Genomic DNA, 115,343 nt, shown 5'->3' with positions numbered 1-115,343 from the left:
AGACCGGTGCGGGTTCGCTGTCCGGGATGGCTCGCCGGATCGCGGCGCTGTTCGTGGACTGGTTGATCGCGCTCGGCATCGCGGCGCTGATCGTGCGCGGGAGTTCGGCGTCGAGCCTGACGCTGCTGATCTGGTTTGTCATCGGGGTTGCCGCGGTGACGATGTTCGGGTTCACACCCGGTCAGTACTTTCTGCGGTTGCGGACCGTGCGGATCGACGCGCCGGTGACCGTGGGGTTTGTTCGGGCGTTGGCCAGGCAGGCGTTGCTGGTGTTCGTGGTGCCCGCGCTGTTCACCGATGCTGATGGTCGCGGTATGCACGACCGTGCGACCGGTACGGCGCTCGTCCACTCGCGCTGAGATCGCGTAGGTCGAACCTGCGACCGGACACGCTTTTCCGCCGGCACTCGGCGGAAGGTGCGAATATGCGACGCTGACACGCTTTGCCGCCGACACCTAGCGGCGAGTGGGCGTGTGGCCGGCACCGCCCTGCCGCCACCAGCACAGGGTTCGAACCTGCGACCGGTCACGCACCGTCGCCGACACCAGCGCAGCGACTTGGCACGCACCACTGCCGACACCCAGCGCAGGCATTGAAATTGCGACCGGCACCTCGCTCGCCTTCGACGCCCAGCGCATGGTTTCGAACCGGACACCTGCGTCCGCGCCGGTTACGCTCCGGCGGTGTCACTCAATCCGGCGATGCTCGCGATCCGGTTTCTGCTCGAGCTCGTCGCCATTTCTTCCTTCGGTATCTACGGTTGGCGAGCCTTCGATTCGCCATGGAAGTTTCTGCTGGTAGCGCTGTTGCCGCTGGCCGCGGCGGCTTTGTGGGGCACCTTCGCGGTGCCGGGCGATCCGAGTCGCAGCGGCGAAGCGCCCGTGTCGGTGCCCGGTGCGGTGCGCCTCGCGGTCGAACTCGTGATCTTCTTCGGCGGCGCCGCAGCCCTGTGGGCGGCCGGTCTGCCCAGGTGGGCGCTCATCTTCGGAGGCGTCCTCGTCGTCTACCAAGTCCTCGCCTACGACCGCGTCGCCTGGCTCGTCAAAGCGTGAACATCAACCGGGGCAACTGGCTGCACCCACCTGGCCTGCTGCGGTCGCAGCCGCACTAGTTCTCCGGATCCGCACCGCCTCTGAGACCCCGCAGCAGGTGCGGACCCTGAGAAAAGGTGCGGATCCGGGCTCGCATGTCCGGGGCGAAACATGCAAAAGGCCCGCATCCGGTCGGGATGCGGGCCTTTTGCGTACGAGATCAGCGCCTGCGAATGGTGCGCTGCACGCCGCGCATCTTGGCGCCGGCGGGCATCGGGCCCTTCGGCAGCGCAGGGCCGGTGCGCGAACTGAGGGCGGTCAGCCTGCCCTCGATGAGGTCCATGCGCTTGGTGTCGATGTTGCGGGGCAGCTTGGTCAGGTAGCGCTGCAGTTCCTTCAGCGGCACCTGGCCCTCGTCGTTGCCGATGACGATGTCGTAGATCGGGGTGTCGCCGATCAGCCGGGCGGTGCGCTTCTTCTCCTGCGCGAGCAGCGATTTCACCCGTTGCGGGGAGCCCTCGGCGACCAGCACCACGCCGGGCAGCCCGATCACCCGGTGCACCGCGTCGAGCTGGGTGGTCGCGGCGATGCCGTTGGACACCCGCCACTTGCCCTGCAGGTTGTCCAGCACCCAGGCCGCGGCGCCCGCTTGGCCCTCGGCCTTGCCGTAGACGCTCTTCTGCACCCGTCGGCCGAAGATGATGAACGCGGCCAGCGCGCCGAGCACCACGCCGAGCGGGACGAGGAACCAGGTCAAACCGAAAATCAGGCCGATGACCAGGAAGACAGCGGTGATGCCGAGCAGCGCGCCGATCATCAACGGCAGCAGCAGCTTGTCATCCTTGCGCTGCATCTGGAACGCCTGCCAGAGCTGCTGCCTGCGCTCTTTCGACTGCTGCTTGCGGGCCGCTTTCGCCGCGGCCTTCGCTTCTTTGGTGGGCTTACCTGCTGCCATGCCACTCAGGATAGTGCCCACGTCGTGCGGGTTCTGCCACGCCTGCCCCGGCGGCGTCCATTACCGTCGCGCCGGCGTCAATTCCAACCGCGCCTGGCCATCGATCCGAGCACGGTGAGATCCAGATCACCGGACGCCTCGGTCCACCCCATCGCCCGTAATTCGACCGGTGTCGCCACGCCGAGCGCATGCCGGAAGCCGATGGCGACCGAGCGGGCGAATTCGACCAGGCTGCGCGGGGAGATCGGCCAGAACATGGTCCTGGTCCAGTTGTCGACCTCGCGGCGCAGCATCGGTTCGTTCCAGCCCAGCTCGCGTAGTTCCTGTGCGGCGGCGTCCGGAATGGGCTGTGTCAGATAATGATCACCCGCCAGCTCGGCGGACAATTTGATGTCGTACTGCATGAATTGGACGTACCGATTTCCGGGCGCCGCAATGATCAACGTTGCCCGCGAAGGTAGCTCAGACAGACATAGCGCCAGTGCTTGCACGAACTGCTCCCAGTCCGCGGTCACCGGCTCGTTCATTCTTCCCCCGGGCGCTCGCACTGGCCCGATCATACGCCGCCCCGCCTGAGACACCACGTGAATCATGTTGTACCCCCTGATACTTCGCGCCGTTCATAGCTGAAGCGGATGGCCCATTGTTCGCTGGTACGAGCCATTTCGATGCGGTGACTACGGTTTACGCGCCGCCGACTCGGACTCGGTCTCCGCTCTCGGCCGCGGCGCTTCTCGAGCTCGACCCTCGTCCGCGATAGCGGGAATACCTGCACGCCAATCTGGCGGCTGGGCGGTTGCAGCGTTGGCTAGCACCGCCTTCGGCCGTAAGCCGGTACGCCGCGCAGGTATCGAAGAGGACTTCACGGTGGCGACGCACCGGTCAGTACGCCGTGATGTCCCGTTCGGCGCACAACAAGACGGAACTACTCACCCAGCGGGACACGGCGGCGGCCAATCGCGAGTAAGCCCGCCATGGTGCCCCACTCGACGCACAGCGAGGCCGAGCCGATCACCCAGCGGGACATAGCGGCGGCGAGCCGCAAGTGAGCTCGCGATGGTTGACCCGTTCGGCGCGCTGCAAGACCGAGCTGCTCACCGAGCGGAACGCCGCTGCGACACACAACGAGTGAGCACGCCATGACGTCCCACTCGACGCACGGCGAAGCCGAGCCGATCACCCAGCGGGACAACGTAGCGGCGAACCCCGAGTGAGCCCGCCATGATGTCCCACTCGATGCATAACCGGTCACCCGACGGGACATGGCGGCGGCCAATCGCGAATAGGCCTGCCGTGGTGTCCCGCTCGACGCGCAGCGAGGCCGAACTGCTCACCGAGGGGGACCTGGCGGCGACCACCTGCGGGTACAGCACGCCATGATGCTCGCTCGGCCGGCGGCGAGACGGAACAGATAACCCAGCGAACAAAGTGGCGACGAATCGCAAGTGAGCACGCCGTGATTTCCTACGCAACGCACAGCGAAGCCGAGCCGACCACCCAGCGGGACAAGGTGGCGGCGAACCGAGAGTGAGCCCGCCACGTTGTCCCCACTCGACGCACAACCGGTCACCTAGCGGGACATCGCGGCAGCCAATCGCCAGTGAGCCCGCATGGTGTCCCATGCAACGCACAGCGAGGCCGAGCCGATCGTCCAGCGGGAGAACGTGGCGACGAACCCCGAGTGAGCGCGCCGTGATGTCCCACTTGACGCACAGCCGCTCACCCAGCGGGACACGGCGGCGGCGAACCGCGAGTGAGCCCGTCATGATGTCCCACTCGACACACAGCCGGTCACCCAACGGGACATCGCGGCGGTCAATCGCGAGTAAGCCCGCCGCGATGCCCCACTCGACGCGCAGCGAGGCCGAACTGCTCACCGAGCGGGACATGGCGGCGACCACCTGCGGGTAAAGCATGCCGTGATGTTCACTCGGCCGGCGGCGAGACGGAACCGATAACCCAGCGGAACAAAGTGGCGACGAATTGCGGGTGAGCACGCCGTGATGCCCCATGCAACGCACAGCAAGGCCGAGCCGATCATCCAGCGGGACAACGTGGCGACGAACCCCGAGTGAGCGCGCCGTGATGTCCCACTCGACGCACAGCCGGTCACCCAACGGGACACCGCGGCGGCCAATCGCGAGTGAGCCCGTCATGATGTCCCACTCGATGCATAGCCGGTGACCCAACGGGACATGGCGTCGGCCAATCGAGAGTAGGCCCGCCATGGTGTCCCGCTCGACGCGCAGCGGGGTCGAGTTGTCCTCCGAGCGAGAGATGGTGGCGGTGAACCGCGGGTGAGCGCGCCGTGATGTCCCACTGGGCGGGGTGCTGATCCGTCGGGTTTCGGCGGTTTGCTGTTCAGCTGGTGGCTACCGGGCGGTGTTAGTTTGCGGTGCGTGTGTGCGCGGTTGGTGGTGAGCGTTCATGACGTCGCGCCTGCTAGTGCGGCGGAGACGGCGCGGTGGTGTGCCGATGCCGATGGGTTCGGGATTCCGGTGTCGCTGTTGGTTATTCCCGGGCCGTGGCGGGGTGCGGCGTTGGCTGAGCGGCCGGATTACGCGAGTTTTCTGCGGGAACGGCGGGCTGGTGGGGACGAGATCATGGTGCACGGGTGGTCGCATCGGGCCGGGCCAGAGGGTGGGTGGCCGCGGCGGATGGTGGGTCGGGCGGTGGCGCGCGGTGCGGCCGAATTCGCCGCGCTCTCCGTTGATGAGGCGGCTGCCAAACTGCGGTACGCCGACGAGGTGATGGCCGAGTCCGGTCTGTCGACAACGGGTTTCACGCCGCCCGGCTGGCTCGCTTCGCCCGCGGCGGAACATTCACTGCGCGCGGCGGGCTTCACACACACCACGGACCACTTCGGCGCGAAGGATCTGCGAACCGGTCGACGCCACCGCGGATTCGCCCTCTCGCACCGCCCCGGCGGCGGCTGGTCCGAACGCTTCGGCGCCGCCATGCTGGTCTCCATGGCCCGCCGCAATGCGGCACGCGGCGGACTGGTGCGCCTCGCCCTACACCCGGACGATCTGCACCGCCCCGGCCTACGCGACGCCACCCTGCACGCTATCGACGCCGTCCTGCACGCAGGCGCTCGAGCAACCACCTACGCCGACTTGGTCAGAGCGGCGGTCGACTAGTGCAAACCCCCAGCTGCCACACCACCTGGTTCCGAACGACGAGCTGCCCCCGACCTGTTCGCAGCGGCTCCCAATCAGGGCGAACCATCAACTGCCACAAGGATTCCCGCCACACGTTCCCAACGGCCGGCCGCCTCCGAACTGGTGGAGGCACTCAGGCAGCCCGAATTGTGGACCGACACACCACAGCCCGCGACACCAGACCTTGCGTACGCCCGCCCCGACCTGGTCCGATCGGCGGTCGACTCGTACAAACCCTCAGCTGCTACGCCACCTGGTTCCGAGCGACGAGCTGGCCCCGAACTGTTCGCAGCGGCTCCCAATCAGGGCGAACCATTGACTGCCACAAGGGTTCCCGCCACACGTTCCCAACGGCCGGCCGTGTCCGAACTGGTGGAGGCACTCAGACAGTGCGAATCGTGGACCGACACACCACAGCCCGCGACACCAGACCTTGCGTACGCCCGCCCCGACCTGGTCCGATCGGCGGTCGACTAGTACACACCACCAGTTGCCACACCACACGGATCCGGCCTACGAGCTGCCCCCGAACTGGTCGCAGCGGCTCCCAGCCAATGCGAGCCGTAGATCGACACGCCACAGCCCGCGATCCCGGAGCCCACGGGCGTACCCTCCCCGACCTGCTCCGATCGGCGGACCGCTGATGCACACCACGATTTCCCACATCACGTGGTTCCGGGCGCCGAACTGCCCTCGAACTGGCCGAAGCTGCTCCCAACGAGTGCGAATGGTGGATCGGCACACCACAGCCAGCGATTCCAGAGCCCACGGGCGTACCCTCCCCGACCTGCTCCGATCGGCGGACAGCTGATGCGCATCGTGCAGATCGCCAACTTCTACACACCCGCCTCCGGGGGGCTGCGCACATGTCTCGATGAGATCGGTCGGGGTTATCTCGCGGCGGGGCATGATCGGGTGCTGGTGGTTCCGGGGCCGGCGGATGGCGATGAGTCGACGGTGTCGGGGCGGCGGATCACCGTGCACAGTCCGAAGTTCGGGGCGGGTGGGTATCACGTGCTGACTGCTCGGCGGACGCGGGCGATTCTGGATGGGTTGCGGCCGGATGTGCTGGAGTGCAGCGACAAGTTGAGTGTGCGGTGGCTTGCGCCGTGGGCGCGCGGTGTCGGTGTGCCGCTGGTGTTGTTCTCGCACGAACGTATCGATGCCATCCTGCGCACGCGTGTGCCACCTGGTTTTCCGTTGACCACGGCCGCCGACCTGGCCAATCGCCGCCTCTGCGTGCGGGCCGAAAAGGTGGTGGTCACTTCGAGTTTCGCGACGGCGGAGTTCGCTCGGATCGGGGCGACCAACGTGCGACGCGTCCCGCTGGGTGTTGATCTGACCACCTTCCATCCCACTGAAACACCCTGGGCCGCTGGCGATCCGGTACGCCTGGTGCTGGTGAGCAGGCTCTCCAAGGAGAAGCGGGCCGAACGCGCGATCGAGGCGGTACGGGTGCTGGTCGAGTCCGGTCTGCACTGCGAACTCACGGTCATCGGTGACGGCCCGCTACGGCCTCGTCTCGAGCGCCTAGCCATCGGGCTCCCGGTGGTCTTCCACGGTCACCTCACCGACCGCGCCACCATGGCAAGCCTGGTCGCCAACGCCGACATCGCGGTATTCCCCTCCCCCGCTGAGACTTTCGGCCTCGCGGTGCTGGAATCTCTCGCCTGCGGCACCCCCGTCGTAGTCCCCGACGCGGGCGCCGCGCGCGAACTCGTCGACACCCCCGGTTCCGGCATCGTCTCCGACGGCACTCCGCATGGCTTGGCCGACGGCGTCCGTCAACTCCTGACGGTCCCCGCCCCGCAGCGCCGCCACACCGCCCGCCTGGCAGCCGAACGTTTCCCTTGGTCGGCGACGGTCACAAGCATGCTCGCCCTCTACGCCGACTATGAGTCCCCCGCCCGCTCAGCCTGACCACGCAACCCTCATGGCCACAACATTCGCCCCGCCCCTCCGCCCGACACCAGCCGCGACGGCGCCGATCTCGCACCATGATCGAGGGAGCCAGCGGCGGCAACGTCCGAGTAGACCCGCCGCCATGTCCCACCCGTGCGGTTCCGGGCTCGTCGTTCCCGAATCAGCGGCAGTCCCTCTGAAATCGGCGGCAGTCTTTCTCAAATCGGCGGCAGGGTTGTGAATCGAATCTCGGTACTGGCCTTGGACGGCCACACCGAAACTTCAACTATGTGACCCGCTCGCACACCGGCTGATCCGACGGTGACGAGTCCAGTTCGTCATGCAACGTAGGTGAGTTCGCAAGCAACGCGATCCCGGCGATAACCAACACAGCCGCCAGGATCAGTAGCACCGGACGCGGATGAACACTCACCGCGAACAGCGTCAGACCTGCCGCATAACTGAGCACCGGATCGGTGATAGTCATCGCGGTAAGCGCGGTGGGCAGCGAACCCCGGGCGTACGCCTCCTGCGTCAGCAGTCCGCCAAGGACGGTCGACACCGGAATCCCCAACAGCGCCCAACTCAGATCAGGGAGCACCGTGGTCGCAATGACCACCAACACCGCCGTGGTCGAAAAGCAGCACCCCGCCGCCACCGCGACCAACGCCGACCGCAACTGCGTCGAGTTCGTCAGCCGCGACACAGCGACCAACACCACGATCCCCACGAAAACACCCACACCAACCCCCGGCAGCAACTCCGGCCGCACCTCCGCATGCCCCGGCGCACTCTGCCCCACCAGCAGAATCAACCCCGCACACACGAAAGCAGTCCCCGCCCAATCCCGCCCGAGCAACGCCCGCCTGCGCCGCGCCGCCGCGAACGGCAACGCGAACAGCAGTTGCACCACCAGCAGCGCCTGCACCACCGCGATCGCCCCGACCCGCAGCGCCACCGCATGCACCACGAACCCCGCGACATTCGCACCCTGCCCCGCCAACCACCGCCGATCGGTTACCAACCGGCGAGCAATCCCCACGATCACCAGAAACCGCCCTTGCCCGGCTTCGGTAGCAGCCTGCCGCGCCGCCCCCTGCTGCAACGCCGCCGACACCGCGAACAACAGCGCCGCGAACAAAGCGAGAGAAATGGTCCCCACCGCGACCACATCGACCGGCCCACTGCCCTGCACATCCGCGGCCTCCGGCATACCGCCCATGCTGGCCGCCCGGAGTGAACACGGCATGGCGCCCGCCCGGCGGGTTGGCAACACCTCGGGCGCCGGCGCCAGACGAGTGCCGACCGCAGCCGGCACGCCCACATCGTGCTTGCAGGCCCGACGAGACTCCAGCAGACCACCCGAGGTTGCCCGGCGTTCCGCAACCGCAACGCGCACAGCTCGACCGGCAACGCCACCCGGCGCGACCGTGTAGCTACTGAGACTCCGCCCCAGATCGAGGCGGCAACCTGGTGGACCGCCGCGCACAGCTGCACCGACCATCCGACAAACCGCATCGGCTGCGCTCTTCGGGAACCCCCACCAACAGACCACCCCGGTTCCGGGGGCTGGACGGTCGTCCGGGCACACTCGATAGTCCTATGGTGAGCGAACGAACGGGCCTGGTGCGCGCCCTGTGCGGGCTGTTGCTGCTGTTGGCTGTGACCACGCCGGTGACGGCGGGGGCCGAGCCGCTGTCGGAGCCGTTCCAGTGGCGGCAGGCGTTTCTCGATGCGCCGGACGGCACTCGGCTGCACGCGGACATTTTGCGTCCGGCGGGTATCGCCGACGACGTACGCACCCCGGTTGTCCTCACGGTCAGTCCGTACCGTGCCCACCTGGCGTACCTGAGTGAGCCCCGGCTGCGCGGCGGACCGTCCACCGACAACTTGCAGGCGGACATGTTCCTGCGCGCCGGCTACACCTACGTGGTCGTCGATCTGCGTGGTTTCGGCGGCTCGACCGGCTGCCCGGATTTCGGCGGCCCCGGCGAGCGATCCGACGTCGCGACCGCGGTGGAGTGGGCCGCGAACCAACCGTGGTCCACGGGCAAGGTGGGCATGTTCGGCGTCTCCTACGAGGCATGGACCGGGTTGATGGGGCTGGCGACGAAGCCGAAGGGCCTGGCGGCGGTCGCGTCGTTCGAGCCGGTGGTGGACCCGTACTCCTACCTGTACATGCAGGGCATCTCGTGGAAGTTCTCGGGCAAGCCGATCACCGAGAACGGCGTGCGCCCAGCCGATCTCGCGGGGCTGGAGCACCTGCTGATCGCGTCGACCCCGGCCCGCCCGGAGGATTCACCCGAATACCAAGCCGCTGCGGCGCAACTGCCGATGCAGTGCTACCAGCAGTACCTGGCCGACATGACCAACCACGACGGCAACTCCCCCTTCTGGCGCGACCGCGATCTGGTCGGCCCATTGCGCGGCAACACGATTCCGCTCTTCCTCGGCCAGGGCTTCGTCGACTACAACACCCGCGCCTACCGCGTGTTCGACCTGTGGAACGGCCTCGGCCCGGGCGAACACAAGGCGTGGTTCGGCCAGTGGGGCCACCGCACCTGCCACGACAAGTGCGGCACACCGCATTTCGATACCGAGCTGCTCGCCTTCTTCGACAAGCATGTCGCGGGCCGTGATGTGCAGGTACCCGGCCCGCGGATCACGGTGGGCCAGTTCGACGGCAACTGGCGCGCCGAAACCGCATGGCCGCCCGCCGATGCCGCCCGAGTACCGGTGGAGCTGCGCCCCGGCGGCTACACCGACCGCGGCCTGCTGCCCGGCCCGGATCGCGAATTCTGGTCCGTCTCCGAACCTTTGGCGCAGGCCCAGCACCTGTCCGGCATGCCGTCGGCGTCGCTGCGGGTGAACGGTCCGGCCAATGCCACTGTCGCGGTGGAGCTCTACGACATCGCGCCCGACAACCAAGCCACCGTCATCACCCGCGGCATCGCACCCGTCGGCGGCGACACCGCCGAAGTCCGCCTGCTGGCCCAGGATTGGCCGATCGCGGCGGGCCACCGGATCGGCGTGCGCGTCACCGACGTCGTCGACGACGTCTGGTCGCACACGCCCGCCTTCGCCCAGGTCACCGTCACCGAGGCGCGCATCGAGCTCCCCCTGCTGACCGGGACCCGCACGCCGGACCTCGTCGGCGGCGTCACCGAGGGCATCGTGAAGTGGCGAAACGAGAAGACCATCCCCCTCTCCCCCGCCATGCTGAACAATGCGACGGTGTCCATGAATTTGCCGAACCGCACCGGTGCCCGATGACGGACCCCGTCGACCACCGCACCGCAGAGCGCCTCGCCGCCGCAATACGGTGCGTCACCGTGTCCACCGACGATCCGAACCACGTCGACGACGCGGCCTTCACGCAACTTTCCGCACACCTCGAGCAATCTTTTCCGCGGGTACACGCCGAGCTCGAGCTGGAGCGATTCGGCTACAGCAGGCTCTACCGCTGGCCCGGCGTCGAGCCCGAGCGCGTCTCCGCGATCCTGCTCGCACACCAGGATGTGGTGCCGGTGGACGACCCGCAGCGCTGGACCCATCCCCCGTTCGCGGGCGTGGTCGATGACGAATTCATCTGGGGCCGTGGCGCGATCGACGACAAGAGCAGGCTGCTGGCGATCCTGGAGGCGGTCGAGGCGGCGCTGGCGGCGGGAGTTCGCCCGCGGCACACCATATTCCTGGCTTTCGGCCACGACGAGGAGGTGTTCGGCGACACCGGCGCGATGCACATGGCCGACCGCCTTCGTCGCGACGGTGTACAGGCCGACCTGCTGCTCGACGAGGGCGGCATGATCACCGAGGGCGTCGCCGAGGGGGTCGAGCGGCCGGTCGCCAGCATCATGCTCGGCGAAAAGGGTTATGCGACCGTGCAACTGTCGGTCAGCGAGGTCGGCGGGCATTCGTCCATGCCGGGCAAGCAGACGGCGGTCGGCCGGATCGCGCGCGCGGTGAGCCGCATCCAGGATCATCCGATGCCGTTGCGGATGACGCCGGTGACCGCCGACATGCTGGCCAGGTTGCGGCACGCGATGCCCGCGTCGCGCAGCAGGCTGCTCGGCCTGGCCGGTATCGCCGCACCGCTGATCACCCGGGTGATGGCGCTGCGGCCGCAGACCGAGGCGATGGTGCGCACCACCACCGCCCCCACGGTGATCCGGGGCGGGGTGAAGGCGAACGTGCTGCCCCAGCATGCCGAGGCCTTCGTCAATTTCCGCATCCTGCCCGGCGATTCGGTCCAATCGGTGCTCGCGCATTGCCGGAAGGTGGTGCGCGACAAAGGCGTTCGGATCGAAGCGGAGGGCATGGCGTCCGAGCCGACGGTGCACGCCGCACCGGGCCCGGCGTTCGACATGATCGCCGATATCGCGCGGTCCATCGTCCCCGGCGTCGTCGTCACCACCGGCATCGTGCCCGGCGCCACCGACTCGCGGCACTACCACGACCTCGCGGGCACCCGCTGCAACTTCGCCCCGATCGTGCTCGGCGCACGCGATATCGCATCGATCCACGGAACCGACGAGCGGCTCTCCCTGGTCAACTACGCTCGACTCATCGAGTTCAACCGGCGGCTGATCGCGCAGTTCGCGCAGCCGTCGGCCACCGCGCCGCCGACCTCAGGAGCCGATGCATGACGACCGAGCCGAAGGCCAGTGGCGACGCCGAACCGCAGGCCGACACCGAGCCGCAGACGGCCGACGACACCACGCAGCCGACGGCTCTCGGCGATCCGCAGCCGCAGATCCACACCCGGGCCGGCCGATTCGACGGCACCGGCAGCGGCGTCGCCTGGCGCGCCTGGCTCCCCGACACCCCCGCACGCGGCGTGATCGTCCTCGTGCACGGCGTCGCCGAACACTCCGGCCGCTACACCCACGTCGGCCAGCGCCTCGCCGCCGCCGAATTCGCGGTCTACGCGCTCGACCACATCGGCCACGGCAAGTCCGCGGGCAGCAAGGCCAATATCGGCTCGCTGGACGGCGCCGCCGACAACGTGGCCGCCATGCTCGACATCGCGACCCGCGAACACCCCGACGTCCCCCGCTTCCTGGTCGGCCACTCGATGGGCAGCCTCATCGTGCTGCACCTGGCTACCCGCAGGCCGATCGATGTGGCGGGCATCGTGGTTTCCGCTCCGCCGCTGGACATCTCGGCGGGCAACCCCGCCCAACGCGCGCTCGCCCCGGTATTGACCCGATTGACCCCGAATCTCGGTGTGCTCAAACTGGATTCGTCGCAGATCAGCCGCGACCCCGAGGTGATCCGCGCCTACGACAACGACCCGCTGGTGTATCGGGGCAAGCTGCCCGCCCGCACCGCCGCCGAGATCCTGAACACCACGTTCCTCGTCAAGGAGCGGCTGGCGCAGCTCACCGTGCCGGTGCTGGCGCTGCACGGCACCGCGGACGCGATCGCCGCCCCGTCCAGCACCGATCTCATCGAGCGGGGCGCGGGCTCGAAGGATCTCACCGTGATCCGCTACGACGGCCTCTACCACGAGATCTTCAACGAACCCGAGAAGGACAAGGTGCTCGGCGACGTGGTGGACTGGCTGGAAGCGCACGTTACCGGTAAGTAAGATTCGGGGATGGGAACCACCGGATCCGTCGCGTTCATCCGCGCCAGCTGGCACAGCTCGATCGTCGGCAAGGCCTACGAGGGCTTCACCGCCGAGTACGCCGAGCTCGGCTACGACCCGGCCGCCGTCGAGATGTTCGAGGTGCCCGGCGCGTTCGAGATCCCGCTGCACGCCCAGCGTCTCGCGCGCTCGGGCAGGTACGCGGCAGTCGTCGCGGCGGCACTGGTCGTGGACGGCGGAATCTACCGGCACGATTTCGTGGCGTCCGCGGTGATCGACGGACTCATGCGGGTGCAGCTGGACACCGACGTGCCGGTGTTCTCGGTGGTGCTCACGCCGCACCACTTCCACGAGCACAGCGAGCACGTCACGTACTTCACCGAACACTTCGTGACCAAGGGCGCCGAGGCCGCCCGTGCGGTGGCGACCACCCTCGCCGCGCTGCGGTCGCTGCCGGTGTAGCGCCTACTTGTAGCGCGACAAGCAGGCCTCTTCACCTTCCAGCACGCCGGTGCGGAAGGCCTCCACCCGTTGATATCCGCTCGGTACCGCCTTGCCGTTGACGTCACTGGCGGTGCGCCCCTCGCTGAGCAGCTCAGAGACGGCCTCGTCGAGGTCGCCCGCCGACAGGCGCGGGTCGCTGCCCGGCTCGCTCAGCGCGGTGGTCACCACACCGGACAGGCAGGCGGTGCGCAGCCCCGCGGTCTCCGCACCGGTCAAGCCGAGCTTGCGATCATGTTGCACCGCAAGGACATACCGCGACACGAAGATGACGAAGGCGTTGTAGTCTCCGTTCACCGCCGCCGAGAGCGGATCCAGGCCGTCCTTGGTCGGCGCACCGCGGCCGGCCAGGGCAGGCACCGCGGTGCCGATCGTGTTCGTGCCGGGACAGTACGAAACCGGTTCGGTAGCAGTGGCATTCGCACAGTCCCGCACCACCCCCGAATAGTCGAACCGGGGCGGCGTGCTGAGCGGGAAGATCCTGGCCAGAACCTGGCTCACGCTCTGCAGCGAGGGCACGGTCACCGGAAGTTGCGGCAGGAACTGCTCACCCGGTTCGAATGTGACGGGCAACTTGCCGCGGCGCTGCGCGATCTGCTGCGTGGTGAGCGTCTTACAGCCTTGCGCGCCATCGGAATAGCCGATCTGCACGGCCGTCACCCGCTCGAACGCCGACCCGTGCGCATTGCTGGGATCGCTCGGATCCTGATCCCGGATGGCCACCGTGGCACCGAGGACGGCGTTGAGTCCGTCGGTGGTGTTCAAGGTGAAGTGCGCCGAATCCCCCTCGGCCACATGGCGTAAGAACACTCCGGCGAGGCAGTCGGCCTGTTGCTCCAGCACCAGCGTCGGTGTCCGCAGACCGGCGAGCCTGGCCTGCCGCTGAATGGCGTGGCCGTATTCGTGCGCGAGCACCATCACCACGGCCATCTCGCCGAACTTCTCCGCCACCGCGGGCATCAGCACGCCGCGATCCCAGCCGATGGTGTGGCCGGCGCTGCAATAAGCGGCGTTCACCACGTGATAGGTGCTCTCGCTGCAGAACTCGATCGCCTGCTGCCGGGGCGCCTTCGCGTCCCAGGAGTAGAACTCGGATACCGGGGTGAAGGTGCCGGGGAAGTTCTCCGGGTACGCCGCCGTCCAGAACTCCTGCAGGTCGGCGAGGGAGTTGAGCGCGAGCTTGTCGTACCTGCCGCCGTCACCGTTGATCGCGGTGAGCGGCGCGTCCGGCACGCCCGTGCGTGGGCCGTTCGGACCGGTGGCCGTCATCGAACCGGCTACTTCCCAGTCGGTTTCGGTGGATGGCGCCTTGGTGGTCGGGGTAGGCGGGATCTGCACGCCCTGCCCGCAGCCGGCCAGTACCGCGCCGAACAGCGCTAGCACGGCGACCACACCGAACCGCAGTCGTTGTGTACGCATCATTCACGGGCCTCCCCGAGTACCGTGCACGCCCGACGCGTGCGAGGGCCCGGAGCAGTACAGCTGTCGATACACCGAGCATTCCCACGATAATCGCCGAGTACCCCGCGCGCGTAGCAACGAACGGCCGAGAGTTACCCGACCGTCACTGCCCTTGCCCGCGAACTCAATTCAACCGAGCGCGCACGAGCAAGGCCCGATGATCGGAGCCGGGGACGCTGAACGTCCGCACTTCCTGCGCCGTGGCGTCGGCGAGCAGGACGTGATCGATGCCGATGATCGGGCCCCACCGCCGGTCGTCCGGGAACGTCAGCAGCAGCCCGGCACCCGCCTGGTCGGCTGCGGCGTCGAAGCGGCCGTGCAGCAGTTCGCGATACGCCGCGTGATCGCGGGTCGCGTTGAAATCCGCGCCGACGATCGCGGGTCCCTGTTGCGCGTCGAGGATTTCGCGGATCCGGCGCATCTCCACGAGCCAGTCCGCGAAGTTCAACGGCGGCGGAATCGGATGGAAGGCGAACACGGCGATCGGTCCGCGCTCGGGATGATCCATCGTCGCGGACACCTGGTTCAGGATGAAGCCGTCGTATTTCTTGGTGTCGCGCAACGGGTATCGGCTGTAGATGCCGGTGCCGCCACCGCCGTCGGCGGTCGGCTGCAGATACGAATACGGCAGCAGCGCACCGAGTTCCGCTGCGGCCAGCCGGTCGACGGCGGCGTTGGTCAACTCGTTCACGGTCAGCACGTCGACGTTGTTGTCGCGCACCGCCCGCACCACCGCGTCGAGGTCCGCCTTCCCGAACAGCAGGTTGGACTGCAGCACGGTGACCTCGGGCCCGCTCGCCGCCCGCCCCGCAGGCAGGAACGCGGGCGCCAACGTCCACAGCACCACCCCCACCAGCACCCCGGCTATCCCCGCACTACGCCAGCCCCTGGCGATCAGGAAGAACACCAGCGCGACGAGCGCGCCCACCATCAGATAGGACGCCCCCGACGCAACCAAGACCAGTAACTTTTGCTGCCAGGCCCCGAAATGCAGCACAACCCCGACGACTCCCGCCGTCAGCGCGCACCAACCCACCCCGAGCACCACCCGCTCCAACCATTTCGGCATGCCCCGACCCTATGCGGGAGGTGTGGAGATGCTGTGTGCCGACCGTGCGGTTCTCGTGCGGTTCATGATCGACCGCATAAACTGGGCGCGAACGACACGCTGGAGGCCCGATGTACGTCGAAGAGTTTCGCATCGCGGGCCCACTCACGGCCGAGAGCGCCGAAGAGCTCCTCGTCGGGATGATCGGCTACACCTCGCGCATCACCGTCAGCTGCAATGGGCGCAGCGTGCATGCCCCCTTACTGCCATCGTGCGGGGACGTGCTGCGATTGCGAGCGGGCAGCACGGTGACGGTGACCGCTGAGCACGGCCACCGTCCCGAGCTCGACGAAGACCGGCAGGCGATCCGCGTCTTCGTCGACCGGTTCCAGGAACTCACCGGCGCCTAATCCGCTATCTGCTCGAGCGTTCCGGCTGCTGGTCGTGCCGCCGGTACCTCGCGCATTCCCCATGCCACCAAGTCATATTGCGCGCCGTGCGGTGCCGCCACCGGGGTGCGCAGCCGGCCCTACTTGCCGCGTAGCTGGTGGTCACCGCTCGAGATCAACGGACGGCCCACGAGGGTGCGGCGGGCAGTCAGCGCGGCGTCATCAGCTCGACCAAGGCGGCGGTATCGGTGGTGAGCGAGCCGCCCGCGAATTCCAGTGTCGCGTAGGCCCTTTCGGCCGCCGCCGGATGCCCGGCCCCGCACGCGTCGGTGACCATGATCGGCAGATACCCGAGGTCCAGACTGTGCCGGACCGTCGGTTCGATGCCGACCTCCATGGCGATGCCCGCGATGGCGTAGCTGTCGATCCCGCAGTCGCGCAACGCGATATCGAGCGGTGTCGCCGCGAACGCGGACATGGTGATCTTGTCGAAGACCATCTCGTCGGCGTCGGGTGTCAGCTCCGGGATGAGCTGATATTGCGGCGAGCCCTGGGGGAAGCTGGAGCGCAGCTCATTCGGGTCGTCCACCCGCTGCCATTGCATGGCGGTCCGCAGCTGCGCGACGCCGGATGCGGCGATCGGCAGCGACATGTGCCGGGTGTAGAAGACCCGAAAACCACCGGCGCGCGCGGCATCTCGGAGTTGCACACAGGTGCGCACGATCTTGTCACCGTCGGGGATCTGTCCGACGATGCCCACCTGCATGTCGTAGATCACTACCGCCATCCGCCTGGGATCGCAGGCGTCGGCGACGGTTTGCGGAATGCTGAGGCCGAAGGCATTGCGCACGGCTGCGTCCTTACTTGGTCCGGTCGTAGGGCTCGGCGACGTCGACTTTCGGATCCATCAGCGCCTCCAGCGGCAGCGGCGCCTGCACCGGAACATAGGTCCACTCCAGGTAACCCGCCTTGGTGAGCGGGAAGTCGGCGACATACCGCTGCGCCTGCTCGACGCTGTCCACCTCGAACACGATCACGACGCCGGGTTCGTCGGCGCGCGCGTAGTTCTCCCGCACGATGCCAGCCTTCCACAGCCGCCACACATTGGCGACCTCCTCGGGCAGGTACGGGTTGATGGTCTCCAACGTCACGCCTGGCTTGAAACGGTCGAAAACGATGACCTTCATAGGAATTCGGGCTCCATGTCTGAGGTAGCGAATGCGTACGCCGTCCATGGAATCGCGATGATTACAGTGTTACAAGAACGCACTTTTTGGTGAGTACCCGGAGGCGAGCAGATGCCGGACAAGCGCTACCACTGCGCGGTGGAGGTTACCGTCGACCTCATCGGCGGCAAATGGAAGCCGGTGATCCTCGCCCACCTCAAGGAAGGTGTGCGCCGGTACGGGGAGCTGCGCCGCGCGATGCCGACCACCAGCGAGAAAATGCTCGTGCAGCAGCTGCGGGAACTGGAAGCCGACGGATTGGTGCGCCGCACCGTCTTCGACACGGTGCCCCCGCAGGTCGAATACGAGCTCACCGACGAAGGGTGGAGCCTCGTCCCCGCCCTGACCGCCCTCTACGAGTGGGGCGAAAAACGCGCCGAGCGAACAGGTCTCCGCATCGAGCCCGCGCCTTCGGTAGCGAACTAGCTCCGTGCCTTAATCCGCACTGACTCTCGGGATGCGCACTGTCTTCGGGCCCCTACAGCAGGTGCGTCTCCCGAGAAAGAGTGCGGCGTCGCGGACTACTCGCTGGCGCGCGTTCCGGCACACCGCATCCCGAGGGTCGACGCCCTCGACACACTGACCGCGAACTCCGCGCCCTCACTCCCCAAAAACGCGCTCCACCACTGCTTTCGCCCGCCGCGTCACCCGCATGTAGTGATCGAGGAACTCGCTACCATCGTCGTTCGGCCAACCCGCCACCCGCGCAACAGCGGACAGCAGCCGCCCCGGACCGGGCAACTGATCGGCGGGCTTGCCGCGCACCAGCACCAGCGCGTTGCGCGCCTTGGTCGCGGTGAGCCAGGCGTCGCGCAGCAGCGCGACATCGGCGGCGTCGAGCAGCTCGGTCTGCTCGATGACGTTGAGCGACTCCAGCGTCGAGGTGTTGTGCAGTCCGATCACCTCGTGGGCGTGGCGCAGCTGCATCAGCTGGACCGTCCACTCGATGTCGGCGAGACCGCCGCGGCCGAGCTTGGTGTGGGTGGCCGGGTTGGCGTTGCGGGGTAGTCGTTCGGCGTCGATCCGGGCCTTGATCCGGCGGATCTCGCGCACCGCCTCGGTCGACACCCCGCCCTTGGGGTAGCGCACCTTGTCGATGACGTGCAGGAAGCGCAGACCCAGCTGCTGATCGCCGGCGACCTGATGGGCCCGCAGCAGCGCCTGCACCTCCCACGGCTGCGCCCACGACTGGTAGTAGGCGGCATAGGCGGCCAGCGTGCGGACCAGGGGGCCGTTGCGTCCCTCGGGCCGCAGCCCGGCGTCCACCTGCAACGGCGGGTCGGTACTCGGTGCACCGAGCAGCTGCTGCACCTTGTCGGCGACGTTGATCGCCCACTTCACGGCCTTGGCCTCGTCCTCGCCGGGCCGGGGGTCGCAGACGAACAGGACGTCGGCGTCGGACCCGTAACCGAGTTCCATACCGCCGAGACGGCCCATGCCGATCACCGCGATATCGGCGGGCGCGGGGCCGCCGCGCTCGGCCTCGCTCGCCCGAATCACCGCTGTGAGTGAGGCTTCCAGCACCGCGACCCACACCGAGGACAGGGCCCGGCACACCTGTTTGACGTCGAGCATCCCGAGCAGATCCGCCGAGGCCACCCGGGCCAGCTCGTGCCGACGCAACGAACGTGCCGCGGCGACAGCGCGTTTCGGGTCGTCGTAGCGGGCGGCGGCGGTCATGATGCCGCGCGCGACGTCTTCGGCCTGCGGGCTGAGCAGCAGCGGACCGCCGGGCCCGTCGGCATACATGCGGATGGTGTCCGGCGCGTTGATCAGCAGATCGGGCAGGTACTCCGAGGAGCCGAGCACGATCATCAACCGCTGCGCGATGGCGCCCTCGTCGCGCAGTTCGCGCAGGAACCAGATCTGGTCGTCGAGCCCCTCGGACACCCGCCGGTAGGCGAGCAGGCCCGCGTCGGGATTCGGTGTGTCGCCGAGCCATTCGAGCAGCGTCGGCAGCAGCAACGCCTGGATCCGACCCTTGCGGGAGACCCCACCGGTGAGCGCCTTGAGGTGGCCGAGGGCGTGCTCGGGCGCCTGGTAACCCAGCGCGGCCAACTGCCGGATCGCCGCGTCGGGACTCAGCCGCAGCGCGTCGGGCTCCAGCTTGACCACGGATTCCAGCAGCGGCCGGTAGAACAGCTTGGCGTGTAATCGCCGCACCCGCACGGAGTTTCGCCGGATCTCGCTGGCCAGCACACCGACCGCGTCCTGCCTGCCGTCCGGCCGGATGTGCGCGGCACGGGCCAGCCAGCGCATGCCCTCTTCGTCGTCCGCGGCGGGCAGGGTGTGTGTGCGCCGCAGCCGTTGCAGTTGCAGGCGGTGTTCGAGCAGACGCAAGAACTCATAGGAGGCAGTGAGATTCGCGGCATCGTCGCGTCCGACGTAACCGCCCGCGGCCAGCGCGGTGAGCGCCTCGACGGTGCCCTGCACGTGCAGCGACTCGTCCACCCGGCCGTGCACCAATTGCAGGAGCTGGACGGCGAATTCGACGTCGCGCAGGCTGCCGTGGCCCAATTTCAGTTCACGCTCGCGCATGTCGGCGGGCACCAGGTCTTCCACCCGGCGGCGCATCGCCTGCACGTCGGCGACGAAGTCGGGTCGCTCGGAGGCGGCCCACACCATCGGCATCAGCGCGGCCCGATACTGCTCGCCGAGCGCCAGGTCACCGGTCATCGGCCGGTTCTTCAGCAATGCCTGGAATTCCCAGGTCCGGGCCCACCGCTTGTAATAGGCGACGTGCGACTCCAGCGTGCGCACCAGCGCGCCCGCCTTGCCCTCGGGCCGCAGCGCCGCGTCCACCTCGAAGAAGGCCGCGCTGGCGACGCTCATCATCTCGGCCGCCAGCCGGGTCGCGGTGGCGTCGGCGGGTTCCGCGACGAACACCACGTCGACATCGCTGACGTAGTTCAGCTCGCACGCGCCGCTTTTACCCATGGCGATCACCGCGAGCCGCACCGGCACCGGGCCGTCCTTGCAGACCCTCGCCACCGCCACCGACAGTGCCGCGGTGAGCGCGGCGTCGGCCAGCGCGGTGAGATGACGGCCGACCACCTGGTACGGCAGTACCGGTTCGTTCTCGACGGTCGCCGCCAGATCGAGCGCCGCGAGCAACATCAGCTGATCGCGGTACCGCTTACGCAGCAGCGCGACCACCTCCGGCCCGGACTCGCCGGCCCGGAACAGCATCGCATCGGTCGCGGAGCTGCCCTCCGGCCCCTGCTCCGGCATCGCATGCACCGCGTCGAGCAGATCGGCGATCAACTCGTCGCGCGTCGGTAGCCCCTTGCGCCGCAAAATCTGCCAGGCCGCAGGGTCCACTACCAGATGATCGGCGAACGCACTGGACGAGCCGAGCAGCGCGAACAGCCTGCCGCGCAACGCCGTGTCCGCGCGGATCGCCGAATCCAGTTCGTCCCAGTCGGTTTCGAGCCGCTCGCGCAGCTTGATCAGCGTGTTCAACGCCAGGTCGGCGTCGGGCGCCCGCGACAACGCCCAGAGCACGGGGATAGCTTCGACGTTGTCCCAGCCCAATTCATGCAGCGAGGCAGCGGCGGTGGGCTCGAGCAACCCGAGCCGACCGACGCCGGGGACAGCGGAGCGGGCAGTCGGGGGCCGGACCATAGCTCTCAAATTACATGGTCAGGACCGACGACTCGCCCGCCGCCGGGCATACATTCGGTTGCGGAAACGCGGTCCTCGCTACAGACCGAGGTATTCCTTGAGTTCGTACGGCGTCACCTGGCTGCGGTAGTCCGCCCACTCCCGGCGCTTGTTGCGCAGGAAGAAGTCGAACACGTGCTCGCCGAGCGTCTCGGCGACCAGCTCGGAGCGCTCCATCGCCTGCAACGCCTCGTCCAGCGTGCCGGGCAGCTCACGGAAGCCCATCGCGCGCCGCTCGGCGACGGTCAGCGACCACACGTCGTCCTCGGCCTCCGGGGGCAGCGTGTAGCCCTTCTCGATGCCCCGCAGACCGGCCGCGAGCAGCACGGCGAAGGTCAGATAGGGGTTGCAGGCCGAATCAGGGCTGCGGATCTCGACCCGGCGCGAGGAGGACTTGTTCGGCGTGTACATCGGCACCCGCACCAGCGCGGACCGGTTCGACCGGCCCCACGAGGCCGCGGTCGGCGCTTCGCCGCCGTGGATGAGCCGCTTGTAGGAGTTCACCCACTGGTTGGTGATCGCGCTGATCTCCGGCGCGTGCTCCAGGATGCCCGCGATGAAGGCGCGCGCGGTGCTCGACAGGTTGATCGGGTCGTCCGGATCGTGGAAGGCGTTGGCCTCGCCCTCGAACAGGCTCATGTGCGTGTGCATCGCCGAGCCCGGGTACTGGGCGAACGGCTTGGGCATGAACGTCGCGCGCACGCCCTCGTCGATGCCGACTTCCTTGATCAGGTAGCGGAAGGTCATCACGTTGTCGGCCATGGACAGCGCGTCGGCGTAGCGCAGGTCGATCTCCTGCTGACCCGGCGCGCCCTCGTGGTGGCTGAACTCCACCGAGATGCCCATCGACTCCAGCGCGTCGATCGCGTGGCGGCGGAAGTTCGGCGCCGAATCGTGCACGGCCTGGTCGAAGAAGCCCCCGGAGTCGGCCGGGATCGGCTGCGAGCCGTCCACCGGGCCGTTCTCCAGCAGGAAGAACTCGATCTCCGGGTGCACGTAGCAGCTGAACCCGACGTCGGCGGCCTTGTTCAGCTGGCGGCGCAGCACGTGGCGCGGGTCGGCCCAGGACGGCGAGCCGTCGGGCATGGTGATGTCGCAGAACATGCGCGCGGAGTGCTGGTGGCCCTTGCTGGTAGCCCACGGCAGCACCTGGAAGGTGGACGGATCGGGCCGGGCGACCATGTCGGCCTCCGACACCCTGGCGAAGCCCTCGATGGCCGAGCCGTCGAAGCCGATACCCTCCTCGAAAGCGCCCTCTAGCTCGGCGGGAGCAATCGCGACTGACTTCAGGTAACCCAAGACGTCGGTGAACCAGAGACGTACGAAGCGGATATCCCGCTCTTCGAGCGTCCGCAGCACGAATTCCTTCTGGCGATCCATGTCCGCGAGAGTAAGCACCCGGCGTTAAATCCGTGTTACATACACGCTGAGTGTGCTGTGCTTGTTGCGGGAAAAGGACTTACCCGCCGCTCGATCAGCAGGTGAGGCCCGCCGCCGGCTCGGTGAGGTCGATCAGATAGTCGATCACCGCGTCGTCCACGCAGGACGAGCCACCCGACAGCGCGATGGTGTGCCGACTGCCCTTGTAGGTCACCAGGTCGGCGCCCAGCTGGTCCGCCAGGTCCACGCCCGCCTGGTACGGCGTCGCCGGGTCGTCGGTGGTCGACACGACCACCGTCTTCGGCAGCCCGGCCACCGAGATCCGATGCGGCTCACTGGTGTTCGGCACCGGCCAGGCCGTGCACTGGTCCAGCGGGGCCGCACCGGTGCCGTGCCCGTCGTCCAGGAACGGCGCCGCCTTGCGGTACTCGGTGTCCTGCTTGCCGGTGATGGCGCGGTCGCTGATGCGCGGATCGTCCACGCAGCGGATCGCGGTGAACGCGTCGGTGGTGTTGCTGTAGCTGCCGTCGTCGCGGCGGCCGTCGTAGAGGTCGGCCAGTTGCAGCAGGGTGTCGCCGCGGCCGTCGCGCAGTTCGGACAGGCCGAGGGTGAGCACCGGCCACAGCTCGTTGGTGTAGAGCGCCTGGCGCACACCGGTGAGCGCGTCACCGTAGTTGAGTCCACGCGGGTCGGTGGTCGATACGGGCTTGCCCCACAACGGGTTCACCAGCGCGCGGAATCGATCCACCGCCTGCGCCTTGTCGGTGCCGAGCGGGCAGTCCGCCTTGCTGGTGCAGTTCGCGGCATAGGCGTCGAACACCTTCTGGAAGCCCGCCGCCTGCCGCAGCGACTCCTGCACCGGGTCCTGCGAGGAGTCGATGGCGCCGTCCAAAACCAGGGCGCGAACGTGGTCCGGGAACTTCTCGGCGTACGCCGACCCGATCTTGGTGCCGTACGAGTAACCCAGGTAGCTGAGCTTCGCGTCGCCCAGCGCCGCGCGCAGCACGTCCAGGTCCTGCACCACCTCGCGGGTGCCGACGTGCGCGAGGAACTCCTTGCCGGTGCGTTCGGTGCAGCGGTCCGCGTACTCGCGGTTCTCGGTCTCCGCCGCGGCGATGCCCTCGGGCGTGTTGTCCTTCGGCGGCTCGGCGCGCTCGGCGTCCTGCTCCTGCGCGGTCTCGCAGACGATGGCGGGCGTCGACGAGCCGACCCCGCGCGGATCGAAGCCGACCCGGTCGAAGCGCTCGGCCAACGGGGTCTTGTTGCCCAGCGCCGACATGGTCAGGCCGGACTCCCCCGGACCACCGGGGTTCATCAGCAGCGAACCGATGCGTTTACCGGTCGCCTTGATCCGCGAGACGGCGATCTGCGCGGTCGGCCCGTCCGGGGCGGCGTAATCGATCGGCACACTGACCCGCGCGCACTGCGTATTGGGCGCGAAACGGTCATCCGGCGACCCGAACCCGGCGCAGCCACCCCACTCCACGTTCTGTGTGTAGAACTTCGCCAACGCGGCAGGCGGCGTCGGCATCGGCCCCGTCGGATGGCCGTCGATCGTGCACCCCGCCGCCAACGCCAGCACCGCCACCATCAGCGCACCGCGCCCACTGCGAACCAAACCCATTCACTGATAGTGGCAGCTCGAGCGCTCGGCGCGCGCAACGCACCGGTCAGAAGTGCGGAGTACCACTGGCGGGGGCAAGCAAGGTTCTTTCAATCCGCGAGGCCGACAGCGACGAATACAGCGGAGGCGGTTTCGGCGCTACGGGAGGTGTGCTTCATGTTCGGCGGTCGGATATCGGGTAATCGCGTTCGGCACGCGGTGAGCGCCGTCCTCGTACTGGGCGTTCTCGCACCCACCGCGGCGGCGGCGCCCGGCCGGTCACCCGCGATTGCGCCGGAACGGGTCACCGCCGGGACGTTCGTCGAGGTCTACGAGGTGCCGACCGGTTTGCTGGCGCAGTGGTACATCAACGATCACACGTTCGTCTATCGCGACGGCACCTGGCACCTGTTCGGCATCACTCACCCCAGGCCTGCCGCTCCGGAGGACGAAGTCCTCTTCGCGCACGCGACCGCACCGACCCTGCACGGCCCATGGGTGAAACAACCGTCGGCCCTGCGCGCCGACCCTGTGCAGGACCAGCACCTGTGGGCACCCCACATCGTCTTCGACAACGGCACCTACTACATGTTCTTCGCGACCGGCGGCGCGGACCGCACCCAGGCGGCCATCAATCTCGCTACGTCACAGGACCTCTACCACTGGCAGCGAGCGGACGAGCCGCTGTTCACCGACGGCTACGAAGCGCGCGATCCGATGGTGACCCGAGTCGGCGATCAGTGGGTGATGTACTACACGGCAACCAGCGAACCAACGGGCGGAAATCACGTCGTCGCCTACCGCACCGGCAGCAGCCTGGAGAAGTGGAGTCAGACGCGCAGCGGCGTCGCATTCACGGATCCGACCACGGGCACCGGCGCGGGCAATACCGAGTCACCGTTCGTCGTGCGGCGCGGCGATCTCTGGTACCTGTTCATCGGCCCCCGCCCCGCGCCGCAGTACACGAGTACCGAAGTATTCTTCAGCCCCGATCCGTTCGACTTCGCACCGAGCGACAAAGCGGGTCGCATCGCCGCGCACGCGGCCGAGATCATCCAGGACGGTGCCGATTACTGGGCCAGCTCGGCGGGCAACGACCGGACCGGTGTCTCGATCGCGCCGCTGACCTGGAGCTCCGATCAGCGCGTCGCGGGCAACTGACCGGGCAGCCCATCCCCCTGTGATCGATTGCACCGGTCGAGAACCTTAATACGGCGCCGTGGCAGCTGGCACACTGGATTTCGTCAGACAACCCGGGGACCCGGATGGGCCCCGAGGCGACACAGACGAAAGGGACGAAGATGTCCGTATCCGATTCGGAAACCCCTGCCTACGGTGCGGCACCCACCGAGCCCAAGAAGGCTATGCGCAAGACCCGGGTGCACCACTTGCAGCAGATGAAGGCCAATGGCGAGCGCTGGTCCATGCTCACCGCGTACGACTACTCGACCGCCAGGCTGTTCGAAGAAGCGGGCATCCCCGTGCTCTTGGTCGGCGACTCCGCGGCCAACGTGGTCTACGGCTACGACACGACGGTCCCGATCACCGTGGACGAGCTGCTCCCGCTGGTCCGCGGCGTGGTGCGCGGTGCGCCGCACGCCCTCGTGGTGGCCGACCTGCCCTTCGGCACCTATGAGTCCTCGCCGCAGCAGGCGCTGGCCACCGCGACCCGGTTCATGAAGGAGGGCCAGGCGCAGGCGGTGAAGTTCGAGGGCGGTGAGCGGGTCGCCGAACAGATCGCGCTGATCACCTCGGCCGGCATCCCCGTGATGGCGCACATCGGGTTCACCCCGCAGAGCGTGAACACCCTCGGCGGGTTCCGCGTGCAGGGTCGTGGCGACGGCGCCGAGCAGCTCATCGCCGACGCCATCGCGGTGCAGGAGGCGGGTGCGTTCGCCGTGGTCATGGAGATGGTCCCGGCCGAGCTGGCCGCCCAGGCCAGCCGCAAGCTGACCATTCCCACCGTCGGCATCGGCGCCGGCGTGGAGACCGACGCGCAGGTGCTGGTCTGGCAGGACATGGCCGGCTACACCAGCGGCAAGACCGCCAAGTTCGTCAAGCGCTTCGGCAATATCGGCGACGAGCTGCGTGCCGCCGCGACGGCCTACGCTGAGGAGGTACGCCTGGGCACCTACCCGGGCCCCGAGCACAGTTTTTAGTTCTATGGAGTGACGATGACCGGCCGAGCAGTGCACGCGCCAGCCGCGCTGCTCGGTCAACCAGCCGACGCGCTGATCGATTGGGCCGTCGGCATCCTGAAAGCCCGCGATATCGAAATCACCGGCGCGCCAACGGAAACCCGGCGGCGCGCTTGGTCGTTGATCGTCCGTATTCCCACCGCGGCGGGCCCCATGTGGGCGAAAGCCAACGCGCGCGCCTTCGCCCACGAGGGCCCACTGCTCCAACTCCTCGCCCGCCTGCGTCCCGGCAGCGTGCTGGAACCCCTTGCGGTGCAACCTGATCACGGCTGGTTGCTGAACCCGCACGGCGGCGACACCGCCCCCGACACCGACGCGGAATGGTCCGGCCTGATCGGCTCCTACGTCGAACTCCAGCATGCCCTCGCCCCGCACGTCGACGACCTGCTCGCCACCGGCACCCCCTACCTGCCGCCCAGCCGGCTCGGCACCGTCTACCGGCACTTCGAGCCGCGCATCCCCGGCCTCGGACACCGCATCGAGGAGGCCGCCGCCGAACTGGCCGGCTACGGCAGGCTCAGCCTCGAACACAACGACGTCCACCCCGGCAACGTCTTCGCAGGCGCCACCCCCGGCTCCGGCCGATTCTTCGACTGGGGCGACGCCGTGATCACCCACCCGTTCCTTGCCCATCGCATCCTGCACAGCCCGCACCGCGCCGAGTACTTCGCGCACTGGCGCCGGTTCGAGCCGATCACCGAGGCGGAGATCACCCGGGCCGAGCAGCTCGCGCCGTTGATCGCCCTCAACCCGTGGCGCACGATCGACACCTCCACGCCCCGGTACGCCCGTTTCGTCGAAGCACTGCTCGACGAGCTGCGCACGAACTTCCGGTAACCGACTGGCCGGCCGTGCCGCTACCTCCCGCGACAACACGGCCGGGCCGTAGCGGCGAAACAATGGCAGACTCGATGCGGACATTCGCGATGAGAAGCAGAGGAACCGATGCCGCACAGCCGTTGGATTTCACGCAGCACCCTGCTGCTGGCGGGAGTTTTCGCCGCCGCAGCACTGACCGCATGTGGAAGCGAGTCGAACCCGGCTCCGACCGGGAGCTCCGGCTCGACGACGGCATCGGCGACCACCACGCCGAGCGGCACCGCGGGCACGAACAAGCCGGGCACCCCGGAGATCTCCGACGCCGCGGCCGCGCAGCTCTGCGACATGATCAGGCCCGAGCTGTCGAACTGGCGGGTGCAGGGTCCGACGCTGGGCAAGATCGGCCTCAACGCGATGGTGCACGAGTGGGCGCTGCGCAACGGCGGCATCAACGGCGCGGTGCTCGCCGACAAGCCGGTCATCGACCGGCTCACCACCAAGAGCTGCCCCGACGTGCACAAGCAGGCGATCGAGGCGCTCGGCGTCCCCGATCTGGCCACGGGCCTCGCGTTCTGATGAGCGGCGCACAGTTGCGGACGCTGTACCCCGAGATCGGCTGCCACGACTCCGGCAAGCTCGACGTGGGCGACGGGCAGTCGATGTACTGGGAGGTCAGCGGCAACCCCGACGGCAAGCCGGTGGTCCTGCTGCACGGCGGCCCCGGCGGTGGTGTCTCGCCGGTGCACCGGCAGTTCTTCGATCCGGCCGCGTACCGGATCGTGCTGCTCGATCAGCGTGGCTGCGGACGCTCCACCCCGCACGTCGCCGACGGGGCGAGCCTGGCGACCAACACAACTCAGCACCTGATCGCCGATATCGAGGCGCTGCGTACCCATCTCGGCATCGATCGCTGGCAGGTGTTCGGCGGTTCGTGGGGTTCGACGCTCGCGCTCGCCTACGCCGAGACGCACCCGGACCGGGTGACCGAGCTGGTGCTGCGCGGCATCTTCCTGTTGCGCCGCAAGGAGATCGACTGGTACTACAACGGCGCCGCGGGCTACGTGTACCCCGCCGAGTGGGAGAAGTTCCTCGCACCGGTGCCGGAGTCCGAGCGCGACCAGGATCTGGTCGAGGTCTATCACCGGCTGCTGCACTCCCCCGACGAGGAGGTCGCGCTGGCCGCGGCCGTCGCCTGGTCCACCTGGGAGGGCGCGACGAGTTCGCTGCTGCCGCAACCCGATCGGGTCGCCGAGACCGCCGAACCCCGGTTCGCGCTGGCCTTCGCGCGGATCGAGAACCACTACTTCCGCAACCACGCGTTCCTCGACGAGGGACAGCTGCTGCGCGATATCGACCGCATCACCCACATCCCCACGGTCATCGTGCAGGGCCGCCACGACATCGTCTGCCCCACGGTGAGCGCCTGGGACCTGCACAAGGCGATGCCCGGCTCGGAGCTGCACATCGTCGAGGATGCCGGACACGCGTCCTACGAGCCCGGCATCACGCATCATTTGATCGAAGCCACCGACAGATTCGCGAAGGCGGGATAACCATGACGGCCACAGCAGGCGAGGCCATCGTCGCGGCACTCAGCGACAATGTGGATCGGCTGCTGGCCGCCGAACCCGAGGTGCGCGACGACGCACCGGATTCGGTCCACCAGATGCGGGTGGCCACCCGGCGATTGCGCAGCGTGCTGCGGTCCTATCGCGGGTTGTTCGAACGGACGCCGGCCAGGGCGATGGGCGAGGAGCTCAAGTGGCTGGCCGGTGTCCTCGGGGTCGCCCGCGACGCCGAGGTGCGCGCCGAACGGTTCGAGACGCTGCTGACCAAACATGGTCAGCAGTCGGATCATTCGGCCGCCGACATCGAGTTGGTCACCGCGCGGCTGGTCACCGCCGAGAACAACAGATACGCCGCGGCCCACGCCGACGTGCTGCAGGCACTGGACAGCGAGCGCTACCACGAACTGCGCGACGAGCTCACCAAGTGGCGTACCGAACCACCGCTGCGTTCCGCGCGCGGCCAGGTGCCCGCCTCGGACTTCTTCGGCGTTGTCCTGGAACGCGATCGGGAACGCGTGCAGGGCCTGATCCAGCAAGAAACCACCGTCACACCGGCCGAGCGGGTCGAGCTGCTGCACGATATCCGCAAGAGCGCCAAGCGTTTACGGTACTCGTGCGAAGCCGCCGAACCCGTCATCGGCGCCGACGCCAGCGACCTCGGCAGCCGTGCGAAACGGCTCCAGACGGTGCTCGGCGACCACCGGGACGCCGTCGAATCGCAACATGCCATCTACGGTATTTCGGCCGATGCCGGTGCCGCAGGCGAAGATACGGCGCTCTACCGCATCCTGGCCGGCGCCGAGGACACCGCGGCCCGCCAAGCCCTCAGTCGCTACCCCGACGCCGCGGCGGCGCTGTCGGGCGAGTAGCCGTCTCGTCCGCGCCTTGGGCCGGGTAGGCGAAGGTGATTTTGCGGGCGACTGGGTCGGCTGAGACCAGGCGGACGCGGACGGTGGCGCCTTCCGGGGGTTCGCCCGCGCACGGTCCGAGCACGGGTGGGTCGGCGATGAAGATCTCCGCGGCTCGGTTGCCGTTGGCTTCGCGCACCACCACCGCGTCGAATTCGGTGCCTGCGCGTTCGGCGAGCAGGGTGGACTCGGTGAGGTCGATGCAGGCGCGTTCGACCTTGCCCGCGATCGCGTCGCTGCGCCGCATGCTGTCGGCGGTGTCCGCCAGCCCGTCCCGAACCCATTGCGGCACTTCGGTGCCCGCGCACCGGGCCAGGCAGATCTCGGTGCTGAAGCGGTCGGTCAGCCTGCGCAGCGGCGCGGTGACGTGGGCGTACGGTGCGCGGATCGCGCTGTGCTCCAAGCTTTCCGGGGTGGCGGCGACGGTGTCCTCGGTCACCACGGTGTAGGAGGCCCCGCGCAGCAGGCTGGTTGCCTCGGACATCAGCACCAGCGCCGCGGGCGTATTCGGGTCCAGCCGAGCGAGCATCTGTCCTACAGACAACCCCTCCGGCCACTCGACACCCAACGCGGCCGCGGTGCGATGCATCGACGCTATCGCCGACTCGGCGGGCGGCGGCATGGTGCGCAGCAGCGCGGGCGCGCCGGCGTCGAGCATGATGCGGGCCGCGCACATCCCGGTGAGCAAGGAAACCTGCTCGTTCCAGTCGTCGGCGGCGGTCCGCGGTTCGACGATCAACCGCCAATGCCCGTCGGACCGGTCATCCCGGACGATGCTCTGCGCGGGCAGTCGCAACCCGATCGCGCCGCGCTGCAGTCCGGCCTCGATGCGCCGCTTGCCGAACTCCGGCAGGGCCGCGATCGAGGGGTGCAGCCGGCCCGCGTCGGCATCGGCCTGAACGCCGGCGTAGTCCAGCCTGGCGCGCGACCGCACCAGCGCCCGCTCTACCGAGAATCGTTGCGGTTCAGCGTTTTCGTCGAGTTCGATGGTCCACAGCGCGGCGGGCCTGCGCTGCTCCGGCAGCAGGCTCGCGGTGCCTTCCGACAGCACCGGCGGATGCAGCGGGACGGTGCCGTCGGGTAGGTAGTAGGTCTGCCCCCGCGCGCCGGACTCCTTGGCCAGCGCGCCATGCGGATCGATCACGGCGCCGACGTCGGCGATGGCGTAATGCAGGAGAAAGCCGGTGCCGGTGCGCTCGAGATGCAGGGCCTGGTCCAGATCCATGGCCCCGGGTGGGTCGATCGTCACGAACGGGATGTCGGTGCGATCGGCCCGGTCGCCCGCGAACGCGTCGGACGCGTCGCGGGCTTCCGTGCTGGCCTCGGCGGGGTACGCCGAGGCCAGGCCGAATTCGGAACGGATGGCGCCGAAATCTACCGGCGCCGAGACGATCCGCTGATGCAATTCCACGCTGTCGGTGCCAGACCTACTGCAGCGCCAACATGGTGCCGTTCAACGAATCGAGCGGCCCGTACACGGTGAAGGTGACGTGTCCGCCCGGGACCGACGCCGACACTGCGGCCGCCGCGTCCAGCGCCTGGCCGAACGAAGGAGCCGAAGGATGGGGCAGACCAGCCAGGGTCTGTCCGAAACGGTTCTGGGCCACCCAGACCGTGTCAGCCGGGCTGAGGTCGACCTGCACCCCACCCGGCAGCGGCGTCACCGCTACGGCACCGGCGGACCCGGCACCCATCATGGCGAAAACCGAAGCAGCCCCGGCGATCAACGCGCCGGCGACCAGTGAGCGAACAATCCGCATAAAGTTGAGACCTGCTTTCCCGCATTCGAAGTGTGAAGGGCTCGTTGCGGCCACGCAACGGGCCGTGCCAACGCGCACTACTTTATGACGTCGATCACGGTCCGGCTAGTTAGCGGCGGGTACGCGCGGCGAGTTCGCCTACCGGGCAGCCCCGCGACGTGGCTGCTAACGTGGGCCGCGGTAGCGGGTCTCACACTTTGCCCGCACATTCCGAAATGTCCCGTACGTCGACAATTGGGAGTTCCACAGCTATGTCATCGATTCTGTTCGACTACCTGGTCCCGCTCATCGGGTCGGACCAGGCAGCGTATTGGGCCCAGGTCTTCGTCATCGCACCGGTCTGACCACAAGTCTTCTGCCACAACCTGTCGCCTCCCGTTCACCGGACGGGAGGCGACTTTGGTTCCGGACCGCTAGCATCCCGCTCCGTGATCAGAACTACCGCCGCTCTCGCGGCCAGCGCCACCCTCTGTGCCCTACTGCTCACCGGCTGTGGGGACGACAAAGCTAGCAGTGACACCCCCGCTGCCACTTCCGCCGCGCAGTCCAGCGGCGATGCCCAGGTCGTCGACAACGTCAAGGCAGGCGCGTTCGTCGTCAGCTTCCGCGGCGCGTTCCCGAAACTGGCCGACGGCAAGGACGACACGAAGATCGCCAACATCCTCAGCGACACCTGCAAGGAGATCAAGGCGGGCAAGCCCGAGGACGAGGTCGTCAAGAGCATCACCAAGCGCGCCTCCGGCAAGGTCGAGGCGACCACCGAGGAGGCGAAGGCCATCCACCAGATGGCCAGGATGATGTGCTGAGCTACCGCTGCTTGAGCCACGGCAGATAGCCGGGCAGGTATTTAAGCACGTAGCCGATCGTGATCATGCTGATGATGGCGATGACGGGAATGAGCACGGACATCGGTCCGGTCCTTACGTTGTACTACCGGTGCGGGTCGTACGGCGCCGCCGAAAACGGCGTCGGCTGTACCCGTATCGGTATACGCCGGTCGGGTTACTCGCGTGGACTGTTTGCCTGCGCCGTCGACGATTCGTCCGGCGGATCCAATTGCTTCGGTTGCTCGCTCGCGGCCAGCTCGGCGGACTTGTCGTCCTGTTCGGCTAGTGCGGCCTGATCGGTTGTCGACGGAGCCGGCGCGGCGGCCGGTGCCGTGCTGCGTTCCAGGAAGCGCAGCAACTCCACCGGGAACGGCAGCACCAGGGTCGAATTCTTTTCCGCCGCAACCTGAACCACGGTTTCCAGCAACCGAAGTTGCAGCGCCGCGGGCGACTCCGACATCTGCGCGCCCGCCTGCGCCAGCATCTTCGACGCCTGCAACTCGCCCTCGGCGGAGATCACCCGGGCGCGGCGTTCGCGTTCGGCCTCGGCCTGGCGCGACATCGAGCGTTTCAGCGAATCCGGCAGTGCCACATCCTTGATCTCCACCCGGTCGATGTGCACACCCCAGCCGAGCGCCGGACTGTCGATCATGATCTCCAGCCCCTTGTTCAGCTCTTCCCGATTGCACAACAGGCTGTCCAGGTCGCTCTTGCCGATGATCGAGCGCAACGACGTCTGTGCCACCTGTCCGACGGCGAACAGATAGTTCTGCACCTCCACCACCGCGAGCACCGGGTCGAACACCCGGAAATACACGACGGCGTCCACCCGCACCGTCACGTTGTCGCGCGTGATGCCCTCCTGCGCGGGCACCGGCAGGGTGACGATCTGCATCGAGACCTTGCGCATCCGGTCGACGAACGGAATCAGCCAGCGCAGCCCGGGATCTCGCGTCGCGACCACCCGCCCGAATCGAAAGACCAGCCCCCGTTCGTATTGCGCGATCACCCGCACGCTCGCGGCGGTGAGCACACCGATCCCACCCGCACCTAGCAGACTGCCGAGAACAACCAGAGTTTCCATGCCTGGCCCCGAATCACGCCCTTGTGCAACAGGAGCGGGCGCCTGGGCGCTCCGGCCCCGCGGCTACCTCCATGATGGCACCGCGGGGCCGGTCCCGGACTGCCTACTTGACGATCAGGCGCTTGATGGCAGTGCCACCTTCGAGGCTCTGCTCGTTGTCGCCGGCGACCAAGGTGCCGATCACCCGCACCTGCTGGCCCGCGGCGGGGGTGAACGGTTCGGACTCGGGGATTTTCGTGGCGGTGAGGGTGGCGGTCTGGCGTTGCTCGTCGCAGGTCGCCTTGGTCTTGGCACCCACCGTCTGTTCCGCGCCTTCCGCGGTGCCGCGCACGAATACCTGCAGTGTCACCGCCTTGCTCTGCGGCTCACAGCTGTAGGTCACCGAGATATCCACATCGCCGCCGTTCACCGTGGCGGCGGTGATGTCGATGTTGCTCGGCGGCGGCGGTGGTGGCGTGGGAGCGGTGGTCGTTGGATCCGCTCCTGCGACACCCGCGCAGGCCACCGTGGCCAGAGCTGTTGCGTAGGCGAGGATTCCCGCACGGCGCAGCATGGTGTGAACGTTGATGACGATCTCCTTGCAGTCGATCCTGCGGCGGCCCGGATTCGGACATGCCGCACAAAACCTCGACCGACAATGTACTGGTATCGCGCCCGTCCCGGGCGGGCCAATCCTTCGGCTACAGCATGGATCTCAGCCGTTCACGTGGCGTTCGCCCGGCGACTACCGGCGTCGCGGGATCCGGCAGGGCGGACGAGTTGGCCTGTAAGCCGGATCCTGTCCCCGGTTCGCACCGGGGGGCGACCATCCATCTGGACACACCGTCGCCGGGTGCCTCGAGCGGTCCACCCGCAGGCTCGGGCGAGCAGCCCTCGAACACCTGCGCAGCCGCACCGCGAACGATGCGACCTTTGACCTTGCTCCGGGCGGGGTTTACCAAGCCGCCCCGGTCACCCGGGGCGCTGGTGCGCTCTTACCGCACCGTTTCACCCTCACCACACGGCCCGGAGGCCGTGGGCGGTCTGTTTTCTGTGGCACTGTCCCGCGGGTTGCCCCGGGTTGCCGTTAGCAACCGCCCTGCTCTGTGGAGTCCGGACTTTCCTCGGCCTCGGGCGGCGGCACAACCGTGCCCGTTCCCGATGCCGCGGTCGCCCGGCCAACTCGTCCGCCGTACCAGAGTACTTAGTAATGGCGACTGAGTAAGCACGATCTGTCTATGAACGCACAGGCGTAATATTTCAGCGGTGAAATTTAGCTGACTAAGAGCTCTACCGCGTGCACCATACGGCGAAACGATCGGCTGCGCTCACAGGCAGAATGCAAATCGATGATCGCCGAGAATTTCGCTTGGTGAAGCGTTTCCTTATACGACTCGACCATCATTGCCTCCAACTGACTCTTTGCGCCCCGTTTGGCTTCTGGATCTTTCGGCGCTACCGCGTCGTCCCGTACGGCGGAGTGCACGCGTAGAGACTCCGCAGCGGCCAAGAACCACGCTTCATACTCCTGTCGAGCTATCACAATTTCGACTGGCACCGTAACAATTGCGGAGTCCGGCTTCATAGCTGCGGCGAGCTCGATAGGGCAGGTGATGTCACTGTCGTCACCATCTCTGAGGACCAGCACCCCACCACGCCCCTCCACGCGAGCTGATTGAAAGCGGATCGCGCGAGCGAGTTCTTCCGGCTTTCGCATTTTGGCGGAGTCCAGACGGAAAGGTTGCGCTATCACAGGCCACGACTCAAAATAATTTGACGCAATCCGAGAAATCAGTTCCCGGACTGCCTTTACTTCACCGTGCCCTTCAACAATTGGAGCAATTACAACAGAGGTAGTCATTTCACCTGCCCGGCAGAGTCGTCCGGGCGGCCGGGAAGAAGCTGGTCTGTTCGTAGCAGTTCTCCGGGAGTATATAGTTGCTCACGGAGAGCGAGCAACCCAGCGGAATCCAGCTTTCCTATTACTGTTTCACCCGCTACTGAGCGAACAGCACGTAGCTCCGATGCATCAATATCGTGCCGGTCCAACAGATCTGGACTATGACTGGTTACGATAACCTGGCGGCGTTCGCTCGCATCTCGCAGAGCATCCATCAGCACACCACCAGCAGCCGGATGGAGGGCACTTTCCGGCTCCTCAATTCCGATCGGACTGAGAGTTCGCCGAGTTCCCGCGAACAGCGCGACGAGTACACCTAACGCACGAAGGGTTCCATCTGATACCGACTGAGCTTGAAACCGCCACGGAAACTTAGCACCAGGGACATCCTGAAGGAATTCGACAGTTTCCCAGTTCCCCAAGTCCACACGTGATACACCACGCATCCCTGGGACGATCTGCTCGAGATAATTCTCGATCCGGCTTAAATCATTCGTTACGGACTCACGTGCTGGTTCAAGGGCGTGGAGGACGCTGGCGATATTAGACCCATCTCGTCTGAGAAATTTTCCAGAGTCCGGAACCTGCGGCTGCCGCATAACTGCGGGGTTCATGTTGAAAACACTGATTCCAGACAATCCAGCAAAAACAGCACCGAGCTCCGGGTAGCCAGACACTGCAATCAGATAGAGGCGCTGATCATCGATCGGCGGCATAGGCGAAGAATAGGATTGATCAACAAGCTCACCTTTCTCGATTCGATATCGAGAATCCGCGGTCCGCACACCTTCATTTTTCCGATTAGCCAGCCAAATATTGCAATACTCCCGACTTACACGAAATCCGCCCCCGCGCGTTGTCGCGACCTCGAAACCATAAGATCCATTAAACGATCCGACAACCTCATCTCGACCTAGAAATTCCAGGTCGATTGCGAAATGTGTCGGATGTCCGGTCGAGCGGCGACGCACCTCAGCGACCCCTCCCCGGCTGCGCAATGCTTGATCCAAGGATGTCTGCAAGGATTCGGAGACCAAACGCAGCGCATCGAGAAAGTTACTCTTTCCGGATCCGTTGGGACCTACCAGAAGGAGTAGTGGCCCGAGTTCGACGTCGGCGTCCGCAATGCTGCGGTAGTGCCGCAGACGAACGCGGGTGAGCGAGAAGGAGTCGTCTGGCATATATACAGTCTGACAGCAACCACTGCCCAGAGTCGGCAGCGCGCGGCGGATTCAGTTCCGTCTACGGATCCGGCGGGGCGGACGAGTTGGCCTGTAAGCCGGATCCTGTCCCCGGTTCGCACCGGGGGGCGACCATCCATCTGGACACACCGTCGCCGGGTGCCTCGAGCGGTCCACCCGCAGGCTCGGGCGAGCAGCCCTCGAACACCTGCGCAGCCGCACCGCGAACGATGCGACCTTTGACCTTGCTCCGGGCGGGGTTTACCAAGCCGCCCCGGTCACCCGGGGCGCTGGTGCGCTCTTACCGCACCGTTTCACCCTCACCACACGGCCCGGAGGCCGTGGGCGGTCTGTTTTCTGTGGCACTGTCCCGCGGGTTGCCCCGGGTTGCCGTTAGCAACCGCCCTGCTCTGTGGAGTCCGGACTTTCCTCGGCCTCGGGCGGCGGCACAACCGTGCCCGTTCCCGATGCCGCGGTCGCCCGGCCAACTCGTCCGCCGTACCAGAGTACTGGTCGCCGCGCACACCCCCAGGGTGCGGGCCCCGCCGACGCAGTACGGTTGGGTGCCATGGAACGTGTCGAGGTCGGCTTCCCCTCCGGAAGCGAGCAGTGCGCCGCCTGGCTTTACCGTCCGGATGGTGCGCCGAAGCCCCGCCCGCTCGTCATCATGGGACACGGCCTGGGGGCGAACAGAGAGATGGGACTCGACCGGTACGCGCGGCGTTTCGCCGCCGCGGGCATGGCGGTCCTGGTATTCGACTACCGGCATTTCGGTGCCAGTCAGGGCGAGCCACGCCAGGTGATCCGGATCGGGCGCCAGCGTGACGACTGGCGTTCCGCAATCGCCTACGCGCGCACCATCCGCGGGGTCGACGCGACCCGGATCGCGTTGTGGGGCACCTCGTTCAGCGGCGGGCACGTGCTCGCGGTCGCGCCGGACGACGACTACCTGGCCGCGGTGGTCGCGCAGGTGCCGTTCACCAGCGGGCTGGCGTGCGCGTTGGCGAAGGGGCCGATCAGCATGACCAAGGTGACCGCCATCGCCGCCACCGATCTGCTGATCGGGCCGATCCGGCGCAAGCACGTCGGCATCCGGTTGGCGGGGCGGCAGCGGACGGCGGCCTTGATGAGCGCCGCCGACGTGCCGGAGGGCAACGGCAGGCTGGCCGAGGAGAGCGAGCACTACAAGCCGAAGGTCGCTGCCCGCGTGGCGTTTTCGGCGCTCTTCGATTCGCCGGGCAAGCGGGCCAAGTCGTTGAAGATGCCGGTGCTCTACGCGCTGTGCGACAACGACTCGATCACCCCGATCAAGTCCGCGTTGCGTGCGGCGGAGCGAACGAAGCACGCGGTGGTGAAGCGTTATCCGGTGGGGCACTTCGACATCTACTTCGATGACGTGTTCGAGAAGGCCGTGTACGACCAGACAGAGTTCCTGGTCTCGATCCTGCGGCCGTAGGTGGTGGTCGGCGGCGGGCAAGTCGCCGACAATCGCTCGGTATCCGGCTGTGTGCGACGGTGCCGTATCCTAAGAAGCAGCTCGTCTCTTGTCGCCGACGATGGCCCCGGTGCGCCGCGAAGCATCGCCTCTATGAAAACTGTTGCGCCCCACGGGAAGGCCCTTCCCGTCAACCAGTGACGGCCGCGCGGGTCAAGTCCCGCCCCGACCTGCGCCGCGAACGCAGGCAACGCGCGCACGGCTGCTGGAATCATCTGATCATCGCGCCGCTGTGGCCCAAGCACGGCGTCAACCTCGGCACCATGCTGCGCACCTGTGACGCGGTCGGCGCGTGCATGGCGGTACCGCGGCTGCCGTGGATTCCCGACGCCCTCGCCCACGGGAACACCCTGCGGAAACCCCAATGCGTGCACTGGATCAACGGTCGCGTCGACCGGTGGCTGGCGCGTCAGCGCAGCGGCGGGTCCGCCATTGTCGGGGTCGAACTCACCGACGAATCCGTCCGGCTGGCCGACCTTCCCGTCGCCCGGCGCCGGACCGTCATCGTGCTCGGGCACGAATCGACCGGCATCCCGGCGGAGGGGCTGGAACTGCTCGACGTCGCCGTGGAGATTCCCATGGTCGGCACCGGGCACAGCCTCAACGTCGCCGTCGCGGGGTCGCTGGTGTTGTACAAACTGGCGGGGCTGTGCTGACGGAAGCGCTTTGCGTTCAGCGTGTTTCGCCGAGGAGTTCGCGAGTCACCACAGCGGCCCACCACTTTTCGACTCGCTCCGGTGACCAGCCGCGTTCGATGGTGAGTTCGGTGTAGACGTCGATGTTGCAGATCGCGGCGTAGACGTCGAGGGCAGTGGGGAGGTCCACGCGCAAGGTCCCCGACGGCCAAGCGGACAGGACCTGGCGGTGGGCATCGTCGGCGCGGGCGCGGGCGTCGCGGTAGGCCTGGGCCAGTTCGGGTTCCGTGCGTCCCGCCTCGCGCAGCAGCACGATCACCTCGCCCGCGCGCTCGAACAGCCTGCGGTCGTAGGCGGTCATCGCGGCGAGTTGCCGGGGTGGTTCGGGGGCGGCCTCCAGGTCGGCGAGCAAGCGGGAGATGTCGGCGGACAGGTCGGCGGCGTCGGCCAGTGCCCAGGTCAGTCCGTTCTTGTTGCCGTAGGCCGCGTAGACGGTCGGCACCGAGACGCCGGCTTCGCGCGCCACGTCACGCACGGTGGTGGCGGCCCAGCCCTTGGCGACGAACAAAGCTCTTGCGGCGCGGGCGATTTCGGCGCTGGTCTGCTGCGCCTGCGCGGTGCGGCGCAGTGAGTCGTAGCGGCGTCGAGCCGGTTCTTCGGTCACAAGGGGTTCCTCTTTCGTTTTTCGCTGCTTATATTCAATATATGACAGATAATATAAAGAGCTTAGCCACCTGGCCGTTCTCCCGAATCGGCGGCCTCGCCGGCCTCGGCTTCGCACTGATCATCGTCGGAGCGAACCTGATCCTGGAACCCGCGGGCATGCCCCCAGTCGGCGCCGACATCAGCGACGTCAACACCTTCTTCACCACGAAAGCGAGCCTCGCCCAGTTCTCTTCGGCCCTGACACCAGCCGCCTGGGTGTGTGCCACCGTGTTCGGCGCCGCCGCCGTCGCCACGATCTGGCCGCGCGAGCGCGCCGTCGGCTCGGCCTGGTCACTGGTCGGCTTCGCCGGCCTACTCCTACAGAACGCCACCTTCCTCTGCGTCGTAGCCATCCGCCTCGCACTCAGCGCCACCACCGACCACACCCCCACCGCCACCGCCGGCCTGTGGGCATTTCACAACGCCCTGTTCGTCCTCAACGGCACCTTCCTCGCCACCGCCCTGCTCGGGCTGTCCCTCGGCGGCCTACGCACCGGCGGCATCCCGCGCTGGCACGCAATCCTCGGATCGACCGCAGCCGCAGGTCTCTTCACCTCCGCCACCCTCGCTCCCCTGTCCATCGACCACCCCAGCCCCCTGTCCCTACTCAGCCTCGTCAGCTGGCTGCTCTGGGTGGTCTGGATCGTCGTCTACGGCATCACCCTCCTCCGCCTACCCCTTACCCATCACGCCACCGCCTGAACCCGAGGCCGCACACCGTTTTTGGCAGCCGCACACCCGGTGTACTGGGTGTGCGGCTGCCAAAAACGGTGTGCGCCGGGGTCGCTGGAGTAGGTCGCGGGCGGACGAACGATGGCTCGATGCTGTCGGTGTCCAGCGCTACGGTGCGCGGTTATGGACCCTGCTACTGCTGACATCGCCGAGATCGTGGCCGGGATCGAGCCGTTCGACGCGCTCGAACAGCAGCACATCGATGAAACGCTGGCATGGTTGGCATCGACCGATGACGTGTTCCGCCGCGTCAAACCGGCGACGCCGCCACGCCATCTGGTCAGCTACGTGGTGCTGGTCGACCCGGCGGCACGGGCGGTGCTGCTCGGCCGTCATCGCCTCGCCGGTTTGTGGTTGCCGACCGGCGGGCATGTCGACCCCGGTGAGCATCCACTCGAGGCAGCGCGGCGCGAAGCGTTCGAGGAGATCGGCCTCCGCGCCGATTTCACGGTCGTCGGCACCGATCCCCTGTTCCTGACGCTCACCGCCACCGTCGGCCTGGGCAGCCACGACGATGTCAGCCTGTGGTACCTCGTCCGCGGCACTCACTCCCAGCACTACCCCCTCGACCGCCGCGAGTTCAGCACCGAACGCTGGTGGGACATCGACACATTCGCCCTAGCTGACACCGACCCCCACTTCTGCCGCTTCCTCGCCAAACTGGACGCCGCCCTCGGCTGACGCCACCGGTACCGCGCCGATCCGACCGACCTACGCGCCCGCCCAGCTGCGCGCCACCCGAGCCACCGGAGTGCGCGTCCCATCCTCACCTACAGGCGTGCGCCCGGGTGACGGATCAGTGCGCTTTCGCCCGACAAGAGCGCCCGGCCGACCAGAGCGCCCACTGGCCCATTGCACCGCCCGCCCACATGCGCGCCCGACCGGCCAACGAGCGGGCGCGCTGAGGCCACGTCCACCCTCAGCGGCGGCGCAGCACCCGCCACAGGATGAATGCGGCCAGCGCGGCGAGTACGGCGGGGATGGGCTGGCGGCGGGCGGCGTCGGCTAGGCGGCGGCCCTGTCCTGCAATGGGTTCGGGGTCCGTGGGGTTGACCTTGTCGGTGGCCACGCGGGCCCGTTCTGTCGCTTCACCGGTTCGCTGGGCGGCTTGCCGGATTGCCTCGGCGGCCTTTTCCTTTGCCGCTGCGGCGTTTTCCGCGGCTTCCCGCTGCGCCGCCGCGGCTTCGGTGTCGCGGGCGGCCTGGGCGGTCTGCTCTTGGGCCCGCCGCGCTACTTCGGCGGCTTTCTGCTCGGCGATCCGGCGAACTTCCGCGGCCCGCTCGGCGGCGAGGCGTTCTGCCTCGGTGGCTTTTTCGCGGGCCGCGTCGGCTACCTCGTGGAACTTGTCGGTCTCGTGTTCCGGATGGTCGGACTGGGTCATGATTTCCTCCTGTCAGCGGCCGAGTCGTCGGCTGACGTGGCTGCTGCCCCGTGTGTGTCTTCGGCGTCGCGCTTGTCGTCGTCGGACATCGCGCGGGTGTCGCGTGGCGGCAGGAAGGGTTCCTGGTCGGGCGGCAGGCCTTGTTCGATGCGGCGGCCGCGGGCCATTTCGGCATCGAATTCCGCGCCGAGCAACACCGCGACGTTGGACAGCCACAGCCACACCAGGAAGACGGCGACGCCGCCGAGCGAGCCGTAAACCTTGTTGTAGGAACCGAAATTGGCTACGTAGACGGCGAATCCGGCGGAAGCGGCGATCCACAGCAGCACGGCCAGCACACTGCCGGGACTCAGCCACCGGAAGCCGGGTTGCTGCGCGTTGGGTGCGGCCCAGTACAGCAATGCGAACGCCAGACTGATCAGCACCGCGAGCACCGGCCATTTCGCGATGTCCCACACCAGCACACCGGCCGACCCGACACCGAGCCATCGCCCGATGCGGTCGGCGATGCCGCCGGTGGCCACCACGCCGATCAGGCACAGCGCGAGCAACACCACCATCGCGGCGGTCAGCCCGACGCGCACCGGAATCGTCTTCCAGAACGGCCTGCCCTCTTCGACGTCATAGATCGAGTTGGCGGCGCGCATGAAGGCCGCGATGTACCCCGACGCCGTCCACAGCGCGGTGCCGAGCCCAATGAGGGCCAACGGCCCCACCAATTGTCGTGACCCTTGCAGCTGCTTGATCGCGTCGACCAGCAGGGCGGTACCGCTGCTGGGTCCGAGCTCTTGAATGGTGTCGATCAGCGATTGCGTGGCGGACGGACTGAGCGCCCCCAGCAACGCGGTGAGCACGATGAGACCGGGGAAGATCGACAGCACGCTGTAATAGGTAAGTGCCGCAGCCCAATCCGTGACATTGTCGTCCAGGAATTCGGTCACGGTCCGCCGCAGGACCCCCCACCACGACCGCCAGTTCAGCACCGACGGCCCGCTCGACCAATCCACCAGACGGTGTGCGCGCCGCGCCGCGCCCTGCTTCGCCATGCCCGTCACCTCCCGATCGGGGAGCGAATACCCGGGGGTCGAGCAGGCAAACTCGACGCGCTAAAGCTTGTGCACCATCTCGTATTCCAGCGTCGGCTCACCCGGCCGGACGAGGTCGCTGACCCCGGTTCGCACGAATCCGTTACGCAGATACAGCCGTTCGGCCGCCACGTTCCCGTCGGCGAACTCCAGCCGCACCTCGGTGTGCCCACCCGCGGCGGCCCAGTCGAGGACGGCGCGCACGAGCAGATCCGCCACCCCGGTGCCGCGCGCCTCGGGCGCCACCCACATCGAAATCAGATGGATGCCACCGCGTTCGGGGTCGGGCATACCGCCGACGGTGCCGAGCTCGACCCCGTCGGCGCCGGCGACGAACTGCGCCCGATCCGTCAGCATCGCTCGCCAGTCTGCCTCGGTGCGCGCCTGCGCCTCCGCCAGCGTCGACCCGAAGAACTGGGGAGTGTCGGCCAGCGCCCGCAACCGCACCCGCCGGAACACCTCCCACTCATCGGCGCTCAACAGCCGGAGGTCGATCGTCGACAGGTTCATGCTCGAATGGATACCCGCCCCGCAACCGGTGGCGCAAACCCTTTTGCCCAGCCCGGCGACCCGCACCACTCAATCCGCGCTCGGCCCGCCCAACTGCCTGATCCGGGTGTTCTGGAATATCGTGAACAACCACTCCCCCGCGCACCGGACCGCGACTCTGGTCTGCACGGATAAATCTTCGGGTCGGCACCCTTCCATACCGGGCCGCAGCACACAGACCCCACTGGTCACCATGACCGCGACGTCCGGCGTCGGAAACCGAATCGTGGTGGTTTCCGGATCGGAGAGTCGCGTCCCCTTCATGAATCCGTCGAAGCCTTCCTGCATCACCGCAGCGAGTTCCGCTCTGCCACGGATGAATTCGCCGATCACCGAGACGAAGTCGGCGTCGGGCGTGAAGGTGGCCGCGAAGGCGGCACCGTCACCGGCGGCCCAGGCGGCGGCCTGGTCGGCCAGGAGGCGCGAGAGCTCCGCCTCGTCGGCGGTGCGCGGATCGGAGTTCGGAGTCAGCATTGGATCAATCCCTTCAGTAGCCGGCCCGGCGCACGCCGACGAACTCGATCGCGGCGAAGACCGCGACCACCGTCGCACCGACGAGCAGGAATGCGATGCCGAGGCCGGTGAGGTCGATCAAGCCGGACAGCGCGAGGACCACCATCCCGATCGCGGATGCCGCGTTCACCGCGACGACGGCGCAGGCCTGATGAAACGGGATCTCGATCGATCCCGCGATGAGCAGTAAGGCGACCGCACCGCCGAGCATGGCGACACCGAACGGAATCGACCAGGCGGTGGGCAGGCCGAGCGGATCGCGCAGGACCGCCGCACCGGCCAGCATGACGACCCCGAAGGCGCCGGTACTCCAGCCGTCCACGCGCAGCGCGGTGCGCAAGTAGTCGATGCTCGGCTGGGTGGTCAGGTAGCCCGTGCTCATGTCCTGCTCCTGTGGGTCGAGACGACGGAGCCGATCGGCTCCCGGCCCTCACCTTGCCGACGTGAGGTGAGCGTCTCAATGACCTCCGAGGTCATGGCCGCACGACGTGAGCGGTGATTAGCCTGCTCAGGTGGCACAAACTCAGTGGGAAACTCGATCGAGGGTCGGCGTGCTGCTGCGCGAGTGGCGGCAGCGGCGCAGGCTCAGCCAGCTCGACCTGGCGCTGGCGGCGGACACCTCGGCCCGGCATCTGTCGTATGTGGAGACCGGGCGCGCCAAGCCGAGCCGGGCGATGGTGCTGCGTCTGAGCGAGGCGCTGGAGGTGCCGTTGCGCGAACGCAACACCCTGCTGCTGGCCGCCGACTACGCGCCCGCCTATCGGGAGAGCAACCTCGACGACGTGAGCCTGACCTCGGTGCGGGCCGCGCTGACGACGATGCTCACCGCGCACGAACCGTATCCGGCGGTGGTCGTCGACCGGCTGTGGAATGTGGTCACCGGCAATGCGGCGATGAGCGTTCTGCTGCAAGGGATTCCGGAACAATTGCTGTTGCCGCGGCCGAATGTGTATCGCCTGGTGCTGCATCCGGAGGGGCTGTCCGCGCGGCTGGCCAACCTGAGCCAGGTCCGTGAGTTGTTCCTGGAGCGCCTGGCCAGGCAGGTCGGCGCGAGTGGCGACCCGCGGCTGGCGGCGCTGTACGACGAGGTGCGCCGTTATCCGCGACTACCCGATCCGCCGGACGAGCCGAAAGTCGATGCGGCACAGCCGAGCCCGTTCGAGGTGCCGATCCGGATCCGCACGCCGCTGGGTGAGCTGTCGATGTTCAGCACGATGGCCACCTTCGGTGCGCCGGCCGATGTGACCCTCTCCGAGCTGGCGATCGAATTGTTCTACCCGCTGGACGAATTCACCGCGGCCGCGCTGCGTGAGCTGGCGGCCGCGGCGAATTCCGAACGACCTGAACTAGATCGGCTGGAAGCCGGCCCCGACGCCACCCTGGGCGTTGATGGCAGCGAGGATCACCAGGATCGGCTGGAAGAACGCGGGTGAGTGCAGCGGGTTGGCGGCCGTGGTGCACGGCACGTCGAAGCCGACCGGACCGATGCCGGTGAGCCGTCCCTGATTCATGCCGACCAGCCGATCACCCACGACCACCGGGCCGCCGGAATCGCCCGGCTTCGAGCAGTATTGGTTGATGGTGGTGCCGTCCAGCTCGCCCCACACGACACCGCAGTCCGAACCGCTGGAGCGACCGCTCGAGCACACCGTGGCACCGGGGCCCGGCGCGTCACCGAGGCCCGCGATGGTGGTCGGGCCGATGCTGCGCACCGGGGTGACCCGCTCCGGGTTGAGTTCCAGGACAGCGTAGTCCAGTCCCTTGCCGTCATCGGAGAACGCGACCTTACCGATCACTCCGGCATCCGGCGTGTGCTCGGCGATCAGCCGGGCACCGGTGGGCGCGCAGTGGCCCGCGGTGATGCCGACGAGCCTGCCCGCGTTGTCGTGCCCGATCGCGGTCAGCGAACACACCGAGTTGTTCTCGAACGCGATGCCCGAGCTGCCGCCGAGCACGGCACTCGGCGCGGCCGACGCGGTGCCCGCGGCACCGGCGATCACCGATGCGACGGCGGCCGTCGCGGCTGCCAGCGATCTGAGTTTTGTTGTCACTTCTCTCCTTTTCGAAAAAGCGAGCACGCGACTATCGCCGTGCTCGCCCGGACCGGGGAGGGAACCGCCCCCGACACAATCTGCGGTCGCCGTATCAGCAAGCGGAAACGCCTGCGCAGCGGAACTGGATCGACGCTGGGTACCTGCTGGTCGACTCAGCATCGACACGGGTAGGCCGGTCCGCAACACACCTGTGCGCCGCGCCACAGTACGGGCGCGATGGAGACGCGAACCACATCGTTTCGTGGCGGCTCTGAAAAGTGTTCGCCCGAACTGACTTTCACCCTCACCCACACCCAGCTGCGGCCGACTTGCCCGACCGACGAGACTCAACTGTTATACGCCGCCAACCGCCGCACCGCGAATCCGAACGGAACCATCGGCCGGCGCGCCATAGCTCACATGCTGCGGCAGATGATGGCAGCACAGGATGACCGTCGCCGAGCTTCCGGCGACGGACGGATGAACAGTTGCTACAGGTATGAGGTGTCGTTCACCAGACGCACGGACGAACCGCCGTCCGGATAGAACTCCGCGATCGACAGCGACGCCAGATCCAGATGCAACCGGTACAGCAGTGACGGCCCGACCCCGAGCGCCGACTGGAGCAGCGTCTTGATCGGCGTCACGTGGCTGACCACGACCAGGTTCGCCCCGGGATACAACCCCACCAGATCGCGCCGGACGGCGTCGACCCGCTCGCGGACCTGGTCGAAACTCTCCCCACCGGGCGCGGGCAGCGACGCGTCACCGAGCCAGCGGGCGTGCAGTTCCGGGTCGCGTTCGGCCGCCTCCAGGAAGGTCAGGCCCTCCCACTCGCCGAAGTCGGTCTCGATCAGGCCGTCCAGCACGGTGAGCGGTGCGTCCAGCGCGGTGGCCGCGGCCTCGGCGGTCTCACGGGCCCGGCTCAGCGGCGAGGTCACCACGGCGGAGATACCGCCTTTGGCCGCAAGCATTTTCGCGGCACGCGCGGCCTGCTCGCGGCCGAGTTCGGTGAGCGCCGGGTTGCCGCGACCCGAATAGCGCCGTTGCACAGACAGTTCGGTCTGACCGTGGCGCAACAGCAGCAGGCGGGTCGGGCGACCGGTGGCACCGGTCCAGCCCGGCGCGGGTTGCGCCGCAGCCGCCGAAACCACCGGATCCTCGGCAACCGGTGCGGCCGTGGGCTTTTCCGCCTCGCGGGCGGTGCGCACCTCGTCCACCAGGGTGGCGTCGTCCATCGCCTCGTTGGCGAGCCGGTCGGCATGCGAATTCTCAGCCCGCGGAATCCAAGTGAAGCTCACCCGCTCGAAACCCGCGACCAGCCTGCGCGCCCGGTCGGCGAGCGGAATCATGGCCGCGTGCTTGATCTTCCAGCGGCCCGACATCTGCTCGACGACCAGCTTGGAGTCCATCCGCACCGCGACGACGCTGGCGCCGAGTTCGGCCGCCGCCTCCAAACCCGCGACCAGGCCACGGTATTCGGCGACATTGTTGGTGGCGACGCCGATGAACTCACGACGCTCGGCGAGCACCCGCACGTGATCGGCGGCGAAGACGACCGCGCCGTAGCCCGCCGGTCCCGGATTACCCCGGGAACCGCCGTCGGCCTCGACGATCACCTCGCGCTCGGTCACCGCGCTGCCCGCGCCGGTCGAGCGGTCACAGCCCCGATTCCTTGGTACGCACCAGGATCGCGCCGCACTCGGGGCACCGCACCACCAATTCGGGAGCGGTCTTCGCGATCCGGGCGATCTCGCCGCGATCCAGTTCGATCCGGCACGCGCCGCAGCGGCGGGCCTGCAATAGTGCCGCGCCGACACCGTGCTGGCCACGCTGCCGGTCGTAGATCGCCAGCAGGTCGGCCGGGAACAGTGAGATCAGCTTGGACCGGTCGCCGTCGCAACGCCCCTGTGCCACCTCGAGATCGGCGAGGGCCTCGTCACGCTGGGTTTGCGCGTCGGCCAGTTCCTGCTCGGTCTTGTCCAGCCGGGCGCCCGCGTGCTGGTAGTCGTCGGCCGAAGCCTCCCGCTTCTCCATCACCTCGAGCAGCTCGTCCTCGAGCACCGAGCGCCTGCGCTCCAGGCTGCCGAGTTCGTGCTGGATCTCCGAAAGCTGTTTGGCGTTCACCGTTCCGGCGCTCAGCATGCCCTTGTCGCGCTCCTCGCGCTTGCGGACTGCGTCGACCTCGCCCTCCAGCTTGCGGATGTCGCGGTCGAGGTCGTCGAGCATGATCTGCACGGCCACGGCGGCGTCCTTGTGCGCGTTGCGCTCGGCCTCCAGCCGGGCCACCTCCTGCTGTTCGGGCAGCACGGTGCGGCGGTGCGCGATCCGCGTCAGCTCGGCGTCGACAGCGGCGAGCTGTAGCAGCTTGGCCTGGATGGGTGGTTCGACATTCAACGCGGACAAACTCCTGGACGCTGTGGATGGGTCGGTGTTCAACCGTACCCCGCCGGACTGTTCCCGCTGACCGACGCCGCACCAATTGGGGTGTGGCCGCCCCGGCCTACCCGGCTCAGGCGGGGGCGCGGGTCTTGATGGCGTCCCTGGACACGAAGACGTCGTACTCACCGGGGACCGCGATCACCGCGTTGCCGTAGGCCGAGCGCACGAACGGCTCGGTCCACCAGCGGCCCTTGCGCATGTCATCGAAGAAGTCCCGGTCGCCGCCGTTGAGGAAGATCTGGTTCTGTGAGGTCGCCACACCGTCCAGGCGCTGGCCGTACAGCCTGCTGATCTTGTATCCGGAGTGGAAACCGAGCGCGTTCACCCACGGTTCCAGCTCGACGATGCCCGCTTGCAGCACCCAGGTATCGCCCTCGACCTGGTACTTCAGCCGCTGCTCGTCGTGCTGGTCGTCGCCGTAGAGGGTGAGTTCGATGTCGAGCAGGTGCTCCTGCCCCTCCACCTCCTTGGCCACCACGTGCGCCGCTTTGATTTCTCCGGTCAACCCGAGATAGGTCTGCATCAACGTCGCCAGCCAGAGCAGCACCACCGCGACCACCAGCAGCACCAGCCCGCTGCCGCCGCGCGTGATCAGCGCGCGGAAGCCGACCCGGCGTGCTCGCAGCAGCCCGGAGATGAGCAGTGCGATCGCGATCAGGATGATCAAGATCAATCCGATCTGCACGAAGCCGAAGTTCACCGGGAAATTCATGCGGTAGTTGTACCCCTGAATCACCGGTCGACTCGCGGAAACAACCGACCGCACAGGCCAATCCAGTAGACACGCGCCGACACGCCGAAGCGGCGGTAAGGTCGGTGGGGTCAAAGTTCACTACTTCAGGGGTTTTCCATGGTGATCTTCGGTTGGCGTCAGTATGCGCATCGGCTCGCCGTGCTCACCCTGGTGTGCGCAAGCTGCGGCAACCCCGCGGCCCACATGCTGCGGAAACTGGTCACCAAATTCACGCTGTTCTTCGTGCCACTGATCCCGTTGAGCACCAAACACTCCCTGCAATGCACCTGGTGTGGTGCCGAGTCGAAGCTCACGAAGCAGCAAGCCACGGAGTTGGCGGGGCGGGCGCAGACGGAGAACGTGCACAGTGGACAGCCCGCGGATCCGTCCTGGCACGGACAGCCGCCGCGCAACTACTGATCGGGTCGGTACGAGGGCGTTTGCTGATGGGCTCAGCTCGGCGCAACTACTGATCGGGCCGGTTGGCGCATTGCTGGTCGGCCCGGGGTGGCGCACTGCTGATCAGCGTAGCCCCGCGCGACTGCAGGCCGGCCGGGCGCGACGCAACTACGGACCGACCGCCGCGACTGTGGACCGGCTCAGCCCCACAGCACCGCAATTGACAACAGCCGCACCGATTCTCGGGATCCGCACCATCTAGGGCGCCCGCAGCCGGTGCAGATCCCTGGATACGGTGCGGATCTCGGCCTGTGTTGGCCGGAAGGCGTCGGCACGCGCGGCCGGGGCGTTGGTTAGGGGCGGGTCGACCCAGCTCGCCTGACAGAGTGTTGCTCGGGTCTACGAGCGCTCGGCCGCCACGGTGTTGAGCGACGGCGAGGGTGGCGGTAGGTCTGGCCGTGGTGCGCGACTGTGGATCGGCTCGGCCCGGCACGACTGCCGACCACCCGGCCCGGCACGACTGCGGCCCAGCCCGGCCCGGCACGACTGCGGCCCAGCCCGGCCCGGCACGACTGCCGACCAGCCCGACACGGCACGACTGCCGACCGGCCCGACACGACACGACTGCCGACCAGCCCGACACAACACGGCTACGGCCCGGTCCGACACGACCACTGAGCGGCCTCCGCTGGGCGCAAATGATCGGCCCGGCACGACCACTGAGCTGCCCGCCGGCGCGGTTGCTGGTCTGCTCAACTTGGTGCAGCTACTCGTCGAGCCGGCTCCGCGCGACTACTGATCGGCGCCGCTTGGCACGACTGCCGATCGGCCCAGCCCCGATTACTGATCACCCCGGCCCGACACGACCGCTGATCGGCCCAGCCCCGATTACTGATCGGCCCGGCCCGACACGACCGCCGATCGGCCCAGCCCCGATTACTGATCGGCCCGGCCCGACACGACCGCTGATCGGCCCAGCTCGGCGCACCTACTGACAGAGCCAGCCCGGCACGGTTACTGGTCGGCTCAGCTTGGCGCGCCTACTAATCGAGCCGGCTCGACGCGATTACTGATCAGCTCGGCTCCGCGCGCTGACCGTCCACGGGTCGGTCCGCAGCGTCGACACGCGGGTCTCCAAGTCGGGCAGGCCGGCCTGCACAACCCGTTCTGCCTGTGCGCACCAAGGGAATTCGGTCGCCCAGTGCGCGGCGTCGACGAGGGCGGGGCCGCCCTTGCGCAGGTGTTCGTCGACCGGGTGGTGGCGCAGGTCCGCGGTGACGTACGCGTCGACGCCGCGGCGGGCCACTGCGTTCAGGTAGGAATCGCCTGCGCCGCCGCAGACGGCGACCGTGTAGATGGAGCGGTCCGGGTCGCCTGCCGCGCGCACGCCCCATGCGGTCGGCGGCAGTGCCGCGGCGACTCGATCGGTGAAGGCGCGCAACGGCTCTGGTTCCGGCAAGGTGCCGACGCGGCCGATGCCGACCGTCGACGGCAGCGAGGCGCGTTCGGTGATGTGGTAGGCCGGGTCCTCGTACGGGTGGGCGGCGCGCAGGGCGGACAGGATGGCGGCGCGGGCGGCGGGTGGCGCGATCAGCTCGAGGCGTTCTTCGTCGACCCGCTGGAGTTCACCGAGCACGCCGACCGCCGGGGTCGCTTCCGCCATCGGCCGGAACTGGCCGACCGCGGGCACCCGGAGTGCGCAGTCGCGATAGTCGCCGCTGCTGCCTGCGCCCGCCATGAACAAGGCGGACAGCACTGCGTCGGCGTGCGACGGCGGCACCTGCACGACCCAGTTGTCAATCGCGGCTTCAGGTTTCGCATCGATCGGTCCGGTGACGGTGAGGCCGATCGCGGCCGCCAGCGCGTCGGAGACACCGGGGTCGGCGGAGTCCGCGTTGGTGTGTGCGGTGAACAACGCACAGCCGGAACGGATGAGCCGGTGCAGCAGAGCACCTTTCGGAGTGTCGGCCGCGACGGTGTCGACACCGCGCAGCAGCAGCGGATGGTGCACCACCAAAGCCTGTGCCCGCCAATCGATCGCCTCCTCGACCACGCCCGCGGTGGCGTCGACCGCGAACAGGACCCGGGTGACCTCTTCGGCCGGATCACCGGCGACCAGCCCGACCGAATCCCACGACTCCGCCAGCTTCGGTGGGTATGCCGCGTCGAGCACTTCGATGAGATCCGCCAGTGTGGTCATCGTTCACCCTCCTGTGATCCGTCCATGAACTGTCGCATTCCCGCCCCGGCCGACCTCCGCAAGCGGACAACCCGGCAGCCGCACGACTTTTGATTTGGCGCATACGGAATTGCATGCGATTCCGTATGCGCCACATCAGAAAGTGTGCGGCGGTGCTCAGCGTGACCACCTGGTCGCGGGTCGCCACCTGGTCGGGGGTGGGCCTCGGTCGAAGTGCTCACCAGAGGTCCGCCGTTCGAATGGCGGCGACGAGCCGGTCTACCTCGGCGGTGCCGCGCACCGCGACGCGGAGGTGGTTCGGCCCGAGTCCGGGAAAGGTGTCCGCGCGGCGGACGGCAATACCCTTGTCCGCCAGGTACTTCCGGAGCAGTTCGCCGTCGGGGACGCGGAGCAACAGGAACGGTGCCTCGGCCGGCGTGTGCACATGGACGCCCAGTTCGGTGAGCCGCTCGATCATCGCGTCACGTTCGGCGGCGATCGCCTGGGCACGCTGCTGTTCTTCCGCGACCGCCTGCGGCTCGGCGGTGGCGATGATCGCCTCCAGTTGCAGAGTGCCGAGCGGCCAGTGGGCTCGGCCGTGATTCAGGCGCGCGAGGAGTTCGGGGGCACCGAGGAAGTAACCGCAGCGGAGTCCGGCGAGCGCCCAGGTTTTGGTGAGGCTGCGCAGAACGAGCACATCGGGTGCGGGGTATCCGGCGAGCGATTCGGGCTCCCCCGCCACCGCGTCGGCGAACGCCTCGTCGACCACGATGATCCGGCCCGGCCTGCGCAGCGCGCGGATGGTTTCGGCCGGGTGCAGCACCGAGGTGGGGTTGGTCGGATTGCCGAGCACCACGAGGTCGGCTTCGGCCGGAACGGCGGCCGGGTCGAGGGTGTACGGCGGTTCGAGCAGCACTCTGGTCACCGCGACACCAGCCGCACGCAGCGCAAGCTCCGGTTCGGTGAACGACGGGTGAAGCACGGCGGCCAGCCGCGGTGCGAGCCGAGGCAGCATGGCGAAGCCCTCGGCCGCACCCGCCAGCAACAGCACCTCGTTCGGGTGGCGCCCGTGCCTGGCCGCAACGGCACACCTAGCCGTGTGATCTTCCTCCGCGCTCGGGTAGCGCCCGAGCGTGTCCAGCCGAGCCGCGAGCCGCTGCCGCAGCCAGTCCGGCGGCGCGCTGCCCTGCACGTTCACCGCGAAGTCGAGCATGCCGGGGCGTGCGTCCACGTCGCCGTGGTGGCGCAGTTTCGCGTGATCGACGCTGTCCTCGGACACGAGATCACACCCTACGTGGCGGGCCCGTAGGTCGACCGGCCAGAATGGCTGTCGTGGGTGAGCTGCACGTGTCGTTCGTCTGTACCGGCAATATCTGCCGTTCTCCGATGGCGGAGAAGATCTTCGCCATGCATCTGTCCCGCGCGGGACTGGCCGATCGGGTGCGGGTGAGCAGCGCGGGCACCGGTGCCTGGCACGTCGGCGACGACGCGGACACCCGCACCACCGCGACCTTGCGCAAGTACGGCTACCCGACCGGGCACATCGCCGCGGCCCTCGGCGCCGACCATCGCGACGCCGACCTGCTGATCGCGCTCGACACCTCGCACGAACGCGAACTGGCCCGCCTCGGAGTGCCGTCGGATCGGCGCAGGCTGCTGCGCAGTTTCGACCCGGCCGCCGATGGGCCCGACGTGCCCGACCCCTACTACGGTGACACGGCCGATTTCGAACTCGTCCGTGACCAGATCGAGGCGGCGATGCCCGGCCTGCTCGACTGGGTGCGTGACGCGCTCGGCCTGCCCGCCCAGCCGCCCGACCCGCTGCTCGATCGGCGAATCTGATGCGCAGACTGACCTTTCTGCTCCGCCCGAGCTGGGTGATCCTCGCGGCCGTGGTCGCCGTGTTCGCTTACCTGTGCTTCACGGTGCTCGCGCCGTGGCAGCTCGGCAAGAACACGAGTACCTCGCACCGCAACCAACTCATCGCCGACTCCGTGCGCGCCGACCCGATCGACATCACCACCGTCCTGGACAGCTCCAGCGCGGACGACGCGCACACCGAATGGCGCAAGGTCACCGCCTCCGGCGCCTACCAGCCGGACTCGACGGTGCTGGTCCGGCTGCGTCACCTCGACGGTGCCCCCGGCTACTCCGTGCTCTCCACCTTCCGGCTGGACGACGGTCGCCTGCTGCTCATCGACCGCGGACTCGTCGCCGCAGTGGACGGTTCCCGCCCGCCACCGATCCCCGACCCGCCCGCCGGGCAGCAACGCCTCGAAGCCAGGGTCCGGATGTCCGAAGGCATCACCCCCGGCAAGGACCCGTCCATCCAAGACGGCTACCGCCAGGTGTACTCGATCGACACCACCCAGGAAGCCGCCGTCCTGCAGCAACCCCTGACCCCGATCCCCACCGGCGAACGCGGCGGCTACCTGCAACTCGACGACAACCAGCCCGGTGCCTTCAAACCCACCCCCCTTCCCCAGCTCGACGCAGGCCCCTACCTCTCCTACGGCCTGCAATGGCTGGCCTTCGGCATCATGGCGCCCTTGGGCCTCGGCTACTTCGTCTACGCCGAGATTCGCGAACGCCGCCGGGAAAAGGCAAGCACCGCAACCGAACCGGTCGCCACGAGCCCCCCACCCGACCCCACGTCACCCGAAACCCACACCTCCGCACCCACTCCGGCGCCCACAAAACCGACAACCGAAGCGCGCCTGGCAGACCGCTACGGCCGCGGCCGCGACTGACCTACCCGCACAGCTCAGCCGGCTCCAGGCGGACAAAGCCGCAGCTGTCGGCGAGTTCTGCGTACCGGAACCGAGCCGGCGTGTGTCGGTGGGCCCGCCTAGGCTGGCACCGAACACGAGGCAGGAGAACGACATTGGGGAAGCTACACCGGCCCGGACACCCCGGCGACCTGCCGGATGCGCACCTACTGTGGAAGCGGTGGGCGGGCGTCGCGGTCGCGACCTACAACCGCAAGCGGGAGAGCGAGCCGGCGCACCACCGGTCGGGATACTGGATCGATGACGGCGGCTTGCACTGGGACGACTCCGGTTGCACGTGGTGGGTGCTGAAGTGGTTCGGTGACGGCCGCGCCGTGCTCGTCGGGGAGGACGAGTCGAGCAAGGTCAAGTGGTACGAGCCCACTATCGACCTGCTGGCCGGAGCGCCGGAATGGCTGCCGCGCCAATACCTGCGAGGCCTGATCGACGACTACATGGTCGGCTGCGTCTACTGGTTCGAGAACGGGGCCTGGCATCGGGCGCCCTACCCGGACGATCTGGCCGACGACGGACTCGACTGCGGCATCTCGGCTTTCACGACGTGCGAGGAGGCACTCGACAAGATCTCCGGCTGGCTGGAGTTCTCCGATACCGACGCAGGCATGCCCGAGCTGTGTGCGGAACTGCTCGATGCCGCCGAACGTGGTGCGATCACCGAGAGTCTCGTGCGGTCCTACGCGGAGGGGATGACGCGACTGGAGGAGCAGTATTACCCGGAGGAGGAGTACCCCAGGGACGACTGCCCACCACGCAACGACGATGACATCGCCGCCATGTTCGCGCTGGCCAGGCGTGCCGGTCTGGACACCGGCACCTGGACCGGCACCCTCGGCGTCCGAGACTGATCGGACGACCCGGACGACTAACGCCGGGCCAGCGCCCCGAAAGCGGCCATTGCTACGGCGGCCGCCTGTACCGTCGACCGGCACCCTCGGCGTCCAAGACTGATCGGACGACCCGGACGACTAACGCCGGGCCAGCGCCCCGAGAACGGCCACCGCTACTGCAGCCGCCTGTACCGTCGACCGGCACCCTCGGCGTCCAAGACTGATCGGACGACCCGGACGACTAACGCCGGGCCAGCGCCCCGAGAACGGCCACCGCTACAGCGGCCGCCTGTACCGCCTCCGAAAGGCGTACTGCGCGGTGCAGATCCGCGACGGTGGGGGCGGGGCCGTCGCCGAGCGTGGGGCGTTGTTCGACACCGTGCGGGTATTCGGTGCGGCCGCCGAGCCGGATGCCCAGGGCGCCCGCCGTCGCTGCTTCGACCACTCCGGCGTTGGGGCTGGGGTGTTGCGCGGCATCGCGGCGCCAGGCGCGCAGGGCGGTGGCGCGGCGGCCACCGACCAGCGGGGCGAGCGCGACGGTGAGCAGACCGGTGAGGCGCGCGGGGAGCAAGTTGGCCAGGTCGTCGGTGCGGGCGGCGGCCCAGCCGAAGTTGCGGTAGCGGTCGTTGCGGTAGCCGATCATGGCGTCGAGGGTGTTGATCGCGCGGTAGCCGAGCAGGCCGGGCACACCGGCGAGCGCGCCCCAGACCAGTGGGGCCACCGTCGCGTCGGAGGTGTTCTCCGCGATGGATTCCAGTGCGGCGCGGGCCAATCCGTCGGCGTCGAGCACCTCGGGGTCGCGGCCGCACAGCGAGGGCAGCAGCGCGCGAGCACCGTCCAGATCGCCCACCTCCAGCCGGTCGGCCATCTCGCTACCAGCCTTGGCGAGGCTCCGTCCGCCCAGCACCGTCCAGGTGGCCAGCGCGGTCGCAGGCAGTCCGAGACCACGAACCCCCACACCGACCCCGACCGCCGCCCCCACCAGCACCACCTCGTGCAGCACCCCCGCACGACGCCGATCGGCATACGTCACCGATTCGAGCGCGCTTGCCGCCGAACCGAATCCAGCCACCGGATGCCACCGCCGCGGATCCCCCAGCACCCGATCGAGCACAAACCCCAACACCAACCCACCAGCGGTAGCGGTCCCCTTCTGCACCCACCGAGCCTATCCGCTCCCGCCACGGCCCGTGATCAACGGGACACAGCGGCCCACCTCTCTCTCGGCGGATGCCGCCACCATGCCCCGTCGATCATGAGCTACCCCGCCGAACGGGACACCACGACGCGTCTACCCGACGTTCGCCGCCACCATGCCCCGCCGAGCGCGAGCTACCCCGCCGAACGGGACACCACGACGCGTCCACTCGACGTTCGCCGCCACCACGTCCCGTCGACCATGAACGACCTTGCCGAACGGGACACCACAGCGCGCCACTCGAGGTCTGCAGACCCCATTGCCCGCCGGCCACCAGCTACCCCGCTGAGCGGGACACCACGGCGCGCCCACTCGGCATTCGCCGCCACCATGTCCCATCGATCATGCGTAACCCCGCCCAACGGGACCTCACGGCGCGCCCCCACTCGACGTTTGCCACCACCATGTCCCGTCGCCCATGAGCCACCCCGCCAAACGAGACACCACAACACACCCACCCCAACGTTCGCCGGCACGATGTCCCGTCGATCACGAGCTACCCCGCCGAACGGGACATCAGGGCGCGTCCACTCGACGTTCGCCGCCACCATGTCCCCCCGACCATGAGCCAACCCTCCAGACGGGACACCACAACACACCCACCCCGACGTTCGCCGCCACCATGCCCCGTCGATCACGAGCTACCCCGCCGAACGGGACACCACGACGCGTCCACTCGACGTTCGCCGCCACCACGTCCCGTCGACCATGAACGACCTTGCCGAACGGGACACCACAGCGCGCCACTCGAGGTCTGCAGACCCCATTGCCCGCCGGCCACCAGCTACCCCGCTGAGCGGGACACCACGGCGCGCCCACTCGGCATTCGCCGCCACCATGTCCCATCGATCATGCGTAACCCCGCCCAACGGGACCTCACGGCGCGCCCCCACTCGACGTTTGCCACCACCATGTCCAGCTCGACAGCCGCGCTGCGCGATTCGGCGACGGTGGCGCCTGGGTGAGCCAGCACGAGGGGCCGCAGGGAGACCCGGCTCGATCATGCGGAACTCGGCGCGTCAGTGATGCGAACCTCGTCGGTGGCGGGCATACCGTGTCGGCGATCTACGGCGTGTCACACTCTGATCCGTTGCGTCGTCAACCCGGTGACGCACCCATGAACTCGCGCCCGGCGGGGCGGAACGACCGAACGGCGACAGCAGTGACTTCCGATCAGCCTTCTACTCCCGAACCTCTCGATCAGGCCGAGCTGGCCCGGCGGTTCGAGGAGCATCGGCCGTACCTGCGCAGGCTCGCCTACAGCACGCTGGGCAGTCTCACCGACGCCGACGATGTGGTGCAGGAGGCGTGGTTGCGGCTGCAACGCCAGCACGAGGCGGGTACCGCGGGACAGATCGAGAATCTGCGCGCCTGGCTCAGCACCGTGACCGGTCGCCTCGCGCTGGATCAGCTCGGGTCGGCCCGGGTTCGCCGCGAGCAGTATGTCGGCGAATGGTTGCCGGAGCCCGAGGTGACCAGCTGGGACGATCCGGCGGACCGGGTCACTCAGGACGAACGGGTCACCACCGCACTGCTGGTTGTGCTCGAGTCGCTGTCGCCCGCCGAGCGCACCGCATTCGTCCTGCAGGACGTGTTCGGTATGACCGGCCCCGAGGTCGCCGAGGTGGTCGGCCGCACCCCGGCCGCGGTGCGGCAGCTCGCCTCCCGCGCCCGCAAGCACGTCGAGAACGGCACGCCGCGCTTCCCCGCCTCGCCGGACGAACAGGAGAAGGTCGTCTCCGCCTTCGCGGTCGCCTGGCGCTCCGGTGATCTCAGCGCGTTGCTCGGCGTGCTCGACGCGAACGTCAGCCTGACCGCTGACGGCGGCGGCAAGGTTCCCGCCATCCGCCAGCCGGTGCACGGCGCCGAGCTCATCGCGAAGATGCTGCTCGGCTGGTACCACGCACCGTCCGCCGCGGGCGGATGGGGCCGCGCGGTGCTGGTCAACGGCGCGCCCGGCCTGGTCGTCTTCGACGGCACCCACACCGGCGTGTTCGCCTTCGTCATCGATGCCGGCCGCATCGTCGCCATCAATGTCATCCGCAACCCCGACAAGCTGCACGACCTGCCCACCGAGGGCGAGCCCGACTGGTACCTCGGCGCAAACCGCCCCGACGAGGAGTAACCCGAACCTTGGGTCGGTGCCGAACTCACCGAGATGATTTGTCGTTGTGCTACTACAACGCATCGGCATCGGCATCGGCATCGGCATCGGTGGCGGCATCGGCATCGGTGGCGGTGGCGGTGGCGGTGGCGGTGGCGGCATCGGTGGTGATCGCGGCGGCAGCAGCAGCAGCGGTGGCAGTGGCGGTCGCGGCAGCGGTGGCGGCGTCGGCGTCAGTACCGGGCCGGGCCGCGAGATAGCTCCGCACCAGCTACTGCCGGCCCCCTTCTCCGTTGCCGCTCGCGCGCTCGTATCCGCCGAGAGACCTACGCCACCACGAGTGGGCCACCAACTGGTGCTCGATCACCAATCGGCCAGCCAGTGCATGCCGGCCGGGCGAACGCGTGCGGTCAGCCCGCCAGCCCCACCGGCTGCGGCGTCGTATACCCATGCGCCGCAGCCACTTCCACCGACAACAGCCGACCCGCATCCGCAGTCACACCGTGCGCGAGGTCGTGGTGGACGGCGCACGCCTCTTTCCAACCGAGCTCGGCGATGGCGCGAACGTATGGATAGGTGGCGTTGGTGAGCGCGACAGTTGCCGTGGGAGGCACCGCGCCCGGCATATTCGCGACACAGTAGAACAACGAATTGTGCACGCGGAAGGTGGGATTCGCGTGGGTGGTGGGGTGTGACCCGGCGAAGCACCCACCTTGATCGATCGCGATATCGACCAGCACCGAACCGGGCCGCATCTGCGCGACGAGCTCGTCGGACACGAGCTTCGGCGCACGCGCCCCCGGCACCAGCACCGACCCGATGACGAGGTCGGCGGCGGAAACGGCCCGCTGAATCTCGGCGGCATTCGAGGAGACCGTGGCGATCCGCCCATCGAACCGCGCGTCCAACTCACGCAATCGAGGCAAGTTGGTGTCCAGCACGGTAACTCGCGCACCCATACCGGCGGCGACCGCAGCCGCGTTCGACCCCGCGACCCCACCGCCGAGCACCACCACATCGGCAGGCGGCACCCCCGGCACCCCACCGAGCAACATCCCCGCCCCACCCAGCGGCGCCATCAGGTGATACGCCCCGACCTGAGCCCCGAGCTTGCCCGCAACCTCGCTCATCGGCGCGAGCAGCGGCAGCGACCCGTCGGCCGCCCGCACGGTCTCGTAGGCGATCGCGGTGATCCCGGAACGCACGATGGCGTCGGTGCATTCACGCGACGCGGCCAGGTGCAAGTAGGTGAACAGCACCTGCCCGTGCCGCATTCGCGGATACTCCTCGGCGATCGGCTCCTTCACCTTCAACACCAGCTCCGCCGACCGCCAGACCTGGTCGGCGGACGGCACCAGCCGCGCCCCCGCGGCCGCGTAGTCGGCGTCCGCGAATCGCGACCCGACCCCCGCCCCGGCCTGGATCAGCACCTCGTGTCCCTGCGCGACCAACTCCCCGGCACCCGCCGGCGTCAGCGCCACCCGGAACTCCTGCTCCTTGACCTCGCGTGGAACTCCGATCCTCATACCGCCATCGTGGACCCCGCGGCGGGCCCACGCCACGAACGACGCGCGGGCGGCACATGATGATCACGAGACCGCCCGCCGACGAGCGGTTTCTGCGCAAGTTGATCAGACGGCGATCTCCACGCCGAGCGGCGGAATCAGCAACTGCTTGTCCCGCCCCGCGTACTCGAACAACCGCCGCAGCCGATCCAGCGTCTCGCTGAAATGCACCCATCCTTCGCCGTGTACCGGCACGATCACCGCGTCGCCGAGCACCTCGGCCGCTTGCACCGCGGTGCGCGCGTTCAGCGTGAGATCGGTATCGCCGAAGTGCCCGACATTGGCCGCGCCGACGAACAGCACCGCCACATCGATCTTCCCGATCCGCTCGACGATCTGCTCGACCCGATCGACCGATGCGTTGTCACCCGAGACGTACACGGTCGGCTGACCGTCGGCCTGCAGCACGAACCCGATGACGACCCCGGTCAACGGCTCGCAGCCTTCGGGCCCGTGCAGCGCGGGCACGCCGGTGATCCGGATGCCGGAGATCGTCGAGGTCTCCCAATTCTCCAGTCCGCGAACACCGTTGATCCGCTCAGCAGCACCGGGCGTGGAGAGCACGGTCTGCGCGGTCTGCAGGAATTCGCGTCCGGAGTTGTCCAGGTTGTCGGCGTGCTCGTCGTGCGAGAGCAACACGACGTCCACCGGACCGACCTGGTCGGCAGGCACCGCGGGACCGGTGAGCTTGTGCAATGTGACCGGGCCCGGGTAGTCGCCGGGCGCGTCGAAGGTGGGGTCGGTCAGGAAGGTGCGGCCCGCGTACCGGAGCCGGACGGTGGGTCCACCGATGTGCAGAACATCGAGCTGATTGGTCATGCCGTCGAGCCTGTCAACCCGCAGGCATACCCGACAGTGGCCCGAGAGCCGCCTATCGCTAAAATCGGGCCATGCACACCGTAGCCGTCCTCGCTTATGACGGCATGAGCCCCTTCCACCTGTCCGTGCCGAGCCTGGTGTTCGGCCGGGTCGGCGTCCACGGCCCCGCGCTGTATCAGGTGGACGTCTGCGCCGAGAAGCCCGGAAGTCTGCACACCCCAGCAGGATTCGACATCGACGTGCGACACGGACTCGACCGGCTGATCCGGGCGGACACGGTGGTGATCCCGGCCTGGGAATGCGACCTGCCCGTCTCCGACGACCTGCGCACCGCCCTCCACCAGGCGCACGCGGCGGGCGCCAGGATCGTCGGCCTCTGCCTCGGCTCCTGGGCCGTTGCGGCCAGCGGACTGGCCGACGGCCGCGAGGTGACCACCCATTGGGCGGCCGCCGCCCAGCTGGCCCGCGCCTTCCCCGCAGTCCGGGTGCGCGCCGACACCCTGTGGTCGGACCTGGGCGACGTAGTCACCTCCGCAGGAGTAGCCGCCGCCCTCGACTGCTGCCTGCATCTCGTGCGCACCGACCTCGGCAGCCGCGTGGCCACCGAACTGGCCAGGGACCTGGTCACCGCGCCGCACCGCAGCGGCTCGCAGGCGCAGTACATCCCGATCGCGGTCCCGGACGCCGCCGACGACGACCCCATCGAACGCGCGATGGTCTGGGCCCGAACACATCTCGGCGAATCGATCGACCTCGACGGCTGGGCCAGGATCGCCCTGATGTCGCGGCGCACCTTCACCCGCCGCTTCCGCGATCGCACCGGCAACAGCCCGCAGCAGTGGCTGCTGCACCAGCGCACCGACCGCGCCAGGCTGCTGCTGGAAAGCACCGACGACACCATGGACCGCATCGCCACCGACACCGGCTTCGGCACCGCCGTCAGCCTGCGTCACCACTTCCACCGCATCCTCGGCACCAGCCCGGCCGCCCACCGCGCGTTGTTCCAGGGGGCACGGCTAGGTTCGTCCGCATGAGGATTCAGATCGGTGAGTTCGCCCCGGAGATCGACGAGGCGGCGTGGGTCGCGCCCAACGCGACGGTGATCGGCCGGGTCCGGCTCGCGGCCGAGGTCAGCGTTTGGTACAGCGCCGTGCTGCGCGGGGACCTCGAAGAGATCAGCGTCGGCGAGCGGACCAACATCCAGGACGGCTGCGTGCTGCACGCCGATCCCGGCTTCCCGCTCACCGTCGGCAGCGGGGTGTCGGTCGGGCACAACGCGATCCTGCACGGCTGCACGGTCGGCGACGACGTGCTCGTCGGCATGGGCGCCACCGTGCTCAACGGCGCGGTGATCGGCGCGGGCAGTTTGATCGCGGCCAATGCACTGATTCCGGAGGGCGCGCAGATTCCGCCCGGGTCGCTGGTCGCCGGCGTGCCGGGCAAGGTCCGGCGTGAGCTCAGCGAGGCCGAGCAGGACGGCATTAGGCTGAATGGGGCTGTGTACCTACACAACACGGCGAATCACCGTGCCGCAAAAGAGGTGTGAGACAGAACACACTGATCAAGCGTCCAGTAGGAATCGCTGATAACATTCGGCCAGCGTGCCCGGTGACCCGGGGTCTCCTGCCGACACGGTTGTCGTGCGGCTTGTAGCGCAGTGGTCAACCCACCTGGGTCGGTGGGTGCAGAAGCGTGCAGGCAGGAGGTTTCACGATGATGGCGTACATGCAGTCGAGTATGCACCGGTCCACGGGGCGGATCAGCGTGGCCGACATTGCCGCCCAGCCGGGCGGCATCGAGGCATTACAGCGACGAGTCCACGAATTGCGTTCCAGCGGTGTCGATTTCGCCGCCAACGCGATCGAGCAGGAGATGGCGGCGCTGGACTTACCGCGCCAGTGATCGTCATCCCACGGTCACCGCGGGTCAAACGGCGGTGACCGTGGCCAGCCCGGCCGTGGTGTGCTGATCCAGCGCCATCAGCGCGGCTCGCACGTGCACCGATTGCCAGCCACCATCCACGCGGCGCAGCCGTACCGTGCCCTCGGTGCGATGGCGCGCCAACTCCCGCGACATGGCCTGCGCGGCCGCCAGATCGTCCGGATGAATCTGCGGCGCGGGCTGACCGGGTAGATCCGCCCAGGCGATCTCCGGCATGGGCGCCCCGATCCACCGAATCAGTTGCAGCGAACGAAGATTCATGATGGCCCGGTACTCCCCCGGCGCCGTGGACGCCTCCAGCAGTTGATACTCCAGAATCATCGGCGGCGGCGCCGAAGCCACCGCGGTCGCGGCACCGATGTCCTGGGTCACCCCGCGGAACAAAATCTCCTCGCGCCCCTCGGCATCGGGCTCGATAATGATCCGGCAGGCGAAATGCCCTGCGCGCAAGGCATCGTCGTCGCGGCGGACGGTCCACACAGCCTGGTGCTCGGTACCCGGCGCGGAGTTCACGATCTTCGCCAGCGCCTCGCTCTCGTCCCGATTGGTGACCAGCCGGGTGAACGCGCCCGCGATGGCCACCTCCGCCGCCCGGTCCTCGGGCGCGACACCGTACAGATCGAGTAGGTCCACGCTGCGCACCGACCGATTGGTGGTGAGGTTGAAGTACCACGCCCCCACCGGTTCTCGCGACGGCAGCGGCTCGCGCACCGGCCCCACCCACAGCCGGACGGCGTGCGCCCGCTCCGGCGTGATGAGCAGCGGCTCGGCCCGCACCGTGCGCCTGCCGTCCGCCGACACGCACGCGACCGGTTCGCGGGTCCGGCAGGCCTGTGCGAGAGCGGCTTCCGCATCCGCGAGCGACAGCGGGTTGCGCACGATATTGCGCAGCGGCACGAAGGACTTCGGCGTGACACCCAACGCGATCACCTTGCCCGGCACGCCCGAAAAGCACTCGACCAGGATCCATTTCGCCATCAGTCGCGTCCGATCGATCGCGCCCGATCGGACCCGCTCCTGAGAAGCGTTCGACCAGTTGTCATTTCACCATCATCCGTTCCCGAAAGCGCGGGTGCGCACGGTCAGGAACGGAATACCATGTCCAGCACCCGTTCGTGATACGAGCCGGCGAACCTTGTGACCAGGTCCACAAGAAGGGCGTCCAGTCCGACGAGCACCTTCGCCTCGCCGCGCGCAGCCCCACGCAGAATCGTCCTGGCCGCCGCGGCCGGGCTGGTGCGCGCGACATGCCCCTCGAACCGGCGCGCGACCGCCGCCGCGTCGATGCCGGGCGCGACGCTCGCCGACCGCGCGATGGAGGTGAGCACGCCGCCGGGATAGACTCCGGTCACCCGGACCTTGCCGCCCGCCGCCCGCATGTCCTGGCGCAGCGAGTCGGTGAACCCGCGCACCGCGAACTTCGCCGAGTTGTACGGCGCGTGCTGCGCCATACCCACCAACCCGAACGCCGAGGACATATTCACCACGTGCGCCCGCTCGGCGTCCAGCAGATACGGCAGAAAAGCCTTGGTGCCGTTGACGACTCCCCAGAAGTCCACGTCCATCACCTGCTCGAAATCGCTGAACGGCGAGTCCGCCACACTGCCGACATGCAGGATTCCGGCATTGTTGAACAGCGCCTCGACCCGTCCGTACCGCGCGGCGGTCACCTCGGCATGGTCGAGCACCGCCGCCCGGTCGGTGACGTCGAGCGTGCTCACCGTCGGCTCGTGCCCCACCTCGGCGCAGCGTGTGCCGGTCTCGGCGACGGCGTCGGCCGACTTGTCCGACAGCGCCAACAAAGCACCGTCAGCGGCCAAGGCCAGCGCCAGCTCGCGGCCGATACCGGAGCCCGCCCCCGTGATCGCCACCACCCGGTTCGCGAAATATGCCACGGCTCAACCCTTTCCAGCCCATCCAACATCCACATCGGATATCCAAAGAGGCTAACCAGACAAAGCTGGACGCGCGACCTGGACGCCAATCCGGCGATCCTCGGACGAGCCGCCGGACGCCGGTGAAATAATGAAGGTCCATCACCCGCACCGTCGCGACGCCATCCCGCACGCCCGGCCCTCGCACGAATCGACTGGAGACCAGATGCCAAGTGTCCCGCCCATGCTGCAGCGCATCCTGGACAAGCCCGTCGCCGACGGCGAAAAGCTCCTGGAAAGCGCACTGTCGGCGTTCCTGGACTTCGGCATCAAGCGGACCAGCATGGGTGAGATCGCCCGCCGCGCCGGCATCAGCCCCGCCACCCTGTACCGCCGCTTCGAATCGAAGAACGAGCTGGTCGAAGCGGTGAGCGTGCGCGAAGCGCAGCGTTTCGTCACGACGATCGACAAGCAGGTACGGGCCGTCAACGGCTCCGAGGACCAGCTGGTGGAGATCTTCGTCGCCTTCATCACCGCGATCGCGAACAACGAGCTGCTGCGCCGGCTGCTGCGCACCGAGCCGGACCTGATCCTGCCCCGGCTCACCACCGACGCAGGCCCGATCCTCGCCGTCGGCCGCGGCTACTTGGCCGAAAAGCTGCGCGAACTGCGCGACACCGAGAACACATACGATTTCGACGCCGACCTGGTCGCCGAGATCATGGCGCGGCTCGCCCTCTCCCTGGCGCTCACCCCCGATGGGCTCATTCCGGTCGCCGACCGTGACGCCGCACGCGAGTTCGCCCGCCGCACCCTGCTGCCCATGGTGGGCGTGCACGTCACCGCATAGCGTTCAGATCGCGGGCAGCGACACCCCGAACGCCGCTGCCACCCGCTCGTCCAGCTCGGTCCGCGCCGCCGCGTCCGGTACCCGGCCGTCGACGAACTCGCGCGCCAGCTCGATGATGGCTGCTGCGGACGTCGCACCCGGATTCGGCAGCGGTAACCGCGCCACGTACTGCGTGATCCACCGGCGCCTACCCGAGTACAGCCGGTTCCCGCACACCGCGTCGTAGAACCGCAAGCCCAGCGCCGAATTCGCCACGCCCATCAGCAAATACGCGAGCTGATCGGCGTCGGACGGCGACCCAGCCAGATCAGGCAGCGAGATCCAATAGCAGTCACCGTTCACCACCGCACCCGACCGATCGAGCGCGAACCGCGGCCGATCACTGATATCCGGAAACACCACCTTCGGCTCACACCACAACTGCGGACGCTGCGGCACCCAGATCTCGAACCATTCACGCCCGCTCGCGCCGAGGTAGTGGCGAGCCGACAGCGTGTCCTTGTGGGCGCGCAAATATTCAGCAGCACAGGGGTATTCGTTCAGATCGATCGGAGTACGCCGCGACTGACCGCAGTCGTAGGGATACAGCACCCTGGTGTCCTGCGCCCGGACGATCCGCCACGGTTCGAGATCATGATGGGTGATCAGCTCGAGCAATAGCTCCGGTTCGGGAGGCGGCTCGACCTCGGACCACCGATCCGAGATGAACACCCGATCCGCAGTTGTCTTGATACCCACCCGAATCCGGCCCACCTCCCCGAACGTTTTCCACGTTGCCGCAGCGATGGCGTCGAGCCAGGAATCGACCGCGGCATTGGACATGCGCCACGCGGTCTCGGGTTCCGTTGTGCGGCGGACGATTGCCCGGAGCGGGGCCACCGATAGTTCAGCCGATTTCGATAGCGCGGACGGCGGTGCAGCCGAATTCAGTTCGGGCTTTCGCACCGTCCGCGCGAGAGGTGTTCCAGGTTGCCGCACACGCTCGGGACGGAAGGGCTCGACCTGCTCGGCAAGGCTTGCTTCGATACGGGGGGGAGAAAGTTTCTGCGCCCCAGACTTTTCCGGCATCGCTTGGCCCGTCACCAACGTGCCGACCTCTACCGCGAACGTTCGCCCATTGTGCGCGACGAGGCAACAGCGGACGCCGGTCAGTGCATCGAAAAGGTCTATTTCCGAGGCGTTTTCGCTGGTTCCGGATTCGTACGCCGAGGCGTAACGGCATTCCCCGCCGCACTCAGTGCGCGTGGCGATGGTTATCGCAGGAAGCACAGCCGCCTCGAAGAGCTTGGTGTCCCCCAGGTCGTACAACTCGACCGGCGCCAGTTCGGCAAGCAGCAATCGGCGAATGTTGGCGCCCGCCTTGGTGGTCAGGAACCTGTTGGCGCACAACAACCCCAGCGCACCACCGGGGCACAGCAGCCGCGGCAGCGTCGCGACGAACGGATGCGTCAGATCGATCCGCCCGCGCAACCCGAACTGCTTACTGAGCAGCTGCGCGGTGGCCCCACCCAACTGCTGGGTCCGCACGTACGGCGGGTTCGTGATCACCGCATCGAACGATTCCGCGGCGAGCTCGTGGGACGCCGTGAGGAAGTCCCCGACATGCCAGTCCACGCCGGATCCCGCGTCCCGCGCCCGCGCCACCGCGAGGGCCGCCGCGTCCAGGTCGTACCCGGTCGACTCCACCCGAACCCCGGGCAGCCGAATCGCCGCCTCATCCCGCAACGCGAACAACAGCTCCCCGTCACCGCACGCCGGATCGAGCACCCGCAAGACCCCGGATTCCGGCCGCGTCACGTGTGTGAGCAGCCGCTGCGCCAGAAACCGCGCGAGCACCGGCGGCGTGTAGTGCCGACCGTGCCGCTTGCGATCCCGCGCGGCGGGGGCTCCGAAAGCCATGCGCTGGATTCTGCCTTGTCAGAGAGCTCATGACCCGGCAATGCCAGCACTCGATCCGACCGCCCAGTTCGACGGCGTTCACCGGCCGCACCCCGCACTCGCTGCGACATCCGCACGCGTGTCAGTGCGGCATGTCCGCGTGCGGGAACCTACAAGCAGTGCGGTTGTTCGCTGGACTGCCCCGGGGCAACATCTCCGCCGCCATACCCCGCAGCCGACCCTTTCGAGCCACCGCGCCCCCGGCCGCACACCCGCACCCGCTCCGGCATCCGCACGCGTGTCACAGCGGCAAGTCGCCGTGCGGGAACCTACAAATGGTGCAACTGTTCACCGCACCGCCCCCGCTCAGCCAACCTCCGCAGCCGTAGAACCCTCAGCCAACACTTCCGACTGCCGACCGTGCCCCTCAGACCACCACGTTCGGACCGCAACGCCTTCCCGGTCGGCATTCTCGGCCGCAATACCTCGCAGCTGGCACCTTTTCAGCCGCTGCGCCCTCGCGGCCACTGGCCTCAACGCCCGGAGCCAAGGCATCGACACCATTCCGCCCCAAGCCTTTCAATGCTAGCGTTCAGTCTCAAAATAGAACCAAAATCGAGGAGCGGGATGACGACAGCCGATGTGGACACCGAGCAGTACACGGCATTGGCCAGGCTGCTCGACGAACGCTGGACCTGTCGGCAGTTCCGCGCCGATCCCGTCCCGCACGAGGTCATCGAGCAGCTGCTGCGGGTGGCACAGCGCACCGCCTCGTGGTGCAACACTCAGCCGTGGCAGGTCGTGGTGACCGAGGGTTCAGGCACCGACCGCTTCCGCGAGGAACTGCTCACCCACATCCAAACCGCAACGCCGGAGCCGGATTTCGCGTTCCCCGCGCAATACACGGGTGTGTTCCGGGACCGCAGGCGCGAGTGCGGTCTGCGGCTGTACGACAGTGTCGGCATCGGCAAGGGCGACCGCGAGCAGACGATGCGTCAGGCGCTACGCAACTTCGAACTGTTCGACGCACCGCATGTGGCGATCGTGACCACCGAGGCCGATCTCGGCGTCTACGGCGCCGTCGACTGCGGCCTGTACATCGGCAACTTCCTGCTCGGCGCGCAGAGCCTCGGCCTCGGCGCGGCACCACAGGCGGCGCTGGCCTCGTACGCCCCGTTCCTCCGCACCTATTTCGGCATACCGGACAACCGCCGGGTGGTCGCCGGCATCTCGTTCGGTTACCCGGACACCGACCATCCGATCAACAGTTTCCGCACCTCACGCGAGGACCTGGATCAGGTAGCCACCTGGTTCACCGACTGACCCGACTCGAGGAGTCCCGGCCCCGGCTCCGGAACCACATCCCGCGCGGTCAGCTCCTGACCACACACATCGCATTCGAGCCCCGCGTGCGCCTCACCCGTGCACCCCTGATGGGTGTAGCGCACCGGCGCACCATCGGGCGCCATGTACGTATCACCCCAGTCCCGGATGGCTATCAGGATCGGGTAGATGTCATGCCCCTTCTGGGTGAGCCGGTACTCCTCGTACGCCCCCACCGCAGCCTTTTGCTTCACCAGAATCTCGTGCTCGATCAGCCGATCCAGCCGGTCCTGCAACCGACTACGCGAGATCCCGAGCGCACTCTGAAACCCGTTGAACCGCCGAATCCCCGAGAACGCGAACTTCAGAATCAGCAACGTCCATCGATCGCCGAAGATCACGAGCGGCCGCGTGATAGAACACGGCACGTCGGCAAGTTCTTCATAGCGCACCTCCCGATGCTACCGACGCCCCCACCTCACCAGCTGTCAACGATCCGCACTCGTTCTCGGGATACGCACCGCCACTGGCACCCGCAGGAAGTGCGGATCCCGAGAACGAGTGCGGCTGTTGCTCGCAATCTGGGGGTCGTGCCGATGCTGCTGTCGTTTGCGGTATGGGAGAAGCGTTACGGACAACGAAACTGGGCCCCGGGGTGTACCCCAGGGCCCAGTTCGTCGCTCACATCAGAGCGGAATGTTCTTCAAGTGACTGGCTCGCGACGGCGCAGCGGCCAGCGCGGCGGCGATAATACTGCGCGTCTTGGCCGGATCGATCACCTCGTCGACCACACCGATCGCAACCGCCCGCTCGACACCACCCGCAATGCGCTCATGCTCAGCAGTGAGGCGCTCGTGCAACGCTTCCCGCTCGTCATCGGGCGCGGCAGCCAGCGCCTTCTTGTGCAGGATGCCGACCGCAGCCTTGGCCCCCATCACCGCGACCTCGGACCCGGGCCACGCGTACACCGCCGTCGCACCCAGCGCACGGGCGTTCATCGCGATGTAGGCACCGCCGTAGATCTTCCGGGTGACCAGGGTGACCCGGGGCACGCGCGCCTCAGCGAACGCATGCAGCAACTTCGCCCCGCGGCGCACCACCCCTTCCCACTCCATGCTGACGCCGGGCAGATACCCCGGAACATCGGTGAGCACGACGAGCGGGATACCGAACGAGTTGCACAGCCGCACGAAACGCGCTGCCTTCTCGGCACTTTCGGAGTTGAGGCAACCACCGAGCCGGATCGGGTTGTTGGCGAGCACGCCGACGGTGCGCCCGGCCAACCGGCCGAGACCGGTGACGATACTGCGCGCGTAACCGCCCTGCAGTTCCTCGAACGAGCTTTCACCGTCGACGTTGTCGAGCAGCTCGTGGATGATCGGCTTAACGTCGTAGGCGCGCTTGGCCGATTCCGGCAGCATCGCCTTGAGGTCGACGTCGCCGTGCTCGGCCGCGACCAGATCGAACTCGCCCTGTTCGGCGAACATCGACACCAGGCGCCGCGCGCGGTGCACCGCGTCGGCCTCGTCGTCGGCGACGATGTGGGTGACGCCGGACTTCTTGCCGTGCGTCGCCGGGCCGCCGAGGGTGGCCATGTCGACCTGCTCGCCGGTCACGCTGCGCACGACGTCGGGGCCGGTCACGAAGATGCGGCCCTCGGGGGCCATGATCACGATGTCGGTGAGCGCGGGACCGTAGGCGGCGCCACCGGCGGCGAAGCCGACGACCACCGAGATCTGCGGTACCAGGCCGGACGCGCGGACCATGGCCTCGAAGACCAGGCCGACGGCGTGCAGGGCCTCGACACCCTCGGCCAGCCGGGCGCCGCCGGAGTGCCAGATGCCGACGATCGGCAGGCTGGAGTCGATGGCGGTGTCGATCGCGTCGACGATGTGCTTGCACCCGTCGACGCCCATCGCGCCACCCATCACGGTGGCGTCGGAGCAGTAGGCCACGGTGCGGACACCGTCTACCTCGCCGATAGCGGCGAGCACACCCGACTTGTCGCGCGGGTGGAGCGGAAGAAGAGTTCCGGGATCGAAGAAGCGCTGCAGTCGACCGAGCGGATCACGCGGATCAGACGCTGTGTCTTGTTGAAACGCGGGAGCAATGATGGTCATCGCGTTTTCTCCTCACCTGAATGAGTGCGCCGCAACCGCGGCTGCAGAATGTCGAACCCGGCGGGACCAGGCCTGATGGCCCGATCCCGCCGGGGTCGCTGTGCAGTCGATTCGATGCAGGCGGCTATGCCCGACCGAAGGCGAGCGCGACATTGTGCCCACCGAAACCGAAGGAGTTGTTGATCGCGTACTCGATCTCCTGGCGGCGTGCCTCGCCGTGAACCACGTCCAGATCGATGGCCGGATCCTGGTTCTCCAGGTTCAGCGTCGGCGGGACGATGCCGTCCCGGATGCTGAGCACAGTGAGCACGGACTCGAGCGCGCCGACGGCGCCGATCGAGTGTCCCAGCGCGGATTTCGGGGCGTACACCGAAGCGTGCTTGCCAATCGCCAGGCTGATCGCGTTCGCTTCGGCGGTATCGCCGATCGGGGTCGCGGTCGCATGGGCGTTGACGTGGGTGATGTCCTTCGCGGTCAGACCAGCGGTCTGCATCGCGCGGGTCATCGCCCGTGCCGCACCGACGCCATCGGGGGCGGGCGCGACGAGGTGGAAGCCATCGGAGGTGATGCCGGCACCCAGCAGGCGAGCGTGGATGGTGGCGCCACGGGCCTTGGCGTGCTCTTCGGTCTCGACGACCATCAGGGCACCCGCCTCACCGAAGACGAAACCGTCGCGATCCTTGTCGAACGGACGCGAGGCACCCTTCGGATCGTCGTTGCGGGTGCTCATGGCACGCATCATGCTGAACGCCGCGATCGGCACCGCGTCGATGTAACCCTCGACGCCACCGGTGACGACCATGTCCGCATCGCCCATGACGATCATCCGCCATGCGTTGGCGATGGCCTCGGAGCCGGATGAGCATGCCGAGACCGGAGTGACCACTCCTGCCCTGGCCTTCAATTCGAGGCCGACAACGGCCGAAGGACCGTTCGGCATGACCATCTGCACAGCCAACGGCGAAATCTTGCGATAGCCACCGCTCTTCAGCTTGTCCACCGAGTCGATGAGGGCGTCGCCGCCACCCAACCCGGTGCCGATGGCCACACCCAGCCGTTCCGGGTCGACCTCCGGGCTGCCTGCGTTACGCCAGACTTCGCGACCGAGAACGGTCGCGAGCTGCTCGACGTACGCCATGCGCCGGCACTCGACTCGGGTCAGCAGGGTCTCGGGCCGAACCTTCAGGTGGCCGCCGATGCGGACCGGAAGGTCGTATTCCTCGACGAAGGAATCCTCGAGAACGTCGATACCGCTCTCGCCGTTGAGGAGTCCCTTCCACGTCGCATCGACATCACCAGCGATCGACGTGGTCGCCGCCAGGCTAGTGACGACGACGTTGGGGAAATTCCCGTTCAAAGTGGAAGGAGTGGTCACAGTGTCGGCCCTACTCGGCGTCGAACTTGGCCTTGAGCTCCGCGGCCGCGTCAGCGTTCTCGGCCTCGAGCTTCTGGATGTAGCCGACAGCGTCGCCGACCGTCTTCAGGCTGGCCAGATCCTCGTCCGGGATCTTCACGCCGTACTTGTCCTCGGTCTGCACTGCGATCTCGACCATGGACAGCGAGTCGATGTCCAGGTCATCGACGAAGGACTTCTCGATCGTCACCTCGGAGGGTTCGATACCCGTCACCTCTTCGATGATCTTGCCGAGTTCCTCGACGATTTGTTCCTGGGTCAGAGCGGCCACTTCGTGGCTCCCTTCTTGGTTCTTTGTAGGGCTCGTACTGTTTTCGGAACGAGACGGACGATGGTTACGTCCGCTCGGTCACAGCCGTGCATATCGATGCATGGCCGCGCAGGAAAGCTAGCCGGAGATGCTGACTCCGGCCAACGCGGGGAGGTCTTCCGGGGTCTTCAGGGCCAAGGTGCGCGTGCCCTTCAGTTCCCGTTTCGCAATGCCGACCAAGGTGCCCGCCGGCGGCAACTCTGCCACCATGGAAACCTCTGCCTGCCTTACGGTTTGGGTGCACAGGTCCCAGCGAACGGGCCGGGTGACCTGAGCAGCAAGCTTGGCGACCGCGTCGCGTCCCGAGGTAACCGGCTTGCCGTCGAAGTTCGACAGCAAAGTCCTGGTCGGGTCGTTCGGCACGATCTGCGCTATGGCATCGGTCACAGCCTCCTGGGCCGGTGCCATGTACGCGGTGTGGAAAGCACCCGCGACGGGCAACGCGCGAACCCGTGCCTTCTCCGGCGGGTTCGCGGCGAGTTCCGCCAGCGCGTCCAACCGGCCTGCGGCCACGATCTGGCCCGCCGCGTTGCGGTTGGCCGGAATGAGATCGAGTTCCGCGAGCCGAGCGAGCACGGTGGCCTCATCGCCACCGAGCACCGCGGACATGCCAGTCGGTTCCAACGCGCACGCCTTGGCCATCTCCGCTCCGCGGATGGCGGCCAACTTCACCGCGTCGTCCGGGGAGATGACCCCGGCGACCGCGGCGGCGGCGAGTTCACCGACCGAGTGCCCGGCGACGATGGTAGCGGCCGGAAGTGAATCCGTGGGGATTTCCGCGTAGGCGAGCAACGCGGCGGCCACGACGAGCGGCTGGGTCACGGCGGTATCGGTAATCTCTTCCGCCGTCGCAGTGGTGCCGAGGCGAACGAGATCCAGGCCGGAGGCCATGGACCAAAGGATAAGCCGGTCAGTCGCGCCAGGGAGATCGAGCCAAGGCGCGAGCATGCCGGGAGTCTGGGACCCCTGTCCAGGGGCGAACAACGCGATCACACCCCTAAGAGAACACTGTGAGGCGCCTCGCAGGAGATGTCGACGCGAATGAAGCTTGCCCTCGCCTTTTGTGGGAGTCCCACAAAAGGCCACGTGAGTCGTCCGGATCGAACAAGCCACGGATTCCGTTACAGGCCCTCGCCGCCCGATGCGAAATGAGTGGCCTCTGGGGTTGGTGTTGACGTTTCGTTACGGGTTCGTGTCAAACGACCCACTGTTGCGGCGATCCGGAGCACATACGCGTCCCGCGGGTTCATCGGATCACGACCCGTGATTTCGGCAATCCGTTTGAGGCGGTAGCGAACGGTATTTGGATGGACGTACAACTGGCGCGCACACGTCTCGACCGCTCCACCGCAATCCAGATAGGCCTCGAGGGTGTCCGCCAGTGACGATCCCGCCGAGGCCAACGGAAGGACAAGATACTCGTTCAACGCGTCGATCGCAGCTCGATCGCCGAGCAACGCGCGTTCGGGCAGCAATTCGGTCGCATGCACCGGGCGTGGCGCGCCTCGCCAGCCCACCACGGCCTCCATACCCGCCAACGCCTCGACCGCGCTGGCGTGCGCGGCACCGAGCGTCCGAGTGGTCGGGCCGATCACCACCGGGCCATCGGAGAAGACCTCGGCCAGCAGATCCGCGAGGAACGGCGATATATAAGAGGACTCCCCGAGGTGACCGCTCACCACCATCACCAGCCGGGTCCCCTGTACTACCGCGAGCGCGGCCCGGCCGTGCCGTGCCGCGATGGCATGCACCGAACCCACCGACGACACACCCTGCTCGCCGGGCGGCGTGCCGACCAGCACAGTGGCAGGCGCGGTGGCGTCCCAGTTCAACGTGGCGGCCCGCGACAGCATGTCCGGGCCGGTGTCGCCACGCACCACGGCGTCGACGACGAGCGCCTCCAGTCGGGTGTCCCACGCGCCGCGCGATTCGGCGGCGCTCGCGTACACCGAGGCGGCGGCGAAGCCGAGCTCACGCCCGTACCGCAACACCGCCTCGGTGAGCGCGACCAGCTGCCGGTCGTTGCGCGCCAGCGCGGGCAGCCACTGTTCGAAGAACTCCATGGCCACCCGGACCATGTCCACGGTCTGGCGCAGCGTCAACCGCCGCGCCAGATCCTGCGGAATCACCTGGAACGCATCGAGACTGAACCGGATATCGCTGTCCGGGTCCTGCAGCCATTCCAGGAAGTTCACCACCGCGGTCTGCACCAGCATCTGGACACCGGCGCGTTGCGCGGCGTCCAGATCGGCGAAGAACGGCAACCGATCCTGCATCGACCCGACCGCCTCCGTCGAGAGGCGTCCGGAGAACTGCTTCACGCGTTTGAGCAGCGTGTCCGGGAGTGGGTCGCGGGTTTGCCGGTTCGGGGAGAGCGCGCCCGTCGGCAGATACACCTCGTGCTCGGAAGAGCCCTCGGAGATCCGTCGCGGCCGCGGCGGTTTACGGTCCACCATTCAATCGTCCGCTACTCGCCGTCTCCATCGGAACTCGACGCGTTCTTCGGCGCGGCGTCGACGTCGTCGATGCGGTACTTGGTCGCCGCCTCGATCACCTTGGCACCGTCGATCTTTCCGGCCTTGGCGAGGCCCGAAAGGGCTGCCACCACGATCGATTGCGCGTCGACATTGAACACGCGGCGGGCGGCGGCCCTGGTGTCGGAGAACCCGAAGCCGTCGGTGCCGAGTGTGATGAAGTCGCCCGGGACCCACTTGCGCACCTGGTCCGGCACCGCACGCATCCAGTCGGTCGCGGCGACGTACGGACCCTCGACGCCGGACAGCGCCTCGGTGACGTACGGGACGCCGTGATCCTCGTCGGGGTAACGCAGCGCGGCGATCTCCCGGCTCAGCGCCTCCTTGCGGAGCTCGCCCCACGAGGTCACCGACCAGACATCGGCCTGCACGCCCCAGTCCTCGGCGAGCAGCGCCTGCGCGCGCAGGCCGTCCGGCACGGTGACGCCGGAGACCATGATCTGGGCGCGCACGTCACCCTCTCCTCCGCGCTTGTACAGGTAGAGACCCTTGAGCAGGCCGGCGATGTCGACGTCTTCCGGCTCGGCTGGCTGCTGGTACGGCTCGTTGTAGAGGGTGATGTAGTAGAAAATGTCCTCGCCGCCGAAGCCGCCGTCCGCCTTGCGGGTGTCGGTGCCCGGCAGCGCGTACGGACTCGGTTCCGGGGTGCCGCCGCCGTACATCCGACGCAGGCCGTCCCGGATGATGTGCGCGATCTCGAAGGAGAACGCCGGATCGTAGGTCACCACAGCCGGATTGGTGGAGGCGAGCAGCAGCGAATGGCCGTCGTTGTGCTGGAGCCCCTCACCGGTGAGCGTGGTTCGCCCTGCGGTTGCGCCGAGCACGAAGCCGCGCGCCAACTGGTCCGCGGCAGCCCACAGACCGTCGCCGGTGCGCTGGAAACCGAACATCGAGTAAAAGATGTACAGCGGGATCATCGGCTCGCCGTGCGTCGAGTACGAGGTACCCACCGCGGTGAACGACGCGGTCGAGCCTGCCTCGTTGATGCCCTCGTGCAGGATCTGCCCGACGGCGCTCTCTTTGTAGGCAAGCATCAACTCGGCGTCGACCGATGTGTACAACTGACCGTTGCGGTTGTAGATCTTCAACGAAGGGAACCACGAGTCCATACCGAACGTCCGGGCCTCGTCGGGGATGATCGGGACGATCCGCTTGCCGATCTCCTTGTCCCGCAGCAGCTCCTTCATCAGCCGCACCAGCGCCATGGTGGTGGCCACGCTCTGCTTGCCCGACCCCTTGCGCACCGACTTGTACGCCTCGTCACCGGGCAGTTGCAGCGGCTTCGCCGTGGTGCGCCGTTCGGGCAGGAACCCGCCCAGCGCCTTGCGGCGATCGAGCATGTACTGGATCTCGCGTGACTCCATGCCCGGGTGGTAGTACGGGGGCAGGTACGGATCCTTCTCCAGCTCGGCGTCGCTGATCGGAATCCGCTGCAGGTCACGGAAGTCCTTGAGGTCCTGCAGGGTCAGCTTCTTCATCTGGTGCGTGGCGTTGCGGCCCTCGAAGTGCTTGCCGAGGGTGTAGCCCTTGATCGTCTTGGCCAGGATCACCGTCGGCTGACCCTTGTGCGCCATCGCGGCCGCGTAGGCGGCGTACACCTTGCGGTAGTCGTGGCCGCCGCGCTTGAGGTTCCAGATGTCCTGATCGGACAGGTCCTGCACGAGGGCCTTGGTGCGCGGGTCACGACCGAAGAAGTGGTCGCGGACGTAGGCGCCGTCGTTGGCCTTGTAGGTCTGGTAGTCGCCGTCGGCGGTGGTGTTCATCAGATTCACCAGCGCGCCATCGCGATCCGCGCCGAGCAGCGCGTCCCACTCACGGCCCCAGATCACCTTGATGACGTTCCAGCCCGCGCCGCGGAAGAACGACTCCAACTCCTGGATGATCTTGCCGTTGCCACGCACCGGGCCGTCCAGCCGCTGCAGATTGCAGTTGACCACGAAGGTCAGGTTGTCCAGGCCCTCCAGCGCCGCGACGTGCGCGAGACCGCGCGACTCCGGCTCGTCCATCTCACCGTCGCCGAGGAACGCCCACACATGCTGATCGGAGGTGTCCTTGATGCCGCGGTCGTGCAGGTAGTGGTTGAACCGCGCCTGGTAGATGGCGTTCATCGGGCCGAGACCCATGGACACCGTCGGGAACTCCCAGAAGTCCGACATCAACCGCGGGTGCGGGTACGACGGCACCCCGTGGCCGGGGCCGCCGTGGCTGTACTCCTGCCGGAAGCCGTCGAGCCGGTCGGTACCGAGCCTGCCCTCGAGGAAGGCGCGCGCGTAGATACCCGGCGAGGCGTGACCCTGGATGAAGATCGAATCGCCGCCGCCGGAGTGATCCTTGCCGCGGAAGAAGTGGTTGAAGCCGACCTCGTACAGCGCCGCCGAGGACGCGTAGGTCGAAATGTGGCCGCCCACACCGATGCCGGGGCGCTGGGCACGATGCACCATGATCGCGGCGTTCCAGCGGATCCAGGCACGGAAGCGCCGCTCCACCTCCTCGTCGCCGGGGAACCACGGCTCGTTCTCGGTGGGGATGGTGTTGACGTAGTCGGTAGACGTCAACGCGGGGATGGCGACACGGCGTTCACCGGCCCGCTCCAGCAAACGGAGCATGAGGTAACGCGCTCGGCCGGGGCCCTCACGATCGAGCATTTCATCGAACGACTCGAGCCATTCGCTGGTTTCCTCCGGGTCGATGTCCGGTAGGTAGGACGCCACCCCTTCGCGGATAACCCGAACACGCTCGGTCGGCTGGGCGAGCGATCCGTTCGGATCGCGCCCGGCCGGAGCGGCGGAGTCGGATCCAGCGGGTTGCGCTGGAGCGGAAGAGTGGATCAGGTCGGTCAAATCTGCTCCTCGTACAGGGGTGGACATGCGGATAGCGTCGGTATCCCCGAGTGGATTCGCGTGGGTTTGCGTACCACTCGTTTACGTAAGGTCGGGGCGCACCCTCCATCCTTGCCGATGGTGTGCCCCAGGTCATCATGTCAGCAGGAAATCCAGTACCGTGCGCTGGGCAACATGAGCCCGGGCCGCTGTAGTTTTCGAGCGCCGGCGAGGCGCACGTCATACGGGAGGACGATGAAGACGCTGGACCCGCGCGGGTTCGGATTGGTGTGCGCGACCGGAGCGGTCGTCGTCGGCTTGGTCGTGGCCGGCTGCGCGAACCGGGTCGAGGGCACAGCCAATCCCAACACCGCAGATCTAGCGGCCTACAAGACCGAGGCAGCGGCCTCGTCGGCCGCGGCAACCTCGTCCAAGCGCGCTGCGGCGCAGACGAAGGCGATCACCGACAACTGCAGCCAGTTCCCGACCACCACCGGTGTCGGGGTCTCCAAGTACAACGAATTCGTCGACGCGCACGACGCCAACGCGCCCGACTACGCCGCCAAGCGAGAGCTTGCCGCGTCAACCCTGGATGACGCCGCGAACAAGGTGGAGACCGGAGTCAACACCGCCAAGGACTCGCTGCCCGGCGAGTTGGCCACAAAATTTACCGATTACGTCACAGCGGCTCGGGCGCTCTCCGGGGAGACCCGCCGGATGACCTACACCGCGCCCGTCGGGCCGCTCAACGAGGCAAGTAGGCGGGTCAACGACGCGCGCAACGCCGTCCGCGACGCCTGCCCGAAGCGCTGAAACGGTCCGTGACACAACATTGTCACGCGACATTCCGGGCCATTTTCTGCGGATCGGCTTGCGCTGGCGGCCATAACCATGTTCGCTTGCAACTACCTATTGTCGGGAGTTGAGGAGGACACCACCGTGGTCGCCGCGGCGGACGCGCAGAACTACGCTCAGAAGCTTGGCATTACACACGGCTTGGTTGTCCAGGAATTGGGCTGGGACGAGGACGTCGACGACGACTTGCGAGCCGACGTCGAGGAATCCATCGGCAGCGACCTTGTCGATGAGGATTCCGATGAAGTAGTCGACGTCGTGCTGCTCTGGTGGCGTGACGGGGACGGTGATCTGGTCGACGCACTGATGGATGCGATCGGTCCGCTTGCCGACGAAGGCTTCGTCTGGGTACTCACGCCCAAGACCGGACATCCAGGCCATGTCGAACCAAGCGAAATCGCTGAATCCGCACCCACCGCCGGTCTGACTCAGACCTCGGCGATCAGCCTGGGTACCTGGGCGGGCAGCCGCCTGGTCCAACCGAAGGCGCCCTCGAAGCAGCGCTGACCCACCTTTCGCTATGGTGTCGCCGGGCGGTGATCGTGCCGCCCGGCGGAAACCCGACACGATGGAGGATTTGCGATGCCGCTCGAAGTTGGCACGGTCGCGCCGGATTTCACGCTCAAGGATCAGAACAACCAGGACGTCAGCCTGTCGAACTACCACGGCAAGAAGAACGTCCTGATCGTCTTCTACCCGCTCGCCTTCACCGGCATCTGCCAAGGTGAACTGTGCAAGGTGCGCGACGAACTCCCCAAGTTCCAGAACGACAACGCGGAGATCCTCGCCATCTCCGTCGGCCCGCCGCCCACCCACAAGATCTGGGCCGCCGAACAGGGATACACCTTCCCCCTGCTGTCCGACTTCTGGCCGCACGGTGCCGTAGCCCAGGCCTACGGTGTCTTCAACGAAAAATCCGGCTACCCCAACCGCGGCACCTTCGTCGTCGACCGCACCGGATACATCCGTTTTTCCGAGATGAACGGCCCCGGAGAGCCCCGTGACCAGGCGGCTTGGGAGAAAGCGCTCACCGCGCTAGATTCATAACCCGGTCGGTAACGACAAGGGCGTATAGCTCAGCGGTAGAGCTCTGGTTTTACACACCAGCGGTCGGGGGTTCGAACCCCTCTGCGCCCACTCCGCTCATCGGCGAATCCTGCTCGCGGAAAGCGCTCGCAGGATTCGCTCCGTCCGTTTTGTGGGGGCGCAACCCCCACGCCCCACCCGGCGGGCTTCGCCCCCGGACCCCCTTCCCGGAGCGCCGGTCCCGAAGCCGCGCCCACTCCCCGGTGCGGCAGCCCAAAGTCTCGCCCCCGGACCCCCTCCCGGCCAGGTGCCCATAGTCACCGCCTCCCAACTGTCCGTGCAGTCGCGTGAGCAGACCACCGTGGTTGGCACCGCTCTGGACGTAGCATCGCTCCCATGCCATTGAGGGATGCCGCCGCCAACCCCGGATGAGGTGAGGTCTCGATGTTCGTCATGTCGGCACGGTCGCACGGGACTGGCGCACTTATGTCGCACCCGCGTCGGACTGCTCGAAACAGTGCTCGCCGAACAGCGGAAGCTGTTGCGCAGTACGGGGTTTGCCCGCCGATCCGGCATCCTGCACGCTGGCTGACGGCGGAGAATGCCAACGAGCGGTGACGACAATCGGTTCGCGGTTGGACCGCGTTGACCGTCCCGCTCGCCACATTGCGTCCTGACCGGCACGGGGGTGGCGGTAGGCGCGTCGTCACCGCCCGCAGCGGCTGCCTCTACACCTGACTAGTTGCCACGTCCGGACCTGGGCCCAGCCTTCGGCAAGGGTATGCGCTCGTACGTGCAGGCTCCTCCCGCATTCGGGGGACAGCTCAGGCACTTGTAACCGGGAATTTCCCGGCCGGCGCAGGAGGCGGCGAAATACATCGATCCGCTGTGAACTCGATCAGCCGCTGGGGTTGCTGATGCCTCGCTCATTCCGAGACCGAGACCGGTGGCACAGACCGCGATCGCGGCGCCGACGGCAATACGTTTGAACATAGTTCTTCCCCTCCAAGGCGACTCCCCGCCGCCAACCGTGATTTTGGATCGGCAACAAATTCTGTTGTTGCCGAGCAACTTTCGGTTGATACGACGCAAGAATATGCACGCGACCTTTCAAGATCCTTAACGAGCTCGGGCGGCCGGTGCTGTCGTGCTTGTGCTGAATGATCGCCACCAGACCTCTGTCGAGGTCCAGTGGCGTGCCACAGCCCAAGGGTTGAGCCTGCTCATAACCCCGGAAAGAGCCACCTGTTTTACAAAACCGGCGGCCCGCTCCGGGCGTTGAACGTGGAGCCGCCGGATCGTGTCGGTTAGTTCAGCTCTACTCCTCGGGCGGCTTCGATCTGTTGTGGCGTTTCATGATTCGTCATATCCAGGGGTGCGGGGCCGAGTCCGAGGACCCAGGCGGTGGTGACGCTGCGGAGTCGGTCGCGCAGGTGTGGATCTTCGACATAGTCGATCAACTGGAGCGCCTGGCTGAGGACTCGGTCGGATCGGATGGCTTGATGAATCAGCGCGGCTTGGTCGGTCAGATGTCGGCGAGCCTTATTCGCGTGAACGGTGAACGCGCCACTGATGGTGGTGATCAGTAGTCCGCCGAGGCTGGCGAGGATCGGCATGTACAGGCCACCGTCCGCGGTTCTGCCGTGCACGATGGCGAGGCACGCGCCGGTCAGCAGAATCAGGGCGCCGACGGAGGTGAAGAATATCGCGCAGCGGAACGTGGCGCGTGCTTGCGAGAGAGCTTGCTGAAGAAAGTCCGACCAGAAGCCCTGATGCTGCGTTCCGGGATCCGCAGGTTGTTCAGGCGCCGGCGTGGCCCCGATGTTGACGTGGGCGTGGTCGCCGGTGATCAGGACCCGCTGGAAGCGGGTCGCGTTGGTCCGGACACGTTTGAACGCGGCGTCCCATGGTTTGACGTCCGCGATCCCTAGTGCGCGCACCATCGCCAGAAACGAACGCCGGCTGCGCGGGATCTGTTTGCCGACGAGAACGCTCATCACGGTGGCCTGGGAAATGCTTGCGCGCCGGGCGATTTCGGCCATGCTGAGGTTGACCTCGATTTGGACGTGGCACAGGGCGCGGGCGAGTTCGTCAGCGGTCTGCACGGTCGCGAGCGATGCCCGATCCGATGGTACGAATCCCATCCCGATCATGGTTTCACCGAACTGCCGGAAGGGCCCGGGTGAGACGCCGCTGTCCAGCTGATCATTCTCCACCGAATGCCGCCGATTCGAGGTTGCGCGGCGATCTACGGCCAATCTGCCGGCGGCGGTGTCGACCGCGGCCGAGTCGTCGTCGATCAGCGCTAAGGACGGGCTGGCCGCGATCAACGCCAGGGCGAGCAGGGCGGTGACGCGCCGGGAGCTCCCCGCCAAGACATGCCAGTTGCGGAAATCTGGATCTTTCGCTTCTCGAGGGTGGTGCGAGACCATAGGGAGGTCGGGCCCTTTCTGAGTCGGCCTGAACCGAGGTGGACCCGCACCGTCGCCTTCGAAGTTGCGATGCGGGCCCGCCTGGACGCCCGCCAGCTCGGCGACCGCACCGCTAATCCAAGGACGGGGAGTATTTCTCCGTCTATCCCCGGCCATTCCCAGCGTGGGTTCTGACCTGCCGGTGCGGAGAGTTCCTCGCCACCTCCCGGAGATTGTCCGAGCGGAGCTCTACTATGAGCCGCGCAGCAATCCTGATGAGGAAAATTCAATGCCTGGAGGAGCCGTGTCGAGGGACCATCAACGCGCCGGACATCCTCTTCGCATCTCGCCCGATCAATTCTCGAAGAGCCTGCCCGAGCCGACGCGGATCCTGAATGCCGAGCTGAACAAGCTGATCAGCGACGCGGGACTGACCCGCAAGCAAGCCGTCTTGACGGGCGGGCTCGACCTCACCGACAAACAGTGCTCACGCCAAATGGGTGAACGCCGCGCAGGCCCGACTCCCGAGTTGTTCGAGGCGATCCTCACCGCCGCGGCCCGCGAACTCGGGTGCCCGCGCGAGGAACTCGACCGGCGCTACCGACCGATGCTGCACGCCGCCCAGGCCGCAGCAGCCGGGTCCACTCCGCCGGTCAGCCCGGTAGTCCCCGATACTCCCGCAATTGTCCCGGACCTCGCCGTGCCTCATACTCCCGCTCAGATGTCCACCCTGGTAGAGAAAGCCGAGTGGCTGGCCGATCTGCTGGTCCGCAATGAGGAGCGGCGTGCGGCCGCGCAGCTCGGTGCCGTGTTCGGCCACGACAAGGCGCTGCTGGTCGAGGCATTGGTCAAGCTCGGCGCCCTCGACCCGGGCATGGTCGCGGCCTTGCTCGAAGCAATCCGGCGGCGCGACGGAGCACCCCGCAGCACCGGTCTACTCGACGAAATCAGAAAGCAAGACGCGCAGATCGGCGCCCGGATTGCGGCGGTCCCGCTACGCGAGGAACTCGGACGCAAATCCACCATCCTCGAGAGCGATCCGGCGCGGGTGTTCGGGCGGCGCATGGCCGCACTGATCCAGAACAGCCACATCGACCAAGCACGGCGCGAAACCGTCGCCCGCGCCGAAGAACTGGCGCACGGCGCGCACCGCGACAGCGTCCTGGCCGGGATCATCGAGGCCAACGGTGCCGGCCCGACCCTGGCCGGCACGCTGCTCACGGACATGGCCGAGGACAACTGCGAGGAAATGCTGCTCTACCTCGTGCAACTGCTACGTCATGTCCAGCCTGGCGAGCGGTTCGCTCTGCTGTGTCGCCTCGACGAAGCGCTGACCTCGGAGTTGCGTGGCACCATCGTGCGCCTACTCGGCAACAACGAACGCCTGCCCAACAACCGGGACCTCGACAGCCCGGAATTGCGCGACTTCGCTACGTTCATGAAGACCCTCCGCGAGGACTCCCACCGCCTGATCGCCGTGATCACCGACGAGCCGATCATCACCTTCCCGGATCTGGCCGCCGGGCATCTCGTGGAGTCCATTCCCAACTTCGAACCGATCCTCGGTGGGATGGTCACCTACCGGTTCGAGGGAACCGTGCAGCTGCTGGCCCGCGCCCTCGCGGACTGGAACTCCCGCGTGCAACAGTTCGATGGATTTCCGCACTCATATCCTCCCGTCACCACGCTCGCCCGCGCGGTCCTGGGTCTGGCCAACGGAACACGACTGACTACAGCGATGCTCACCTGCCACCCCGCCAGCGCGACGCTGCTGTTCGACGCGATGCAAAACGTGGACCATCCCCGGTTCCCGGTGCTCCTCGCCGATCTCGCCACCAATCACGTCACCACCGACGCTCTCGCCCGTCTCGCCCTCGACGCCGACAAAGAACCGCAGCGCCTGCGGATCTTCGAGAAGCTGGTCAAGGACAACCCCTACGACGCCGACACGATCATGCGCCGTATCGCCGCCGAATACTCCGCCGAAATCTTGAAGGTCCTAGCCAAGTCCGGCGAGGACGCGCCCCGCTTCACCGAGCGCATGATCGAACTGCTCAACGATCCACGCACCCCCGGCGCATCCCCGCGGCGGACCCCAACCCCCAGCGCCGCCCCCATCTCGAAACTCCCCAGCGCCCACCGCACCCCACCACCGAACCGGCCCGGGCAAGAAACTGGATGACGCCCGCGCGCCTGGACCATCCCCGGCACGCCGGTCCGTGCTCCGCGGCGCCAGGAAAGCCCAATACTATGTCGGTCCACTGCGGTAGATTAAATCTACGTAGATCTCATCTACATAGACTGACCTAGAAGGAGCATCCTTGACATCAGGGTTCGTCGGCAGGACTGTCGAGCTGGGACTGCTGCGCACTCGCTTGCAGCGTGTCGCAGACTCTGGCAGGGGCGTCGCTGTTGCGATCCGCGGACGCCGACAGGTCGGAAAATCGAGACTGGTTCAGGAGTTCTGCGACACGACGCAGGCGCCGTACCTGTACTTCACCGCCACCAAAGGTATGCCGGTCTCCGAATCACTCGCGATGTTTCTGGCGGAGTTGAAGAGGTCGGGGATCGCAGCTGATCCCGAGACCCTTCCCGAGAGCATCGGCGGCTGGCCCGACGCTTTACGATTGCTCGCGACCACGCTCGCTGATACACCGACCATCGTCGTAATCGACGAATTGCCTTGGCTAGCAGAACAAGACATCGTATTCGATGGCGCACTGCAAACGGCATGGGACAGATTGCTGCAGCAACGTCCGATTTTGCTACTGCTCCTAGGCAGTGACATCCACATGATGGAACGACTTACCGCCTACGACCGCCCGTTCTACGGGCGTGCCGACAACCTGGTCCTCGATCCGCTCAACCCGGCCGAAGTCGGTCACGCTCTCGGACTCGACCCAGCCGAGAGCATCGACGCACATTTGATCACCGGCGGGCTGCCCGGAATCTTGCGCAGCTGGCCGCAGGGGCTGTCACCGCTCGAGTTCGTGCGACGTGAATGCGACGACCCTGCCGCACCACTCTTCGGAGTGCCCGAGGCCACCCTCCTCGCCGAGTTCCCCGCACCCGACCAAGCGCGACGCGTGCTCGAAGCGATCGGCAACGGGGAGCGCACCCACGCCACCATCGCAGCCACGGCGGGCAGCCGCAGCGGCGCATTACCCTCCGGAACGTTATCGCCTCTACTGCACCGGCTTTCGGCAGAAAAGCAGGTGCTGTCGGTAGACCAGCCACTGTCGGTCAAACCTGGGAAACCAGCACTCTATCGTGTCGCTGACAGCAATCTTCGGCTCTACCTCGCCGCACTTCGCTCGGTTCAAGACCTGGTTCGACGGGGGCGAAGCGATGCAGCCTACGAGCTGTTCGCTCGACGCTGGACCACCTGGCGCGGCAAAGCCGTCGAACCCCTCGTGCGAGATGCGCTCGAACTGACCGCGCTCGCGGGAGCGCTGCCCTGGAAAGACGTCACCGCGGTCGGCGGCTGGTGGAACCGTGCATTCAACCCTGAGATAGACCTCATCGGCGCCGACCGCTCACCCGTTGCCGATCGGGTGATCTTTGCCGGATCGATCAAATGGCTCGGTACACCGTTCGACCGCCACGACCTAGCTGCACTCACTCGCGGAGTCGCCAGTGTTCCAGGCTTCGTCCCGAACGAAACCGCATTGGCCGTAGTGTCCTTAGCCGACCTCGAGCCCACCCTCGCCGACACCGTCGACCTGGTATGGAACGCCGTTGACGTGCTCTCGGCATGGAGTTGAGAAACTCCTGTCTCAACGCTTGCAGGACCAGCGCCTGGCCACAGACATAGGCTCCGGACCGAAAAGTATCGCTGTTGTCCTGCGCCAGCGCGAGGTCGGCCTGCGGGCGCATTAGGGTGCCGCGTTTGTCGGGTGCACGGTGGATGCTGCTGCAGGCAGGTAGCCGTTGATGCCGATGGTTCCGGTGTCGATGCGTTGCGAAAGCCCTACCGGAAACCGAGATCGAGAACCTCTTCATCGGTGCTACCTATGCCCGTTCCGTAGCAGGCATCGACTCGGCCGACAACGGGTTCCGATCGGCGAGCGAACTGCGCTCGGGTAGTCGCCAGCGACGCTCAGAAAAGATCCGGCGTCGCCGGCGGCACATCGTCGAGGAACGCACTCACCATCGGCGCGAGGACCGCCGACTCCCCGGAGATGCCGATATGCGACGTCGCGGGCAGCATCACCAAGCGTGCGGCGGGAACCTTCTGCAGCATGCCCGAGGCTGCCGCTTCCTCGTCACCGCCGCCGCGCAGCTTGAACATCGCCAGCGCATGCTCAGGCTTCACGGCATCCGCATCACCGACGATGACCATTGTCTTCGCGGAGATCGAACGCATCTCCGCGTCGCTGATGTTCTGGTCATTGACGTTCAAGACTTTCATCTTTTCGAGGTAGGTGCCGTACGCCGTGGCGTCCGGCGTGTGCTCCATGAAGGCCTGCTCGATGGGCGTACCGGCAAACGCTGTGGCGCTGATACCCTCGATGGCTTCCAGCACCGACGGGTACCAGCCGTCCTGGCGGTAGGTGGCGGACATCGACACCAGCTTGTCGACCAACGTCGGGTGACGGAGCGCGAGTTGCAGCGCGACGCCGCCGCCCTGCGAGTAACCCAGCACGCTCGCGCGCTCAACTTTCAACGCGCGCAGCAACGCCGCGGCATCGTCGGCGAACTGCTCGTAGGACATCCCGCGGGAAGTGTCAGGGGTGCGGCCGTGCCCTTGCTGGTCGAAAACGATCACAGCACGCTGGTCCGCGAACGCGGAGACCCACGACTTCATCGAGTCGGTGGCCATGAACGCGCCGGGGATAAGCAGCAACGGAGACGTTTCCGACTTCCCGAGCTCGCCGTACACCTCGTAATAGAGGCTCAGACCGTTGATCGGCAGGTGCCCGTAGTTCGAAGGCTCAGTCACGGTTTCTCCCAAGGCTCGGATGAATCGGCTCTGATCTGTAGACGAGAGCCGGCTACCGAAATCATCGCGCTCGGCCGACATCGAAGTCGGCAGCCACGCGCCGGAGCAAGACGGCACCGAGACGACGCGATCGCGCGGGTGGATTCGCGCTCAGCGGCTCAAGTTGCGAAAAGCGTTGATGGACAACGGGATAAAGATCAGCAGCAGGGCGGCGGGCCAGAGCACGGCCATCAGGGTGGAGTTCGCGGTGACCCAGGAGTCGGTGACGACGCCGGGGCTGCCGAACAGGGCACGGGTGGCGTTGACGGTGGCGGACAACGGGTTCCAGTCGGCGAGGGTGCGTAACCAGCCGGGCATGGCGGTGGTCGCGACGAAGACACCGGACAGTGCGCCGATCGGGAACTCTGCGGTTTGCACGCCGATGATGGCCGCGCTGCTGGTGAAGGCCAGGCCCAAATAGATGCCGATCCAGATGAGGGCGAAGCGCAGCAACAGGATCAGTGCGACGGCGGCGCAGAGGTCGGCGAGCGAACCGCGATGGTGCCAGCCGAGTACCAGGCCGGTCAGGATCATCACGGTCAGCGTCATCACCGACAGCAGCATGTCTCCGGCTGCTCGGCCGATCAGCACGGCGGCCGCCGAGATGGGCATGGAGCGGAAGCGGTCGGTTACGCCGCGGTCGACGTCGGTGGTCACGGCCAGGGCGGTGGCGCCGATACCGAACAGCATGGTCATGGTGAACATGCCGGGGATCAGATAGTCGCGGTAGTCGCCGCCGCCGGGCACCCGCATCGAGCCACCGAAGAGGTAGACGAACATCAGCACGACGACGATGTTGAACGCCAGGGCGAAGACCACCGGCCCGGGATTGCGCCGCCAGTGCGCCAACCCGCGCAGCGTGAGCGTCCAGCTGTCGAGCAGCACCCAGCGCACGCCCGTGGCAACCGGCGCAGTCGTGCTCACGGCTCCCCCGCGCTGATCCCTCATGCGGTCACCACCTGTTCGGCATGGCTGGTGAGGTGCAGGAAGACTTCGTCCAGGGTGGGGCGCCGCAGCATGAGGTCGTCGAACTGGATGCCCGCCTCGTCCAAGGCTCGGACCGCCGCGGACAGCGCACTCGCCTTGTCGGCGACCGGCAGACTCACCTGCCTGGTGTCGAGATCGAGCACCGGATCCGCGGTGCCGAGCCGGGCTACAGCCGCGGCGGCCGCCGCGATCTGGAAACGGCCGTGCACCACGAATTCGATGCGGTCGCCGCCGATCCGGGACTTGAGCTCGTTCGGGGTGCCTTCGGCGATGACCTTGCCCGCGTCGATGACATTGATCCGGTTCGCCAGCTGATCGGCCTCGTCCAGGTACTGGGTGGTCAGCAGCATGGTGGTGCCCATCGCGACGAGGTTGCGCACGGCCTGCCACACCTCGTTGCGGCCGCGCGGATCGAGGCCGACGGTCGGCTCGTCCAGGAACAGCACCGCCGGTGACAGGATCATGCTCGCCGCGAGGTCGAGCCGGCGCCGCATACCGCCGGAGTAGGCCTTGACCGGTTTGTCGCCGGTATCGGCCAAGTCGAACTGGTCGAGCAGCTCGGCCGCGCGCCGCGTGGCCGCCCGCGGGGACAGATGGAACAACCGGCCGAACATGATCAGGTTCTGGCTGCCGCTGAGCACCTCGTCGAGCGCCGGATGCTGGCCGACCAGCCCGATTCGGCTACGCACCAGGCCGGCCTGGCGGACGACGTCGTAGCCGGCCACCCTGGCCTGTCCGCCGTCGAAGCGCAGCAGCGTCGCGAGAATTCGCACCGAGGTCGATTTGCCCGCACCGTTGGGGCCGAGCAGGCCACAGACGGTGCCCTGCGGCACGACGAGATCAAAACCGTCCAGGGCTTTCCTGGCGCCGTAGTGTTTTCGCAGACCGTCCGCGACCACCGCAGGATCACTCGACATCATCCGCACTCCTCCTCCGCGAATACCGCTGTCCAGCAGCATTGTTCGAGCCATCGGCCACCCTCGCGAAGAATCCGCTACGCACGTAGTGATCGATGTATTTCCGTAAGACGTCTCGCCCGATCCGTTCGGATCCCAGCCTCACTGGCCCGAGCGCCGGACCCGGGGGCAACGTGCTCGAGATCAGGCGCGCCCGCGTCAAATCGTGTTCTCCTCGCGCCGATTGCTCGGCCGAAGAACGGTCCAGTGATTCGGCGAACTCGGCGGGCGGCACCACGCGCAGCGGAAAACCGTTCCGATCCAGCTCGGCGCGCAGATCCACGATCGATACCGCATGCTCGGCATGGAGATCGTGATCCGCGCCGATGCTCGTCGGCTCCAGCACCGCGCGCACCAGGGATCGCGCCACCAGATCGACCGGGGCCATGGCCACCACCCCGGATTCCATTCCCGCCGGGATCTTTTCGAGGGCAACGCAGGCTCGGATCAGATTCCAGAAGGCATCGTCGCTCCGGCCCGCACCGGATTCGGTATCGCCGCCGATCAAGCCGGGCCGATAGATCGAGACCGGAATACCGCGGGCGCGGGCGATCCGGAGTATCTGCTCGCCAACCCATTTCGTCTGCAGGTAGCCCGAGTGCGGGACCTGATCAGCCGTGGGCAGACCCGCGTCGCCGAGCACCGATGCCGTCGACACGAAGTGCAACGGCTTGAGCCGCTCGGTGACCGCGAGCCGCAGCAGGTACTCGAGCGAGGCGACATTGGACTCGTACAGATGTCCGTAGGTCGCGATGTGGTTGGTCCGGGCACCGCTATGCACGATCGCATCGACGGATGCGGCGAGGTCGGCGAACTGTCGCGGGGTCAGCCCGAGATCACGGGCGCTCAAGTCGCCCAGCACGATTCGGATTCGATCCGAGCCGATACGCGGCCCTGCGCCGTAGCGCCGCATCGCGTCTTCGACCCGGCGATGACCGATCTCGGACGTTGGTGCGCGGACGAGACAGTAGATGTCGGCGTCTGTCTGCGCGAGCAGTTGCCCGACCAGGTGTGATCCCAAAAATCCGGTCGCGCCCGTCACCAGGACGCGTTCGAGTGTTGTCGCGGCACGATTACCACCGGGCTGAATATCATCGGCCAACACGACGTCATCGGCGAATCGGCGACTGTTGCCGAGATCCGTTCCGCGAACAAGGAATTCCGCCAGCTCGACCACCCGCGAATGGTCGAACAGCTGCGACACGTCGATCTCGCAGCGGGTCGCCGCACGGAGTTGATCGACCAGCGGTATCAGCAGCAGCGAGTGCCCGCCGAGGTCGAAGAAGTCGTCGTCCAACCCGACGCGGTCGACGCCGAGTACCGCCGCGAATACACGAGCGATCACGACTTCCAATTCGGTACGCGGCGCCCGATACACCGCACCGGCGGCGAATTCGGGTTCCGGCAGCGCCCGGCGTTCCATCTTGCCACTCGGCGACACCGGGAATTGGTCGAGCACCACGATCGCGGCGGGCACCAACTGCCTGGGCAGCCGCGACGACAGGAACGAACGCAACACCGCCGCATCGGTATCAGTCTCGGTGGTGGTGACGTAGCCGACCAACCGCGCACCACCGGCCCCGTTTCGGAAGGTGACCACGGCGCGACGCACCGAAGGATGCTGCGCCAGTGCGACTTCGATCTCCCCCGGCTCGATCCGCAAGCCGCGCAGCTGGATCTGATCATCGGCCCGGCCGAGGAACTCCAACCGGCCATCCGTCCGCCAGCGCACCACATCGCCGGTGGCATACGCCCGCGCTCCGCCGCGACCGTACGGATCGGCGACGAATCGCGACGCTGTCAATCCAGGCCGCCCCGAATATCCCTGGGCCACACCGGAACCCGAGACATACAGCTCCCCAGGCACACCGACCGCCACCAACCGCAGCCGAGCGTCCAGCACCCGGAGCACGACCCCGCCCACCGGCCTGCCGATCGGCACCGAGTCCGGATCGGCCGCCGTGACCTCGTGACAGGTCACCTCTACCGTCGTCTCGGTCGGGCCGTACAGGTTGTACAGCCGAGCACCGCTGCGCTCCAGCACGCGCCCGGCGACGTGCGCGGGCAGTGCCTCGCCCGAGGCGAATATCCTGCGCAGCGAACGGCATCGGGCCGCCTCGGGCAACTCGATGAACTCCGCGAGCATCGACGGCACGAAATGCACCGTCGTCACGCCGCCGGTACGGATCGTCTCGGCCAGGCGCGCCGGGTCACGGTGCGCCAGTGCCGCCGCCACCAGCACGCTCGCGCCGATCTGCAGCGGCCAGAGGATCTCCAGCAGCGAGACGTCGAAGGTCGTCGGCGTCTTCTGCAGCACCACATCGTCAGCGGCGAGCCGGTATTCGTGTTGCAGCGCCGCCAGCCGGTGGACGAGCCCGCCGTGCGTGCCGACCACACCTTTGGGACTGCCGGTGGAACCCGACGTGTAGATCAGATAGGCGGCGTCGGCCGGGCGCAGCGGTCGAGCCCGGCTGCGGTCGGTCACCGGACCGGGGTCCTGCTCCAGTACGCTGCGCACGGTCCGCGGGTCGTCGAGCGTCAGCACCGGCACACCGCATTCGCGGACGGTCTCGAGCAAGTCGACCGTGGTCACCATGAGCACCGGACGTGCGTCGGCGACCATGAACTCGATACGTGCGGAGGGATATTCGGGGTCGATGGGCAGGTAGCAGCCACCGGCCTTCCAGATGGCGAGCAGCCAGACGATCAGATTCGGTGAGCGCGCCGACAACACCGCCACCGTCGTCTCCGGTCCGACCCCGCGCTCGAGCAAGCTGTGCGCCACCCGGTTCGACTCCCGATCCAGCTGCGCGTAGGTCAGCGCGGTGTCGCCGAAGGCCAGCGCCACCGCGTTCGGTGTCCGGCGCACTTGGCCCGCAAGGGTTTCCGGGATCGTCGCCGCGGCGTCGGCTCCTTCGTCGACCTGGCCGCCCCACCGCAGCAACAGTTCCCGCTCGCCCGGCCCGAGCAGATCGACCGCACGTACCTCGATATCGGGGTCGGCCGTCACCGTCACGATCAGCCGCTGCCAGCGCGCCACGATCGCGTCGACCGTGCTCGGCTCGAAAGCGTTGGTACGAAAGCCGATCCGCACGCCGAGTCGGGCTCCGGGGATCACCCTGATGTCCAGCGCATAGTGGGTTGCGTCGGCACCGTCCACGCCGACCAGCGCCAGTTCGGTGCCGGGAAGGTCGAACGACTCCCGATCGATCGGGTAATTCTCGAAAGTCAGGAGCGTGTCGAACAATTCGCTGTGACCGACCAAGCCTCCGATCTCGCTCAGTCCGAGGTGGTGATGGTCGAGCAGCCGCATCTGATCGGCGTGCAGTCGCGCGAGCAGCTCGCTGACCGCGATATCGGCGTCGAGGCGGACCCGGACCGGCACCGTATTGATGAACAGGCCGATGGCCGTCTCCACCCCGGGCAGGTGCGGCGGGCGACCCGACACCGGCGTTCCGAAGATCACGTCGTCGCGGCCGGTCAGCTGGGCCAGCACCATCCCCCACGTCGCCTGCAGCACCGTGTTGAGGGTGGTGCCGCACCGCTGCGCGAGCGCGCCGAGCCCTGTCGTCACCGCCTCCGGCATCGTCGTTTCGACGACCGCACGCGCCGCGGTGCGGTCCGCGGCAGTCGCGCTCCCGGCGAGCAGGGTCGGCCCGGTGACCCCGTCGAGCACCGCGCGCCATGCCGCCGTTGCCGCGGCCCGATCCTGCGCGGCCAGCCACGTGCAGAATGCCCGCGGCTGGAGGACGGGGGCGAGCCCGCTGGTGTCCGCGTTCGCGGCGTAGATCGCGAGCAGCTCACCCAGCAACACCGGAACCGACCAACCGTCCCAGAGAATATGGTGGCTGGTCAGGATCAGCCGATGCCGATGAGCGGACAGGTCGACCAGCAGCCACCGCAGCAGGGGGCCGGTCGCCAGGTCGAATCCGTCGGCCTGCTCGGCGGCCCGCAACCGTGCCAGCTCCTGCCGCTGCGCGGCCTCGTCCGCAGCGCTCAGATCGACCTGCCGCCATGGCACTTCCGCGCGCCGGACGATGACCTGCACCGGCCGTTCGAGCCCGTCGTGCTCGAAAACCGCACGCAGACCGGGGTGTCGATCGGTGAGCAGCCGCACCGACGCCCGCAGCAGCGCGGGATCCAGTCGGCCTGCCAGCTGCACGTCGAGTTGCACGACATAGAGGTCGGGACCACCGGCCGCCGCGTGGAACATCAGCCCGTCCTGCAGCGGAGTGAGCGGCAGGATGTCTTCGATCCCACCGGGGTGGCGCTGGTCGAGATGTTCGCGCTGGCGCCGGCTCAACGCCACCTCGACCCCCTCATCCGCGCGGGTCGAACTCGCGTCCGTGACGGGCGTTGCGATGGCGGCCAGCGCACCGGGGGTCCGATGGGCGAAGACGTCCTGCGGCGTGAACGACACACCGACGGCTCGGGATCGGCTGACCAGCTGGATCGAGGAGATGCTGTCGCCGCCGAGCTCGAAGAAATTGTCGTCGGCGCCGACCCTGGGCAGACCGAGCACGTCGGCGAATACGTCGGTCAGCACCCTTTCCAGCTCGGTTACCGGTGCCCGATACGCAGTGCCGGAGGACAATTCGGGCTCCGGCAAGCTCGCACGGTCCAGCTTGCCGTTCACCGTCAGCGGAAAACTGTCCAGCACAACGAAAGCCACCGGAACCATGAACTCCGGCACCCGCGCCGCGACGAAATCTCGCAACTCCGCAGCGCTTACACCGCTGGCCGGCACCACGTAACCCACCAGGCCCGTACCGGCCCGCAACACCACCACGGTGTGGCGCACCGACGGATGCGACCGGAGTACGGCCTCCACCTCGCCGAGCTCCACCCGGAACCCGCGCACCTTCACTTGACCGTCCACCCGGCCGATGAATTCGAGTATCCCCGCCGAATTCCACCGCACCACATCGCCGGTGCGGTACAACCGCTCCCCGGTACCGAACGGATGGGCCACGAACCGGGCCGCCGTCGCACCGGCGCCGCCCACATATCCCCGGCTCACACCGGCGCCCGACACGTACAGCTCCCCCACCGCGCCGACCGAAGCCAGGGCCAGGCCGCTGCCGAGCACGAAAACTGCCACACCACGCAGTGGACGACCGATCGGCACCGTGTGCTGGTCGATGGTTATACCTGGCGTGAACGTGCTGACGGTCGCGAATGTCGTTGTCTCGGTAGGCCCGTAGCCATTGGTCAACCGTGTGCGGCCTCTCGACAAGGCGCGCGAGAACGGCTCGGCGGGCACGGCCTCGCCGCCGACCAGCACCTCGTCGACGGTGTCGAAGATCTCCGGCTGCTCCGCGACGAGCAGTTCGAACAGCCGGGTGGTGAGGAAGAGCGTCGTGATGTGCTGTGCCGCAACGATATGGCCGAGCGTGGCCGCGTCGAGCCGACCGGGTGGCGCGAGCACCGCGGTACCACCGCCGAGCAGCGGCGCCCACAGTTCAAAGGTGAACGCGTCGACGACCATCGGTGAATGCACCAGCACCCGGCGGCCGGCCTTGGCGGCCAGCCGATCGGACACAAGATTCGCCACGCCCGCGTGGGTGACCACCACGCCCTTCGGCGTACCGGTGGATCCCGAGGTGTACACCACGTACAGCGCGTTGCGGGGATCCACCCGCTGTCGGAGATCCGTGTCGTCCTCATACGCGGCCGAGACACCGGGGTCATCGATGACCACCAGCGGCAGGTCGGCGCCGAGCAGATCACGACCCGCGCACGACGTGACGACCAGTCGCGCGGCGGCGTCGGCGAGCATGAATTCGATGCGTGCGTGCGGATATTCGGGATCGATCGGCAAGTACACCGCGCCGACCTTCGCCACCGCGAGCAGCAGCACCACCAGGTCCGTGGACCGCGGCAGCAGTAACGCAACGACCACTTCCGGTCCGGCTCCGGCGCTGATCAGCAGGCGCGCCCAGCGATTCGACTCCCGGTCCAGCTCCGCGTAGGTCAGCGTCGTGTCCGCATCGATCACGGCCACCGCATCCGGCGTCCGATCGGATCGGCGGCGGAACAACTCCGGCACCGTGTTCGCGGGGCAATCCGACCCGGGAGCGGCCCCACCCCACTCGAGCAGCCGGGTCCGCTCCGGTTCGGCCACCACGTCGATGACGCCGACGGCCGCGCCCGGCTCGCACAGCAGCGCGTCGAACACCCGGCGGAACCGGCGGTGATCGGCATCGGGCAGCGCGATCTCCCAGGCCCCGTCCGTCTTTCGGCACGCGATCTGCCAGGCCCGCTCGTGTCGGTGCGGCCACGGATCGTCGAACTCGGGCAGGTACCGATGCCGCCTGCACCGGCGCAACAGCACGCCGACCTGCTTTGCCACCCGGTAGAAGCTCATTTGCGCGGTGAGGGTGACCGGCACCGGCCGGGTGTCACCGTCGCACCAGCCGACGACGATCTCGGCCGCATTCGTCCGGCGGTACTCGTACACCGCGAGTGCGGCCAGTACCAGCGCGGCCGGGTCCCCGCCGCTGACCCGCACGAGATGCCGGTATTCGTCCAGTTGACCCAGCGGCAACCACTGGTAGCCGGGCGCGGCGCGAATCGGTTCAGCCGCAGGAGATCCGGGTGCGGGCACGTCGGCCAGTAGCCGCGCCCAGAATGCTCGATCCTCGGCCCACGCCCCGGTCGCTGTGTAGTTCAGCTCATCGATAGACATGGAAGCCCCGACCCGTCTTACGGCCGAGATGCCCGGCCTCGACCAACCGGCTGAGCTGCGGCGGGACCCGGTAACGGTCGTCGCCGGTTTCCGTGCGCAGCACCGCGATCGTGTCGGCCACGTTGTCGAGCCCGATCAGATCCGCCGTCCGCAACGGCCCCATGCGATGCCCGAGACATCCTTCGAACAGCGCGTCCACGGTTTCCGCGTCGGTGTCGGTGTCGAGGCCCGCCGCGGCCGCACCGATCAGCAGCATCAAAACCCGGTTCAGCACGAAGCCGGGACGATCGCCGACCACGATCGCGCTTTTGTCCAGTGCCGCAATCAGACTCAGCGATCGCTCCAGGGTGTTCGGCGCGGTCTGCGGCGCGACGATCACCTCCACCATCTCGGTCAGCGGTGCGGGGTTCATGAAGTGCAGGCCGATCACCCGCTCGGCGTGGGTGACTCGCGCGCCGAGGCGGGTTACGGGGATCGCCGAGGTGCAGGACGCGAGCACCGTGTCCGCGGCACAGTGCCGGTCCAGCTCGGCGAAGACCGCCTCCTTCAGCTCGACCCGTTCGGTGACGCATTCGATGACGAAGGTCGCGGGCCGCAGCACGCCCGGGTCCGCAGACCATTCGATCCGGGCCGTCGTCTCCGAGATCGCGCTGTTCTTGCCTGGGCCGCGCAGCAGCACGGCCAACCGCAGCGACTCCGCCACCCGGGCGCGGGCCCGGTCGAGCGCCACCGGATTCGGCTCCACCACCAGTACCGGGTAGCCGGCCTGCGCCAGGCACTGGGCGATCCCGCTGCCCATGGTGCCCGCGCCGACCACGCCGACGGGTCCTTCGGTCACCATGTCGATACCTCCTCCGGCACCGCCGTGACATCGGCGGCCACGTCGTAGACCGGGTCGTCGGGCCGATCGTCCAGCGCGGCAACAAATCTCGCGAGATCGGCGGCCATGGCCAGGGCGGTCGCGCGCGGTTGCCGCTCGGCCGCGAACTGCAGGACCAGCGTCACCGAGGTGGCGGCCGATCGCCGCCATGACAAGCCGAGTTCCACGCCCGGCCGAGGTCGACCGCCGGGCACCTGTTCGCCGAAGTAGTGCACCGCGCAGCCGGTGCGTGCGCTGTCGGCTCCCGCGATCACGTGGCGCGTACGTTCGATCAGTGCGCGGCTGGTGGGTATGTCGGCCAGGTCCAGTTGAATGACCGTCTCGCCGAGGCCTATATCTAGGTGGTCCACACCGGAATACCACGCCAGCAGTGCGGCCCAGGCGCTCAGCAGTACGGGGTCGAGGCCGCCGTCCGCCGCGAGCAGCGCGGACGCCACCTCGGCATCGATCGTCTGCTCCACGAATTCCGTACTGGACCAGTCGATTTCGTTCGCAGCACGATCAACAGACAGTGGTACAGCCGACCGCGAAACGGGAACGCCTGAGCCGCGCAGGAACTCGGCGATCGACGGCGCTTGCGGCCCGACCATCCTGGCGAGGATTTCGAGATACACCTCGCCCATTCGGGCAACGGTCGCCGCGGTGAACAGCTCGGTGCTGAACTCGATGCAGCAGCTGGCATCCGCGCCCGACTGGTCGTAGGTGACGAACGTGAGGTCGAATTTCGCTGTGCCCGCGGGCAATCCACCGAATGCGTTGCCCGGCGAGTGCTCGGCATCGAAGACCGCGAGGGCCTCGCCGGTGTAGTACGGCGGCACCTCCTGATGCACGTAGGCGACATCGAACAGCGGCGTCCGGCTGAGGTCGCGATCGGCGACGAGCGCACCGACGACCCGGTCGAAGGGGATCTCCTGGTGCTCCAGCGCGCCGAACACGACGGCCCGTACCCGTTCGAGCAGGGCGGGCAGTGTCGGTTCGCCGGTCAGGTCCGCGCGCAGCGCCACCGTGCTGTTGAAATAGCCGATGACACCCTCGAATTCGGGCCGGGTCCGCCCGGTGGTCGGCGTGCCGACGACGATGTCGCGCTGTCCGCTGTACCTGGCCAGCAGCAGATACAGGCCCGTGAGCAGCACGATGTACAGCGACGCCGACTCCCGCTTGGCGAGCGCCCGCAGTTCGCTGAGCAGCTCCAGCGGAATCGTGAACGGGTGCAGATCGCCGACGAAGGTCTTGCGTGGCGGCCGCGGAAAGTCGGTGGGCAGCCGCAGTGCGGGCGCGCCGCGCAGGGTGTCGGTCCAGTAGCGCAGTTCGTGGTCCAGCTCGGTGCCCGCGAGACGTCGGCGCTGCCACCACGCGTAGTCGCGATACCTGGCCTGTAGCGGTTCGAGCCGATGCGGACGACCCGCCAGGCGCGCGGCGTACAGCTCCGGCACCTCCTTGCTCAGGATGGCCGGCGTCGCACCGTCGGTGACGGCGTGGTGGCAGGTGACCTGCAGGACGTGTTCGCCGGGGCCGAGCTCGATCACCAGCACCCGCAGCAGCGGGTCGGCGGCCAGGTCGAAGGGCGTGCACGCGGAGGTTCGGACCAGCTCGCGGGCCGCGGCGACGGGGTCGGGCGCCGCGGACACATCGACGTGGCGGAAGAACTCGCCGAGGTCGGCGCGGATGCGCAGCACCGCGACGCCGTCGCGCTCGGCGAAGTTGTAGCGCAGCGTCTCGTGCCGGTCGATCAGGTCGACGATGGTGCCCCGGATCGCGTCGACGTCTATCGGCCCGCGCAGCAGCGCGACCACGGGATAGTTGTACAGCGTTGTCCCGGCGTCGAATTGCGCGTGGAACCACATGCGCTCCTGGCCGAACGACAGCACCGGCTCGACGTCGACCGGCGCGATGCGTCCATGGGCCGTCCCGGCGGCGGAACCGGTGGCCGTTCCCGCGCCGATCAACTCCGCGAGATCGGCGATCTCCGGCCGTTCGTAGACATCGAGCATCTTCGGCCGGAAGCCGAACGCGCGATCGATCCGGTCGATGAGTTGCCCGGCGATGATCGAGTTACCGCCCAGCTCGAAATAGTTTGCGTCCGCGGCGATCTCGGATTCGGCGTCGAGCAGTTCCCGCAGGGTGGCGCGCAACCAGTCGACGGGATCGGCGCTCGCTGCCGTAACTCGCTCCGGCACAAGCACTGTCGGATGCCCGCCGCTCGGTGGCCGCGGCCGGTCGACCCAGCAGCGCACGCCCTGCATCGGGTGTCCGGGTAGCCGTATGCGGGCACCGGCTCGAACGCCGAGCGCGGACCAGTCGAGGTCGATGCCGCGCTCGTACAACTCGGCAAGGATGTCGAGCAGACCGCTCGACTCCGGTTCGGCGACAAGCACTTGCGCGTCCGGCTCGGTGCGCAGCAACGCGCCGAGCCTGCCGTCGGGGCTCGGCTCCACGAACACCACCGGCCCGCTGGCGAGCAGCGACCGCGCCGTTTCCCGCAACCGTGCCACGTCGATCGACGTGTCGAGGACAGCCAGATCGGCCGGGTCGGCCGCGGTGTCGGCGCCGAGCAGATACCGCGCCGCATACCGGCACGACCCGGCGCTGAGGATCGCCGCGAACTCGATCCCGGCCGCGCGCAGCAGCTCGTGCGCCGCGATCTGCCGCGCCAGCAGCTCCGCGACGTGACCCGACGCGGGCAACCGGTCCGGCAGCGCCGCGGCACGCACACCGGCGGGCAGCCCGTCCGGGGACATCAGCAGCACCACCGCCGGTGCCGGCCGCGCGGGTGCGTCAGGACCGGGCCGATCGGCGCGCCTGGCCAGCGACTGCGCCAGTTCCGGGACGGTTCGCGCGGGCACCGCGAACCGATGCGCGTCATGGTCGCGGCCACGGGTGAGGGTGAAAGCGACGTCGGCGAGGTCGGGCGCATCGTCGGACAAGGCGCTCGCCAGCGTGGCGCAGAGTTCGACCAGTGCGGGTTCGCTCCGGGCCGAGACACCGACGAGCCGCACGGCGTGATCTGTTGTCGCACTGCGGGATTGCCGCACAGGCGGACCGGAAACGACGCAATGCGCGTTGCTACCACCGAGACTGAAGGAGCTCACCCCGGCCAGCCGTGGTGTCCCGGCAGGCCACGGCCTGGCCGCCGTCAGCACCTCGACGCCTACCGCCGCGAGATCGACATCGCCGGTGGGCCGGTCGAAGTGCAGCGACGGGTACAGCTCTGCGTGTGACACGCTGAGCACCGCCTTCACCAGCCCGGCGATACCGGCCGCGTGATCGAGGTGGCCGATGTTCGTCTTCACCGAGCCGATGGGCAGCGACGCGGCGGTTCCCGGTGTTTCGGCGTCGCCAAGCACCGCCGCGAGACCCTCCAGCTCGATCGCGTCGCCCAGCCGCGTCCCCGAACCGTGCGCCTCCAGATATCCGGCGTCGCGGATCGATGCCCCGGCCGCCTGCCACGCGGCGGCGATCACCCGCGCCTGTCCGGCCGCGCTCGGCGTGCTGATCGTCGCCGCGTTCCGGCCGTTGTGCCGCACGGCACTGCCCCGGATGACCGCGTGGATCGGCGCCCGCTCCGCCTGCGCGCGGCCGACCGTCGTCAGCAACAGCACGGCACCGCCCTCCCCCAGCGCGGTCCCGTCCGCGGCGGCGTCGAACGCCCGGCACCGGCCGCCGGTCGAGACGATCTCGGCGAAGCTCTGCGCGTTACCCGCCGCGCAGCCATCCACGTGCAGGCCGAATCCACCGGCGAGCGCGTATTCGGCTGCGCCGGAGGTGATCTCACGACAGGCCTGATGGACCGCGACCAGGGAACTGTTACACCCGCTGTCAATGGCGAAGCAGAGCCCGTCGAGGTCGAGCAGGTGCGCGATCCGGGCGGGCGTACCGAAGGGCAGGTTGCCGAGCAGGCCGAGCGGCCCGGGTTCGGTGGTCAGCCCCTGATACTCCGGTGCGGGCGCGCTCAACACGACCGCGGTGGTGTGCTTGCTCAGCGTCGACACCGCATATCCCGCATCCGATATCGCGGCGACGGCCAGCGTTAGTGCGATGCGCTGCTGCGGATCCATCACGGTGGCCTCGCGCCGGGACAGGCCGAAGTACGCGTGGTCGAACCGGTCGATCTCGTCGAGCGAGCCCATCGGCAGCTGCGCCGCGTCCTGGTCCAGGCCGGTCGCGGCCTGTCGCGCTGCGGGCATGGGGCGCACCGAATCTCGTCCGGCCAGCAGGTTGGCGCGGAACTCCTCGATGGTCGTGGCGTCGGGAAAGCGCAGGCCGATCCCGATGATCGCGATATCGGTGGCGCAGTCAGCGCCGGTCGGATCTGTGCTCATGACATCGCCCCTGACTCTCACAATTCGTACGCGAGCGTGCGCGTGACGGCGGGTTCGGCGTCGGCGCGATCGAGCGCCGCCGCCTGCAGCTCGATGGTGGTCAGTTCGAACAGCTGGCCGACGCGCAGCGCACCGGGCCAGCGTTGGTCCAGGTGCTGGTGCAGCGCGACCACCCGATGGGAATTGCCGCCCACCTCGAAGAATCGGTCGGTGGTGCCGAAGTCGTTGTGCTGAAGGACAACAGCCCAGAGGTCGGCGATCTCGTGCGTGTGCACGCTGCCGTGCGGACTCGAGGCGCGTGCCGTGACAGACCTGGTGCCGCCATCGCCCGCAGTCAGCTTCTCCAGCCTGCCCGTCCCCGCCGCGCTCCAGCGCACGCGCGCACCGGTCCGGTACAGCCGCGATCCGGGGCGGCCGAACGGATCGGCTACGAAACGTGCGGCCGTCGTACTCGCGTGCGCGAGCGAGCGGGCCGCCAACGGTGCGCCGAACAGATACAGCTCGCCCGCCACACCCGCAGGCACCGGACGCAGGTACCGATCGAGGATGGTGACGCCCGCGTCCGTCGGCGCGAGGTTGCCACGGCAGGCGAGCCGAAGGTGCGCTGCGGCGCGCTCGTCATCGAGCAGTTCGATCTCCCACACGCGCCGAACCGGCTCGGCGGCAAGGAAGTTCGCAGTGAACGCGGCGAATCGTTGTCGATGAGCGGCCAGTTCGTCGGCGGAGTACAGCTTCGGATTACCGCGGAACTCGATCGAGAAAGGTGCGTGCGCGCGGGGCTGCGTCATGACGATCTGCAGGTCGTCGACCAATCCGTTCCGCAGCATGTGCGGGGTACCGACGCTGTCCACCAGCCCGATGTCGGCGTCGGCGAACATCATGTTCACGGTCGGCCCGAACGACGGCAACCGGTCCGAGTCCGGTCGAGCCGAGGCCGCCATGCGGCGAATGTCCTCGTACCGGTACCGCTGATGCAGCAGCGCCCCGGTCAGGGTCCGGCGAGCCGCCTCGATCAGCGCCGCGACGGTCGTGCTGCCGCATATCCGCAAGCGCAGCGGCAGCAAGTTCACCAGCATGCCCGCCGAGTTCTTCAACCGTCGCGTCGTCCGTCCCGACACCGGAACGGTGAGTACCAGATCGTCGGCGTCGGTGGCGCGCGCGAGAAATCCGGCCGTGATCGCGACCATCAGCTGCGCGGTGGACACCCGGTGGCGCTCGGCGACCGTGTGTAGCAGCGAAACGACCTGTGCGGGTAACTCATTCGCCGAAACGATGTCGTGCGCGCCCGGGTCGGCGGCGGCCCCGGCCAGGCTGACCTGATCGGGGAGGTTCGCCACCTGGTCGGCCCAGTACTCCTGGTCCGCCGCGAAGCTCGCGGACGCGCGATACTCGGTCTCGGCGGCGTGCATCTGCTCGAACGTCACGATCCGCAAGGGCGCCGGGGTGTGCCCGGATCGGAGTGCGTTGTAGCGCTGCGCGATTCGGGCCAGTAAGGCCAGGCAGCCGTAACCGTCGACCGCCAAGTGGTGCATGCGCGAGTACCAGTAGTAGTGGCGCCGCGAGAGGCGCAGCAGGGTCGACTCCACCAGTGGGTCGTCGCGAAGATCCCGCGGCGCGCTGTGATCGGCCCGCATCCAAGCCGCCGCAGTCGCAGCCGGATCGGCGGCGTGCGTGAAATCGACGACCCGCCCGCCGCCCGCCTGATCGAGGTCGATCCGCTGGTAGGGCCGCCCGGCCACCTCGACGACCCGCAGGCAGCCGGAACCGAGTTCCCGGCCCGCCGCCGCGACGGCCGCGGCGAAAGCCGACTCGTCGACCGCCCCACGGATATCCACGTAGTGCGCGATGTTGATCGGGACGGCGTCCGAGCTCGCGGACGCGAGAACCTTTTCGGCAAGCCAGATTCCGTGCTGGGCCGCCGAGAGCGGGACGAGATCGGTGGCGGTATCGTCCGCCGCCGCAGTCGTCAGGGCACGCAGCGCCGATTCGTCCAGCTTGCCGCTCGCCGCCAGCGGGAGCCGGTCGATACGAATCCACCGCTCCGGTATTGCGGCAGCGGGCAGGCGTTGCGCGCAGAACCGGGACAGCGCACGCCTGCTCGGCGCGGCCGCCGCGGGCTCGCGGACCCAGAACGCGGTGAGCACGTCGCTGCCGTCCGGGTCACCGACCGGGAGCACGATCGCGTGGCGCACCGCCGGGTGATCTTCCAGCACAGTCTCGATCGCATGGCGTTCGATCCGGACACCGCGCACCTTCACCTGGCCGTCGGCGCGGCCGTGGAATTCGATCTCGCCGGTCGGGCCGATGCTCGCCAGATCGCCGGTGCGGTACATGCGCGCGCCCGCGGGGATTGTGCTGTTTCCCTCCGTAATTGGAGTCTCGCCCCGAGCATTCTCGTGCGGATCGGCAAACGGGTCGGCGACGAAACAACCCGCCGTCGCGGCCGGTCTGCCTGCATAACCCAGGGTGATCTGTGCACCACCGAGATACAGCTCGCCGACGACTCCCGGTGGCACCGGCGACAGTTCGGGGCCGAGCACGTAGGCCGTGGCACCCCGCATCGGCCTGCCGATCGGCACGACCGGACCGGGATCGGCGGTCACCGTGTGCCGGACGCAGGTGACGGTCGCCTCAGTGGGACCGTACTCGTTGATCAAGGTGGCGCCCGGCAGTGCGGCTCGGTGCCGGTGCGCCAGCGTCGGAGTGAGCGCCTCACCCGCCAGCGCCACGGTGTGCACCGCGTGCTCGAGCTCGGCCAGGTACGGCAGCAACAATCGGTAGTAGGACGGCGTCGCGGCCACCTGGGTCGCTCGCCATCGGGCGGCCAGCGCGCCTACCGCGGCGGCGTCCGGCAACTGCCGATAATCCGGGAAGACGTTGGTGCCGCCCACGGTGAAGGCCCATATCGCGCTCATCAAAGCGCCGTCCCAGGTCAGCCGCAGGGCCGACAGCGTGACCAGCTCGCCGTCGCGGTAGGGATAGGTCCGGCCCGCCACCAGCGCCGCCAGATTCGCCCGGGTCACCACCACTGCCTTGGGCGCACCGGTCGACCCGGAGGTCGTCATCACGTAGGCGGGCGACTGCGCCGGAACCCGAATCGACGGCACAGCAATGGATTCGGGCGTTCGCGAGGTGGCGGCGACCGTAATGATCGGCGGGACGCGCGCACCCGCGGCGGCCAGTGCCGCGGCGACCGTCGCCGGGGCGGTGGCCGGATCATCCGCATCGACGGCGATCGCGCCGAAGTCGACGTCGTCGAGCACCGTCCGGATCGCGGCGACCGGATGTCCCGGCTCGACGACGCACCACGCGGCGCCCGCACGCAGCGCCGCGACCATGCCGACAACGACGTCCAGACCCTGCCGCAGATGCAGCAGCACGACCTGCCCGGGACGCACGCCCGTTGCGACCAGGCGCGTGGCCAGATCGGCTGTGGCGGTGCCGAACTCGCGGTAGGTCAGCGACCGCGAGCCGACCACGACCGCTACCCGGTCGGGCACGCGCTCGATCTGCCGCAGCAGCGCGGCCAGCGGATCGACCTCGGCGCGCGTCATCGGCGGACCGCCGCATCGTCGGACAGCCTGCGCAGCAGTGAACTGCTCCACGCCGCCACCGGACTGCTGTTGAGCACGAGGAGATGATCGCCGCCGCCCAGCGTCGCCGCCGCGTCCTCCAGGTTGACCAGCACATCGATCGACCCGAGATGCCCGTACGCGGCCAGGTTCCGGCGACAGACCTGATCGATCGTCACGTCCATCGCCTCCTCCCAGAAGGCGAACGCGCCGACCGACAGGTTCTGCGTCACCACCGCGTCCACCTGACTCATGGTCGTGCCGTGTCCGGCCAGCAGCTCGGAATTCATTGCGGCGAAACGCTTCTTGCTCTCCACGGCCAACCGGAAGCTGTAGTCGGGCTCGCTGGCGCACTCCTCCGACCACGCCGCCTGAGCCCGATCGCGGTAGTCGATCCGGAACAGGTCGGCGTACTTACCGTCGCTGCGGACCACGTGGTCGACCAGTTCGTAGCGGCCGGGCCGCACCGTACTGAGCACCACAGCGGCGCCGCCGTCGCCGAGCAAGGTCATCGGCGCTCGATACCGTTGACTGGTCGGGGTTTTCGCCGCGGCGACCACGAGGACCGTGCGGCAGCCCGGGGTGCCGCGCAGCAGTGCGGCGGCAAGGGTGAACGCGGCGGACACCGAGACGCAGCCGAGGTCGCCGACGCAGGCGACGAAGGCGTCGCGCAGGCCGAGCCGATGCTGCAGCCTGGTCGCCTCCGACGCAAGCAGGTACTGCGGCGCGCGACCCTGAACCAGCAGCAACGCATCGATCTCGCCTGGTGCGAGCCCCGCCCCGGTCAGCACGGCGGTGGCGGCGGCCGCGGCGATATCGACCTCGGTGTCGGCGCCCGCGCAGCGGATGGTGTCGATACCGAGCGAAAGCGCATGCGTGCGGCGATGATTCGACAGCTCGGCAAGTTCGGGTAGCTCGCCGACCGGCACGGTCCGGTCGGGGAACCACGACGTCACCGGGCCGATCGTGATCGGTGCGGCGGCAGTCACAGCGGGGCTCCGCCCGGCTCGATGGGTGCGCGCAGGACGTGGTCACCGATGTCGAGTTCGGCGACCTCGCGCGCGCCCTCGATGATCTGCATGATCTTCGCGTCCCGGAAATAGCGCCCGGCCCGGCTGTCCGGTGCGCAGCCTGCCGCACCGAGTAGCTGCACGGCGCGTTCGCTGACCACCGCGGCGGCCCGGGCGGCGGCATATTTCGCCACGACGGTGCCCAGAATCGCCGCCGGTTCGCGGGCCGCCCGCTGATCCGCCGCCCGTTCGCACAGCGCTCGCGCGCTCGCGACGTCCACCCAGCTGCGGCCGAGGGTGGCCCGCACCGTTTCGTGGTCGGCCAGCACCACCGAACCCTGCGCGCGGCGCGCCGCGTGCTCCCGGCTGTCGGCCAGGCAGGCCTGCGCCATCCCGAGGCACCCCCAGGCGATGGTGTAGCGGCCGTGATCGAGTGCGGTGGCGATGAGGTGGGACAGCCCGAAGCCGGGTCGCCCCAGCACGTCTCGATCGGGCACCACGACGCGGTCGAGTGCGATGTGCGCGATCCGCGCGCCGCGCATACCCAGTTGGCCGTGCACCGGTTCGACCGTCAGGCCGGGACGATCGGTCCGCACCAGCGCCACCATCGGCCCCGCCGGGCCGCGCCCGAGCACCAGCAGCACGTCCGCGACCGCACCGAAGGTGACCCACAGCTTTCGGCCGGACAGCCGCCACTGCGCGCCGTCGCGCTCGAACGTGGTGTGGATGCCGGACAGATCGCTGCCGGCATTCGACTCCGTGGCAGCTAGTCCGGCGATCACCGAACCGTCGGTCATCGCAGGCAGCCACCGGGCGCGCTGGTCCGCGGTGCCCCACCGGTCCACCGCCGCGGCGACCATGCCCTGCACCGTGAACAGGGACCGCACCGAGGTGCACGCCGAGCCGAGCCGAGCCGCGATCGTGCCCAGCTCGTGCGCGCCGACGCCGTGGCCGCCGAACTCCTTCGGCCGGTCCGGTGCGAGCAGTCCGCCGCGGGCCATCAGCGCGATCGTTGCCGCGGGGAGCCCCGTGTGCTCCCAGGACGCGGCATCGGTCGCCGCGGCCGCCACGACCGCGTCGACGTCGACGATCGCCTCGACCCCGGTCACCCGCCGGCCTCCGCCGGAGTCGAGGCCTGCTTACTGGTCACGAAGGCCGCGATGCGAGCCGCAGATCGGAAATTGTCGAGATCCAAGTCCTCGGTACCGATCTCGAGGTCGAAGGTGCGCTCGATGTAGGTCACGATCTCCAGCGCCCGCAGCGAGTTGATCAGGCCGAGGCCGAAGAAGTCGTCGTCCGGCGCCAGCTTCGTCGAGGTCATCGTGCTGAGGTACTGCCGGAGTCGCTCAGTGAGCTCATCGATGGCGGCGGCCATGTGATCCTCCCCTTCTGCCACGCTGTCTCGAATGCGTTGCGACAGTCAGCCATTCACTTCGTCGGCGGCTGGTTGAGCGCATCGAGGAACAGCAGGCCGCCGAATATCGCCATGGGCAGGCCGATCGCGATGGTGCCGACCGCCGCGCCGATGGTGGACCCCACCAATCCCGTTGCCAGGCAACCACCGAGGAATCCGGGGATGGCCAGCACGCCGACGGTGGCGACCAGCCCCGCCGCCGCGCCGACGACACCGCCTACCAGACAACCGATCCCGGCACCGATGGCAGTTCCGACCAGCGTGCCGAGCATCACCCCGACGTTCAGCTGCGTGGAGAACCGCATGAGCGCGTTGTTGAAATCGGCCGACTGCGGGTCGAACCCGATGTCGTGTGGCTGGGCGATCGGCTGGGGCTCCGGCACCGCGGCGCTCGGGTCGACGCTCGGCCGCAGCGTGGCGGTATTGCCGTCGATGGTCGCGGCGATCGGCCAGCGCAGGCCGTCTCGATGGTATGAGAGCGGGAGCTCGATCAGTGCTCGGCCGTTGTCGTCGTTGATCCGGAAGCTCGCAGCGTCGGCGGTGAGCGATCCGCCACCGGTCCGCAGCACCACCGCCCCGTCGACAAGCTCAGCGGCGTAACCGATTTCGCCGCGCGGCTGCTCGGCGTGCACCCTGGGTGACGAGCCGAGCAGTGCGGCGGCCGTAGCCATCACGACCACCGGCAATACGATCCGCATCTTCCACATAACGCTCACTCTCCTTTGAACGAAGCCGGGTAGGGCGCGAAGAGCTCGCGATAGAACGGGCTGGACCGGAATTCCGGGCCACCCAGATACGCTCCATCCCAATCGACTTCGGCCTCGGGACGATCGGCGAAGCGCGCGGTGAGCCGATAGTCCGGGTGGATACGGTCCGCGCTCAGCCCGACCTCGAAGGTCAACTCCACCTCGTCACCGGCGGTGACCGCGCGCGGCTCCTCCACGGTCGCGGGAACGAATACCGGCAGCCACGACGTCTGCTGCTCCAGCGAATCGATGGGATCGCGGTCGTCCGGCGACACCCAGAGCCGGATGCCGAGCGCGATACCACCGAACCGGCCGGGCCGCGTTATCCGCACCCGCGATTTGTGTGCCGCGTATTCGTATTCGGCGACACCGAATTCCAGCACCTCGACCGTGGTCGGTGTCGCCAGCCTGCCCTCGTGCGGTATTTCGGTCCAGCAGAGGCGCAGATCGAAGGGATTGCCCACCGCCTGGAATACCCGGTCGACATAGGTCGCGTATTCCGCCTGGAATCCCGGGCCCACGTCGCCGAGTACGGCCGCATAATCGAACGGTACGGCCACGGTTTCGACCCGGTGCGGTATGAAAATGCCGGAGGCCCGCACCAGGCGTTTCTTCGCGTCGGCGAAGATTTCGCACACACCCTCGGAACTGGCGATGGCGCCGATGGTTTCGGAGACGCACACGTCGGCCTGCTCGGGCAGGTCGATCTCCCGCGAGTCGCCGGTGAGCACCGTGATGACATCGGCGAATCCGCGCGCCGCGACGACCGCTCGCGCCTTCTCGGCCGACTCCGGAATGGCCTCGATCGCCCACACCCTGGTCGCGCCGGACTCCGCGGCCACGATCGCCCAGTTCGCCTCGGCGCCGGTGCCGATATCGACCACTGTGCGCCCGGCCGCGCAGCGACGGAGGGCACGATCGAACGCCGAGACCCGGACCTCGTCCGCGGTCATCATCGAATACAACAGCTCGTCGTAGATCGGATATTCGCCGACCGACGGTATCAATGTGATGCGGGGGGCGTCGTCGCCGACCGCCGCGACATTCGCACGCAATCGACCGCCATAGCCAATGGATCTAGACCGCAGACCAGCCACCCGAATTCCCTTCGACAAAGCATATCGACAGAACAGCGATATGCCGCATTGCCATTCATCGGCGAACGGGTTCCGCATATCGAAACCCTCGCACTCGACTCTAGGCAACCCCCGGCGACACCGTCAACGTCGGCAAACTCCGATTATTGGACGCATGAAAAAGGGTAGCGCCGAGCCGGCCGGGTGAATTCGCGGCAACGGGAAATGCGATACGGAATCAGGCGGTGAGTCCACCGTCTACGCAGAACGTATGCCCGGTGATATAGCTCGCCTCGGACGAGGCGAGGAATGCAACCAAGTTCGCCACCTCGCGCGGCTCGCCGAAACGGCGCAGCGGGATGGACTTTCGGGCCGCGGTGGCGGCTCCGGCGTCGAGCGCTTCGGTCATGTCGGTGGCGATGAAGCCGGGCGCGACGGTATTCACCCGGATGCCGAACCGCGCGACTTCGGCGGCGAGCGCCTTGCCGAACCCGATCAGGCCCGCCTTCGTCGCGGCGTAGTTGGTCTGCCCGAGCGCCGCCGACAGGCCCGCGACCGAGGACAGCGTCACGATCGCGCCCGACCGGCGGCGCATCATGGCGGGCACGACGGCCTTGCAGACGTGGCGCGCACCCGACAGATTCGTGCGCAGCACGTCGTCCCAGTCCGGCTCCGAGGCCCCGAAAAGCAGTCCGTCCCTGGTGATTCCCGCCGCCGCCACCAGGACCTCGACCGCACCGAGCCGGTCCTGTGCGGTCTCGACGAACTCCGCGACGGCCGCGGAGTCACCGACGTCGCAGACCGCTCGATACACCTGCGCCCCGCGCGCAGCGCAGTCGGCGGCGACCGTGTCGGCGGCGGCACTCGGACGCAGATGGCAGAACGCGATGTCGTAGCCGTCGGTGGCGAGCCGGACGGCACAGGCGGCACCGATGCCGCGGGCGCCGCCGGTGATGATCGCCAGCGGCCGCGCCGCCGTCACCGCCGCGCCTCCGTCGACCCCTTCACCCATGCCGGGCCGGTCAGGAACCAGATGACGGTGATGAGCCCCAACGGCTGAATCACCTCGCGAAGCGCGGTGGCCTGCTCCGCGTCGGCCACCGTCACCGACAGGCCGAAGCACACGGCCAGCGCGATCGCGGCCGCGACCAACCATTTGACGAACGATTTCGTCTCGTGCTGCACAGCTTCCGGCCCGTGCTTGGGACGTTTCGCCGGCCGCGGCGCGCCCGCGAACTTGTACGCGAACCAACCGTCGAGCCAGGCGATGGTCGATTTGCCGAAGACCACGGTCCAGCCGAGATAGATCCCCGCGAGCCGGTGCACGCCCGTGACCTGCGCACCCTGGTACACATCGATGGCCACCGCGGTGACCAGGGCGACGTCGATCAGCGGAACCATCGCCAGCACAAGCGAACTCGCTTGTCGCCAGCGCACCACGTAGCGCAACAGCAGCCCGGTCGCGGCGAGCACCCAGAACGCGACTTCGCAGGTCAGAATTATGGTCACCATCATCGCTGTCACCGCACCTGTCGGAGTGTGCTCGAGCAAGCGAGCAGATAGACGATCAGCCCGACCGCGATCAGCCCGCCACCAGCGGCGGCCGAGGTGACCGGATCGAGCACAACATCGGTGAGCCCGGCCCAGCTCAGGTATTTGCAGACCGCGTATCCGAACGCCGAGCCGACCGCCAGACCGGCCGCGACACCGACGATGGCGACCACCGCCGCCTCGACGCCGACGCTGCGCAGCACCAGCCCTCGGCTGAAACCGATCTGCCGCAACGTCGACCATTCCTTGACCCGGCCGCCGGTCAGCACGCCGAGCACCACGCCGAGGGCCAGCAGCAGCCCCGCCCCGACCACGCTGGAGAGCTGGGTCAGGGCCGCGATGATGATCCGCGACTCGGCCTTCTGCTTGACCCGGTATTCATCGATGGAGCGCACCACGAGATTCGGCAGCCCCGCCGCAACCGTGCCGACCTCGGCGACGGCCGTCGGCTGCTCGATACGGATCAGCACGTACTGGAACCCGGCACCGGCGGCGTGCTCGGACGACACCACGAAATCACCGAGCGTGGGCGCGTCGACATAGATTCCGGCAACCCGTGCCGAAGCCGTCGCCAACTGAATCGAATCACCCACGGCGACACCGAGTTTCCCAGCCTGCGAGGCGGAGATCATGGCCTGCTCCTGGTCCACGGCCGCGCTGCCGGCGACCATCGTGAGCTGCAGCGCGCCGCTGCCGAGTGGACCGTCCACGGCGACGCCGTTGCTCGGCCGGCCCGACACGTCGACGCCGTTCAGCGGGGCGATGGCCACCGCGCCGCTCGCTCCCGGCACGCCGCGCAGGGCGGCGACGTCGTCGGCCGTGATCACGAAGCCGGTCTTGGGCTCGGCCACCATCTGGGCGCCGAGGTTCGCGTCGATCTGGCGGTTGATGGAGGTATCGGTGGAGGTCGCGAACACCGAGATGATCGCGACGAGGGTGGCGGTGAAACCGATGCAGCACACGGCTACCGCAGCCTGAGTGCGCACCCGGCCGACGCTGCCGAGCCCGAACCAGGGCAGCAGCACCCCGCGCGTCCCACCCAGCTCGGTGAACGGGGTGAACACCCGAAGCGCGGGCGCGGCAAGCAGAAACAGCCCGGCCAGCACCAGGCAGTAGCCGACGACCAGGCCGGTGAAGCCGAAGCGATCGGTGACCGACGACCAGATGCCGAACGCGATGGCCGCCACGGCGAGGCCGGGCCGTACCACCCGGCGGAGAAGCGCGAATCGCGCTGCGGTGCCGGTGGTTTCCGCGTGCTTCGGTCCCGAGATCGCGTCCCCGAGGAACCAGGCACCGCCGACGGCGATCGCGAGCGCGAGCACGGCACCGGCCCACGTCCACCCGTCGACGGCGACGCCGTCGACAGCAAAAGTGCCGAGCAGCAACCGATTCGCGGGCAGCAGCGCGTCGGCGAGCACCGCGATGACTGTGCCGACGACCGCGGCGACCAGCACCATCGCGCCGGCCTGGATGGCCTTGACGGCCCGGATCTCCAGGTTCGGCACCCCGATGCGCCGCAGGATGTCGAACTGTGGCCGCAGGCTCATCGCCAGCAGCACCAGCGCGAACACCAGGGCCGCAGCCAATCCGCAGATCAGCACCGCGGCGAAGATGAGGGCGATGACCCCGACGAAGCTGACGTCGGCGATCTGCTGGGAGGTCAGTTCGCTGAGGTAGTCGGCGCGCGAGTACACCGTCCCGCCCGCCTCGGCGAGCCGGTCGGCGGCCGCTCGCGCGCCCGATCCGCTCAGCGCCACCAGGGTGTAACCGTCTGCGGCACCGAGGATCTCGCGCGCAATCGCCTCGTCACCGAAGCGCACCGACGAGGCCTGCGCGATCGCCGGGCTGTTCGTCTCGACCGGGATCCGCGCACCGCCGATCCCCATCACCTCCGCGTTGCCCCCGCCGACGGCCGCGGGCTGGGCCACGATGTCGTCGGCCCCGAACACCGGCGCGACGCCCGGGTCGGCGCAGGCTCCGTCGGATCGCCCGAAGTATCCCGGAATCGACTGCGAGGCAACACCTCCCGCATACACCACCACTTGACCCGACAGCTGCGACAACGCGCACGCCGACGGTGCCGAGCCCACCGCGTCGGCAACCGCAGCGCTCGGCAGCGAGGTGCTCGTGGTGACGATCAACTCCCCCGGCAACACCGTCCCCGCGATGGTTTGCGAGATCTTGTCCCGGTACGACAGGTACAAGCCCGCCGGAATCAGCAGCGAGACCAGCAACGCGATCGAGATGATCAGCACCAGGAACGTCTGGCGCCGGAACCGCCGGAGTTGGCCGACGGCAAGGCCGAACATCATCTGGGCCCGTGGCATGGCTACACCGCCACCCGGTCCTGCGAGTACGCCACGACCTCTTTCACCGTGGCGCCGACCAGGTCGTGCTCGATGCGGCCGTCGCGGATGAGCAGCACCCGATCGGCGTACTCGACGAACTGCGGGTCGTGGCTCACCGTGACGATCGAGATCCCGCGCTCATCGACGATCCGGCGCAGCAGTTCCCGGATGCGGGCCGCGTTGTGCGAGTCGAGCGCGCCGGTCGGCTCGTCGGCGAAGATGACGTCCGGCTCGGCGACCAGCGCCCGCGCACACGCCACCCGCTGCTGGGTGCCGCCGGACAGTTCGTCCGGCAACATCCGCAGGTACTGCGCGATGCCGAGGTCGGCGCACAGCGTATGGAGTTTCTGCTCGTCGACCTTTTTCCCGGCGGCGCGGGCGGGCAGCAGGATGTTGCCGCGCGCCGACAGCGAGTCGAGCAGCCCGTACTCCTGGAATACGAAGCCGAAGTGCTCGAGCCGCATGCGGGAGAGGTCGCGATCGGATTGTTCGTACACATTGCGGTCGCCGTAGAAGGCCTGCCCGCTGGTCGGCGGCAGCAGCCCGCTCAGGCACGAGACCAGCGTCGTCTTCCCCGAGCCGGAGGGCCCCATGACCACCGTGAACGACCCGGCGTCGATCGCCAGATCGACATTGTCCAGCGCGACCACCGACGCGTCCTTCTTGCCGAAGCTCTTGGTGACAGCACGCAACCGCAACACCGGAGACGATGGATCTGCCGAAATTTTCACAGCACCAATTCCTTTCGCTCAGAAGCCACCCCGAGGACACATCAGCCGCGTGCCACAGTGATCATCGTCTCGCCGCCTGCCCGACCCGTCGTCATCCTTTATGACTACTTCCGGTACCAAATCAGCCGATCTCATCCGGCGGGAACGATGGCCGGTCGGCCAGCCGGACCACGACCAGCCGCGGACCGCTGCCCGCCAGCGCGTCGCCGAGCGTCTTGGCCAGCAGGTGCGGTTCCGACACCACCGCGGTGCGACAGCCTGCCGCCTCGGCCAGCGCGGTGATCGCCCCGGCGGCAGCGAAATCGACGATCGCCGTGTCGGTCCTGGACAGCGACGGCCAGCCGAATCCGCCGTTGTCCAGGCAGATGTAGCAGATATCGGCTTCTGTGCGCGCGGCCGCGAGCAGACTCGGCAGGTTGGTCAGGAACGCACCGTCGCCGCCCACTGCGACGACCCGGCGGCCGTCGGCTGCCGCGCCGAGCGCAGCGCCGAGGCCGAAGCCGAGCGGCGTCTGCTCGCTCGGCACCAGGGGCCGCACACCGGGTGGGAGCGTGAAGCACGGCGCGTAGTAGCCCCACAGGTCGGCCAGGCCGTTCTCCTGGGTGAGCACGTCGACGCGCTGGTCTTGCAGTGCCTCCCGGAGGGTGGTCCAGAACAAGACTGTCCCGAGGCCGGCACCGGCGTCGGACCGCATCGGCTGCCACGGCCGCCACCACGGTGCCGCCTCGGTCGGCGGGCCCGCGAAATCGGCTGCCAGCCGCAGGAATACCCCCGAATCGCACACCACCGGATACCGTGCGGGCACCGCGCGGTCGAGGACGGCCGGGTCGGTGTCGACGTGCGCCAGGTGCGCGCGCTCCGGTGCCGCCCAGCCCATCAGCGCAGTCTCCTCGAGCTGACTGCCCAGCACGACGACCGCATCGGCCTCGGCGAGCGCCGCGCGCGATTCCTCGGGCAGATAAAGGCCGGCCAGGCCGCCGAACCGCGGGTGATCCTCGGGGAACACACCCCGGCCGGAGGCGGTGACCAGGCACAGCGCGTTCAGCGCCGCGGCGAGGGGCAGGCCGTGCTCGGCCACCTCCTCCTGGCGGGTGCCGCCGCCGAACACCAGCACCGGACGTTCTGCCGCGCGCAGCGCCTCGAACACCGGAGCCAGCGTCTCGGCGCTCTGCCCCGGTGGCATCGGCTGCCGCGCGGAGGTCTCGACCGGCTCCTCGGACACGCGCGCCTCGGTCAGCTCGGGAGAGATCATCAGATGAACCGGCCCGCGCCTGCCGTGTTCGGCCAGATAGCGGGCGCGGGAGACGGCCCAGGCCAGGTCGGCCGCGCTGGCCACCCGGTGCGTCCAGACGAACAGGCCCTCGCTCAGCGCCGCCGCCGGAAACTCCTGAAAACCGCCGCGGCCGACCACCGTGTCCCTGGTGGTCGTGCTCAGTACCAGCAGCGGCGTGCGCGAGGTGTAGGCCTCCGAGATGCCGATCAGCGCGTTGAGCAGATTGGGCCCAGCGGCGGTGGCGAGCACGGCGGCCCGGCCGTTCAGCCGCGACCAGCCGACCGCCGCGAACGCCGCCGAACGCTGATCCTGCAGGGCGGCGTAGCGAGCGCCCGCCGCACGGGCGGCATCGATGATGTCCGGATCATCGCCTGGGACACCGGCATACAGCCGCGGCCCGGTCCGCTCCAGCATTCGGACGATGTCGCCCCAGATCCCTTGCACCGCAAGTCCTTTCACGTAATGAATCGCAATCGCAAGACACCGGCCGCGCAGACTCGCGGTCGCGCGGCATCGAGCCACACCGTCACGTCGCAGCGCACGTCCACCCGCCCGGTACCCGGCTGCGCGTCGATCACTTTGGCGTCCAAGCAGATCGCGCTGCCGACGGGTACCGGGGCGGCGAAGCTGAGCCGGTCGAAGCCGAGGTTGATCACCCGATCGCAGTCGGGCGCCTCGATCACCTCGTCCACCAACCCCGGTATCAGTGCGGCGACCAGCATGCCGTGGGCGAGCGTGCCGCCGAGCTCCACCCCGGCCCGCTCCGGATCGGTGTGGATCCACTGCATGTCCTCGGTGACCACGCCGAAGGCTGTCACGCGTTCCTGGGTCAGCTCGACCGACCTCGACCGCTGTGGCGGCTTGCCGACCTGATCGAGCAGCACCGACGCGACATCGACCGTGCTCATAATCGCGCTCCGATCTCCTCGACCACCCGCCGGCGGACGGTGCGCCAGTGCGCGTCACTGAACTCGCTCGCGCCCGGCACTTGATAGCCGACGTCGGCGAACTCCGGCTCGGTCAGCGTCCCCACCGCACGCGCGGTCAACCGCGGACCGTCCGCGACACAGTCGGCCAGCAGCGCCTCCGGCCGCACCGCCTTGTGCACGAAGATCCGGATGGTATTCGGATTGTGCACG

99 protein-coding genes, 1 tRNA gene and 2 other RNA genes (2 of these 102 running past the window's edge) are annotated in these 115,343 nt (G+C 67.9%); 38 read left to right on the top strand and 64 right to left on the bottom strand.

Annotation, left to right across the window (positions count from 1 at the left end; all coding sequences use genetic code 11):
• A protein-coding gene (locus tag IBX18_RS19975) for an RDD family protein (RefSeq protein WP_194835135.1) crosses the window boundary here: on the top strand, positions 1 to 359 show its 3' portion. The gene continues 97 nt to the left of window position 1, outside the view; only the last 359 of its 456 coding nucleotides appear in the window; its start codon lies off the left edge, out of view; it ends in the stop codon at positions 357 to 359.
• A 324-nt stretch (positions 360 to 683) separates the two neighbouring features.
• Positions 684 to 1,052 (top strand): YrdB family protein, encoded by a 369-nt coding sequence (locus tag IBX18_RS19970; RefSeq protein ID WP_306796329.1) that lies wholly within the window; start codon positions 684 to 686, stop codon positions 1,050 to 1,052.
• A gap of 199 nt (positions 1,053 to 1,251) precedes the next feature.
• On the opposite strand, the gene IBX18_RS19965 is transcribed toward IBX18_RS19970, so the two are convergent.
• Both IBX18_RS19965 and IBX18_RS19960 read right to left on the bottom strand, forming a co-directional pair.
• Positions 1,252 to 1,986 (bottom strand): DUF4191 domain-containing protein, encoded by a 735-nt coding sequence (locus tag IBX18_RS19965; protein WP_135235807.1) that lies wholly within the window; start codon positions 1,984 to 1,986, stop codon positions 1,252 to 1,254.
• 77 nt (positions 1,987 to 2,063) lie between these two features.
• Positions 2,064 to 2,513 carry a hypothetical protein gene (locus tag IBX18_RS19960; RefSeq protein ID WP_194835134.1) on the bottom strand — a complete coding sequence of 150 codons (450 nt, stop codon included), beginning with the start codon at positions 2,511 to 2,513 and terminating at the stop codon, positions 2,064 to 2,066.
• 1,890 nt (positions 2,514 to 4,403) lie between these two features.
• On the opposite strand from IBX18_RS19960, the gene IBX18_RS19955 reads away from it, so the two are divergent.
• Positions 4,404 to 5,126 carry a polysaccharide deacetylase family protein gene (locus tag IBX18_RS19955; protein ID WP_306796328.1) on the top strand — a complete coding sequence of 241 codons (723 nt, stop codon included), beginning with the start codon at positions 4,404 to 4,406 and terminating at the stop codon, positions 5,124 to 5,126.
• 831 nt (positions 5,127 to 5,957) lie between these two features.
• The gene (locus tag IBX18_RS19950) at positions 5,958 to 7,067 is read left to right on the top strand and encodes a glycosyltransferase (RefSeq protein WP_194835132.1); all 1,110 of its coding nucleotides are present in this window, start codon (positions 5,958 to 5,960) and stop codon (positions 7,065 to 7,067) included.
• 268 nt (positions 7,068 to 7,335) lie between these two features.
• Here IBX18_RS19950 and IBX18_RS19945 read toward each other — a convergent pair whose 3' ends face one another.
• Positions 7,336 to 8,262 (bottom strand): DMT family transporter, encoded by a 927-nt coding sequence (locus IBX18_RS19945; RefSeq protein WP_194835131.1) that lies wholly within the window; start codon positions 8,260 to 8,262, stop codon positions 7,336 to 7,338.
• A gap of 389 nt (positions 8,263 to 8,651) precedes the next feature.
• Here IBX18_RS19945 and IBX18_RS19940 point away from each other — a divergent pair, with 389 nt between their 5' ends.
• The 4 genes from IBX18_RS19940 to IBX18_RS19925 are packed head-to-tail and all read left to right on the top strand — an operon-like array spanning position 8,652 to position 13,101.
• Positions 8,652 to 10,322, top strand: a complete 1,671-nt coding sequence (locus IBX18_RS19940; protein ID WP_194835130.1) for a CocE/NonD family hydrolase — start codon at positions 8,652 to 8,654, stop codon at positions 10,320 to 10,322.
• Entirely contained in the window at positions 10,319 to 11,695 is a 1,377-nt protein-coding gene (locus tag IBX18_RS19935) for a M20/M25/M40 family metallo-hydrolase (protein WP_194835129.1), read from the top strand. Before IBX18_RS19940 ends, IBX18_RS19935 begins: the two co-directional genes overlap by 4 nt.
• Positions 11,692 to 12,639 carry an alpha/beta hydrolase gene (locus tag IBX18_RS19930; protein WP_194835128.1) on the top strand — a complete coding sequence of 316 codons (948 nt, stop codon included), beginning with the start codon at positions 11,692 to 11,694 and terminating at the stop codon, positions 12,637 to 12,639. The genes IBX18_RS19935 and IBX18_RS19930 overlap by 4 nt, the downstream gene beginning before the upstream one ends.
• A gap of 9 nt (positions 12,640 to 12,648) precedes the next feature.
• Positions 12,649 to 13,101 (top strand): 6,7-dimethyl-8-ribityllumazine synthase, encoded by a 453-nt coding sequence (locus IBX18_RS19925; RefSeq protein ID WP_147137965.1) that lies wholly within the window; start codon positions 12,649 to 12,651, stop codon positions 13,099 to 13,101.
• A 3-nt stretch (positions 13,102 to 13,104) separates the two neighbouring features.
• On the opposite strand, the gene IBX18_RS19920 is transcribed toward IBX18_RS19925, so the two are convergent.
• Together IBX18_RS19920 and IBX18_RS19915 are read right to left on the bottom strand one after the other, a co-directional pair.
• Positions 13,105 to 14,562, bottom strand: a complete 1,458-nt coding sequence (locus IBX18_RS19920) for a metallopeptidase (protein ID WP_373889208.1) — start codon at positions 14,560 to 14,562, stop codon at positions 13,105 to 13,107.
• Between the two features lie 163 nt (positions 14,563 to 14,725).
• Positions 14,726 to 15,670, bottom strand: a complete 945-nt coding sequence (locus IBX18_RS19915; RefSeq protein WP_194835127.1) for an endonuclease/exonuclease/phosphatase family protein — start codon at positions 15,668 to 15,670, stop codon at positions 14,726 to 14,728.
• Positions 15,671 to 15,780: 110 nt separating this feature from the next.
• Between IBX18_RS19915 and IBX18_RS19910 the strand changes: the two genes are divergently transcribed.
• On the top strand, positions 15,781 to 16,059 hold the full coding sequence (locus tag IBX18_RS19910) for a hypothetical protein (RefSeq protein ID WP_194835126.1): 279 nt from the start codon (positions 15,781 to 15,783) through the stop codon (positions 16,057 to 16,059).
• A 187-nt stretch (positions 16,060 to 16,246) separates the two neighbouring features.
• On the opposite strand, the gene IBX18_RS19905 is transcribed toward IBX18_RS19910, so the two are convergent.
• Complete coding sequence (locus IBX18_RS19905) at positions 16,247 to 16,888, bottom strand: cysteine hydrolase (RefSeq protein ID WP_194835125.1); 642 nt, start codon at positions 16,886 to 16,888, stop codon at positions 16,247 to 16,249.
• Between the two features lie 10 nt (positions 16,889 to 16,898).
• On the bottom strand, positions 16,899 to 17,225 hold the full coding sequence (locus IBX18_RS19900; protein WP_107655061.1) for a hypothetical protein: 327 nt from the start codon (positions 17,223 to 17,225) through the stop codon (positions 16,899 to 16,901).
• 111 nt (positions 17,226 to 17,336) lie between these two features.
• On the opposite strand from IBX18_RS19900, the gene IBX18_RS19895 reads away from it, so the two are divergent.
• A complete protein-coding gene (locus tag IBX18_RS19895) occupies positions 17,337 to 17,690 on the top strand; it encodes a helix-turn-helix domain-containing protein (RefSeq protein ID WP_194835124.1) in 354 nt (117 codons plus the stop codon).
• A 174-nt stretch (positions 17,691 to 17,864) separates the two neighbouring features.
• Here IBX18_RS19895 and IBX18_RS19890 read toward each other — a convergent pair whose 3' ends face one another.
• The 3 genes from IBX18_RS19890 to IBX18_RS19880 form a co-directional block, all read right to left on the bottom strand.
• The gene (locus tag IBX18_RS19890) at positions 17,865 to 20,888 is read right to left on the bottom strand and encodes a bifunctional [glutamine synthetase] adenylyltransferase/[glutamine synthetase]-adenylyl-L-tyrosine phosphorylase (protein ID WP_194835123.1); all 3,024 of its coding nucleotides are present in this window, start codon (positions 20,886 to 20,888) and stop codon (positions 17,865 to 17,867) included.
• 78 nt (positions 20,889 to 20,966) lie between these two features.
• Positions 20,967 to 22,307: a glutamine synthetase family protein gene (locus IBX18_RS19885; protein ID WP_107655058.1), complete on the bottom strand. Its 1,341-nt coding sequence runs from the start codon at positions 22,305 to 22,307 to the stop codon at positions 20,967 to 20,969.
• Between the two features lie 94 nt (positions 22,308 to 22,401).
• Positions 22,402 to 23,931: an alpha/beta hydrolase gene (locus tag IBX18_RS19880; RefSeq protein ID WP_194835122.1), complete on the bottom strand. Its 1,530-nt coding sequence runs from the start codon at positions 23,929 to 23,931 to the stop codon at positions 22,402 to 22,404.
• Between the two features lie 156 nt (positions 23,932 to 24,087).
• Between IBX18_RS19880 and IBX18_RS19875 the strand changes: the two genes are divergently transcribed.
• The 6 genes from IBX18_RS19875 (at position 24,088) to IBX18_RS19850 (ending at position 29,364) form a co-directional block, all read left to right on the top strand.
• Positions 24,088 to 25,071, top strand: a complete 984-nt coding sequence (locus IBX18_RS19875; RefSeq protein WP_194835121.1) for a family 43 glycosylhydrolase — start codon at positions 24,088 to 24,090, stop codon at positions 25,069 to 25,071.
• Positions 25,072 to 25,211: 140 nt separating this feature from the next.
• Positions 25,212 to 26,069 (top strand): 3-methyl-2-oxobutanoate hydroxymethyltransferase, encoded by an 858-nt coding sequence (panB, locus tag IBX18_RS19870; RefSeq protein WP_107655056.1) that lies wholly within the window; start codon positions 25,212 to 25,214, stop codon positions 26,067 to 26,069.
• A 15-nt stretch (positions 26,070 to 26,084) separates the two neighbouring features.
• Positions 26,085 to 26,945, top strand: a complete 861-nt coding sequence (locus IBX18_RS19865) for a phosphotransferase (protein WP_194835120.1) — start codon at positions 26,085 to 26,087, stop codon at positions 26,943 to 26,945.
• Between the two features lie 108 nt (positions 26,946 to 27,053).
• Complete coding sequence (locus tag IBX18_RS19860; protein WP_194835119.1) at positions 27,054 to 27,503, top strand: hypothetical protein; 450 nt, start codon at positions 27,054 to 27,056, stop codon at positions 27,501 to 27,503.
• Entirely contained in the window at positions 27,503 to 28,480 is a 978-nt protein-coding gene (gene pip / locus IBX18_RS19855) for a prolyl aminopeptidase (RefSeq protein ID WP_194835118.1), read from the top strand. The genes IBX18_RS19860 and pip overlap by 1 nt, the downstream gene beginning before the upstream one ends.
• A 2-nt stretch (positions 28,481 to 28,482) precedes the next feature.
• Entirely contained in the window at positions 28,483 to 29,364 is an 882-nt protein-coding gene (locus IBX18_RS19850) for a CHAD domain-containing protein (RefSeq protein WP_194835117.1), read from the top strand.
• Here IBX18_RS19850 and IBX18_RS19845 read toward each other — a convergent pair.
• Positions 29,321 to 30,814, bottom strand: coding sequence for an RNB domain-containing ribonuclease (locus IBX18_RS19845; protein WP_194835116.1), 1,494 nt, complete (start codon positions 30,812 to 30,814; stop codon positions 29,321 to 29,323). The two genes, IBX18_RS19850 and IBX18_RS19845, sit on opposite strands and share 44 nt — an antisense overlap.
• 16 nt (positions 30,815 to 30,830) lie before the next feature.
• Complete coding sequence (locus tag IBX18_RS19840) at positions 30,831 to 31,163, bottom strand: hypothetical protein (RefSeq protein ID WP_107655050.1); 333 nt, start codon at positions 31,161 to 31,163, stop codon at positions 30,831 to 30,833.
• 428 nt (positions 31,164 to 31,591) lie between these two features.
• On the opposite strand from IBX18_RS19840, the gene IBX18_RS19835 reads away from it, so the two are divergent.
• Positions 31,592 to 31,969 carry a hypothetical protein gene (locus tag IBX18_RS19835; RefSeq protein ID WP_194835115.1) on the top strand — a complete coding sequence of 126 codons (378 nt, stop codon included), beginning with the start codon at positions 31,592 to 31,594 and terminating at the stop codon, positions 31,967 to 31,969.
• Positions 31,970 to 32,165: 196 nt separating this feature from the next.
• Here IBX18_RS19835 and IBX18_RS19830 read toward each other — a convergent pair whose 3' ends face one another.
• The 6 genes from IBX18_RS19830 to rnpB (IBX18_RS19805) all read right to left on the bottom strand — a co-directional run bounded on the left by IBX18_RS19830 (position 32,166) and on the right by rnpB (IBX18_RS19805) (position 36,626).
• The gene (locus IBX18_RS19830; RefSeq protein ID WP_194835114.1) at positions 32,166 to 33,074 is read right to left on the bottom strand and encodes a slipin family protein; all 909 of its coding nucleotides are present in this window, start codon (positions 33,072 to 33,074) and stop codon (positions 32,166 to 32,168) included.
• 103 nt (positions 33,075 to 33,177) lie between these two features.
• Positions 33,178 to 33,627 (bottom strand): hypothetical protein, encoded by a 450-nt coding sequence (locus tag IBX18_RS19825; RefSeq protein WP_194835113.1) that lies wholly within the window; start codon positions 33,625 to 33,627, stop codon positions 33,178 to 33,180.
• A gap of 198 nt (positions 33,628 to 33,825) precedes the next feature.
• Positions 33,826 to 34,239: RNase P RNA component class A (rnpB, locus tag IBX18_RS19820), an RNA gene on the bottom strand.
• An 87-nt stretch (positions 34,240 to 34,326) separates the two neighbouring features.
• On the bottom strand, positions 34,327 to 34,914 hold the full coding sequence (locus IBX18_RS19815) for a DUF4276 family protein (RefSeq protein WP_194835112.1): 588 nt from the start codon (positions 34,912 to 34,914) through the stop codon (positions 34,327 to 34,329).
• On the bottom strand, positions 34,911 to 36,134 hold the full coding sequence (locus IBX18_RS19810; protein ID WP_194835111.1) for an AAA family ATPase: 1,224 nt from the start codon (positions 36,132 to 36,134) through the stop codon (positions 34,911 to 34,913). Before IBX18_RS19810 ends, IBX18_RS19815 begins: the two co-directional genes overlap by 4 nt.
• A 78-nt stretch (positions 36,135 to 36,212) precedes the next feature.
• An RNA gene (gene rnpB / locus IBX18_RS19805) (RNase P RNA component class A) lies at positions 36,213 to 36,626 on the bottom strand.
• Positions 36,627 to 36,702: 76 nt separating this feature from the next.
• Between rnpB (IBX18_RS19805) and IBX18_RS19800 the strand changes: the two genes are divergently transcribed.
• Both IBX18_RS19800 and IBX18_RS19795 read left to right on the top strand, forming a co-directional pair.
• Positions 36,703 to 37,590, top strand: a complete 888-nt coding sequence (locus IBX18_RS19800; RefSeq protein WP_194835110.1) for an alpha/beta hydrolase — start codon at positions 36,703 to 36,705, stop codon at positions 37,588 to 37,590.
• 176 nt (positions 37,591 to 37,766) lie between these two features.
• The gene (locus IBX18_RS19795) at positions 37,767 to 38,285 is read left to right on the top strand and encodes a TrmH family RNA methyltransferase (RefSeq protein WP_194835109.1); all 519 of its coding nucleotides are present in this window, start codon (positions 37,767 to 37,769) and stop codon (positions 38,283 to 38,285) included.
• A 16-nt stretch (positions 38,286 to 38,301) separates the two neighbouring features.
• On the opposite strand, the gene IBX18_RS19790 is transcribed toward IBX18_RS19795, so the two are convergent.
• Positions 38,302 to 38,928, bottom strand: coding sequence for a TetR/AcrR family transcriptional regulator (locus IBX18_RS19790; protein WP_194835108.1), 627 nt, complete (start codon positions 38,926 to 38,928; stop codon positions 38,302 to 38,304).
• Between the two features lie 41 nt (positions 38,929 to 38,969).
• Between IBX18_RS19790 and IBX18_RS19785 the strand changes: the two genes are divergently transcribed.
• Positions 38,970 to 39,671 carry a hypothetical protein gene (locus tag IBX18_RS19785; RefSeq protein WP_228541427.1) on the top strand — a complete coding sequence of 234 codons (702 nt, stop codon included), beginning with the start codon at positions 38,970 to 38,972 and terminating at the stop codon, positions 39,669 to 39,671.
• Positions 39,672 to 39,824: 153 nt separating this feature from the next.
• Positions 39,825 to 40,382, top strand: a complete 558-nt coding sequence (locus IBX18_RS19780) for an NUDIX hydrolase (protein WP_194835107.1) — start codon at positions 39,825 to 39,827, stop codon at positions 40,380 to 40,382.
• Positions 40,383 to 40,620: 238 nt separating this feature from the next.
• On the opposite strand, the gene IBX18_RS19775 is transcribed toward IBX18_RS19780, so the two are convergent.
• The 5 genes from IBX18_RS19775 to IBX18_RS19755 form a co-directional block, all read right to left on the bottom strand.
• Complete coding sequence (locus IBX18_RS19775) at positions 40,621 to 41,082, bottom strand: hypothetical protein (protein WP_194835106.1); 462 nt, start codon at positions 41,080 to 41,082, stop codon at positions 40,621 to 40,623.
• Positions 41,079 to 42,128: a YihY/virulence factor BrkB family protein gene (locus IBX18_RS19770; protein WP_194835105.1), complete on the bottom strand. Its 1,050-nt coding sequence runs from the start codon at positions 42,126 to 42,128 to the stop codon at positions 41,079 to 41,081. The genes IBX18_RS19775 and IBX18_RS19770 overlap by 4 nt, the downstream gene beginning before the upstream one ends.
• Positions 42,129 to 42,188: 60 nt before the next feature.
• On the bottom strand, positions 42,189 to 42,677 hold the full coding sequence (locus tag IBX18_RS19765) for a GNAT family N-acetyltransferase (RefSeq protein ID WP_194835104.1): 489 nt from the start codon (positions 42,675 to 42,677) through the stop codon (positions 42,189 to 42,191).
• A gap of 69 nt (positions 42,678 to 42,746) precedes the next feature.
• Positions 42,747 to 43,190 carry an SgcJ/EcaC family oxidoreductase gene (locus tag IBX18_RS19760; RefSeq protein WP_194835103.1) on the bottom strand — a complete coding sequence of 148 codons (444 nt, stop codon included), beginning with the start codon at positions 43,188 to 43,190 and terminating at the stop codon, positions 42,747 to 42,749.
• A 13-nt stretch (positions 43,191 to 43,203) separates the two neighbouring features.
• Positions 43,204 to 43,611, bottom strand: a complete 408-nt coding sequence (locus IBX18_RS19755; protein WP_194835102.1) for a hypothetical protein — start codon at positions 43,609 to 43,611, stop codon at positions 43,204 to 43,206.
• Positions 43,612 to 43,741: 130 nt separating this feature from the next.
• Here IBX18_RS19755 and IBX18_RS19750 point away from each other — a divergent pair, with 130 nt between their 5' ends.
• A complete protein-coding gene (locus IBX18_RS19750; RefSeq protein WP_194835101.1) occupies positions 43,742 to 44,662 on the top strand; it encodes a helix-turn-helix domain-containing protein in 921 nt (306 codons plus the stop codon).
• Here IBX18_RS19750 and IBX18_RS19745 read toward each other — a convergent pair.
• The 4 genes from IBX18_RS19745 to IBX18_RS19730 form a co-directional block, all read right to left on the bottom strand.
• The gene (locus IBX18_RS19745; RefSeq protein WP_306796327.1) at positions 44,576 to 45,280 is read right to left on the bottom strand and encodes a S1 family peptidase; all 705 of its coding nucleotides are present in this window, start codon (positions 45,278 to 45,280) and stop codon (positions 44,576 to 44,578) included. The two genes, IBX18_RS19750 and IBX18_RS19745, sit on opposite strands and share 87 nt — an antisense overlap.
• Positions 45,281 to 45,753: 473 nt before the next feature.
• Positions 45,754 to 46,896 carry a bifunctional RNase H/acid phosphatase gene (locus IBX18_RS19740; RefSeq protein ID WP_194835100.1) on the bottom strand — a complete coding sequence of 381 codons (1,143 nt, stop codon included), beginning with the start codon at positions 46,894 to 46,896 and terminating at the stop codon, positions 45,754 to 45,756.
• Positions 46,897 to 46,921: 25 nt separating this feature from the next.
• Positions 46,922 to 47,659 carry a zinc ribbon domain-containing protein gene (locus IBX18_RS19735; protein ID WP_194835099.1) on the bottom strand — a complete coding sequence of 246 codons (738 nt, stop codon included), beginning with the start codon at positions 47,657 to 47,659 and terminating at the stop codon, positions 46,922 to 46,924.
• Positions 47,660 to 47,774: 115 nt separating this feature from the next.
• Positions 47,775 to 48,416 (bottom strand): hypothetical protein, encoded by a 642-nt coding sequence (locus IBX18_RS19730; protein WP_194835098.1) that lies wholly within the window; start codon positions 48,414 to 48,416, stop codon positions 47,775 to 47,777.
• 138 nt (positions 48,417 to 48,554) lie between these two features.
• Here IBX18_RS19730 and IBX18_RS19725 point away from each other — a divergent pair, with 138 nt between their 5' ends.
• Entirely contained in the window at positions 48,555 to 48,857 is a 303-nt protein-coding gene (locus IBX18_RS19725; protein WP_194835097.1) for a zinc-ribbon domain-containing protein, read from the top strand.
• A 1,045-nt stretch (positions 48,858 to 49,902) separates the two neighbouring features.
• Here the strand turns inward: IBX18_RS19725 and IBX18_RS19720 are convergent.
• Positions 49,903 to 51,036: a Nif3-like dinuclear metal center hexameric protein gene (locus IBX18_RS19720; RefSeq protein ID WP_194835096.1), complete on the bottom strand. Its 1,134-nt coding sequence runs from the start codon at positions 51,034 to 51,036 to the stop codon at positions 49,903 to 49,905.
• Positions 51,037 to 51,253: 217 nt separating this feature from the next.
• Positions 51,254 to 52,294 carry an Rv2231c family pyridoxal phosphate-dependent protein CobC gene (gene cobC, locus IBX18_RS19715; protein ID WP_194835095.1) on the bottom strand — a complete coding sequence of 347 codons (1,041 nt, stop codon included), beginning with the start codon at positions 52,292 to 52,294 and terminating at the stop codon, positions 51,254 to 51,256.
• 44 nt (positions 52,295 to 52,338) lie between these two features.
• Between cobC and IBX18_RS19710 the strand changes: the two genes are divergently transcribed.
• The 3 genes from IBX18_RS19710 to IBX18_RS19700 all read left to right on the top strand — a co-directional run bounded on the left by IBX18_RS19710 (position 52,339) and on the right by IBX18_RS19700 (position 54,649).
• Positions 52,339 to 52,857, top strand: a complete 519-nt coding sequence (locus tag IBX18_RS19710) for a low molecular weight protein-tyrosine-phosphatase (RefSeq protein ID WP_194835094.1) — start codon at positions 52,339 to 52,341, stop codon at positions 52,855 to 52,857.
• On the top strand, positions 52,857 to 53,765 hold the full coding sequence (locus tag IBX18_RS19705) for an SURF1 family protein (protein ID WP_194835093.1): 909 nt from the start codon (positions 52,857 to 52,859) through the stop codon (positions 53,763 to 53,765). The genes IBX18_RS19710 and IBX18_RS19705 overlap by 1 nt, the downstream gene beginning before the upstream one ends.
• A gap of 134 nt (positions 53,766 to 53,899) precedes the next feature.
• A complete protein-coding gene (locus tag IBX18_RS19700; RefSeq protein ID WP_194835092.1) occupies positions 53,900 to 54,649 on the top strand; it encodes a hypothetical protein in 750 nt (249 codons plus the stop codon).
• A gap of 223 nt (positions 54,650 to 54,872) precedes the next feature.
• On the opposite strand, the gene IBX18_RS19695 is transcribed toward IBX18_RS19700, so the two are convergent.
• Positions 54,873 to 55,790 (bottom strand): cobalamin biosynthesis protein, encoded by a 918-nt coding sequence (locus IBX18_RS19695; RefSeq protein ID WP_194835091.1) that lies wholly within the window; start codon positions 55,788 to 55,790, stop codon positions 54,873 to 54,875.
• Positions 55,791 to 56,991: 1,201 nt separating this feature from the next.
• Between IBX18_RS19695 and sigJ the strand changes: the two genes are divergently transcribed.
• Positions 56,992 to 57,954: an RNA polymerase sigma factor SigJ gene (sigJ, locus tag IBX18_RS19690; protein WP_194835090.1), complete on the top strand. Its 963-nt coding sequence runs from the start codon at positions 56,992 to 56,994 to the stop codon at positions 57,952 to 57,954.
• Between the two features lie 52 nt (positions 57,955 to 58,006).
• On the opposite strand, the gene IBX18_RS19685 is transcribed toward sigJ, so the two are convergent.
• The 3 genes from IBX18_RS19685 to IBX18_RS19675 all read right to left on the bottom strand — a co-directional run bounded on the left by IBX18_RS19685 (position 58,007) and on the right by IBX18_RS19675 (position 60,317).
• Entirely contained in the window at positions 58,007 to 58,201 is a 195-nt protein-coding gene (locus tag IBX18_RS19685; RefSeq protein ID WP_194835089.1) for a hypothetical protein, read from the bottom strand.
• A gap of 142 nt (positions 58,202 to 58,343) precedes the next feature.
• Positions 58,344 to 59,459, bottom strand: a complete 1,116-nt coding sequence (gene ald / locus IBX18_RS19680; protein ID WP_194835088.1) for an alanine dehydrogenase — start codon at positions 59,457 to 59,459, stop codon at positions 58,344 to 58,346.
• Between the two features lie 105 nt (positions 59,460 to 59,564).
• A complete protein-coding gene (locus IBX18_RS19675) occupies positions 59,565 to 60,317 on the bottom strand; it encodes an MBL fold metallo-hydrolase (RefSeq protein WP_194835087.1) in 753 nt (250 codons plus the stop codon).
• 71 nt (positions 60,318 to 60,388) lie between these two features.
• On the opposite strand from IBX18_RS19675, the gene IBX18_RS19670 reads away from it, so the two are divergent.
• From IBX18_RS19670 to IBX18_RS19660, 3 genes are all read left to right on the top strand, one after another.
• Entirely contained in the window at positions 60,389 to 61,351 is a 963-nt protein-coding gene (locus IBX18_RS19670; protein WP_194835086.1) for a GlxA family transcriptional regulator, read from the top strand.
• Positions 61,348 to 61,863 carry a gamma carbonic anhydrase family protein gene (locus IBX18_RS19665; protein WP_107655025.1) on the top strand — a complete coding sequence of 172 codons (516 nt, stop codon included), beginning with the start codon at positions 61,348 to 61,350 and terminating at the stop codon, positions 61,861 to 61,863. The genes IBX18_RS19670 and IBX18_RS19665 overlap by 4 nt, the downstream gene beginning before the upstream one ends.
• A gap of 167 nt (positions 61,864 to 62,030) precedes the next feature.
• Complete coding sequence (locus IBX18_RS19660) at positions 62,031 to 62,219, top strand: hypothetical protein (protein WP_228541426.1); 189 nt, start codon at positions 62,031 to 62,033, stop codon at positions 62,217 to 62,219.
• Between the two features lie 24 nt (positions 62,220 to 62,243).
• On the opposite strand, the gene IBX18_RS19655 is transcribed toward IBX18_RS19660, so the two are convergent.
• Positions 62,244 to 63,236, bottom strand: coding sequence for a GAF domain-containing protein (locus IBX18_RS19655; protein WP_194835085.1), 993 nt, complete (start codon positions 63,234 to 63,236; stop codon positions 62,244 to 62,246).
• A 104-nt stretch (positions 63,237 to 63,340) separates the two neighbouring features.
• The gene (locus IBX18_RS19650) at positions 63,341 to 64,153 is read right to left on the bottom strand and encodes an SDR family oxidoreductase (RefSeq protein WP_194835084.1); all 813 of its coding nucleotides are present in this window, start codon (positions 64,151 to 64,153) and stop codon (positions 63,341 to 63,343) included.
• A 205-nt stretch (positions 64,154 to 64,358) separates the two neighbouring features.
• Between IBX18_RS19650 and IBX18_RS19645 the strand changes: the two genes are divergently transcribed.
• Complete coding sequence (locus tag IBX18_RS19645; protein ID WP_194835083.1) at positions 64,359 to 64,982, top strand: TetR/AcrR family transcriptional regulator; 624 nt, start codon at positions 64,359 to 64,361, stop codon at positions 64,980 to 64,982.
• Between the two features lie 3 nt (positions 64,983 to 64,985).
• On the opposite strand, the gene IBX18_RS19640 is transcribed toward IBX18_RS19645, so the two are convergent.
• Positions 64,986 to 66,881 carry an Eco57I restriction-modification methylase domain-containing protein gene (locus tag IBX18_RS19640; protein ID WP_194835082.1) on the bottom strand — a complete coding sequence of 632 codons (1,896 nt, stop codon included), beginning with the start codon at positions 66,879 to 66,881 and terminating at the stop codon, positions 64,986 to 64,988.
• A 606-nt stretch (positions 66,882 to 67,487) separates the two neighbouring features.
• Here IBX18_RS19640 and IBX18_RS19635 point away from each other — a divergent pair.
• Positions 67,488 to 68,183 carry a nitroreductase gene (locus tag IBX18_RS19635; RefSeq protein WP_194835081.1) on the top strand — a complete coding sequence of 232 codons (696 nt, stop codon included), beginning with the start codon at positions 67,488 to 67,490 and terminating at the stop codon, positions 68,181 to 68,183.
• Here IBX18_RS19635 and IBX18_RS19630 read toward each other — a convergent pair.
• The 7 genes from IBX18_RS19630 to aceE form a co-directional block, all read right to left on the bottom strand.
• Positions 68,156 to 68,635, bottom strand: coding sequence for a helix-turn-helix domain-containing protein (locus IBX18_RS19630; protein ID WP_194835080.1), 480 nt, complete (start codon positions 68,633 to 68,635; stop codon positions 68,156 to 68,158). The two genes, IBX18_RS19635 and IBX18_RS19630, sit on opposite strands and share 28 nt — an antisense overlap.
• Before the next feature lie 234 nt (positions 68,636 to 68,869).
• Positions 68,870 to 70,303, bottom strand: coding sequence for an acyl-CoA carboxylase subunit beta (locus tag IBX18_RS19625; protein ID WP_107655018.1), 1,434 nt, complete (start codon positions 70,301 to 70,303; stop codon positions 68,870 to 68,872).
• Positions 70,304 to 70,427: 124 nt separating this feature from the next.
• Positions 70,428 to 71,678: a KasA/KasB family beta-ketoacyl-ACP synthase gene (locus IBX18_RS19620; protein WP_194835079.1), complete on the bottom strand. Its 1,251-nt coding sequence runs from the start codon at positions 71,676 to 71,678 to the stop codon at positions 70,428 to 70,430.
• 10 nt (positions 71,679 to 71,688) lie between these two features.
• Positions 71,689 to 71,988, bottom strand: coding sequence for a meromycolate extension acyl carrier protein AcpM (acpM, locus tag IBX18_RS19615; RefSeq protein ID WP_107655016.1), 300 nt, complete (start codon positions 71,986 to 71,988; stop codon positions 71,689 to 71,691).
• Positions 71,989 to 72,105: 117 nt separating this feature from the next.
• Entirely contained in the window at positions 72,106 to 73,020 is a 915-nt protein-coding gene (locus IBX18_RS19610; protein ID WP_107655015.1) for an ACP S-malonyltransferase, read from the bottom strand.
• A gap of 128 nt (positions 73,021 to 73,148) precedes the next feature.
• On the bottom strand, positions 73,149 to 74,483 hold the full coding sequence (locus IBX18_RS19605; protein WP_199856586.1) for a CdaR family transcriptional regulator: 1,335 nt from the start codon (positions 74,481 to 74,483) through the stop codon (positions 73,149 to 73,151).
• An 11-nt stretch (positions 74,484 to 74,494) separates the two neighbouring features.
• On the bottom strand, positions 74,495 to 77,401 hold the full coding sequence (gene aceE, locus IBX18_RS19600) for a pyruvate dehydrogenase (acetyl-transferring), homodimeric type (RefSeq protein WP_373889207.1): 2,907 nt from the start codon (positions 77,399 to 77,401) through the stop codon (positions 74,495 to 74,497).
• 234 nt (positions 77,402 to 77,635) lie between these two features.
• Between aceE and IBX18_RS19595 the strand changes: the two genes are divergently transcribed.
• The 4 genes from IBX18_RS19595 (at position 77,636) to IBX18_RS19580 (ending at position 79,372) form a co-directional block, all read left to right on the top strand.
• On the top strand, positions 77,636 to 78,193 hold the full coding sequence (locus IBX18_RS19595) for a hypothetical protein (RefSeq protein ID WP_107655014.1): 558 nt from the start codon (positions 77,636 to 77,638) through the stop codon (positions 78,191 to 78,193).
• Positions 78,194 to 78,319: 126 nt separating this feature from the next.
• On the top strand, positions 78,320 to 78,742 hold the full coding sequence (locus IBX18_RS19590) for a DUF3052 domain-containing protein (protein WP_107660179.1): 423 nt from the start codon (positions 78,320 to 78,322) through the stop codon (positions 78,740 to 78,742).
• Between the two features lie 75 nt (positions 78,743 to 78,817).
• Positions 78,818 to 79,282, top strand: a complete 465-nt coding sequence (locus IBX18_RS19585; protein ID WP_194835077.1) for a peroxiredoxin — start codon at positions 78,818 to 78,820, stop codon at positions 79,280 to 79,282.
• 18 nt (positions 79,283 to 79,300) lie between these two features.
• Positions 79,301 to 79,372: transfer RNA gene (locus tag IBX18_RS19580), tRNA-Val, on the top strand.
• Between the two features lie 1,196 nt (positions 79,373 to 80,568).
• Here IBX18_RS19580 and IBX18_RS19575 read toward each other — a convergent pair.
• Positions 80,569 to 81,636 carry a hypothetical protein gene (locus IBX18_RS19575; protein ID WP_194835076.1) on the bottom strand — a complete coding sequence of 356 codons (1,068 nt, stop codon included), beginning with the start codon at positions 81,634 to 81,636 and terminating at the stop codon, positions 80,569 to 80,571.
• A 340-nt stretch (positions 81,637 to 81,976) separates the two neighbouring features.
• On the opposite strand from IBX18_RS19575, the gene IBX18_RS19570 reads away from it, so the two are divergent.
• Both IBX18_RS19570 and IBX18_RS19565 read left to right on the top strand, forming a co-directional pair.
• Entirely contained in the window at positions 81,977 to 83,854 is a 1,878-nt protein-coding gene (locus tag IBX18_RS19570) for a hypothetical protein (RefSeq protein WP_194835075.1), read from the top strand.
• Positions 83,855 to 83,993: 139 nt separating this feature from the next.
• Positions 83,994 to 85,436 (top strand): ATP-binding protein, encoded by a 1,443-nt coding sequence (locus tag IBX18_RS19565; protein WP_194835074.1) that lies wholly within the window; start codon positions 83,994 to 83,996, stop codon positions 85,434 to 85,436.
• A 335-nt stretch (positions 85,437 to 85,771) separates the two neighbouring features.
• On the opposite strand, the gene IBX18_RS19560 is transcribed toward IBX18_RS19565, so the two are convergent.
• The 19 genes from IBX18_RS19560 to IBX18_RS19470 all read right to left on the bottom strand — a co-directional run.
• A complete protein-coding gene (locus tag IBX18_RS19560) occupies positions 85,772 to 86,695 on the bottom strand; it encodes an alpha/beta fold hydrolase (RefSeq protein ID WP_194835073.1) in 924 nt (307 codons plus the stop codon).
• 69 nt (positions 86,696 to 86,764) lie between these two features.
• A complete protein-coding gene (locus tag IBX18_RS19555; protein ID WP_306796326.1) occupies positions 86,765 to 87,577 on the bottom strand; it encodes an ABC transporter permease in 813 nt (270 codons plus the stop codon).
• 20 nt (positions 87,578 to 87,597) lie between these two features.
• Entirely contained in the window at positions 87,598 to 88,560 is a 963-nt protein-coding gene (locus IBX18_RS19550) for an ATP-binding cassette domain-containing protein (RefSeq protein ID WP_194835071.1), read from the bottom strand.
• Positions 88,547 to 95,284, bottom strand: a complete 6,738-nt coding sequence (locus tag IBX18_RS19545; protein ID WP_194835070.1) for a non-ribosomal peptide synthetase — start codon at positions 95,282 to 95,284, stop codon at positions 88,547 to 88,549. Before IBX18_RS19545 ends, IBX18_RS19550 begins: the two co-directional genes overlap by 14 nt.
• Positions 95,271 to 96,122, bottom strand: coding sequence for a 3-hydroxyacyl-CoA dehydrogenase family protein (locus IBX18_RS19540; RefSeq protein WP_373889213.1), 852 nt, complete (start codon positions 96,120 to 96,122; stop codon positions 95,271 to 95,273). The genes IBX18_RS19545 and IBX18_RS19540 overlap by 14 nt, the downstream gene beginning before the upstream one ends.
• Entirely contained in the window at positions 96,119 to 100,483 is a 4,365-nt protein-coding gene (locus tag IBX18_RS19535; protein ID WP_194835068.1) for a condensation domain-containing protein, read from the bottom strand. Before IBX18_RS19535 ends, IBX18_RS19540 begins: the two co-directional genes overlap by 4 nt.
• Before the next feature lie 17 nt (positions 100,484 to 100,500).
• Positions 100,501 to 104,037, bottom strand: a complete 3,537-nt coding sequence (locus IBX18_RS19530) for an amino acid adenylation domain-containing protein (RefSeq protein ID WP_194835067.1) — start codon at positions 104,035 to 104,037, stop codon at positions 100,501 to 100,503.
• Complete coding sequence (locus tag IBX18_RS19525; RefSeq protein ID WP_194835066.1) at positions 104,034 to 105,044, bottom strand: 3-oxoacyl-ACP synthase; 1,011 nt, start codon at positions 105,042 to 105,044, stop codon at positions 104,034 to 104,036. Before IBX18_RS19525 ends, IBX18_RS19530 begins: the two co-directional genes overlap by 4 nt.
• Positions 105,041 to 106,174, bottom strand: coding sequence for an acyl-CoA dehydrogenase family protein (locus IBX18_RS19520; protein ID WP_306796325.1), 1,134 nt, complete (start codon positions 106,172 to 106,174; stop codon positions 105,041 to 105,043). The genes IBX18_RS19525 and IBX18_RS19520 overlap by 4 nt, the downstream gene beginning before the upstream one ends.
• Entirely contained in the window at positions 106,171 to 106,440 is a 270-nt protein-coding gene (locus tag IBX18_RS19515; protein ID WP_194835065.1) for an acyl carrier protein, read from the bottom strand. The genes IBX18_RS19520 and IBX18_RS19515 overlap by 4 nt, the downstream gene beginning before the upstream one ends.
• 53 nt (positions 106,441 to 106,493) lie before the next feature.
• Positions 106,494 to 107,186: a hypothetical protein gene (locus IBX18_RS19510; RefSeq protein WP_228541424.1), complete on the bottom strand. Its 693-nt coding sequence runs from the start codon at positions 107,184 to 107,186 to the stop codon at positions 106,494 to 106,496.
• Between the two features lie 5 nt (positions 107,187 to 107,191).
• On the bottom strand, positions 107,192 to 108,280 hold the full coding sequence (locus IBX18_RS19505; protein ID WP_194835064.1) for a class I SAM-dependent methyltransferase: 1,089 nt from the start codon (positions 108,278 to 108,280) through the stop codon (positions 107,192 to 107,194).
• Between the two features lie 259 nt (positions 108,281 to 108,539).
• Positions 108,540 to 109,313, bottom strand: coding sequence for a 3-oxoacyl-ACP reductase FabG (gene fabG / locus IBX18_RS19500; RefSeq protein WP_194835063.1), 774 nt, complete (start codon positions 109,311 to 109,313; stop codon positions 108,540 to 108,542).
• Positions 109,280 to 109,816, bottom strand: a complete 537-nt coding sequence (locus tag IBX18_RS19495) for a hypothetical protein (protein WP_194835062.1) — start codon at positions 109,814 to 109,816, stop codon at positions 109,280 to 109,282. The genes fabG and IBX18_RS19495 overlap by 34 nt, the downstream gene beginning before the upstream one ends.
• A 5-nt stretch (positions 109,817 to 109,821) precedes the next feature.
• A complete protein-coding gene (locus IBX18_RS19490) occupies positions 109,822 to 112,179 on the bottom strand; it encodes a hypothetical protein (protein ID WP_194835061.1) in 2,358 nt (785 codons plus the stop codon).
• 2 nt (positions 112,180 to 112,181) lie between these two features.
• The gene (locus IBX18_RS19485) at positions 112,182 to 112,931 is read right to left on the bottom strand and encodes an ABC transporter ATP-binding protein (RefSeq protein WP_306796324.1); all 750 of its coding nucleotides are present in this window, start codon (positions 112,929 to 112,931) and stop codon (positions 112,182 to 112,184) included.
• Between the two features lie 121 nt (positions 112,932 to 113,052).
• A complete protein-coding gene (locus tag IBX18_RS19480; RefSeq protein WP_194835060.1) occupies positions 113,053 to 114,648 on the bottom strand; it encodes a thiamine pyrophosphate-dependent enzyme in 1,596 nt (531 codons plus the stop codon).
• A gap of 11 nt (positions 114,649 to 114,659) precedes the next feature.
• Complete coding sequence (locus IBX18_RS19475) at positions 114,660 to 115,112, bottom strand: MaoC/PaaZ C-terminal domain-containing protein (RefSeq protein ID WP_194835059.1); 453 nt, start codon at positions 115,110 to 115,112, stop codon at positions 114,660 to 114,662.
• On the bottom strand, positions 115,109 to 115,343 hold the 3' portion of the coding sequence (locus IBX18_RS19470) for a GNAT family N-acetyltransferase (RefSeq protein WP_194835058.1). Its footprint extends 383 nt past the window's final position; 235 of the gene's 618 nt are visible here — the last part of the coding sequence; the start codon falls outside the window, past its right edge; its stop codon occupies positions 115,109 to 115,111. The genes IBX18_RS19475 and IBX18_RS19470 overlap by 4 nt, the downstream gene beginning before the upstream one ends.

Source organism: Nocardia sp. XZ_19_369, from assembly GCF_015355715.1.
Classification (GTDB): Bacteria; Actinomycetota; Actinomycetes; order Mycobacteriales; family Mycobacteriaceae; genus Nocardia.
Note: the sequence above shows the minus strand (reverse complement) of the source record. Positions and strands in the feature narration are given on the sequence as shown.

What these genes read in the sequence shown, in the direction of transcription:
- IBX18_RS19965 (WP_135235807.1), bottom strand. Translation starts at nt 1,986, where the DNA reads ATGGCAGCAGGTAAGCCCACCAAAGAAGCGAAGGCCGCGGCGAAAGCG.
- IBX18_RS19960 (WP_194835134.1), bottom strand. Translation starts at nt 2,513, where the DNA reads ATGAACGAGCCGGTGACCGCGGACTGGGAGCAGTTCGTGCAAGCACTG.
- IBX18_RS19950 (WP_194835132.1), top strand. Translation starts at nt 5,958, where the DNA reads ATGCGCATCGTGCAGATCGCCAACTTCTACACACCCGCCTCCGGGGGG.
- IBX18_RS19945 (WP_194835131.1), bottom strand. Translation starts at nt 8,262, where the DNA reads ATGCCGGAGGCCGCGGATGTGCAGGGCAGTGGGCCGGTCGATGTGGTC.
- IBX18_RS19940 (WP_194835130.1), top strand. Translation starts at nt 8,652, where the DNA reads ATGGTGAGCGAACGAACGGGCCTGGTGCGCGCCCTGTGCGGGCTGTTG.
- IBX18_RS19935 (WP_194835129.1), top strand. Translation starts at nt 10,319, where the DNA reads ATGACGGACCCCGTCGACCACCGCACCGCAGAGCGCCTCGCCGCCGCA.
- IBX18_RS19930 (WP_194835128.1), top strand. Translation starts at nt 11,692, where the DNA reads ATGACGACCGAGCCGAAGGCCAGTGGCGACGCCGAACCGCAGGCCGAC.
- IBX18_RS19925 (WP_147137965.1), top strand. Translation starts at nt 12,649, where the DNA reads ATGGGAACCACCGGATCCGTCGCGTTCATCCGCGCCAGCTGGCACAGC.
- IBX18_RS19920 (WP_373889208.1), bottom strand. Translation starts at nt 14,562, where the DNA reads ATGATGCGTACACAACGACTGCGGTTCGGTGTGGTCGCCGTGCTAGCG.
- IBX18_RS19915 (WP_194835127.1), bottom strand. Translation starts at nt 15,670, where the DNA reads ATGCCGAAATGGTTGGAGCGGGTGGTGCTCGGGGTGGGTTGGTGCGCG.
- IBX18_RS19910 (WP_194835126.1), top strand. Translation starts at nt 15,781, where the DNA reads ATGTACGTCGAAGAGTTTCGCATCGCGGGCCCACTCACGGCCGAGAGC.
- IBX18_RS19900 (WP_107655061.1), bottom strand. Translation starts at nt 17,225, where the DNA reads ATGAAGGTCATCGTTTTCGACCGTTTCAAGCCAGGCGTGACGTTGGAG.
- IBX18_RS19895 (WP_194835124.1), top strand. Translation starts at nt 17,337, where the DNA reads ATGCCGGACAAGCGCTACCACTGCGCGGTGGAGGTTACCGTCGACCTC.
- IBX18_RS19890 (WP_194835123.1), bottom strand. Translation starts at nt 20,888, where the DNA reads ATGGTCCGGCCCCCGACTGCCCGCTCCGCTGTCCCCGGCGTCGGTCGG.
- IBX18_RS19885 (WP_107655058.1), bottom strand. Translation starts at nt 22,307, where the DNA reads ATGGATCGCCAGAAGGAATTCGTGCTGCGGACGCTCGAAGAGCGGGAT.
- IBX18_RS19880 (WP_194835122.1), bottom strand. Translation starts at nt 23,931, where the DNA reads ATGGGTTTGGTTCGCAGTGGGCGCGGTGCGCTGATGGTGGCGGTGCTG.
- IBX18_RS19875 (WP_194835121.1), top strand. Translation starts at nt 24,088, where the DNA reads ATGTTCGGCGGTCGGATATCGGGTAATCGCGTTCGGCACGCGGTGAGC.
- panB (WP_107655056.1), top strand. Translation starts at nt 25,212, where the DNA reads ATGTCCGTATCCGATTCGGAAACCCCTGCCTACGGTGCGGCACCCACC.
- IBX18_RS19865 (WP_194835120.1), top strand. Translation starts at nt 26,085, where the DNA reads ATGACCGGCCGAGCAGTGCACGCGCCAGCCGCGCTGCTCGGTCAACCA.
- IBX18_RS19860 (WP_194835119.1), top strand. Translation starts at nt 27,054, where the DNA reads ATGCCGCACAGCCGTTGGATTTCACGCAGCACCCTGCTGCTGGCGGGA.
- pip (WP_194835118.1), top strand. Translation starts at nt 27,503, where the DNA reads ATGAGCGGCGCACAGTTGCGGACGCTGTACCCCGAGATCGGCTGCCAC.
- IBX18_RS19850 (WP_194835117.1), top strand. Translation starts at nt 28,483, where the DNA reads ATGACGGCCACAGCAGGCGAGGCCATCGTCGCGGCACTCAGCGACAAT.
- IBX18_RS19840 (WP_107655050.1), bottom strand. Translation starts at nt 31,163, where the DNA reads ATGCGGATTGTTCGCTCACTGGTCGCCGGCGCGTTGATCGCCGGGGCT.
- IBX18_RS19830 (WP_194835114.1), bottom strand. Translation starts at nt 33,074, where the DNA reads ATGGAAACTCTGGTTGTTCTCGGCAGTCTGCTAGGTGCGGGTGGGATC.
- IBX18_RS19825 (WP_194835113.1), bottom strand. Translation starts at nt 33,627, where the DNA reads ATGCTGCGCCGTGCGGGAATCCTCGCCTACGCAACAGCTCTGGCCACG.
- IBX18_RS19815 (WP_194835112.1), bottom strand. Translation starts at nt 34,914, where the DNA reads ATGACTACCTCTGTTGTAATTGCTCCAATTGTTGAAGGGCACGGTGAA.
- IBX18_RS19810 (WP_194835111.1), bottom strand. Translation starts at nt 36,134, where the DNA reads ATGCCAGACGACTCCTTCTCGCTCACCCGCGTTCGTCTGCGGCACTAC.
- IBX18_RS19800 (WP_194835110.1), top strand. Translation starts at nt 36,703, where the DNA reads ATGGAACGTGTCGAGGTCGGCTTCCCCTCCGGAAGCGAGCAGTGCGCC.
- IBX18_RS19785 (WP_228541427.1), top strand. Translation starts at nt 38,970, where the DNA reads ATGACAGATAATATAAAGAGCTTAGCCACCTGGCCGTTCTCCCGAATC.
- IBX18_RS19780 (WP_194835107.1), top strand. Translation starts at nt 39,825, where the DNA reads ATGGACCCTGCTACTGCTGACATCGCCGAGATCGTGGCCGGGATCGAG.
- IBX18_RS19775 (WP_194835106.1), bottom strand. Translation starts at nt 41,082, where the DNA reads ATGACCCAGTCCGACCATCCGGAACACGAGACCGACAAGTTCCACGAG.
- IBX18_RS19770 (WP_194835105.1), bottom strand. Translation starts at nt 42,128, where the DNA reads ATGGCGAAGCAGGGCGCGGCGCGGCGCGCACACCGTCTGGTGGATTGG.
- IBX18_RS19765 (WP_194835104.1), bottom strand. Translation starts at nt 42,677, where the DNA reads ATGAACCTGTCGACGATCGACCTCCGGCTGTTGAGCGCCGATGAGTGG.
- IBX18_RS19760 (WP_194835103.1), bottom strand. Translation starts at nt 43,190, where the DNA reads ATGCTGACTCCGAACTCCGATCCGCGCACCGCCGACGAGGCGGAGCTC.
- IBX18_RS19755 (WP_194835102.1), bottom strand. Translation starts at nt 43,611, where the DNA reads ATGAGCACGGGCTACCTGACCACCCAGCCGAGCATCGACTACTTGCGC.
- IBX18_RS19730 (WP_194835098.1), bottom strand. Translation starts at nt 48,416, where the DNA reads ATGAATTTCCCGGTGAACTTCGGCTTCGTGCAGATCGGATTGATCTTG.
- IBX18_RS19725 (WP_194835097.1), top strand. Translation starts at nt 48,555, where the DNA reads ATGGTGATCTTCGGTTGGCGTCAGTATGCGCATCGGCTCGCCGTGCTC.
- IBX18_RS19720 (WP_194835096.1), bottom strand. Translation starts at nt 51,036, where the DNA reads ATGACCACACTGGCGGATCTCATCGAAGTGCTCGACGCGGCATACCCA.
- IBX18_RS19710 (WP_194835094.1), top strand. Translation starts at nt 52,339, where the DNA reads ATGGCTGTCGTGGGTGAGCTGCACGTGTCGTTCGTCTGTACCGGCAAT.
- IBX18_RS19705 (WP_194835093.1), top strand. Translation starts at nt 52,857, where the DNA reads ATGCGCAGACTGACCTTTCTGCTCCGCCCGAGCTGGGTGATCCTCGCG.
- ald (WP_194835088.1), bottom strand. Translation starts at nt 59,459, where the DNA reads ATGAGGATCGGAGTTCCACGCGAGGTCAAGGAGCAGGAGTTCCGGGTG.
- IBX18_RS19675 (WP_194835087.1), bottom strand. Translation starts at nt 60,317, where the DNA reads ATGACCAATCAGCTCGATGTTCTGCACATCGGTGGACCCACCGTCCGG.
- IBX18_RS19670 (WP_194835086.1), top strand. Translation starts at nt 60,389, where the DNA reads ATGCACACCGTAGCCGTCCTCGCTTATGACGGCATGAGCCCCTTCCAC.
- IBX18_RS19665 (WP_107655025.1), top strand. Translation starts at nt 61,348, where the DNA reads ATGAGGATTCAGATCGGTGAGTTCGCCCCGGAGATCGACGAGGCGGCG.
- IBX18_RS19660 (WP_228541426.1), top strand. Translation starts at nt 62,031, where the DNA reads ATGATGGCGTACATGCAGTCGAGTATGCACCGGTCCACGGGGCGGATC.
- IBX18_RS19655 (WP_194835085.1), bottom strand. Translation starts at nt 63,236, where the DNA reads ATGGCGAAATGGATCCTGGTCGAGTGCTTTTCGGGCGTGCCGGGCAAG.
- IBX18_RS19645 (WP_194835083.1), top strand. Translation starts at nt 64,359, where the DNA reads ATGCCAAGTGTCCCGCCCATGCTGCAGCGCATCCTGGACAAGCCCGTC.
- IBX18_RS19640 (WP_194835082.1), bottom strand. Translation starts at nt 66,881, where the DNA reads ATGGCTTTCGGAGCCCCCGCCGCGCGGGATCGCAAGCGGCACGGTCGG.
- IBX18_RS19635 (WP_194835081.1), top strand. Translation starts at nt 67,488, where the DNA reads ATGACGACAGCCGATGTGGACACCGAGCAGTACACGGCATTGGCCAGG.
- IBX18_RS19625 (WP_107655018.1), bottom strand. Translation starts at nt 70,303, where the DNA reads ATGACCATCATTGCTCCCGCGTTTCAACAAGACACAGCGTCTGATCCG.
- IBX18_RS19605 (WP_199856586.1), bottom strand. Translation starts at nt 74,483, where the DNA reads ATGGTGGACCGTAAACCGCCGCGGCCGCGACGGATCTCCGAGGGCTCT.
- IBX18_RS19595 (WP_107655014.1), top strand. Translation starts at nt 77,636, where the DNA reads ATGAAGACGCTGGACCCGCGCGGGTTCGGATTGGTGTGCGCGACCGGA.
- IBX18_RS19585 (WP_194835077.1), top strand. Translation starts at nt 78,818, where the DNA reads ATGCCGCTCGAAGTTGGCACGGTCGCGCCGGATTTCACGCTCAAGGAT.
- IBX18_RS19560 (WP_194835073.1), bottom strand. Translation starts at nt 86,695, where the DNA reads ATGTCGGCCGAGCGCGATGATTTCGGTAGCCGGCTCTCGTCTACAGAT.
- IBX18_RS19550 (WP_194835071.1), bottom strand. Translation starts at nt 88,560, where the DNA reads ATGATGTCGAGTGATCCTGCGGTGGTCGCGGACGGTCTGCGAAAACAC.
- IBX18_RS19545 (WP_194835070.1), bottom strand. Translation starts at nt 95,284, where the DNA reads ATGTCTATCGATGAGCTGAACTACACAGCGACCGGGGCGTGGGCCGAG.
- IBX18_RS19535 (WP_194835068.1), bottom strand. Translation starts at nt 100,483, where the DNA reads ATGAGCACAGATCCGACCGGCGCTGACTGCGCCACCGATATCGCGATC.
- IBX18_RS19530 (WP_194835067.1), bottom strand. Translation starts at nt 104,037, where the DNA reads ATGACGCGCGCCGAGGTCGATCCGCTGGCCGCGCTGCTGCGGCAGATC.
- IBX18_RS19515 (WP_194835065.1), bottom strand. Translation starts at nt 106,440, where the DNA reads ATGGCCGCCGCCATCGATGAGCTCACTGAGCGACTCCGGCAGTACCTC.
- IBX18_RS19510 (WP_228541424.1), bottom strand. Translation starts at nt 107,186, where the DNA reads ATGTGGAAGATGCGGATCGTATTGCCGGTGGTCGTGATGGCTACGGCC.
- fabG (WP_194835063.1), bottom strand. Translation starts at nt 109,313, where the DNA reads ATGGGTGAAGGGGTCGACGGAGGCGCGGCGGTGACGGCGGCGCGGCCG.
- IBX18_RS19495 (WP_194835062.1), bottom strand. Translation starts at nt 109,816, where the DNA reads ATGATGGTGACCATAATTCTGACCTGCGAAGTCGCGTTCTGGGTGCTC.
- IBX18_RS19490 (WP_194835061.1), bottom strand. Translation starts at nt 112,179, where the DNA reads ATGCCACGGGCCCAGATGATGTTCGGCCTTGCCGTCGGCCAACTCCGG.
- IBX18_RS19475 (WP_194835059.1), bottom strand. Translation starts at nt 115,112, where the DNA reads ATGAGCACGGTCGATGTCGCGTCGGTGCTGCTCGATCAGGTCGGCAAG.